Origin of the sequence: Acinetobacter sp. YH12251 (genome assembly GCF_013417465.1) — a bacterium.
In the GTDB taxonomy this organism is placed as follows: Bacteria; Pseudomonadota; Gammaproteobacteria; order Pseudomonadales; family Moraxellaceae; genus Acinetobacter; species Acinetobacter amyesii.
Window position 1 is genome coordinate 1 of record NZ_VPDZ01000014.1, and the last position, 115,343, is coordinate 115,343.

A 115,343-nucleotide genomic window follows, 5' to 3' on the forward strand; every position below is an offset into this window, starting at 1 on the left:
CCATTTTAGAGATTTGTTTAAGATAAGATATAACTCATTGAGATGTGTCATAGTATTCGTCGTTAGAAAACAATTATTGTGACATTATTTCAATGAGTTATCTATTTTTGTCGTGTACAGAGAAATAATTTTAGAGCCAGCAACAGCTTTCAGCGCTTGATTTGCGACTGGTTGCCACACGGCAATCGCTGCAATATCAGGACTTGCAAATACTTGTGGCAGCTCGTTGGTCATGGTGTTGACCAACTTTACTTCAGAAGCTTGAATTTTTGCATCATCTAACGCCGTCGTCAAAAGCAAATGATCAACCAAGCCTTTTTCTGTCGCGACACTTTTTCCTTTTAAATCAGTTAAACTATTGATGCCATCTTTAGCAATGATGACATCATTCCCCGCAGAATAGTCCGTCGCCATAATCATAACGCCTTTCGTGCCGCCAGAACCCGTGACTAAGTTGTCCCCATTGGTGACCAAAACGGCATCCAACTGATTTGCAGCAAATGCAGATAGTGAAGCTGAATAATCAAACCATTTAAAGTCTACATTGACACCGGCTTCTTTCAACCAGCCTTTTTCAATAGCAACTTGCCATGCGACAAAACCAGGCCAGTCGCTATAGCCGATCGTGATGGCTTTTGTATTGACTGTGCCTTCTGCCTGAGCATTTGGTTCTGGAGTTTTTGCTGTATTGTCACAACCAACTAGTAAGATAGCAGTCAAAACGGATGCAGATAAGCAGGATTTTTTGATCATAGTGCGATTTCCCCGATGGCATTACAGTTAAATTTGGTATTGGTGTTCAAAAACGATGGTGTATTCGGATTACTGACAGATTGAGCATTACGCTTTGCACGATTTGGTCTATGGTTGGCTGCATTAGCATGTGCTTGCTTTTGGTTTGTGATTTGATCTTTAAACTGACCTTGTGATCGATATAATTGGCCCATTTTAAAACTCCTTAATCCTTTGCATTTTGCGGAATTGGCGGCATTACAGCGTCCATCAACTCCAAATGTCCTTTAATCACACCCTTAAGTGCTGAAAAATGCTGACTGATAACTTTGAGCTCTGAACTGACGCCTTGCAGAATCATGACTTCTAAAATTTTGTGGTCATCGAGTTGAATATGCAGCGAACTCACCACTTGTTCTAAAAACTGCTGCTGTAAATCTAAAAGCTGAATACGTAGCGCCGTACTACTTGCGTCATAAAGTAAGGTAAACGTGCCGACCATCACTTCATTGCGCAGCTCCTGATCGGCAATCAGATGCTTATTGATCATGTCGACAATGGCCTGAGAACGGCTTTCATAATGCTGATCGACAATTTTTTGATCCAAAGCATCGACTGTTTTTTCAGGCACGGTAATACTGATACGCGCCAGCTTTTGTTTAGGCACTGTTTTTCCTTATTTTTTTTGCTGAATATAGAAACCCGCACGGGCGCTCAGTAGCTCAATAAAAAATTGCTTTAATTGATGCAGAAATGTTGCAGATTGATGGCGGTTCATATGCATCTCCTGTTTGAGTAATACAAAATATTTATTTCGTAATATCGATAGAAATGCAGAATCTGTGCCAAGTGAGAAATACAAAAAATGATCAATTATTTTGTTCTTTTAACTTTCTTTTAGATTTTATTGTTCATCATTTGTGCAATTAATGCACTCCTACTGACCCATTTGCACTATTGCTGCGATGGGTGATTTTCTGACGGGCTATTTCTAAAGCTTATTGGTCTTCTTAACCGAGAACATTGACAGACCAGCAACAAACTCGAAGTGCAATTTATTTCATCAACATTGAACATCATTTATACTGATTGACCATTCTATTCATCACTCAACGCCTATGAAGTATTTCAGCTGCGCGGTATGTACTAACCAAATCTTTTTTGCCAATTCACACTGTGTCAATTGTCAGACTGCGCTGGGTTATATTGCCTCTGAAAAGCAAATGGGCTGTTTTGAAAAGCACAGCAGTACGTTATGGCTTGCGTTAAATCCTGAAATAAAGGGAAAACGCTTTAAACCTTGTCATAATTATCAGCATCATCGGGTATGTAACTGGATGGTGCCTGCCGACAGTGAAGAAATTTACTGCGAGTCTTGCCTGCTCACGCATACCATTCCCAACTTAGATAACCCAGACCATATTGTGTATTGGGCGCGATTGGAACATGCCAAACGGCGTTTTTTGTATTTAATGCAGCAACTGAATACCATGCCGCGTCCTAAACGCAGTCAAGATGACCGTTTTGGGCTGCGTTTTGATTTTCTCATGCCAACAGAAAATACACCTGTCATGACCGGTCATGCCAATGGCATTATTACCTTAAATGCCAGTGAAGCAGATGTGATTTACCGCGAAACAACGCGTATAAAAATGGGTGAAAACTACCGTACACTTCTAGGTCATTTTAGACATGAAAGCGGTCATTATTATTTTGATTTGATCAAACATTTACACCCAGAGCTGATTGATGAATTTCGGGAACTATTTGGTGATGAACGACAAGATTATAGTGAAGCTTTGAAACGACATTATAATGACGGTGCGCCACAAAATTGGGCGGATTACTATGTCAGTTCATATGCCAGTACGCATCCTTGGGAAGATTGGGCGGAAACATGGGCGCATTATTTGCATATGATGGACACCCTAGAAACAGCCTACTATGCAGGATTAGTGGTCAAAACCAATAAGTCGGATTTGAATAATTTAGAATTAAAAGAAAACCCGATTGGCGCTCAGGATTTTGACCTACTACTGCAACACTGGATGACCTTGACCTTTAATTTAAATGCATTGAACCGCAGCATGGGCTTAGATGATGCATATCCGTTTACGCTGTCGAATCCAGTATTGGATAAATTACGATTCATTCACCACAAACTGCTCAACATGACCTTAAAAAACCAGCAGCACAATTAGATTAAATTTAATACGTGATATTGTTTGAACCTCAGATCAACTTTTCTGTATTACAGCATTCGTACATTAGCTTATAGAAAGGATGTATACGTAGTAATTTTCTTGGATTGAGCGCTGTAACACCTGCCCTATTTTTACTATTTTATAAAGGTTAAAATAACAAAAAATAGATGCCTGTGACCTTTCCAATGATGCCTTTCACGCATTTACCCACTCGTTTTATGTGTATCATCAGCCTGAGTTTGCTCAGTGGATGCCAATTGGTCAAATTACAAGAAAATCAACTCAGTGCGTCACTAAATAATAAAACAGATAGCATATTAACCCATCAGAAGCTCAGTACATTTAGCCATCAAATCCTGTTAATGGTGAATGAAAGCGACCAATCTTGTTTAAATGCGCTTGAAAGCTGTATTCACAAAATGCGTAATAATGAAACTTTAGATATTGCTCAAGTCTATGCAGCAGCAAGTGAGCTGTACATGGCACGTGCTTTAAGCGCCGATCAAAATCCACAATGCAAAAAAAGCTTAAAACAACACAGCGGAAAACTCGCATCAAGTAAAATAAAAATGTGTATGGATCAACAGCTTGCAGACTTTGATTTCAGTCTGCGCTACAGCTATGTCTATCTATTTAAATCCGCTCAAGCCCCAGAGGAACGCTTATTTGATTTGCGTCAGGGACAAGTCCGCACCTTTTATAATGTGGCTTTATCACGTTTAATTACCTCATCATTTACCCGTTTTGACTATCAGCAAATGCCTGAAAGTTTAATACTGGGTTCATCGCTTTATCATTTTAACTATGAGCATTATCCTGAAATCAAAAATGCGGACATTGATAAATTACTGTCGAGCTATAATTTTAATTTTTCAGGCTTAAAAACCATTAACCGTCAGGAAGGAATTGGTTCTGAATTTGTCTTAGTCAAAAAAGCCACGGATCTGTCTGCTGCCCAGCCTTTTGTACTAGACCCTGAACAATATTATTCAAATAAACCCAACCCGAATATCCATACTGCACGGTATTTATCTGTCAGTGCGATCGCCGAGCCTGCCAAGACCAATAGCAGCATTAGTGAAATTTTGTCGCCGCAATCAGACTTTAATGTTGAATTATTTAATCCCTATCAATTTAAAAAGGCAAAAATTGAATCTCAGTCCTACACGCTAACGGCCAATTATTCTGTGCCTTATGGTCTTTGGTTAGCCGAAAATAAATTAGGACAATCTGGCTATTGGACACTCCTGAATAAGGAAGAACATTTGCGCATGCCACATGTGTTTATGTTAGAGCCGTATCAACCTAATAAAAAGATTATTGTCATGGTTCACGGATTAGCCAGCAGTCCTGAAACGTGGATTGGTTTGACCAATAACATCATGGGTGATCAAAAACTACGTGATCATTACCAAGTTTGGCAAGTGTTTTACTCAACCAATATGCCAATATTTGAGAGTCGTTTTCAAATCAATGCTTTACTCAAACAGGCATTTGCAACTGTTCAGCCCAATACGCCATCGGCTCAGGATGCTGTCATTATCGGGCATAGTATGGGCGGCATCATTAGTCGTTTATTGGTTAGTGATGCAGATATTTCCGCTCAAGCTATTCCACTCATGAACTATGAACAAAATACACAGTTACAACGTCATCCAATTATCCGCGATCGTTTTGTCTTTAAAGCATTGAAGCCAGTTAGTCGTGCAATTTTCATTGCCGCACCGCATCATGGTACAGACTATGCAGACCGCTGGTTTACCAATTTGGCGAAAAAAATCGTGGTATTGCCTTTAAGTTTTTTAAATGATGTCAATGTTGAAATCCCGAATGCAAAAAATTCAACGATGGGCCTGATTAAGTCTGGGCCAGCAGATTTAAGTCAAAAATCACGTTTTATGCTGTTGTCTGCCGACATCATGCCAAATAAAGATATTCCCTATCATTCTATTATGGGGAATCAGACGCAAAGTACTGAACCGAGCAAAATGTCGGATGGCATTGTTCCCTATACAAGTTCTCATTTAGATGGCGCGGTGTCTGAAAAGATTTTCTATGGTGGACATTCAATCCATGAATCTGCGGATGCCATTTTAGAGTTACGACGCATTTTGAGAGAGCATTTGGATAATTAATAGAAATTTTTAAAGCGTGGTTTTTATGAACTTGATCTTGTAGATCGTCTAAAGTGATTTTTCCAGCTTTCTCACTTTTGTTTCTTCTGCTAGTTATGTTAATTTAAATACCTTTAATAAATGTCCAATAATAGGACTTTTACAAAATCACTACATACCAGTTTTAATAACATTATATTTCGGTTTAAGCCTTGAAATTAGAAATACCTCTAAAGCATTAGCAATATAAGCATATTCTTGCTCAAAACCGATAGTCACAATTGCTCCTGCTTCTTTTAATCTGTCATCAATTGGACCATAAATATTGTTAGATTTATCAATCCAACGACAGTATTTCATAACTCTAGCACTTAATCCATTGCCGCGATATAGACCGCCACCACGTGATGTGCCAGCACCAATATATGTAATCTCATTACCATGTACGAAAGCATAAACCCCTTGTTTATCGTAATTAGGGATTTTTCGGAAGTCTGTGTGTACTGCTGACCAACTAGGAGGTAAACCTAATTTTTTTCCATTCCAATGATTTTGGAAAAAAACTTCTGTGCATACTATTAAGTTTTCTAATCCAGCTTTATGTGCAGTCATTTTTTTGCTGGAACTCCACCTAAATATTGAGGTAAAACTTCCGTAACACCTACCATATCCAATATAAAAACTGTTTCTATTAGAATCATTAAACTAGGTAAAAGAAAAGGGAAAAAAAACCAGAGCAATGCTTTAATTTTTAGGAATAGTCTCTTCAAACCCGTAATATTAAAATCATCTTTCTTTTCTAACATCACTTTTAAATAATCTAGTTGACTATGATTTTCAGAGTCTCTTAAAACATCTTTATATTTATCTTGTATTTCACTAAAATCATCACAATCCATAGGCAAATTTCTTAGTGATCTAATTAGATTTTTTACTCTGTCACCACAGTCATTTAATGCTATCGCTCTTGCATCGTATCTTGCAGTTGCATTTATAGTCGAATAAACAAGTACTGCTACAGCCAAGAAAACTTGCATTAAATTTAAAACCTTCGCGTGAAAATTCAAAGCTATATCAGTATTTTGAATTAATGGTATTAAGATTAATCCCAATGATAAATATGTAGCAGTGAATAATGAAAAGTTATTTAAATATTTTAAACGCTCTGAAGCTTTAAATCGACAATTAGCTGTTGTACGCATACTATCATGTAACATGTCGCGCTTTGTTATATTAGGATTAGGGGTTTCTAATGGATAAAGGCTAAAAATCCATTTCCATAAAGACACAATATGACTAACAATTTTTTTCCAACAAAGATGCCTTTGAGTACAATCTTCTTTCTGTTGCATACAGTTTTTAATTATCTAAATAATTTTTAGACACACTAACAATTTTATTATTTATTTTCAATCAGAAACCGCCCATGCAGACGATCTTATTTAACTCGCTAACAACAAGCCACAGGCGCTAACGTAAACAACACCTGCCCTGTTTTCACCGTTTGCCCACTTTCAATTGTAATTTCTAAAACCACCATAAATTAGGCGCAATAATCGCAATCTCAATTTTAATGGCTTCAATCACGGCTAAACCTGCCTAAGAAGGTTTTTATTTATAATCGAGTATTCATTAAATTTCATTAAAGACTCCATATTGGATGGTTTTCCCAATGATTTGGAAAACCCATTGCCATACGCCAATTTTCATCCCTTAAAATCGGTTTGAGTATAGTATTCATTTGACTACACCACTCTGCGTCAAAACCTGTTGGGCGTAACATCGTTTTTAATATGAGCAATACATAAAAAATGCGTTTATTGGTTGGTGTGATGGGTGACTGCCAATTTTCATCTTTATCCAACTTCGCTTTAATGGCTAACTCTCTATTCCAAAGTCGCCCATGATGGGCACATACATTTCGCACATAAGTTAATATATGTAGCCAATCGGCTAATTTCTCGTGATGAATATTAAAATGCTGTGAAATGGCTTTTTTATCTTCTTTATTTAATTTTTGGTTATTTTCCAGTCCATGATATAAAAATGATAAAGAACCTAAGCTTAAAACTTCGGTCAGCATCCATATTGGAATGTGTGGATAGCCCTTATAATTCTGTTCAAAATGCTGAATAAACGTATCTTTAGATCGTTCAACCTCTTTGTCACAATTTTTAATAAATACCTTATGGTTAAATTTTGGATGAAAATTTTCCTCACAATATATGCCAAATGCACCATATTGATGAGCCATAAAATAAGTGATTTTTGTACGTAAGAACGTTTCTATGACTTCAATTGCACTAAAAATATGTAATCTTAATTCTGTATCAAACTCATAAATTTGAACAATTTTTTCTAAATAAGTTCCTGACCTAAAATGATCGGTAATTTGACCATCGATATAAATTCGATATGGATGCCAATATGCACTCAATCGATAATAACCATATTTCGAAAGTACAGTTTCAGCCCAAGCATGATTATGAATAATCATTCCCTTGGCTTTCAGGTGATTTACCTGTTCCGTATAAGATAGTGGATTTTTATTATAGGTTTTCAGCATAATTCATTATATTTAAGCATAAAAAACCGCCAAGGTTGCGCGGACTTCCAAAGAAGAACTAAGCGTGGCGGCTGTATTAAATTTATCATATCGACAATTGTCGTTATAAGCAAGCACTAATCAAAAACCGCCCTTATGGACGGTCTTAAAATTGCCTCCTTTTTCAAAGGAGGGTTAGGGAGGATTTCTTATGCCACAGGTGACAACGTAAACAATACCTGCCCCGTTTTCACCGTCTGCCCTTTTTCAATGATAATTTCAGAAACCTTCATACGTTCAGGCGCAATAATTGGAATCTCAATCTTCATCGCTTCAATTACCGCAAGCGTTGCGCCTTCTTCCACAATATCGCCTGACTTGCATTCAATTTTCCAAATACTGCCCGGCATGTGTGATTCCACAGCACAGCCGCCATCAGGTATTTGAATATCACTGTCATCTACCGCAGCATCTAGGCTTTCAGATACATACTCTGCAAGCCCTGCTTCATGCCAACGACGACGTTCTTCATCAAAATTGGCTTGTTGGACAGATTTAAATGCTGAGATTGATTCTGCATTTTCAGTGAGGAACTCGTTGTATTCTTTTAGGTTCAGTACACCTTCTTCTACACGCAGTTTTAAGCGACCCGCTTTGAAGTCCTCACGCATCTGCATCAGTTCAGCTTCTGAAACTTCATAAAACTTAATTTGGTCAAAGAAGCGGAGTAACCACGGCATACCTTGCTCAAAGTCAGGGTTTTGACGGTAACGAGACCACATTTGCGTGGTACGACCCACAAACTGATAGCCACCCGGACCTTCCATACCGTACACGCACATATAGGCACCGCCAATACCGACAGCATTTTCAGGTGTCCATGTCCGTGCAGGGTTGTATTTAGTCGTCACTAAACGCTGGCGAGGATCAAGTGGTGTTGCCACAGGTGCACCTAAATACACATCGCCCAAACCCATGACCAAATAACTCGCGTCATAAACCACATCTTTGACCGCTTGTTTGTCTTTTAAACCATTAATACGACGGATAAACTCAATATTGTCAGGACACCATGGTGCATCTGGACGTACCGTTTGCATATAACGCTCTGTCGCTAGCTGGGTTTGTGAATCCTCCCAAGCGAGTGGCAGATATACGGTACGTGATGGGACTTGCATCTCGGTCACATCAGGCAATTCAGCTTCAGCAACTTGTAATAAACGCAGTAAATCAATTTGATCGAGCTTGATCGAATCAAAATGGATTTGTAGCGAACGAATCCCCGGTGTCAGGTCAATAATCCCTGTGATATTTTGCTTTTGAACCCATTGCATGAGTGCATGAATACGGAAGCGTAAGTTTAGATCAAGCACCAACTCACCATATTCCACCAACATGTAGTTATTGCCCGCAGGACGATACACCACATCAGGCGCACCATTTTCACCTTTTAAGCTATCAAGCACGGCATTTTTCAGGGTAGATAACTCAGGATAAAATGACTCATCAAATGCCACAACCTGAGTATCAGATGCTTCTAATTGCGCATGATATTTTTCATTTAAAAGTTTGGCTTGGTGGTAGCTCACGGGGATAAATTTCACCTTGTCGCCGGCTTTGAGTTGACCTAATTTCCACTGCTCAGAATTGATCACTACCGCAGGACAAACGAAACCACCGAGACTTGGACCATCTGGACCCAAAATAATCGGCATATCACCGGTGAAATCAATCGCACCAATGGCATAAGCATTGTCATGAATATTGGATGGATGCAGACCGGCTTCACCGCCATCCTCACGCGCCCATTCAGGTTTTGGACCAATGAGACGAATACCGGTACGGCTTGAGTTAAAGTGAATCTCAAAAGTATTGGCAAAGAAAGTATCAATGTCATTCTTGGTAAAGAAATCAGGCGCACCATGTGGGCCATACATCACCGCAATTTCCCATTCATGGCTAAATGACGGCACTTGTTCCGGCGCAAGGCTTTTCACTTCATCACTTGTAAATGCCGAGATTGGTAGCATATCACCAATCAATAAGTTACGACCTGCATGACCGCCAAACTGACCTAAGGTAAAAGTCGCTTGTGAGCCTAAATATTCAGGTACATTCAAACCACCTTTAATCCCGATATAGGTACGACAACCTGTGGCGATTTTTCCACATTTTAGAATCTGTCCTTTACGCACATTCAAGGTTTGCCACATTGGCACAGCCACACCATCAAGCGTTGATGGCATATCACCACCCGCCAATACAATTTGGCTATCACAGTGGAATTTTAAGCTTGGTCCTTGCAAAGTGCATTCAAGCCCTGCTGTATTAAATGCATTACCTAACAATTGATTCGCAACATTTAAGGACAATGGATCAATGGCACCTGATGGTGGCACACCCACATCCCAATAGCCCAAACGACCTGTGACATCTTGCACAGAACTTTGAATGCCTGATTGCAACACTTCAATTTTTTGGGTTTTCCACTCAAATGTATTTAAGAATCGTGTGGTTTGCGTACCGACTTTAAATACATCACAGTCGATAATATTTTGTAGATATTCAAGATTAGTTTCGATGCCTGCAACCGATGTTTTGTCAAGTGTTTCTGTCATTGCAGCAATTGCAGAGTCACGATCATCAGCAGTTACAATAATTTTCGCAATCATCGGGTCATAGAATGACGATACATTTGAACCCGTTTCCACCCACGTTTCATTACGCGCATTGGCATCAAATTCAACGTGCGTTAAAAGCCCTGCACTAGGTTGGAAGTTTTTGATTGGGTCTTCAGCGTATAAACGCACTTGTATCGAATGACCTTTCGATACTAATGCTTCAGTTGGCGCAGTCCAATCACCGCTTGCCAATGTCACCATCCACTCGACCAAATCCACACCAAAGACTTGCTCCGTCACACCATGTTCCACTTGTAGACGGGTATTCACTTCCAAGAAATAGAATGCTTGTGTGTCGGTATCCATCACGAATTCAACCGTACCGGCAGAACGGTAATTCACCGACTGCATCAGTTGTATCGCAACTGATTGAATATAGGCACGTTGCTCATCATTGATATGCGGTGCTGGGGTTTCCTCAATCACTTTTTGGTTACGACGCTGTACCGAACAATCACGCTCGCCCAGTGCAATCACTTGACCTTGGCCATCACCAAAAATTTGCACTTCAATGTGACGGGCATTTTGCACAAATTTTTCTAAGTACAAACCTGCATCTTTAAAGTTGGCATGTGCTAAATAGGATACGGTTGCATAGGCATCTTTCAGTTCAGCTTCGTTCCATACCAAGCGCATGCCGATCCCACCGCCACCGGCCGTACTTTTTAGCATCACAGGATAGCCAATACGATTAGCCTCAAGAAGTGCTTCAGCCTCATCCGCCAATAACTGACTACCTGGAAGTAACGGTACTTTGGCTTGAATCGCAAGTTGACGTGCCGTGTGTTTCAGACCAAAGGCACGCATTTGTGCTGAATTTGGCCCAATAAAAGCGATGCCTTGTGATTCACACAAGTCACAGAATTCAGCATTTTCAGACAAGAAACCATAACCCGGATGGATCGCTTGTGCACCGGTTTGTTTGGCCACTTCTAAAATTTTATCGACATTTAAATAGCTTTGGCTGGCAGGACTATCACCAATAAATACTGCTTCATCCGCCAAGGTCACATGCAAAGAATCACGGTCTGCTTCGGAATACACAGCAACAGATTGAATGCCTAATTTTTTGAGTGTACGGATCACTCGACACGCGATTGCACCACGGTTGGAAATGAGGACTTTATTGAACATGGTATTACTCCTCACCGTCACGGATGATCAATTGAATTTTTGTTGGGTTATAGGCATTACATGGGTTATTCAGTTGCGGACAATTGGAAATGAAGACAATGAGATCCATTTCAGCTTTAATTTCAACATATTTACCCGGTGCAGAAATACCGTCATCAAATTTCAAATGACCATCCGCAGTCACAGGTACATTCATAAAGAAGTTAATGTTTGGGCCAATATGGCGGACATTTAAGCCATGTTTTTTGGCAATAGGATGCTGAGATAACGCAATCATGAAATTGTTACGGCAACTGTGCATTGGATATTTGTCATTTGCATAACGAACGGTGTTGCTTTCACATGAACATGCACCACCTAAAGTGTCATGACGACCGCAGTTATCATCATGAATGGTGGCAATTTTATTGCCAAAGTTAGTGTATAGCGCTGTGCCTTTTTCTAAATAAATCTGTTGGTTAATGGCTAAGGTATCCGTTGCGCTATAGCGCTCTTCAGGGTTATGGCTTGAGATAAATAGCGTATCAACTGCTTGATTGCCTTCGAGGTCAACGATACGGAAATACTGCCCTTTTTTGACTTCGCACATCCATGCTTCACCGGCAGAACATACTTCGCTTAACACTGATTTTTCAGAATGTTGTGTTGGATTTACTAATGCAGTCATAATCATTCCCCTCAAGCCGTTAAAGCGTAATAGCGTTTATTATTTTGAAAAGCACGTTGATTTTGCGGGCAAGAATCACGGCAAACATCGGTGTCTGCCAAAGGCAACGCCTTAAATAAACTTAGTTGTACATCAGCAGGGTTATATTCTTCTGCTTGAGATAATCCATGTGGTGCACTGGATAAAAACACCAAACAATCCATTTCAAAGCGCAGTTCAATAATTTGATCGGTGTTATCGGAGTCGATATAAGACAAGTTACCTGTATCATCAGGCGCAACCTTAGAGAAGAGATTAAGTGTTGAACTTAAGTCGGTTGCAGATAAACCAAACTTGGTCATTTCAAGCAATAAGCTATCTTTGCCGTTGCGGTACATATCGTTACGGGCATCTTGGAAAGTTTTTGAACCAAATTGTTGTTCGATTTGTTGTGCGGTACTTGGTGCACAAAAAGCATCATTCCAAGCGTGATCATCTTTCACAATCGAAATCATGGCACGGCCTAAATCCGACGCCAAAATATGCCCTGTACTTAAATACGCCGTGTGTTGCCCTTTGAGACTATCTGGCATGTTGTAGCGTTCAAGCTTATCTTCACTGTTTACACAGTACAGCGACACATTGGCATTTTGCCCTAGCGATTTAAGCTGTAATATTGCCCCTCGCTGAATACGCGCTGACCAGTGGTGCCCACCCGGTAAAAGTTCAGTCCATAGTGCTTTATCATCATGATAATGTGTTGTGCTCATTGCAGCCTCTGCCTAATTCTTAACTGTTTACCTCCCGGGCTTTTATCCCTCCGTGTAGCTTGAGCTTGCAACTTAAGCCGTGAACTCTCGGTCGCAGACCTACATGAAACTTCATGTATCGGAACCCTAGATCACTTTATGATGTAAGTAGAAAAGCAAAGGCTATGCCAATTTAGTATTACGGTTTTAAAAAATAGTAATACCGATCTTTTAACTGTATAGCGCTGCATGTAAATTCTTGGGCTAACACCTTTTTGCTCTATTATTGAACCTATGTGCATTTGAACGATGCATCATCCTTGTGCATTAACTGAATATTTTTGGGCTGTTTCTAAAAATTTATCTTTCAAAAAAGTAAAAGCCCAATATGGGCATTGGGCTTTTGCTGATTATTCAGGACTTTTTATTGCATTAACTGACTGCTTTATAAAATGGTACCGAGCCATTCACAGTTGCACGATGCATAATGCGGTGCGCATCGCCATAGTCAAACAGCGCTTTGTGCTGCGTACAGCGGTTGTCCCAAATAGCGACATCACCTTCTTGCCATTTCCAGCGTATGTGAAATTCCTCCTTCACCGCATGTTCAAACAAGAATGTCAGCAGCTTATCGCTCTCGTGTGCACTCAGTTCGTTAATATGCGTTGTAAAACCCTCATTCACAAACAACACTTCAGCGCCTGTTTCTGGGTGCGTACGTATGACCGGATGCACCACTGACGGATTTTTACGAAAACTATTTACAAGGCGTTCGCGGTCTGCTGTTGTTGTGCCAAAGCGCTCTAATGGAAATGACTTACGAATATCATGTGTTGCTGTTAAACCGCGTAGTTGCTGTTTTAAATCTTCACTGAGCGCATTAAAAGCTGCTGTACCGCTGGCCCACAGCGTATCCCCGCCAAACTCAGGAATTTTAATCGCTTGCAACACACAACCAAGTGGCGGTGTCTGACTAAAGGTCACATCGGTATGCCAAAGATCATTGTCTCTTAAATCTTGTCTGTGGCTATCCAGTACAATCACTTCTGGAGCATCTTCCATCGCAGGGTAAATCGGATGAATATGCAAAGTACCAAAGGTTTTTGCCAACCTCACTTGCGACTGTGGCTAAGCGCCTGCTTTCTAAAAAAGATCACTTGATGCTGCAATAGTGCCTGTTTTATTTCCAGCAGCAACGGTGTATCAGCATGGTTTAAATCGATACCTTCAATAACAGCGCCAATATTTGGATTAATTTGCTTTGCTTGCAATGACATAATCAAATCTTCTTCAATCTCTAAATCTATTTACAGCTGTTGGCCATACCAAGGCGCCAACTGCTTTTGCAGCCAACGTAAAAATAACTCAAAACTTACTGCGACAATCGCGATCACAATAATTCCAAGAATCACAGTATCTGTAATTAAGAACTGAGCAGCTGACTGCACCATAAAACCAATACCGCGATCAGCAGCAACTAATTCTGCAGCCACCAGTGTTGACCAACCCACACCCAAGCCAATACGCACACCAGTTAATATGTGCGGCAAAGCTGTAGGTAAAATCACATATTGCAAAACCTGCAAGCGCGTTGCGCCTAAAGATAATGCTACACGTTCACGGTTTTTTTGATGGCTGATCACACCATGCGCACTGCTAATAATAATTGGCGCCAAAATTGAAAAGAAAATCAGCAGCACTTTGGTGGTTTCACCAATACCAAACCAAATCACCAATAACGGTAAATACGCAAGCGGTGGAATGGGACGAAGTAGCTCGACTAGTGGATCAAATACAGCACGTACCCATTTGTTGAGTCCCATCCATAAACCTAACGGTACACCAATCACAATGGCAGCAATGAGTGCGCTAAACACACGGCCAATACTTTCAGCCAAATGCTGCCAAAGCGTGGCTTTCATAAAACCTTGCTGGCTGACTTCAATAAACTTCTGCCATACCGCTGCTGGACTTGGTAAAAACAGCTCAGGAATAATTTTCAAAGTGGTTAAGACAAACCAAAGCACCAGCAAGCTCAGCACGCTGCCGATGCTTACAATAAGTGGTAATTTTTTTCTAAATATAGAAATAGAGGAACTTTTGTTTAATGCTGCTGTTTCTGCACGATTTTCGCTTAGATGAGCCTTATTTAATTTTTGAATTTGTGTATTCATATTAAGACTCCACCGCATGTAATTTTTGCGCTTTTAAGCGTTCAAACAACATTTCACGCAGCTGAATAAACTGCGGATCAGATTTAATCGCACGTATAGATTCACCGTTTCTATAGCGCTCAGCAAAATCCAGCTTGAGCGTTTCAACAATTGTCCCCGGGCGCGCTGTCATCAGTACCAATTTTTTGCTTAATAAAAGCGCCTCTTCAATATCATGGGTAATGAGGAAGAAACCTTTTTTCTCTTTAATCCATAAATTCAGCACAAACTCCTGCATGCTTTCGCGGGTAAATGCATCGAGTGATGCAAATGGTTCATCCAGCAAAATAAACGGGGCATGACTAATCAAGGCACGTGCAATACCAACGCGCTGTTTCATCCCGCTTGAAAGCTCCCAGATATTGGCATTTGCCACATGCGACAGCCCTACGGTATTTAAAATAGATGCAACTTGTGACTTTATCTCCGTACTTTTTAAGCCTTTTAATTTCAAGGAAAATGCCACGTTATCTGACACATTGAGCCAAGGCAGTAAGGCATGTTCTTGGAAGACCACAGCACGTCTTGCATCTGGGCCAGTTAGAACTTCATCATCGATTTTGACGTGGCCAGCGCTCACCGGTTGAAAACCCGCCAGAATATTTAAAAGCGTCGTTTTGCCGCAGCCAGACTCGCCAAGTACAACCGTTAAAGTCGATTCAGGCACGTCCAAATTGATATTTTTTAGTACAGCCACCTCATGTTCAGGATAGGTCAGGCTAATATTTTCCGCTTTTAAGATACTCATTTTCACATCCTTAAGGCTGAACAAATAAGGCTGTTACATTGTCTTTATAGTCGGCTTTGACTTTATCTACTTTGCCTTGGGCTTTTAAAAAGCTCGCTGTATCTAAAATATTCTTGGCAAAATCTGTGCTGAAACTTTGAGCTTGCTGCTGCTGGTTCAAATAAATATTGCCTGATAGCAGTAATGGAATATTTTTCGCATCAGAACCGGTTAATTGCGCAATGCTATTGATATAAGCAGTATTCGCTTCAAACTCTTTCGGATCTTGATTGTATTCATCTATTTTCTTTAAAGAAGTTTGAACGAAAGATTTTAAAAACTCTGGATTTTGCTCTGCAAAGTCTTTACGAACTACCCATACATCAAAGGTTGGTGCGCCCCATTCTGCAACTTGCTTAGAATCGGTCAGAACTTTACCTGTGGCACTCGCCTTGCTTAAAGCAGGTTCCCATACATAAGTCGCGTCAATATCGCCACGTTCCCACGCCGCTGAAATTTCAGGCGGGCGTAAATTAATAATTTTGACCTCAGCCTCAGATAAATTCCAATGCTTCAATGCAGAAAGTAGGCTGTAATGTGCTGTAGAAACAAAAGGCACAGCAATGGTTTTACCCTTTAAGTCTTCAGGTTTTTCAATGCCTGATTTATTGCTCACCACTAAGGCTTCTGAAGCACCCAGTTTTGCTGCGATAAAAAACACTTCAATAGGTAAATCACGGCTGGCGGCAGCAGCTAAAGGACTGGTACCAATATTGCCAATACTGACATCACCTGATGCCAAAGCATTTACAACGTCTGCGCCCGTATCAAATTTTTTCCATTCTATGGGCTGTTGGCTGTCTTTTTCATAGTCGCCATTGGCCTGCGCCACTTTGCTCGGATCAACACCCGTTTGATAGGCAATGACTACCGCTTTCTGATCTTTTTGCGCAATTGCAGCCGTTGAAGTGTCAGGAGTAGATTTTTTAGCTTGGAAATATACGAAAGCAGCGATCGCCACAATGACGATCGCCGTAATAATTAAAGGTTTTGATTTGCCGCTCATATTTTTTTCATAAAAAGTGATAACTAATTCACATACTAATCAGTCAGCTTTATGATGAAAAATAAGTTAATTGACAATATTTATCACAAAATTGCATTTATCGATTAGTGGAATGCTTATGCTTTTATTCACTAAACGTCTCGCAATCAATTTTTCTACACGAGATCTTTTAATGGTATTTTTTACTTCACTAAGATTTCATGGAACATATGACGCAGCCATTGATGGCTGGTTTTATGATGACACGACATATGCCAATATTGCTTCACGCCATAGGTTGGAAATGCAATCGGCGCATCAAATATTTTTAAGTTACCACGTGAAAGCAATACTTCACTCAAGTAGTACGGCACAGTTGCAATCGCATCAGTATCTTGCACAACCAAGCCCACACCTAAATAACTAGGTAACCGCATCAAAATATCACGTTTTAAATCAAGGTTAAGCAGCTCATTTTCAATATGGTAGTGCCCCATCCCTGCATCAATATCAATGTGCGACTCTGATAAATATTGCTCAGTTGTAATGGTGTCACCCGTTAATCGTGGATGATCCTTAGCTGCAATCACCACATAATATTGCTCAAACAGTTTTTGTTGATAAAAACCGCTTTCCAAATGTGGTAAAAACCCCAATGCTAAATCAATTTCACCATTCGCCATTTGATAACTGGTTTCAGTGGTAATCGGGCGTACATTCAGACGTATTTGTGGCGCGTGTTTTTTTAGATATTGGCTGATTTTAGGCAATAAAACCAAATGCGAAACATCGGTCATGGCCAAAGTAAATTGTTGATCTGAAATGGCTTGATCAAAATTAATCGTAAAATTATTAATGGCTTCGACTTTACTCAAGGCTTCGCTAACTAAAGGAAATAATTGACGCGATAACTCCGTAGGCACCATTTCATTGCCGATACGTAAAAATAAGGGGTCGTTATAATGCTGTCGTATTTTATTTAAAATATTACTGACTGTAGGCTGACTCATCTGCAAGTGTTCAGCAGCTTGTGACACATTTTTGTACTTATAAACATGAAAAAAAATGCTAAGAAGTTTACAGTCCAATTCAAACACGAAAGATTTAATCCCTAATTAAATATTGCAAGTTATGCTGTGCATCATCTGCTGAATTATACAAAAAGCCAATAACGAAATATTACTTTTATTGCAGATGAAACACCAGTTTAGCCTGCTCAGTTGCATTTGGCTTTTCAACACTCCAATCCGTCCGCATAATAGACACAGCTCGAATTTGGATATCAACATGCTTCAAGGAAAAAAACTGGTTTGTTTTGATTTAGATGGCACACTTATCGACTCTGTTGGCGTGTGGAATCAGGTCGACGCAGATTTGATTCAACATTTAACTGGACAAACCATCCAACTGGGTTTAATTCAACGTGAACGTGACATTCAGCTGCAATTATTTAAAAATACACCAGACCCTTACTTAATGTACTGTAACTATCTAAAAGATACTTATAAGATTGAACAACACACAGCAGATCAAATCAAACAGCAACGATATGCCATTTCACAGCATTTTTTAGAACATATCATCTTGCTTAAACCACATGCAGCGTTATTTGTTCAGCAGCTCATTCAGCAAGGCATTCAGGTGGCAATTACCACCACGACCAGCCTGCAAAATATTTATCGATATCAAAAAAATATTAACATTTATCCAAAGCTGCATTTTGAAAATAGCTTTGATCTGATCCTGACCCGTGAAAGTGTCAAAAATATTAAGCCGCATCCTGAAGTCTATTTACAGGCGATTCAATATTTTGCCGTTCAACCTGAAGAATGTTTAATTTTTGAAGATTCACTCATTGGTGTAGAAGCTGCAAATGCAGCACGCATTGAAGTGGTTGCCGTGTATGATGCATATTCAGAGCACGAAATTGAGCAAATCAAAAATAAAGCGGATTATTTTATCCATGATTTCTCTTCGGTTCTGAACTAAGTTAAAGTAAATAAGCGTTCGCTTAAAAGTTAAAAAGCAGCCCAACTTAGAGGCTGCTTTTGATATTTTTGCATCTATAGATAATTGATCTATTTTACTTTTTTATAAATGGATCCAGACCCAACTAAATTTCCAGTTTTTTCGTCAATCGCAAATTCAACAGCACCTGTCCCAGAGTTTACAGCCAGTAACCCAGATTCAGCAACAGACGCAGGTACAGGATTTTTCTTTTCAGATTTACCACTTTGTTTATCTTTTAAAGTATTGGTAATGAAATAGTTTTCACCATTTTTACTAATAATCAGCGCATTTTCAAGTTGCGGATCTACTGCGGTATTTTGCCATGTTCCTGCATAATCAGGCGCTGGACTTTGTTTACATGCAGTGAGGAGAACTGCGAACAACATCGCAGAAAATAATTGAATCTTTTTCAAAATACTGACCTTCTTTGTCAATGAATTTTGCATTATAGAAAGCCTTGAAGAGAACTTTAGACCGTTCGTGTTGTGCAAAAGTTGCAAACCAAGTCCTGCTGTTTTTCTTTTGTCATGTTTTGAAACATTTGTAGTCTTTCATAATAAATAAGCCCACTTGATTGTGGGCTTATTTAAATATTTTCAATCTTTAGATTTATACGATTTGACGCATTGAACCGGTTTCTTCAAAAGTGGCATGCCAAGACAAAGCCTCTTTTAAAATATGCGGCGTTTGACCACCAAGCTCACATGCGCGTTCAAAGTAGCTCAACAATGCTGCGCGATAATCTGGATGTGCACAGATTTCAATGACTTTACGTGCACGCTCACGTGGTGAAAGACCACGTAAATCTGCCAAGCCCTGCTCTGTAACCACGATGTCAACGTCGTGGTCAGTATGGTCGGTATGACTCACCATTGGCACCACAGATGAAATCGCACCACCTTTTGCAATCGACTTGGTTACGAAAATGGCAATGTGCGCATGACGAGTAAAGTCTCCTGAACCGCCAATACCGTTCATCATTTTCGTACCCGTCACATGGGTCGAATTTACGTTTCCGTAAATGTCAAACTCAAGCGCCGTATTAATCGCAATAATGCCTAAACGTCGAATGATTTCAGGGTTATTGGATAGCTCTTGTGGACGTAACACAATTTTGTCTTTGTACTGATCAAAATTGTTCATCACGTGCTGTGCACAAGGCTCAGATAACGTCATTGAACAGCCTGAGGCAAATTTCATTTTTCCAGAATCAATTAGCTGGAAAGTACAGTCTTGTAGTACTTCTGAATACATTTCCAAATCATGAAAATTCGAATGCTCAAAACCAGCAAATACAGCATTGGCAATCGAACCCACACCTGACTGTAGCGGGCCTAAATTTTCAGGCAAACGCCCTGCTGCTACTTCACCTTCAAAGAAATCAATCAGGTGCTGAGCAATCGCTAGGGTTTCAGCATCAGGTTCATCCATTTTAAACTGGGTATCTGGCAGATCATTCAACACAATAGCTGAAATCTTATCGGGGCTGACATTGATCCCAATCGTACCAATACGTTCACCGACCTGAGTCAGTGGAATTGGCCCACGGTTTGGTCGCGCTTTCGGCACATAAATATCATGTACACCTTCAAGCACTGGGTTAATTGTATTATCAATTTCAATAATCACATGATCTGCCATTTCAATGAAATTGGCTGAGTTACCACATGAACCTGTCGGAATAACTTGACCATCTTCTGTAATTGCAGTCGCTGCAATAACGGCCACATTAATGCGCGGTAAATTATGATGACGAATATTATCGGCCATTTCAGACAAGTGTTGGTCAATATACATGACCTCGCCAGCGTTAATGGCTTTACGTAAACCAGGATCTGCCTGATACGGATAACGACGTTCTATCGCATGCGCCGCATTGAGGCGACCATCGATACTATTTCCTAAACTAGCACCCGTTGCCAACGTGATACGAAGAGGATGTGAAACTGCATGATCTGCAAGTGCCAATGGAACCGTCTTTGCCTCACCTGCACCACCAAAACCACTTAAACCAACCACTGAACCATCTTGAATTAACTCAATCGCTTTTTCAGCAGACATTACTTTGTCGCGAAGGGAGAGTAAGCGAATGCGATCTAAACCATTCATAATTAAATCTCAAAAAATAAATATCTCAAAATAAACATCTTTTTTCGCCATCCCAGCGAACTGAGATAGCGTTTGTTATTGCTTATCTAAAAACTTACTTATCTAAAAGCTTACTTATATAAATTGAGGCAAATTAAATCAGTTCAACCGCAATTGCAGTTGCTTCACCGCCACCAATACACAGTGCTGCGACACCTTTTTTACCGCCAGTGCGTTTTAAGGCATGAATCAGCGTCACAATAATACGTGAACCTGATGAACCTAGTGGGTGACCAAGTGAGCAAGCACCACCATGAATGTTCACTTTTGCTTCATCTAAGTTAAATCCATCAATCGCCAGCATTGTAACCATAGCAAATGCTTCATTGACTTCCCACAGGTCAACCTCTTGTGCATCCCAACCGGCTTGTGCAAGTACTTTCTCAATAGCACCGACTGGAGCAATCGTGAACTCTGACGGATGCTGTGAATTTGTAGCATAAGCAACGACTTTTGCCAGTGGTGTTAAACCACGTGCTTGGGCCGTTTCTTCTGATGTAACCACCAAAGCAGATGCACCGTCAGAAATTGAGCTGGCATTGGCAGCTGTGATCGTGCCGTCTTTTTTGAATGCAGGACGCAGTGTAGGGATTTTTTCAGGCTTAGCACTTAAAGGCTGTTCATCTGTGTCAACAACGACATCACCTTTACGGCTTTTAACGGTAACCGGCACGATTTCATTTTTAAAGAAACCACCTTGAATCGCTGCAACGGCTTTATTGAGTGAGTTGATGGCAAAAGCATCTTGCTGTTCACGGGTATAGCCTTTTTTATCTGCCATATCTTGTGCAAGTATGCCCATCGACAAACCTGTCTCAGCATCTTCTAAGCCTTCTTGAAACATGTGGTCTGTGGTTTTACCATGACCCATACGATAGCCTGAACGCGCTTTTTCAAGTAAATATGGCGCATTTGACATCGACTCCATACCACCAGCAACCACAATATTAGCAGAACCGGCTTTAATCGCATCAGCTGCTTGCATCACTGCCTTCATGCCTGAACCACAAATTTTATTAATCGTGGTGGCACCCGTTGTATCTGGTAAGCCTGCTTGACGCATCGCTTGGCGTGCAGGACCTTGTTTAAGACCAGCCGGTAATACACAGCCAAAAATAACTTCGTCAATATCTGTAGGTTCTAAACCTGCACGTGCAACAACAGCCTGAATCGCTGCAGCACCTAAGTCTGGGGCTGTACAAGATGAAAGTGAACCCTGAAAACCACCCATCGCTGTACGTACGCCATCTACAATTACAATCATTTCTTATTTCATCCTGTTTTAAATCTTTTAACTCCAAGGAACCATGACTGGTTCCTCAGATTTTCCATCTTAATGTTTTTCACAGTAGTTTCGATGAAACCTTAAGATTGAGCGGTGAAGTATTCTTCAGATAGCTGCATGATAAGTTCAGAACCTGCTTTAATGCGTTGAGCACGGGCAGCAAGGTCAGGTAGAACTTTCTCAACATAGAAATCTGCGAGTACCAGTTTGTTTTGGAAGAAGCTCTCTGGTTTTGCAGCCGCAGCTTTGCTAATACGCGCAAACATATACACAAAGCTGAGTAAACCAACAGCGTGCAGGTAATCGACTGCCACCGAACTGCTAAAGTCTGGGGTGGTCTTAGATTGTTCAATAATGAATTGCGTTAATGCTTCAACTTCGTCAGAAACTTGCAATGCTGCAGATTTAACTTTTGAATCAGCCATGGTTGCAGCAAAGTCACGAATTTCAGCAATGTATTCGGCAATAAATGCACCATTACATTTCGTGGTTTTGCGTCCAATTAAATCAATCGCTTGTACGCCATTTGTGCCTTCGTAAATCTGTGAAATACGTAAGTCACGAATGCATTGCTCCATACCCCATTCACGGATATAGCCATGACCACCAAAGCACATTTGCGCTTCTAAAGTAGCTTGTAGGGCTGTATCTGTTAGGTAGGCTTTTGCAATAGGTGTCAATAAAGCCACGCGGTCATTGGCTTTTTTCACAGCAGCTTCGTCAGTTGAATATTTTGTAATATCCAGTTGCTGGCCAACATACACAGCAAATGCACGAGATGCTTCGTTGTTGGCGCGTACATTCAACAACATACGACGTACATCACCATGTACTAAAATAGAGTCTGCTGGTTTTTCAGGAGATTTCACACCTGTCGCAGAACGACCTTGTAGACGATCAGTCGCATACTGTGCAGCATTTTGGTAAGCAAATTCTGCAGCGCCAATCCCTTGGATACCCATCGATAAACGTTCATAGTTCATCATGACAAACATCGCCGCAAGACCTTCGTTTTCTTTACCAACGATATAACCTTTGGCACCATCAAAGTTCATAACACACGTTGCAGAACCTTTAATACCCATCTTGTGTTCAATTGAACCCGCTGAAACAGCATTACGTTCACCGACGGAGCCATCGGCATTGACATGGAATTTTGGAACGATAAACAATGAAATACCACGTGAACCCGCAGGTGCATTTGGCGTTTTTGCTAACACAAGATGGATGATGTTTTCACACAGATCATGTTCACCACTGGTGATGAAAATTTTCGTGCCTGTAATATTAAATGAACCATCTTCATTCGGCTCTGCTTTGGTTTTAATGATCCCCAAATCAGTCCCTGAATGTGGTTCAGTTAAACACATAGTGCCTGACCATTCACCCGTATAAAATTTTGGAAGATAGGTTTCTTTTTGCTCTTGCGAAGCACGGTCATTAATCGCCATACCTGCACCCACAGTCAGTAGTGGATACAACATAAATGATGGATTGGTACTCCAAATCATTTCGTCAGCAAGTACCGTCAACATTTTCGGCATGTTTTGGCCGCCCCATTCTTCAGAAGCGCCTAAACCAACCCAACCACCTTCAGCGAATTGTTTAAAAGCGTCTTTAAACCCTGTAGGCGTAGTAACAACACCATTACTAAACTGCGCACCACCTTCTTCATCTGCAGTACGGTTCAAGTCTAGAATAACGTTTTTAGAAAACTTAGCCATTTCTTCTAAAATGGCATTTGCAGTCGCCATATCAATATGAGCTAAGTTTTCATTTGACTGCCAGAACTCATCTGCATTGAATACATCATTTAAGATGAAGTCCATGTCCTTTAACGGCGCATTGTATATTGGCATTGTACTTTCCTTTTCTACAGGCTTTGTCAGCGTCTTTGACAAAGTACTTTTTTAAAGTTGCATGCTCCCGCACAAAATCATCAAATCAATTTTGTGTGGATTTTTTAAAGATCTGTTTTTTCAGATAGATATCTAAAATTGATATAGATAATGTGTTTTTACCGACAAGTGGAAAATAACCACCTGATATTTTGAGCAGCATTATTTTATTACAATTAAATAAATTTATTGAATTGAATAAATTTATAATTGGTAATTGATTAAAACCAAACATAATAGTACCTATAATCATGTTTAATTTAGGTTGTATTAATAACATAACAACCAAGACCGTTTTGTTAAATGCTGCTTTTGTTGTAAAAGCGAAAAGACAATAAATTAAAAAAAATAAAAATGGAATTTTATTTCAAAAAAATGACCTCAAGGGTTCAGTTTTATTGACATTAATTTTATGCTATGAATTCTATATGTTTTACGCACTCTACTAATGTGTTTATTTTTAAACCAATTTATGTAATATTTGAGACCATAGTGGAATGTAAGATTCACAAGATTTAGCTTAAGCTAGGCTTGTTCACCCTCAAGATGTTTATGGAACAGTTATCATGAGTTCAGTACGCCAACAAAATTTTATCCTTCGCAAGGAAAAAATTTTAGCCATGGCAGAAACCCTGCTATTAGATAATAATCAAGACATCACCTTAAGTGAGTTAGCTTGTGAACTAGATATTGCCAAAGGCACGATTTATAAACATTTTAAAAGTAAAAACCAATTATATTTAGAACTGATTATCTTAAATGAAAAACGCTTATTAGAAATTTCAAAAAAATATAATCATGATATTAAAACTTATGTTTCACAATATATGCTTTATAATATGTTGAATTCTAATAGAACTATATTATTACATGTCATTGAAGAACGCTTAACCAATAATGAACGTAAATTAAAAGAGTTATTTGAAGAGCTCTATCGTGTTCGTGAAGAACGTATTATTGAAATTAAGGATATGACCAGTGATTATCTAAAATCACTTGAAAGCGCAATGTCGATACGTGATTATTTATCTTATATTTGGACGGTCACTTATGGTGCATCCCTACTCCTCAATTCAACGCATTATCAAAAATCAATCGGTTCACGTGAACGCTTAATCAAGCTATATATTAATCAGGCGCTGATGACGCCAGATAAAATTTCAGCCGTATAAAATTGATTTATAAATAAAAAAATGCCGAACAATTGTTCGGCTTTTTTTTCATTAAACAATATCTAGGTTATGCAATCACAGGTGGGAAGCCATCTTCGGTTAAAGCGCTAATCAATTGCTCTGCGCTAGCACTAGATTCAACATCAACTAATTTTGTAGCTACATCAATAGTGACCGTTGCATTTTCGTCTAAGTCTTTAATCGTTGCTGTTACGCTACGGGCACAACCACCGCATGTCATATTATCAATACGAAATTTCATGATATTCATCCTTCTTTTCTAATAACAACACTATAAACCTTGCCACGATTGTAAGGTCAAGCGGATTTAAATCTTTGCTGTATGGCAGCACTCAGCCATGCCCGTTTCGATTTGATTTAAAATCGTACAATCGGCTTGATCATTACCGGCACAGCCATCGACAGACTGTTGCAAGATCTCAACCATGGCCTGTAAGTCTGCGATTTTTTGATTTAAGGTCTGGATATGTTTTAACGCCAATGCTTTAACTTCTACACTTTGCCGACTTTGATTTTTCCAAAGCCCAAGTAAATCTTTCATTTGTTCAGAAGAAAAACCTAAATCACGCGCATGTCTTAAGAAACTCAAGGTTTTAATATCGGCTTCCGAGTAAACTCGATAGCCGGCATCGGTGCGCTGCGCATTATTTAACAGCCCAATCGATTCATAATAGCGGATCATTTTTGCAGAAATGCCCGATGCTTTCGCTGCTTGTCCAATATTCATCTCAAGACTCCTGAAAAACTGGCCCTTTAAATGCTTTTAAACGTAAGGCATTTGACACAACAAACACCGATGAAAGTGCCATTGCACCTGCGGCGAACATAGGTGAAAGCAATATGCCAAAGAATGGATATAACACACCTGCAGCGACAGGAATCAATGCTGCATTGTAAATAAATGCCCAAAATAGGTTTTGGCGAATATTATTTATCGTCGCAGTACTCAGTGCGATCGCTGTCGGTACCATTTGTAAATTACCCGACATAAGCACAACGTCCGCGGCCTCTATCGCCACATCTGTCCCTGTACCAATAGCCATGCCGACATCTGCTTGCGCAAGTGCAGGTGCATCATTAATACCATCGCCGACAAAACATACGACACCATGTTCTTTTTGCAATTGTTGTACAGATTGCACTTTTTGGTCTGGCATTACTTCAGCGATCACATGATCAATCTTCAACTGTCGTGCTATGGCAGTGGCAGTATGTCGGTTATCGCCTGTAATCATGGCCACTTTCAGCCCTAAATCATGCAAAGCTTGAATGGCTGCGAAGGTTGTAGCTTTGATCGGGTCGGCTACAGCAACAATGGCAGCAAGCTGTTGATCGATCGATACATAGAGCGGGGTTTTCCCTTCATTGCCCATGCGTTCCGCCAGTGATGAAAAGATTTGTGTATCTAAACCAAGTTTATGCATCAAATGATCTGCACCGATAAAAATGCTTTGTCCTTCAACAACGGCCTGAATCCCAGCACCAGTCACGGAATCAAAATGCTCAACCTCTAAAAGTTGCACTTGCATCTCTTTTGCAGCTTGAACAATGGCATATGCAATCGGATGCTCAGATTTCTGCTCTACAGAGACCAATAACTGAAATACGCGATCTTTATCAAAATCTTCAGTGACTTCAAAATCAGTTAATTTCGGTTTACCTTCCGTCAATGTCCCTGTTTTATCGACTGCAACCACTTGCGTATTTTTGAGTTGTTGTAAGGCTTCACCTTTACGGAACAAAACTCCAAGTTCTGCACCTCGCCCTGTACCGACCATAATAGATGTTGGCGTTGCCAAACCCATTGCACATGGACATGCGATGATCAGTACTGCTACAGCATTGACTAAGGCATAGGTTAAACTCGGTTCAGGTCCTACAACATACCAAACTAAAAAGGTGATCAAGGCCAACGCCATCACCACCGGTACAAACCATAACGTGACTTTATCCACCAAAGCTTGAATCGGTAATTTTGAACCCTGAGCTTGTTCGACCATATGGATAATTTGTGCCAAAACAGAATCTTGACCTACCGCAGTGGCTTGTATTTTCAAGGCCCCATTTTGGTTAATGGTTCCGCCGACAACTTGATCACCGGCTTTTTTCTCGACAGGAATTGGCTCGCCACTGATCATGGATTCATCAATATAACTGTTCCCAGACACTACAGCACCATCGACTGGGCAACGTTCACCAGGCCGTATTTCAATCAGCATGCCTGTTTCAACATCACTAATCGGTAAATCTATAAAGGTACCAGATTGCTCAACACGTGCTGTTTTGGGTTGCATGCCGACTAAGTATTGAATAGCTTGCGATGTTTTACCTTTGGCTTTCGCCTCCATAAAACGCCCCAACAGAATCAACGCGACAATTACTGCAGCTGCTTCAAAGTACACATGAACGGTACCTTGCGGTAATAATTGTGGGGCAAATGTTGCAACACAAGAAAAACTATAAGCAGATAAAGTCCCGACTGCGACCAAGGAATTCATATCCGGGGCAAGTCGAGCAAGTGCAGGTATGCCGTGCTGGTAAAAGCGTCTTCCGGGTAGAATTAAGACCAAAGTGGTTAATATAAACTGAATATACCAACTATTTTGTGTCCCTAAATTATGCGCAATAAAATGATGAAACGCTGGAATCATGTGTGATCCCATCTCCAAGATAAAAACAGGAACAGCAAGTACCAGTGCGATGATTAAATCACGCTTGAGTAACCGAGCTTCATCGGCTTTTTTTTCTGCCATTGTCGGTTGTTGCTGCGTAGCAACGGTCGCACTATATCCCGCTTTTTTAACTGCCGCGATCAATTCTTGTGTTTTTGAAGCGGGAGCCTGAACAAAGGCTTTTTCACTGGCTAAATTTACCGTTGCTTTATTGACACCGTCTACAGCGTTTAAGGCTTTTTCAACCCGTGCCACACATGAAGCACAGGTCATTCCATCAATATTTAATTCAATATTGGGCTGTGCAATATGAAAACCTGCTTTTTCTACAGACTTCGCCAATACAGAATTTTCAACAGATGCCAATGCCGTAATCGTGGCTTTTTCAGTTGCCAAATTCACTTTTGCATCGATGACTTCTGGAACTATCTTTAAGGCTTTTTCAACACGTGCAACACACGATGCGCAAGTCATCCCTTCAATTTCAAGTTCAAGCTGCTTTTGTGCAACGCCAAAACCGGCCTTTTCAACGGCCTGAATTACAGCAGAATAATCCACATTTTTATCACTCTGAACATGTGCTGTTTCAGTGGCTAAATTCACTTGAGCATCAGTGATGCCATCGACTTTTTTTAAGGCTTTTTCCACCCGTGCCACACAAGAAGCACAGGTCATCCCTTCAATAGCAAGTGTGCCATCAAAAAGTTTGTGTTCTGTCGAATCTGTCATGGCAACATCCCAATCATATGTGCTTGTTTTAGGCTATAGCTTAAACTTTACCACAATGGGAAGGTCAAGTTTTTCTGACTCACAGCAAGGCTTTTCTTTAAGGTATAAAGAATTGCGAAGATTTAAAAACATAATCAATAATATTGAATAATGATTATTCAATTAGTTTATTTTTCTGATATTAAAACTACACCTTTCCTCATTATTCAGTAAGATAGAGATTCGTGACCACCAAACGAATTACTCTCTTTCGCATGTACAAACTGTCGAACATTTGCTTTAACTGCGCATATTTGTGTGCTTTTTTATTTTTAATTTTAAGTTGGAGTCTAGATCATATTGATGTTTGGCTCACTCAAGTGGTTATCCCTGCTGTCACGATATGCATACTCTTAGGCTTCCTGTTTAAATACATCGCTCGAAAGTTAGGACATTAACTACCTAAAAGAAAAATTAAACAACAAAATGCCAAAAACGATGATCAAGACGCGGCTTAAGACACTTATAAATAGCAAAATCATCAATAAAAAAGCCCATTCAAATGAACGGGCTTTTTTTCATGTCAGAATTATTAGTCAGCACTAATATCTTCAAATAAAACTGAAGAAAGGTAACGTTCACCACCATCCGGTAAAATGACCACAATGGTTTTGCCTGCATTCTCAGGACGTGCAGCAAGTTTTGCCGCAGCTGCCATTGCCGCGCCACTAGAGATACCCACTAAAATACCGTCATGAGTAGCCGTTTTACGCGCCCACTCAATTGCTTCAGCACTTTCAATTCCGATCACTTCATCAACAAGGTCTAGATCTAAGTTACCCGGAATAAAGTTAGCTCCAATCCCCTGAATTTTATGCGGCCCAGGAGTCAGTGTTTCGCCTTTTTTCGCTTGGGCAATAATCGGAGATTCAGCAGGTTCTACCGCAACAGAATAAAGCGGCTGATTTTTCACTTTTTCAAAATAACTTGAAATGCCCGAAATCGTACCGCCTGTACCTACGCCTGAAACTAAAATATCCACTTTACCACCGGTCGCTTCCCAAATTTCTGGGCCAGTGGTCAATTCATGAATTTTAGGGTTTGCAGGGTTTTCAAATTGTTGTGGTAAATAATACGTTTCAGGATGTTCGGCAACGAGGCGCTGTGCTTCTTCGACTGCACCTTTCATGCCTTTAGCAGGTTCAGTCAATACGAGATTTGCACCAAAAGACTTCAACACCTTACGGCGTTCGATACTCATACTTGCTGGCATGGTTAATGTAATTGCATAACCTTTCGCTGCTGCAACAAATGCCAAGGCAATCCCTGTATTACCACTTGTAGGTTCTACAATATGCATACCCGGTTTTAATAAACCTTTTTCTTCTGCATCTGCAATGAGAGCTGCACCCACACGACATTTCACAGAAAATGCTGGGTTACGGCTTTCAACTTTCGCCAAGACCGTTGCTTCTGACTGAATCGCACGATTAATACGAACTAAAGGTGTATTACCAATCGCTTCAGCGTTATTACTATATACTGCGATACCTAAATTACTCGTTGCTGGAAAAGCTGAATCTGTTGTCATGACTATTTATCCCTTGTGTATTTATTGAATACGATCTTTAGATGATACAATTATTTTCAAAGTGTGCATGATTTTTTAAGCTAATGTCTTATATTTATGTGCATTTTGTGAAAGCTTGCACTAAAATCAAGCAATAAATTTAACTGATTAACTAAATTTAAACTTATAAAAATTAATGATATTTGATTTCATAAAAAACCATAGAAATTGTCTTATTTATTCAATGTATTAAGCCGTGATATCCGTATACTTGAGCTGTTGTTAATCGTATGGACATATCCAATGAATATCGATCTGGAAATCACTACTATGCGTGATTCTGCCGAATTAGTCGTGGGCGTTTTAAAGTCGCTGGCAAATACGGATCGTCTACTAATTTTATGTCATCTAGCACAGCAAGAATTGAATGTGTCTCAGATTGAAGAAATCACTGATATTAAACAGCCAACCCTCTCACAACAACTGATGATGTTACGTAAAAGTGATGTTGTGACTACGCGTCGTGATGGTAAGCAAATTTATTATTCAATTAAAGATGCAAATTTAGTTCAAGTTCTCAATACTCTTTACCAATTGTATTGCAACCAATCTTATAAATAACACTCAGTTATTTTAAAATTTCAAGCCAGACATGCTGTTCTTGCACCACTATAGATGAATTATCGCAATGGACAGCAATTCAATATCTAAATTTACCCTCCAGACTTCTTCAAAATTTCAATATCTATATTTATATCGAATATCCAAAGCTTTAAATCAGCTCATACTTTTCATTAATTCATTTAGAATGATGGTTTCTTACATATCCCGTAAATAAACAGCGAAATTGCACGGTCAATTTATTGCACAAGACTTCTTAGCATTTTTTATGCATAATATATATGAAATTGTGATTTAGATAAGTTTATGTCAGATTTAAAACCTCATATCTTACAGAAATTTCCTGCTTGGCAGTGGTTACAGCACTACAGCACTGTGAAATTTAAATCTGATGTACTTGCTTCGCTGATCGTGATTGCCATGTTGGTTCCTCAAGGTATGGCCTATTCCATGCTGGCAGGTTTACCTCCAATCATGGGTTTATATGCCAGTATTTTACCGATGATTGTGTACGCCCTCATTGGTGGAAGCTCAACCTTATCGATAGGCCCTGTGGCAATCATTTCGATGATGACCTTCGCCACGCTCAATCCGCTGTTTGAAGTCGGTTCGCCTGTTTATATTGAAGCCGCTACACTTTTGGCTTTGATGGTCGGGCTGATTTCTCTGCTGCTAGGTGTGCTACGTTTTGGTTTTTTAATTCAGCTGATCAGTCATCCTGTCATTAAAAGCTTCATTATTGCCTCGGCTCTGCTCATTGCGCTCGGTCAGTTTAAGTTTCTTGTCGATGTCCCGCTAAAAGCCAACAACATCCCTGAGTTTGTTTTAAGTTTGTGGGAATACCTGAGTTTGACTCACTTCGCTTCACTCATTTTTGGTGTGCTTGCCATACTGTTTTTAATCTATGTGCCGAAAATATTGGCCACTCAATCAATTCAATCTAGATTCGGCTCTACGGCCTTTCTAAGTAAAGCACTGCCACTGATATTAGTGGTGATCTCGATTGCATCGGTGATGTTATTTGACCTGCAAAATGTCGGGATTAAAACCGTCGGTGAAATTCCTTCAGGATTTCCACCCTTAAGCTTTCCACATTGGAACTGGGAACTGGTACAAACCTTACTGCCCGGTGCAACAATGATTGCCATGATCAGTTTTGTTGAGTCACTGTCTATCGCCCAAGCCACTGCCTTACAACAACGCAGCCAACTCAATAGTAACCAAGAGTTGATCGCTTTAGGTTTAGCCAATCTAAGCGCAGGGGTTAGCTCTGCCTTTCCAGTGACGGGTAGCTTATCGCGTACAGTGGTTAATGCAGATGCAGGTGCGAAAACACCGATGGCTGGCGTGTTGTCGTCATTGCTGATTATCGTTGTCAGTCTCTACTTCACTAGTTTTTTCCAAGACTTACCTTTAGTCATTTTGGCGGCCACAATTATTGTTTCCATTTGGAAATTAGTCGACTTTAAACCTTTTGTGGATACATGGCGTTATTCAAAAGCTGACGGGATTGCGATGTGGGTGACCTTTTTCGGTGTGGTGTGTATCGATATTTCTACAGGTCTCATTATTGGCATCATTTCTACCTTTATTCTGTTGTTATGGCGCATCAGTCGTCCACATATTGCGGTGATCGGTTTAGTCGAGGGCACACAGCACTTCCGCAATGTACAGCGCCATCATGTCTATACCGCACCACATATTCTCTCGCTCCGTATAGATGAAAATATCTCGTTTTTAAATGCCAATACGCTTAAAGGTTTCCTGATCAATGAAGTCAGTGAAAATATTGACCTAGAACATGTTGTTATCAACTGCTCAAGCGTCAGTTCAATTGACCTCAGTGCCTTAGAAATGTTGGAAGATTTAAATGCTGAATTATCAAAATTAGATATTCGACTGCATTTTTCCGAGGTCAAAGGCCCTGTCATGGACAAATTGCAGCACTCAAAACTACTCACGCATTTGAGTGGTCAAATTTTTCTCACCCACTATCAAGCCGTTACAGAGCTTGCGACAGCCAGTTCTGAGTACCAAATTTAAAGGCCTATTAGCTCACTGTTTAATCAATGCGAATTTGATAAACAGTGAGTTTTGAAGGGTTTACATTTTAATACACAAAAATAGACTATAAAAAACAAAGGTTTATTTTTAAATTAAATTATTTTTTAAGCATTCGACATTTTCGTATAAAATACAGGGCTAATTTTCATCATTTTGTCATTGTAATTCTGACAAGGCTCTCCTATGTTTTCAGCATTTACACGCTTGAGTTTAGTAACCCGAATTATTATCGCCATTATTTTAGGTGTATTGGTTGCTGTTGTTGCTCCAGGCGTTGCACCCTATTTAAGTTTGCTTGGTGATTTATTCATTAAGGCATTGAAATCCGTAGCACCGATACTGGTCTTTGTACTTGTGCTGTCATCCATTGCAAATTTCAAAGTGGGTAGCAGTAATGCATACATTAAACCAATTATATTGATGTACGCTATTGGTATGTTCCTTGCTGCTTTAAGTTCAGTAGTAGCAAGCCTTTTATTCCCTAGTACATTAATTCTTGATGTTGCTGCAGAAAACCTTGTGCCGCCAGGCAGTCTTGCTGAAATATTGAAAAACTTATTATTAAGTTTTGTCGCAAACCCTGTTACAGCAATTTCTGAAGCAAATTTCATTGGTATTTTGGCTTGGGCTGTTGCCTTAGGTATTGCATTTCGTCATGCATCAGAGAACACCAAAGTCTTTTTATCTGACGCTGCTGATGCAGTGAATAAAGTGATCCGTTTAGTGATTAACTTTGCACCTATTGGTATCTTCGGTTTGGTTGCTGTTACATTTGCCGACTCAGGTCTAAAAACGCTTGTTAGTTATGCGCACTTACTTGCGGTATTACTCGGTACCATGTTCTTTGTAGCTTTGGTCATTAACCCACTAATGGTGGCATTTATGACTCGCTCAAACCCGTTCCCATTGGTTTTCCAATGTCTACGTGAAAGTGGTATCACTGCATTCTTTACACGTAGTTCCGCTGCAAACATTCCAGTTAACTTAGACCTTGCAAAGCGTCTTGGTGTACCAGAGTCAACTGCAAGCGTAGCGATTCCTTTAGGTGCAACTGTCAATATGGCAGGTGCATCGGTCACAATTACAGTCCTCACACTAGCAGCAGTTCATACTTTGGGCATTTCTGTTGATTTCAGCACAATGTTGATTTTATCAGTCGTTGCTACCGTTTCTGCATGTGGTGCTTCAGGTGTTGCTGGTGGTTCATTATTACTTATTCCAGTGGCTTGTGGCCTGTTTGGTATTTCAAGCGATATCGCGATGCAAGTTGTAGCCATTGGTATGGTTATTAGCGTACTTCAAGATTCAACTGAAACCGCTTTAAACTCTTCGACTGACGTATTATTTACAGCTGCAGTAGACCGTGGTTTAAGATAATATCCTGATATTGGATACTTTTTAAGGCGAGGCCATGCCTTTACAGACTTTACCGCTTTGGATACAACTGGGTGCTTTTTTCCTCGCAGTGAATGCAGGAATGATTAATGTACTTGGACTGGTGACCATCTTGCACCAGTCGGTATCTCACATGACGGGTAATGTCAGTATGTTAGCCATGGCCTTCATTGCATGGCAGCCAAATACGATTATTTATTTAATTTTAGTCTTACTCTGTTATGTGATTGGCTCATTTTATAGTGGGCTTATTCTTGGAAATAGTCACTTTAGCTTAACCAGACGTTATGGCGTCCCATTAAGCTTGGTGGCTTTTTTTATTGTCCTATGTTGGCTACTATTGCCTTATTTTCCACGTTACGCTTTGCTTTGGGCATGTGTGGCGATGGGTGTACAAAATGCAATGGTTAGCCACTATAAAGGTACCATTATTCGTACCACACACCTTTCTGGTGTTTTGACGGACTTAGGTTTGGCTTTGGGTTATAAAGCCCGTGGACTTCCGGTTGAGTCTAAACGTGTGGTCTTACATTTATTAATTTTGGCGGGATTTATCGTTGGTGGCATACTTGCCAGTTGGCTTTATCCTTATTTAAAATTAAACGCATTCCTGATTCCTGCCGCACTCAGTTTAGTCATGAGCGCAGTATATTGGATCATCTATTTTCATTATCGACATATACACGATTAGTTGGAACGTATTATGGTTAAAAATGCATTACAGGCGCAACTGCTTAAAGCAGGTCTGGTCGATAATAAAAAGGCAAAAAAATTGTCTAAACAAGCCGTACATGAAAAACGTACTGGTGAAAGTAAAGATGCTGAAATCAAGGCGAAAATTGAGCAAGATCAGCAGCAGAAAATGGCCAAAGATCATGCTTTAGAGCAAGATCGTAAAGCAGTTTTGCAAGAAAAAGAATTAAAAGCTGCCATCATGCAAATGATTAATCAGCATAAAATTCGTGATACCGATGGCGAATCGACCTATCAATTTATCGATGATGCCAAAATCAAAAAGCTTTATATCAATCAGCAAATTTATAATGCCCTTGTTGCTGGCAGTCTTGTTATTGCACGGGAAAATAGCAACTATGCTTTTTTACCAAAAGAATTAGCCGACCGTATTAATGCGAAAATGGAAGGCTTTATTATTGTGAATAATTCTGAAGTGAATGAGCAAACCACGGATGAAGAAGATCCATATGCAGCTTATGTAATTCCTGATGATTTAATGTGGTAAGCATTTCATATCGCTAATGAAGCTCCTAATTAGGGGGCTTTTTTTAGCTCAACATTTATTTATTTTAGTTCATCAATTAGGTTATACCTTCAAAAAATCATTTTTAGCACAAAATAAGTAACATTATGGACTATACATGTCGTAACTCCGTAAAGTTTACGAGTATAAAATTGCTTATATAATCATCATAATTACAATAGTTTGATCATTAAGCCTTTCATTTACTTCAATAAGAGTAGGATAATTTTGGAAAAATTTCAGTTCATTAAAAATATTCAAGATTGGTCAGATCAATACCCTTGGTTAGAAATGCTGACATCGCTCAGTCTCATTATTATTTTTGCCATCATTGCAAATTTTATCGCCAAGCAAATCGTGGTGCGTGGAATTCGTAAGCTCGTTTCTAAAATGGCCTTTAGCCATAGTCAAATTTTGTCAGAACATAGTGTGATTAAACGCTTTGCTAACATTGTTCCAGCAATTGTGATCTTAAATGGCATAACCACAGTCCCACATTTATCTGTGAAATTTATTTCAATCGTTCAGATGGCTTGTCAGGCTTTTATCTTCTTGACCATTGCTTTGGCAATTTCTGAATTACTGAATATTTTTAATCTGATTTACCAACGTAATCCAAAATCTAGAAACAAACCGATTAAAGGCTATTTGCAGTTGGTCAAATTGATTATTTTTTTGGTCTGTGGCCTGATGATTTTAGGTACTTTCTTGAAAAAAGATGTATTTACATTACTCGCAGGCTTTGGTGCTATGGCGGCCGTGCTCATGTTGGTTTTTCAGAACACCATTTTGTCACTGGTGGCTTCGGTACAAATTTCTTCTTATGACATGGTGCGAATTGGTGACTGGATTGAGATGCCTTCGCTCAATGCGGATGGCGATGTCATTGATATGTCATTACATACCATTACCGTGCAGAACTTTGATAAGACCTTTACCACGATTCCAACCAATAAACTGGTGACTGACACCTTTAAAAACTGGCGTGGTATGGCACAGTCAGGTGTGCGCCGCATCAAACGCTCGCTTTATATTGATCAAAGCTCTATTCATTTCATGACACAGGATGAGCAAAACAAACTCAAAGAATTTTTATTGCTAGATCAATATCTTGATCATAAGCATGAAGAGCTTGCTCAGTTTAATCAGCAACTTTCAAATCAATCGAAATATAATCAGCGCCGTTTAACCAATCTTGGGACCTTTCGTGCCTATATAGAATTCTACTTACAACAGCATTCAGGCATTGCCCAACACCAAACGATTTTGGTGCGTCAGTTACAACCCACGAGTGAAGGCATACCTTTAGAGATTTATGCTTTTAGTAAAACAATTGCATGGAAAGATTATGAAGCGATTCAATCTGATATCTTTGACCATCTGATTGCAATCACACCTGAGTTTGGTCTTAAAATCTATCAAGCCCCTTCTAGTGCCGATTTTAAAGACCTCGTTCAACCAAATGCCGATAAAAGTTAAGAGCTAAACTTTCCTCTCCCCATGTATATTCAAAGAAGAAATTCTGCAAATTAAAAAAGTCACAATGGCTTTTGAATATACATGGGGCTATCGGTTACCCCCCTCTACTTCCGCAATTACTTTAGATCATGCGATACAAGGAATAAAAGCGAATCAGATAAATGCGCTAATCGCTCAATTCCTTAAAAATATAATTCATCCGAAACAACTAAATATAATTAAAAAATCAGAACAAATACTATACAAATGTAGACATTTTTAGATACTATTTGTTAACAGTTGCATAAAAACGCTTCTAAAATAGGAACTTGATCATGGAAGGCCCCAATCAACCTTCTCGGAAATCAGTTAAAAACGAATCACAATTACTCATAGAATCGATGAATCGCACTTCTGCCAAACATACGCTCATACAAGCAGAAGCATGTGACCTAGAGAATCGTGTCCGTATTGAGCGTGCTTTATCCGACCCGATTGCACGTATTCCGGCACAGTTTAAAAATGCTTATTACAAATTTTTGTACTATAACCAGAAAGACTATTTAAAGCAGGTCAACTATTTCGCTCAATTGGCTTTTTTAATCTATTTTTGGGCAGATCGCTATGTCCTGCCAGACGTAGAAATGCTTTCAGGTGTAATTCGTATCATTGCCATTATTGCTGCATTTAGTCTGAATTATATTCTGTTTAAATATATCAAACAGATTAAATTGCTCGATTTAATATTACCACTAGCGACTTGCCTTTCTGCAATCCTCTGGTTTGAGATATTACTTCAGTCGAAAAATGAACTGGTGCATAGCTATCAATATGCCGCCATTATTTTGATCGTATTGGGTAATTTAAGTATTCATGTGCATTTTCGCCCTTCGATTATGACCTCAGCCATGATCACGGCAGCGATCCTTTTTGGCGCATGGCGCATTAATGATTTTGGTGATTTTACAATATTTTTATTGGTGTACGTTCCTGTGCTGCTGTTCAGTATGTATATCTGCTGGAACTCTACGCTCAACTCTCGTAAAACGTTTCTAAGAGCGCTGCTAGATGACTGGAACTTTCATACCCTGCGCAAAATTGCCCATACGGATGAATTGACCCAGTTAAGCAATCGTCGCCAATTTGTACATGCCGCCAATAAAAAAATCCAAGAAACCCCGATGACGGTCTGTACCAGTCTTTTGATTTTTGATGTCGATCATTTTAAAGCGATTAATGATCAATACGGACATGATGTCGGCGATCAAGTGTTATGCCAAATTGCTGAAATTGCACGGAAAGAAATGCGTTTTTACGATATATTGGCGCGTTTCGGGGGTGAAGAATTTATTGTACTTTTGCCTTATACCGTCCCAGAAGATGCATTAAAAATTGCTGAACGGTTAAGACATAAAATGGAACAATACCAGTTTTATATAGATGGTCAATTGCTGAAATTTTCGATCTCCATTGGTGTTTCCAAAATTGACCCTGACCACGCCAGACTTGATCAGTTAATTAAACAAGCCGATATTGCTCTATACGAAGCAAAACGCCAAGGTCGTAATCGGGTTGTACATTTTAATTCTATGAACTTTTGCAGCCAAGCTTTTAAGTAAATAAACAAATCAAAATGGAGAAAAACCAGCGAATCCATTACACTCAGAGCTGAAGAAAGAAAGATTAATTACAGCAAAATTCTCAGGTTATCTGCATGCTTAAATGGTTTGAAAATTTAGTTGACGCTTATCCTGAACAGGACTTGAATAAACCATTGCCGACAAAATTTTTCCCCTTTGTATGGCAAGCTGCGACTGGCGTAAAAAAATACCTATTGTTATTGGTACTCTGTACAGCTGGTGTAGCGAGTTTTGAAGCATTGCTTTATTCCAAAATTGGCGATTTAGTCAATTGGATCAGTAAGTCTCAACCTGAAACCTTTTTACAGCAGCACCAGACCAATCTGACCATTTTGAGCTTTATTTTATTGGCAAATATCTTCTTTTCTTGCCTTCAAACCATTATTAAACATCAGATTCTATATAGCACCTTTCCAATGCGCCTACGTTGGAGATTTCATAACTTATTACTGAAACAAAGTTTAGATTTCTTCCATAACGACTTTGCAGGTCGTTTATCTGCCAAAGTCATGCAAACTTCACTGGCTGTACGTGAGTTTTGGATTATTCTTGGTGACATGTTGGCCTATGTCTTCATTTACCTGATTTCTATCACCGTGATTTTAGGTGCTATATCGCCACTGTTAATTATTCCGTTATTACTTTGGCTGGCTTTATTTATTGGTTCTGCATGCTATTTCATCCCAAAATTAAGCAAAATTTCAAATGAACAAGCCAATGCACGCGCAGTAATGACTGGTCGTGTCACCGATGCCTACACCAATATTCAAACGGTGAAATTGTTTGCCCATGCAGGACGCGAAAGCCAATATGCCAAAGCCTCTATGAAAGAGTTTATGGTGACGGTGTATAAGCAAATGCGTCTTGCAGCAAAATACAATATCGCGACGAATTTGCTGATCATAGTTTTATATGGTGGTGTACTTGGAACAGCTGTTTGGCTTTGGATGGATGGTCAAGCTGAGCTTGGGGTCATTGCAGCAGCGACCGCCATGATTTTAAAACTCAGTAGTATTTCCGAGTTTATGATGTGGCAAACGTCTGCCCTTTTTGAAAATGTCGGGACAATTCAAGATGGTATGAAGACTATGGGCCGCCCGATTCATATTCAAGATAAAGCTGATGCAACCGACTTAAAAGTACAGCAAGGCGAAATTAAATTTGAAGATGTCAGTTTTGCTTATAATGATAAAAAGGTCATCAATCAATTTAATTTAACCATTCGACCAGGTGAAAAAATCGGTATAGTCGGGCGTTCAGGTGCCGGAAAATCGACATTAATTCAACTTTTACTCCACTTTTACGATATCAACCATGGTCGTATTTCGATTGATGGCCAAAATATAGAAGATATTACCCAAGATAGCTTGAGAAAAAATATTGCTTTGGTGACCCAAGACACCTCGTTATTGCATCGCACGGTTGAAGAAAATATTAAATATGGCCGTCCGAATGCGACTGATGAAGAAATGTATGATGCAGTACGCAAAGCGAAAGCTGATGAATTCATTCCTCAATTGATCGATTTACGTGGTCAACGTGGCTATGACGCATTTGTTGGTGAACGTGGTGTTAAATTATCTGGCGGTCAGCGTCAACGTATTGCAATTGCTCGAGTATTTTTAAAAGACGCACCAATTTTAATTTTAGATGAAGCCACAAGTGCGCTCGATTCAGAAGTCGAAGCTGCGATTCAATCGAGTTTAGATGATTTGATGCAAGGCAAAACTGTGATTGCCATTGCGCATCGACTCTCAACAATTGCGCAAATGGATCGATTGATTGTCTTGGATCAAGGACGTATTGCTGAGCAAGGCACCCATGAAGAGCTTGTCGCTTTGAATGGTATTTATGCACACTTGTGGCAGCGTCAAACCGGTGGATTTTTAATAGAACAACATAAAGTAGAATCAAAGGAAGATGAAAATGCTGTATCTGGAAGACCTTAAAGTTGGTGATCACTTTAGCAGTCGTGAATATGAAATGACCGTTGAAGAAATAAAAAAATTTGCCATCGCTTATGATCCTCAGGAATTTCATACAGATGAAGTCAAAGCCCAACAACACCCGATCTTTCAAGGGCTAGCGGCAAGTGGTTGGCATACTGCTGCTGTAACAATGCGCTTATGGACTGAATGTTTCCCTGTGGCTTATGGCTTAATTGGCTCAGAGTCAAGTCTGCGTTGGCCGCGCCCAACACGTCCGGGGGATAAAATTCGTGTAGAAGTTGAAATATCAGCAATTACTCCGTCGAAAAGTAAGACAGACCGCGGCATTGTGACCTATGTTACGCAAGCGCTCAATCAGCACAATGACGTTCTGTATATGTCTACGACCAAAATTGTGGTCTTTTCCAAAGATTTTAAACCGAATTAATCCTTAACGGCCTACTTTACAACGCTAAGGTAGGCCGCTATAAATAGTTGAGCCTAGTCAGTTTGTCCAACAATTTTTGTGGGATACAACACAGAATCATGCCAATATAAGCTTGAACAGAAGAAAAACCCGCATTGCAACGGAACGCTATGAAAACAATTAATTCCCGTCAGGATCAGGGTATTCCCGGAGTATATGGATTGCTCCTTTTAGATGTGGTCTCTCGATGGGGCTACACTGCAGAGACATTATTTAGTCCCTTCGGATTAAACAGCGAACAATTGGCTGAACCAGATTTCCGTATTCCAACACCCATCGCCAATCAATTGGTAGAGCACGCACTACGTTTAACTGGTGAGCCAACATTAGGTTTTCATTTAGGCAACCAAATGCGCATCTCGATTCATGGTTTTATTGGCTATGCCATCATGACGGCGAAGGACATAACCGATGCCTTAGTCTTGGCAAACCGTTTTATTCAGTTACGCATGCCCTTTTTACAGCTTTTTTTCTCGACATTTGGAACCAAAGCTACTGTTCAACTACAAACCGACGTTACGATTGAGCCTTTACGTACCGAAATTTCAATTGCCTTAATTTTTGGCATGATCAGCATGGGCAAAGCAATTACCGGTGTGGATTATTCTGCTGGTGAAATTGATTTTGATTTTCCTCAACCTGAAGGTTTTGAGCGGTTTATTGCCAAATATCCAAGGCACCAATTTAGATTTGATCAGCCACATCTCTTACTTAGTTTTGATAAGCAATATTTAACCAATAAATTGGTCCATGCAGACCCGATTGCCAGTCAAATTGCGATTAACCAATGTGAAGCTGAACTCTCAGCTTTGGGCGAACGTCACCGTATTGCCATGCGCGTTCGTGACATTTTAACCAACTCCGAACAGCACTATCTAAGTATCGAAAGTGTTGCTGAACGGCTACACATGTCCGATCGAACCCTTAAACGCCAACTTGCTGCCGAAGGGACTTCATTTTCAACATTGGTTGACGAAGTTCGCTACCGTCATGCTACTTCGCTCCTGTCACGAACTGATTTTACCTTAGAGCAAATTGCTGATGAATTGGGCTATAGCGATGTCGCCAATTTTAGCCGTGCTTTTAAGCGTTGGAGTGGTCGTAGCCCAAGCAATTGGCGTAAAGATCCGTACTTATAAGTCTTTTGTTTTAAGTAAAAAGCATGTATAACTCATGCCAAAAATGAATTTAATGGATTTAAGGAGTTATCAATGAATCATCCTTCAGATTTAAAGTACGCAAGTACACATGAATGGGTGCGAATTGAAGGTGACCTTGTTGTTACAGGCATTTCTGATCATGCACAAGACGCATTGGGTGATTTAGTTTATGTTGAAGCACCAGATGTTGGTCAACATATCACTGCTGGCGAACAAGCGGGTGTGGTTGAGTCGGTAAAAACCGCTTCTGATATTCATGCTCCGGTTTCTGGTGTGGTTGTTGAAGTCAATCCAGACCTTGAAGATGATCCAGATTTTGTAAACGATGCGCCTTATAGCAAAGGCTGGATTTATAAAATTAAACCAGACAATATGGCTGATGTAGATGCTTTATTGACCAGCGAACAATATGAAGCTGGCCTGTAAATATTTCTAATATCTAAAAAATCAGCCCTCAGGCTGATTTTTTTATTTCAATATGATGGCTGAATTGGCTTATATACCATTTGCATGAATATGCAGCTTATATTTCTTCCGAAACTTCGGTACTTTCAGGTTCTTCTTTCTTTTCTTCAACCATACTAAACGATTGCGCAGCCGCTGAAGTACCATTTGCACGTGAACTTTTCAGTTTAATTTGCAAACGTAGTTCATTGGTTGAATCAGCATTTCTTAAGGCTTCTTCATAAGAAATTGCGCCGTCATTATATAAATCAAATAAAGCTTGGTCGAAAGTTTGCATCCCAAGTTCACGAGATTTTGCCATGATCGCTTTTAATTCATGAAACTCACCTTTCAAAATCAAATCTGAAATAAGCGGCGTGTTTAACATAATTTCAACGGCTGCACGGCGTCCTTTACCATCTTCAGTCCGGATTAAACGCTGCGAAACAATCGCTTTCATATTGCTCGATAAATCCATAAGCAATTGATTTCTTCGCTCTTCTGGGAAAAAGTTAATGATTCGATCTAGGGTTTGATTGGCATTATTTGAATGTAGCGTACCTAAACATAAATGCCCTGTTTCAGCAAAGGCAATCGCATGTTCCATCGTCTCGGTGTCACGAATTTCACCGATTAAAATCACATCTGGCGCTTGTCGTAGTGTATTTTTTAAGGCGTTATGCCACGAATGACTATCTACACCAACTTCACGATGCGTAATCATAGATTTTTTATGTTTATGAACATATTCCACTGGGTCTTCAACAGTGATGATATGGCCTGCACTATTTTCATTTCGATAATCAATCAGCGCCGCTAAAGAGGTTGATTTCCCCGAACCTGTACCGCCAACCACTAAAACCAAACCACGTTTTTCCATAATCACGTGCTTAAGCGAAGCCGGTAATTTAAGCTTTTCAAAATTTGGAATTTCTGCGCTAATGGTACGAATGACCATACCTACATGTAACTGTTGCTGAAATACATTGACACGAAAACGTGAAACGTTTGGCACACTAATCGCAAAGTTACATTCTAGTTCTTTTTCAAACTCTTTGCGCTGCTTCTCATTCATCAAACTATAGGCGAAAAGCTTTGTTTTCTCAGCATCAAGCGCTTGCTGCCCAAAGGGTTTCATCATGCCTTGATGTTTAATACTTGGTGGAAAATCTGCCGTAATAAATAAATCAGAACCACCATATTCAACCACTTTTGTTAACATGTGGAACATAAAACGGCGTGCTTCTTCCAGCAATTCAGCAGTGTACATCAACTTCCCCAATATAAAATTTCAAACACCCAAGTACAGATTTTCATTATTTCTGGCGCTGTATTGGGCTTAGACATTATTGTGCATAAAAAGTGTGACTCACTCAAACATAAAATACTGAATTATCAGTATATATTTTAAATATATAGGCCATATTTCAATTTTTACGTCACAGTTTACAATAAAGTAAATTTCAAAATAAAAGCCTTAGAACAATCAATATTCTAAGGCTTTGGGCTAAATCAATTCAGACTGAGTATGCTCTGGATTGTTAAGCACTACGTTTGATTTGTGATGCACGAAGTTCATTCGCAACCTGTTGAATTAAATCAATGGTTTTGTCCCAACCTAAGCATCCATCTGTTACAGATTGACCATAAGTCATGTCACAACTAATTTTTTGATTACCATCCACTAAATGACTTTCTAACATCACACCACGCACTTGGGTATGCTCACGCTCCGCCACAATTGTACGTAATACTTCAGGTTGCTTCATTGGATCTTTATGGCTATTACCATGACTACAATCGATCACTAAAGCTGGTAAATCGCCTTTTGCTTTACTGCGAATTTTGTCTATTTCAGCCAAACTATAATTTGGACCTGTATTAGAACCACGTAAAATCAAATGTGCTTGCGGGTTGCCAACGGATTCTAAAATACACGGTAGGCCGGCTTGACTCATACCTAAAAACTGGTGTGGATGCGAAGCAGATTCAATGGCATCTAAAGCAATTTGGATTGAGCCATCTGTTCCGTTTTTGAAACCAATACTGTATGGCATATGACTCGAGATTTCACGATGAATTTGTGATTCGCTGGTACGCGCACCGATTGCACCCCAAGCCAAAAGGTCATCAAAATAACCCGTCGCCATTGGGCTTAAAATTTCAGAGGCAATTGGCAAACCCATTTCAATAATTTGTAAGTACAGCTCACGTGATTTTTCTAAGCCCAACTGCATATTAGATGATCCATCTAAACTTGGGTCATACATATAGCCTTTCCAGCCCACTGTAGTACGTGGTTTCTCAATGTATGCGCGCATCACAAGAAAAATTTGATCTGAAACCTGTGCCTGTAATTGTTTTAATTTTTCAGCATATTCCAACGCAGCAATCGGATCATGGATTGAACATGGACCTGTAATAATCATTAGACGCGGGTCTAGACCTGTCAAAATATTTTGAATCGTTACACGATGTGCAGCAATTTGTTCTGCAGCATGAACTGATAAAGGTAATTGTTGTTTCAGTTGATGTGGCAAGCTCAAAAGCGTTTCTTTTGGCCGTGTAGATTTCTGAATTTCTGAATTTTGAGTTTGTTGTAAAGCTGTATTTAGCGCATTCATTGGTTCTATTCCTTTGGACTGTACGTATAAACAGTCCGATCTTTTATCTGAGCGTTATGGGACTTTGGGACTTCAAGGCTTTAGACATAGACTGACTAAAGTAAAACCAATAACCGTTGCTAAAATATGAATTATTTACTGTAAACATGAGATTTCTCCAAAAATATTATAAAAATCAAGACATAAAAAAACCTGATCAGGGTTGCCGATCAGGTATAAACTTGGTGGGCAACCTTTTTCATGCCCGAACGCGTTCAGGCAATTATCTAAACTGCCAGAAGTAATAATATGCGTTTGAGATTAAAGGTTGCTTTAACATCTTGATTTCATCAAAAAGTATCTGTCTGAAAATTAAAATACGCTGTATTCATCGGTTTGACAATAGTTTTTTGCTATTTTGTTGTATTAAATAACGCTGCTGCCAATTATTGCGACCTATTTTTAAAATTTGATGTATTGATTAATAAATAAACATTTATTAGACTGCACAACATTAGGCTGTTTAAAGCTTTTTTCCATTTATTTTTAATTCGAGTATTTGCCAATGAAGTAAGCCCTGTTTTTTCTTCATCAAATCCATTTTTTTGATGTGCAAACACATGGCTAATGACTTCGACTGCATTTTCTCAAATATTGTCTTTTTTATAGAATAAAATTAGTTATTTGTATTGCGCATCTTTGCTATCGCAAGGTGCATCTATGACTCAAACAGCTTGTACAATTTCCCAATTAAGTTTGGAATTTCCTTCCAAAACACTTTTTAAAAACCTGAAATTTAACCTCAATCAACAACTTTCGGCATGTATTGGTCGCAATGGTTTAGGAAAGTCCTGCATCCTTAAAATCTTACATGCGCAAAATCTGAAAGATCTCCCCTATGAAGGGGAAATTTCATGGAATGTACCACATGCTTATTTATCACAATTTTCTCGACTAGAAGCTGACACGATTGCTTCTGCACTCGGTGTGGAAGATTTATATAACGCATTTCAACGTATCGAAATAGGCAATGCCAGTTTTGAAGACTTTGAGCTGACTGAAAACCAATGGCACCGTCCTGCACTATGGCAGCAACAACTTAAGCAAGCTTCACTACCAACAGGTTTAAATTTCCCAGTCGCTCAGCTGAGTGAAGGTCAAAAAACCAAATTGGCTTTGTGTGCATTATTTTTAAAAACCGACCATTATTTACTTTTGGATGAACCTAGTAACCATTTAGATGCATCTTCACGTATATGGCTCATCGATCGTTTAAAAAACCATCCTGCGGGTGCATTCGTCGTCAGTCATGATCGAGAATTGCTGCAACATGTAGAGCATATCTATGCTTTAAATGAGTTTGGACTCAGTCATGTTACTGGCAACTATGAAGACTACGTTCAACAAAATGATCTGCAAAATAAAGCCTTACAACGTAATGCTTTACAGCAGCAGCGTGAGTTAAAACAACTCAAATTACAACAACACGAAACACAGATGAAAGCGCAAAAACGAGAACAACAAGGGCGTGTCCTACGCAAGTCAAGCACCCAAGCCAAAGTGTTACTCGATTTTAAAAAGGAACAAGCCGGTCAAAGCCTCGCTTCAGTTCAAACGCAACAGCAGAAGCAATTGGAAGAAAAGAGATCTCAACTGATTCAGTCACAGCAACAACTTGAGCATGTCAAAGAGCAGCAATTCGTTTTTCAACATCACGCTGAAAAAACAGGAGAAATCTTAAGAGTTAAACATTTTCATCGCAAAACATCTCAGCACCAGCCTTTCGACTTGGCCTTACAGGCAGGTGAAAAAATTCATTTAAAAGGAAAAAATGGTATTGGTAAATCTACATTTCTAAAGTATTTGAGTCAGACCACATCACAGTCTAGCCATGAAACGTTTTTGTCTGTGCATACCCTGTATTTAGACCAAAACTTGAGTGATTTATCACCAGAACTGAGTGTTTTGGACAATTTGGCAAAGTTTAATCCTGAGGTTTCGTCAACGGAATGGCGTAATCAACTCGGTCAACTTAGAATCCGTGGTCAAAAAGCGGAACTGCCATTTCACTGTTTAAGTGGTGGTGAGCGTTTAAAAGTGACCTTGTTGGGCTTAAATTATTTAACACCGAATATTGAGCTTTTATTGTTAGATGAACCTGAAAATCACTTAGATATAGAGTCTAGAATGTTATTGGCTCAAGCTATTCAGCATTATACAGGTGCGGTGATCCTCGTTTCACATGATGCATATTTTGTAGAATCTTGTGGCATTCAGAATAGCGTGCAATTAGTTGAATAACTCTTGCTCGCTAGATATGTCTAAAAAGCCAAAGTAGATGAACGCTACTTTGGCGAATTTACAGCTTTAAAAATCATCTATGGGAAGCATTAAGGACAATATTGCTAAACATACAGTATTTTAACGCCCGATTTTCTTCATGATTTTTTGTTTAATGCACTGCTGAAGTGTAGCTGAACGTTCCTTAAGCTCGGCACGCCAGTCATTTGGCACTGAACATTTCGCGAGTCGAACCCAAACGCTGGCAAACTGTTTGATAAAACTGGCTTCGTTGTAGTGAATACCATATTCCTCACAGAGTGCTTTAATTTTAGGTGCGGCTTCTGCATAGCGGTTTGCAGGCATATCTGGGAATAAATGGTGTTCAATTTGGTGACTCAAATTACCACTGAGTATATGCAACCATTGTGTTCCACTAAAATTACTTGAGCCACGAATTTGACGGAGATACCACTCTGCTCGAGTTTCATTTTCAGTATTGTCCATCTCGAAGTTTTCCGCATCTTCAGTAAAATGACCATTAAAGATGACAGCGGAAGCCCATAAACTACGAATCACGTTGGCTACCGCATTTCCTGCAAATACCGGAATCGCATTGGGACCTGCAATAAGCGGGAAAAATACATAATCTTTAATCACTTGGCGCTTAATTTTCTGACGTACATCGGCCGCTTCATGCCATACATCTTTCCAATTTTTGGTTTTATACGCAATAACATCTTCTAAATGTAAACGTTGAATGCCGACATACCACTCAAAGAAAACCATGAGTTGGGCAGCCAGTGGAATATTAAAAAGGAAACGTGGCTCCCACTTTTGCGATTCACTTACACGGATTAAGCCATAGCCGACATCATGGTCCATACCGACAATATTGGTATAGGTATGATGCACATAGTTATGGGTATATTTCCAGTCTTGACCTGTGGCAATGGTATCCCAATCATAATTAGCACCATTTAAACTCGGGTCATTTAACCAATCAAACTGACCATGCATCACATTATGACCGAGTTCCATGTTCTCTACGATTTTAGAAATACCCAATAAACCCGTACCCATTAACCAAACTGGTGGAATCCAACCTGCAAACATCAACATGCCACGAGATGCGATCTCGCTATAACGGACAAAATTGCGAATTTTATAAATATACGCTGCATCTTTTTCACCTACACTCTGCATGATTTCACGTCGTATTTGCTCGACTTTTTCACCAAATTCAGCAGTTTGTTCTGGAGATAAATAACGTGACTTACTATTCGGACGAATATATATCGATTGATTCATGTTGATGCCCCTGATTTGTTTTTATGCGGCGTGGGTTAGAGTTGAATACGTACAGGTGAAATTGCCTGAGAGACACATAATTTGATTTGTGTGTTATTCGCATGATCGATTTCGCCAGTAAGTAAGTTTTTCACTGAACCCTGCAATTTCGTACACGAACAAGTATTACAAATACCCATCCGACAACCATGCGCAGGTTTTAAACCGGCTTTTTCAGCACTTTCAAGTAAGTTACCTTCTGCTAAAAAATCTTGTTGGGCTAAACTAAAAGTGACAGGTTGAGCAGGCACTGAATCATCAGCAATCATCTGAAAATATTCAGTATTTAAATATTCTGAAAGCTTAAACTCACGATACAGTTGCTCAATGCTTTGCATCGTTGGCGCTGCACCACAGGCATAGCAATCTCGCTGCTTAAAATCGGGGACCATGTGGTTTAGCACCTCTGGTGAGATATGTAATTTAGTTTTCAGCGTATTAATCGCATGTAAGTGTGCATGGTTTGATTGCTTCGCTAGTTGAATCAATTCATCCAAATACGCATCATCTCGATTGAAATAAATCAGGTCAACCACACGTTCAAGCTTAATCGCTTGTTTAAACAAAGCCATGATTGAGGTAATGCCACTACCTGAAGCAAGCAGTAAAATTGGTCGATCCGAATTTAGCTTTAGGCCAAACTCACCTTGCGGTTGCGATAATTCAACAACATCACCTGTTTTTAATTGCGTCAGGCAATTGGACACGTTGCCTTGCTGTTTAACTGCAATCACCACATGACCTGATGTATTGATTTCGACGATGCTATAGCTACGTTGATGACGTACACCATCTTTGACCACTGTCACCAGAACACATTGGCCTGGTCGATAGTTTGCTACTTTAAAGTTGTGATTCGCTAAAAAACTCAGTTCATAAAACCCGATTCCCACACAACGTGATTTGACCAATTGTGCTTTTACACGTTTGTAGGCCCAAATTGCATCAAATTTTTCTGCAATAAAATCAATAAAATCTTCCCGAATCCACTCAGGCTTGTAACTTGTAGTTGTCATTTTTTGCCTCGGATAATGCATTAATATACATTTGTTTTTAAATTATGCTTACCTTATGTTTAGTGCTAATTTCCCACCATGTGAATTCGGGACAAAATCTATCATTTGGCATTTTTTATCATTATATGTCTAACAATCTGTCACTTTTTGCAAATCCTAATTTGAAGTTTTGATTTGTTATAACGACACAAAAAAAAACTAGGCCAAAGCCTAGTTTTAAAACAGTGAAAATTAACGTATTAATATTTACATCAATGCTTAATCTTCAAAATGTACAACAGAGCGAATTGATTTACCTTCATGCATTAAATCAAAAGCTTCATTGATTTTATCTAGCCCCATGGTGTGGGTCACGAATGGTTCAAGTTTAATCTCGCCTGACATGGCTTCTTCTACCATACCCGGTAATTGTGAACGACCTTTAACACCACCGAAAGCAGTGCCTTTCCAAGTACGACCAGTAACCAATTGGAATGGACGGGTTGAAATTTCTTGACCTGCACCTGCCACACCAATAATCACAGATTGACCCCAACCACGGTGAGCACATTCCAAAGCAGAGCGCATCACATTGGTATTGCCAATACATTCAAATGAATGGTCGACGCCCCAACCCGTCATTTCTACAATCACTTCTTGAACTGGACGATCATAATCTTTTGGATTAACAAAATCTGTAGCGCCAAATTCTTCAGCCAATTTGAATTTGTCAGGATTGGTATCTACCGCAATGATACGACCTGCTTTAGCTTTTTTAGCACCTTGTACCACAGCCAAACCAATTCCACCTAAACCAAAGACTGCAACTGAATCACCTTCCTGAACTTTAGCGGTATTTTTAACTGCACCAAGGCCTGTTGTTACGCCGCACCCCAACAAACACACATGCTCATGGTTCGCTTCAGGGTTAATTTTTGCCAAAGACACTTCTGCAACCACAGTATATTCAGAGAATGTTGAACAGCCCATATAGTGATAAATCGGCTGACCATTATAAGAAAAACGTGTTGTACCATCCGGCATTAAACCTTTCCCTTGTGTTGCTCGTACAGATACACAAAGATTCGTTTTACCCGATTTACAGAATAAACATTCACCACATTCTGCGGTATAAAGCGGAATAACATGATCACCTGGTTGCACTGAAGTCACACCTTCACCGACTTCAACCACAACACCTGCACCTTCATGCCCTAAAATTGCTGGAAATACGCCTTCAGGATCATCACCCGACAATGTAAATGCATCTGTATGACACACACCTGTATGGCTAATTTTGACTAAAACCTCACCTGCTTTAGGTGGTGCCACATCAATTTCAACAATTTCTAAAGGCTGACCCGGTCCAAAAGCAACGGCTGCACGTGATTTCATGTCTAAAAACATCCTGTATGGCTTATATTAACAGATGAGTTACAGTAACCTCTTTTTAAGCCTAGATACAACCTTAAAACATGATGTTATGATGAATTTTTCAAGGAATGATTAATGCTATTCGAATGATACAATTACGTGAAATAAGTTGTACTGTCGGTTTAACTGTTTCGATCAGCCTATTAACTGGATGCAGCTTACCTAGCAATCAGTCAAAAAAAGATGTCCCTATACAATCACATGCAGAAAAATGGATTACGTCTGCTACGGATTTAGAAAAATTACAACAAAAACAAACGGCTTATTTAGCCTTAGATGATGCCTTCTTAAGCATTGCATCTCGCCTGCATTTGATTCGAAACGCAAAATACACCATCGATTTGCAATATTATATTTGGGAAAATGATGCTATTGGGCATTTGATGTTTCAAGAATTACTGCATGCCGCTGACCGTGGGGTAAAAGTAAGGCTACTAATTGATGATCAAAACGGGACGAAACTCGATCCGACCTTACAATCCCTTTCAGCTCATCCCAACATTTCAATCAAACTGTTTAATCCCTATAAATTCAGAAAATTACGTGTCATTGATTATGCATTTCGCTTAAAGCATATTAACCATCGTATGCATAATAAATTAATCGTTGCCGATGGTTTTATAGGCGTAACTGGTGGTCGTAACATCAGTAATGAATATTTTGATGCTAGTGAAAGTTTTCAATTTACAGATTTGGATATCCTTTTCTATGGGGAAGCCATTCAACAAGCCAATCAAGTGTTTTTGAACTTTTGGAATGATGATTTAAGTTATTCTGTCCAGCAATGGATTGGTGCAGGTACAAAAGCAGACTTAAATCAATTAAGACAAACGTACCAAGAAAACTCTACAACGTTGACTAAAGATCAACAGCGCATTAACTATGCACAGCAACAACTGGCGGCTCAGCTTAAACTAAGACCGGTGAATTGGGCCGTAGCACATTTCATTGCGGATAGTCCGAATAAAATTCGTGGTGAGGCTAAAGAGCAAGAATTAATTTATAACCAATTTTCGACCTTGATGGGACAGCCCAAGGAACGCATGGAATTGGTTTCAGCTTATTTTGTTCCCACGCAACAAGGAACTGACTTTCTAACGGGTCTTGCAGGTAAAAATGTAGAAGTCCGTGTGTTAACCAATTCATTTTTAGCCAATGACGTCGCTGTCGTTCATGCGTTTTATCAAAAATATCGCAAAGACTTACTCGAAAATGGCGTGAAACTATATGAATTTAAACCTTATATAGAGCGTTCAAAACGCACATGGTATGAGGTCATAACTGGAAATATCATCCCTGCAAAAGGCAAAAATGCCTCTAGTTTGCATGCAAAATTTTTCGATATCGACGGAATGGTGTTTATTGGATCATTTAACTTTGATCCACGTTCCGCAAATTTAAATTCGGAAGTTGGCCTTGTCGTTAAGTCTGATCGATTACAAAACGATATTTCTGCCGCATTAAACCAATATTTACCGCAAATTGCGTATGAATTAAAACTGGATGAAAACGGCGAAATCATTTGGTTAGAGCATCAAAAAAATGGAAAAATCAAAACCTATACCCATGAACCCGAAACAACCCGATTCCAACGATTTAGCATAAAAGCAGTGTCATACCTCCCTATCGAATGGATGATGTAATGACAATGTACTGCTAATTGGTTAGGTTTTTCTCATCGATAATATCTAATAGGAACGATTTAAGCAGTTTCAAGCAACTCAATAATGCTCTTGTTCAGTCTCGTTTATATGAGTGCTGGCTTTTGAAAATAACCAAACCATTGATTTCGCCAAGAAATTCCACTTGCCCATAATTGGCTGCTTTCAGCGCTGCTAAATGTTCCTCAACTGACATATACAACTCATGGTTTTGCTGAGCATGTGGTGCATATAAATGATCACATACAAAATACACGCCTTGTGTATTTAACAACGTTTTTACAGTCCGATGAAACTCTGCTGCATACGCCTTATGTCTCAATTCATGTAAGGCCTGATGAATAATAATCACATCAAAGATACTTTTTTCATTGAAGTGAAGAGATTTTTCCCAATCCGATTGTTTGAAATCCCCTGTTATAAAATTACATTTTAAGCGTTGCGCTGCACTTAATTTTTCTTTTGCCAAGTCATGCATAGCTTCGGAAAAATCAAATGCTGTGTAATCTATATTTGGACAATGATTGATTAAAAAATCAGCCAAATAACCTGGACCTGAACCCAGTTCAAGTACACGGGCATTCGGGTTGAAAGCCAAAATAGAGTCAACATACATTTGAAAGATGTCATAACGCCACGGACGTTTAAGATTGACTTCAGCTGCCCATTGTTTAGCTTCGATTGGATCTTTTAAGTCTATAGGGCTGGGCACATCGTTTATGTGTATATTATTTTCGCAATGCATTTTTCTTAGACTTAATTTAGATAGATTGAATGCTATTTATACATAAAATATCTCAATAAAAGCAAAGGTTTTACTCACACTTGATGATGCTTTAACATCCACCTCTTATTTTGTTTTATCTCCTCCTAAAGTTTTCTAATGCAATTTTTTGATTTAAGCCGCCAATTTAATTTAAGTGATATTTTAACGCCTTTTACGACACTTCCTGAACTTGGTCATCAAGAATGGTTTTTGTCGAAAGTTCGGGTTGAGCATGACTGCTTATCTGACAATGACATGATTGAAGGCCAAGCTGTGCTTAAATCTAATCACAATATCCAAATTGAGTTGGAATGGTTAATTCAAGATACAGGTCATGAATTACAGCTTTTATTTAAAGGCATTGAAACTGCAGCTAGCGAAGAAACTTTGGTGATCGTGAAAGGCGCACAAATTGTAGATGATGCAAACAAAAAAGTTTCATCTCAGACACTGAGTTTATGGATCGATGGCACTTTACTACCTATGCTGCCGAATATTCGCAAAGAAATTAAAGCTCGTTTAAACCTTTGGGATTATGTTGAATATGATGGCTAAGGAGTTGATGTTTATCCATTATTAAGATGCCACGTTTTAATCATTGAATGTTTGCCTGTTTAAATAAGAAATTTTATTCAAGGCATTTCATAAATTCGAAAACTTACTTAAAGGAAGCCTATATCTTTAAATAAGCTTTGGTAGGCTTCGGCTTTTTTTTCCAATGCTAGTGGATAAGCTCTAGATGATGACGGCATACGGTATAAAGTCAAATCTCTGCCTGCAAATTCGGTACGAACAGCATGCCCAATGTGTGGTTTTTCCGTATTTTTTGGCATAGAGAGCATTAAAGTATCAGTCGCTTTGTCTCCTGTCGTCATAATACTATGGCAATTAGGCATCTGCGTAAGAAGCTTCGCAATATCGGTTTGCTGATGGATCTGTAAAAACTTGTCTGACGCATTGCCTTTCAAACGAATCACTTGATAGGCCGTATCAAAAATGCCTATGCCTATTTCATTTAAAAAATCTCGAATGAGCTGTTCTTTAAAAGTTTTGCTCTCTAGATTGAGAAAATGATTTTTATCCTGAAAAAAACATAGGCCATAGATTTTCCACATGTCATTTTGGAAATTTGGATAGTAAAAATCCATTTTCCAGCGTGTTTTGGGTGGTGGAAAACTCCCTAGCATCAAGAGTTTCCCATTTGATGGCAAAAATGGCGTTAATGGATGCGTTTCAATTTGCGGATTCACGTCGGAAATATCTTTGCTCATGTAGATTTAACTTCACCAAGTGATTGAATCATATATTATCTATGAAAATTGTGCAGTGATGTGTTTTGCTATTTTTTCAGCCCATAACTGATAAATTTCTTTACTCGGGTGAAAGCCGTCTTTGGCCATTTTTAAATTTTTTTCACGATACTCGTGTAAATCGTATTGAATTAATCGCATATTCGCTTGAGTATTAACATAATTTTTTAAAATCGCATTCATCTTTTGCGAATATTGTCCAAACAACCATGACAATGGAAACGGTAAAGCTGGAAACGCATCCATTGGTGGCACACCTGAAATGATCAATAGCTGTGGATGAAACCTTTCCTCGACAGCTTGATATAAACGCTGCTGGAGCTTCAACCATTGGTCTGGCTGTTTTAATGCTGTGACATCATTGACACCAACAGAACTGATCACGACATCAAAGTTCTGCTTTGCGACATTATCCAAAGCATTGATGATTTGCTGGCTGTTATATCCTGTTGTGGCTTCAAGGCAATAATGAACTTGATAATCAGGCGATAAAATTTTAAGCAATTGTCCCAATAGCGCATCCGACTGATGCTCGACGCCGACACCTGCTGCTGCTGAATCACCTAGTATTAATACCGATAATGGTCTATTACCCTGACCACTCATCCCACAACGTTCTCCCATCGGTTCTGCTAAACGTGGGGTATTTTTTTTCACACGGTAACCTTGGATCAGTAATGCAGGTAACAGCAGCAGTGTTGATACTTTGAGTAGCATAATATTTGGGTAATGATTGAGAGCTTATCGTCTTCATTATTTTAAATAGTTTAAGAAACAAAGCATTGACTCTATTGTTATTTTTCTACATTTTCTTTTTTTAAAAGCACCATTCTGCGGCATATTGCTAGTTTTTTATATTAATAATGATTATCATTTATTGGTTTTCATCCTACCTATTTTATTATTTCAATGAAAGAACTTTCCCCACTTTTTTTAGCTTGCTCAATTAGCTTTGCTGTTACTTCTGCTTTTGCCCAAACTCAAAATTCACCCGCTTTAACCGATACAATAGAAAAAAAACATTTTCCCTATGCTGCTGCATGTGAAGATGTCAAAGCGCAAAGCCAAATATTATTAAACCTACAATATCAGTTAAATCAAAATCCAAAACAACATGCTCAAATTCTTGAAGATTTTTGGAAGCGTGTAGAGCTTATAGGTACACCAATCATTGAAAACTATGATGAAAAACATGACCGTATAATTTTTTTATGGAAAGGTGCGCAGCATAATGTTCGCCTTATTGGTGGCCCAAGTAATGACCATGAATGGTTAACACGCCTACCAAATACCGATATTTGGTTTAAAGAATCGATTATTGATCATCGTTATATTGGCAGTTATAGCTTTGCTGTCGATTTACCGAACTTAGAAGGCTATCTGTCAAATTATTGTCCGCATCTGAATCCAAAACTTAAAGAATCAAGAATGCAGCGTCGTGCTGTGATACAGGTACAACGGATTGATCCTTTCAATAAAAAGACTTATCTCGCAAGTGATGACACGTCAGGCTTGCGTAATGAAAATTTAGTGGCGCTTAAAGATGTCCCGCCTTTTATTGATCCAAAACAATATCCAAATGTGAAACAGCCCCAATTACAAGAGTTTGTTCTAGACAGCAAAATTTTGAATAACTCACGTAAAATCCAAATTTACCAATCTAAAGCCAAGAAAAACCAGAGCTATATCACTGCTATATTTTTTGATGGTCAGCAATATAATGAATTACTGAATGTTCCAAAGGCGTTAGACATTTTAGTTGAACAAGGTCAATTGCCACCAATTCAAGCCATATTTGTTTCTCCACCGAATGAGCAGGAACGACCGAAAGAATTAACACCTAATGCAAAATTTTCAGCGTTTTTTAGTGATGAACTGATGCCTTGGATTCAAAAAAATGCACCTGCAAAAGTCGATTCGAAGAAAACGGTACTACTTGGGTCAAGTCTTGGCGGTTTAAGTTCAGCTTATTTAGCCTTAGAAAATCCAAATCAAATTAGTCACGTCGTACCGTTATCTGGATCATTTTGGTGGCAAAATGCGCCGACAGACCTCCCTAATGGCATTAGTAAAATCATTCGTGATAAAACCTCACAACCTAAACAGCATTGGTTTATTACTGCCAATAGTTATGAAAGCTCTCGAAATAATAATGAACTGAGTATTTTAGAGACTTCACCTATTGTTGCAGCAGATTTAAAAAATAAAGGTCATGATGTGCATTACCAATCATATATCGGCGGACATTCCTATGCGGTATGGCAAGTTGCCTTGCAAGATGCACTCAAACATTTTTTTGCACACAAGTAATTTATAAAAGTTTAGATCATAAAAAAAGCCCTCAATTGAGGGCTTTTTTTGAAGCTATTACTGATTTAATTCCAGCGATTTATGCGTTTAAAGGTTCCAAAATCATTGAAACGTACACCAGCCTCACGCATGACTTGGTGTGCAGTTTTTGCAGTTAGGTGTCGAATATAAAACGGCTCTTTAACCACAAAATGGTGGATGGCATGGGTCGAACCAAAGTTAAAGCAAAATAATTGCATTGGGAACAACCACCACGGATTTAACACCTGAGTTTGTTTAATGACATCGCGTGGGTCAATATCACCATAATAATGCATATTTGAGCTGATAAATTGTAAGCAGAAAGAACGTATAAAGTTCGGAATAATCCAAATCACAGCTAAAAAATTAATCGTTGGAATTAATTTCACTAAATTGACTGACCAACTAATACTTTGTCCTAACATTGGAGCAATACCATTCACCACATGATAAATGACAAATACATACCAAATGCCGTAATAAACAAAACTTAAGGGGAAAAATCCAGTCAATTGAGAGAACAATGCCGTTTTACGTTCTTTTTCAGGTTGTTTTTCAATGAATGTCCTAATCATCTTGAACATTTGAAATGGGCGCAAATAAACCGTCATCAATTGATCGCTAATGACCAATATACGACGTAAACCCCACGGCATGCCATTACTAATGCCCCGTTCTTCCAAATCGTATTCTGAACCTGAATATTTATGGTGGTTGAGATGCAAACGACGACGTGCCCAAGGACTAATAGTATTCGGACGTGCTAACCACACCAAGGCCAACATGAGATGGTGAGCCCACGGCGTCTTTTTAAAGTACATATAATGAATCAGGTCATGTTCTAATTCATGTGTCAGTGAAGCAAACATCGCCACCAAAATCACACAAGCCCATGCCGGTAAAATGCCAACAGCAAACGCCCAAGCTGAACCCAACATTCCTAGTAGCGCAAAAATAAGGATGGCTGCGCCTATAAAGTTTTGATGTTTTAAAATGGGATATTGCTGACGTAAGTCTTCACCAGCTTTCGTTACGACAGTTCTGACTTTGTTAATTCGCTGTTGATCTGTCATATCGGAAGACATAGACATAGTACAAACCTAAAAATTAATGAACAGTTGTACATTAAAGCAAATTAAAAAAAAGGAAATCGCTATTTTGAGAACAAATCATCGTCTGTTCAAATATTCAACATTTTATTTATTTTCAATATCTTATTTATAAATAATCTGAGTATTTACTCCATTTTTTCTTTGCAAAATCGGCTGCTTTTTATGTCTTTTCATCACAGGTTTTATGTATTCCTTTTTAACCTACAGAGGATGACGAATATCATTTGAGAATAATAAAGCCCCAAAATTGGAGCTTTATTATTGCATAAAGGTTTAACCCAATTTATTCACGATCTTTAACGGCAATACTTTCATCGCAAGACCTAGAGGCAACCATGGCCATTGTGGTACATAGGCTTTAACCGGTGCTTTCTCAATGGCTTTTGCTAAAAGATGTGAACCCGTTTTTTCATCGACTTCAAATGGCAGTTTTTTCGCACCTTCATTGATCTCTGTACGAATATAACCAGGGAAAATAGTCGTCACTTTAATTGGGGTATCAATCAGTTCTGCACGAATACCTTCAGCTAGAGCAGCAACACCTGCTTTACTCGCACCATAAGCCGTTAAATGTTTAGGCATGCCACGCATAGCACTCATCGAAGAAATCACCACCAAATGCCCTGCATTTTGGCTACGGAAAATTTCAACCGCAGCTTCGCATTGCGCCAAAGCAGAGATAAAGTTGGTTTCAACTGTGGCACGGTTAATTTCAAAATTGCCTTTACCAATACGACGACCTTCACCGACACCTGCGTTGACAATAACACGGTCAATACTGCCAAAATCTGCTTTAAAGGCACGGAACACTTCAAACACTTGATCGTAATTTGTGACATCGAGGGTTTTCGTAATCACTTTGATGCCATATTGGCTTTCCAATTCCTGCTTTAGTGTTTCTAGACGCTCTAAACGACGTGCGCAAATGGCCAAGTTGTAGCCTTTTTGCGCAAACTCGCGTGCCATTCCTGCACCAATCCCTGAGCTTGCACCTGTAATTAAAATTGTTTTAGCCATGATAATTCCTTTGTTTATCTTAGATCCAAGTCAATAAATTTGGATCAACTGCTTTTATAAAATGGTGTTCATTTAAACTGAGTAATTGCGGTTCATTTCCAACTAAACGCAGTGTTGTCATACTGGTATTGGCAATGGCCCAATTGAGTGCAAATGTTTTTTCTGGACTCAGCCCTAATATTTTACCTACTGCAACCGAGATCACTCCACCTGAAGTAAACACAACGGCATAACGTGGTTTGGTTTCAGCCAGTTGAGTGCATAACTTTTCTAGCGCTGTTTCGACTCGATTTTTAAAATGTGGCCAAGATTCATCGTATTCATGATGAAATTCTCCGCCTGTCCAACGCTCAATGGCACCTTCAAAAATTTTGGATAAATAAGCACGCGGGTTTTCATGCTTAGATACATCTTCTTTTAATAAATGCGGCTGGTTAAATCGAGGTTCATACTGAGCAAAAACTTGCTGATGATTAAATTCATTCCACGCGTTATCTGTATCAACTTGTGCTTCTGGAAAGCATTCAGCCAATGCAAGATTGGCTGTTTGTTGATGACGTTGCATTGAGCCCGCAACCACATAAGGACTTTCTTTTAAAATACGGTCGAAATACTGTCCCAGCACCTTAGCCTGTAGCTCACCGTTGGGAGAAAGCTTGTCATAGCTTTCTGCACCAAAAGAAGCCTGACCGTGCCGAATTAAATATATCGTGGTCATTTCCCTAAAATATCCTTCATTTTTTCAATATATTTTTGTGCCACGTCATTGGCTTCAAGTTTTTGCAAACCAATAAGTTTTAAGGCACGAATATGCAAAGCATGGATCACAATCCAAAAATCTTTAAATGCCGGATTATTGGTTTGCTTGTGGTAAAAGCGGTAATAAATTTGCTGTGCAATTACCGCTAAACGGAAAATGCCGAACACTTCATAAAAGGTCCAGTTGTCTGTTTGTAGACCAGTTTTTTCTAAGTAATATTCAACGACTTCTTTACGGCTAAACATGCCTCTCAAGTTAGTCGGCTGACGGCGTGTCGCTTTAAAAATTGCGTTATCGCCACTTTCAACCCAATACGCTAAAGCTGAACCTAAGTCCATCAGCGGATCGCCAAGCGTTGCCATTTCCCAATCCAATACGCCAATCACTTGGGTAGGATCATTTGGATCTAAAATGACGTTGTCAAAACGCCAATCGTTATGAATTACACAGGTTTTAGAGTCAGCAGGAATATTGTCTTTGAGCCAATTACGGACATATTTAAAAGAAGGAACATTTAAGGTTTTGGCTTTTTCATAGCGTGCGTCCCAACCTTCCACTTGACGACGACAGTAGCCGTCGCCCTTGCCTATTTTTTCTAAATCTGTGCCTTGGTATGGCACTTGATGCAGCTCAACGAGTTTATCAATCACATTGATGCATAATTCGCGAACTTGGCTTTCATCAAAATTGATTTCTTTGGGTAAGTTTGCACGTGGAATGATGCCTTCTACGCGTTTCATCACGTAGAAATCACAGCCAATCACTGATTCGTCCTGACATAGCGCCACCATTTCTGGGAGTACAGGATAAAATTCAGATAATGCCTTCTGTACATTATATTCACGTGCCATATCATGTGCAGACTTGGCTTTGGTGCCTTTCGGTGGACGACGTAAGATTAAATCAGCATTGTCGTATTTTAAGCGATAAGTCCAATTTGATGCGCCACCTGAATATTGAGTGACTTCTACAGGCCCTTCTATTTCAACGCCATATTCAATCAACCAATTGCCTACAGCACGTACATCCAGTTCTTCACCCTCACGAACTGAACCGCCTACATCGATCACTGACATGCTTTTCTTCCTAAACTTGAATCTATCATGATGATAAAAATATAATTTTCTATAGTTTTATAGCATGGACAATTCGGGGTTGCCATGCCAAATACGTGACTACAACTTGTTTATTTTTTACGGCGACTGCTGTAACCGCGCTTCGCCAATTCTAATTTAGCAATCATACCTTTATGCACTTCATCAGGGCCATCAGCCAGACGCAGTGAACGTGCTTGAGCAAAGAAGCCTGTGAGTGGTGTATCTCGAGAAACCCCAGCACCACCGTGGATTTGAATCGCCATATCAACAACTTTTTCTAATACACTCGGCGCGACCACTTTAATGGCAGAAATCTCGGTTAATGCAGCCATATTCCCTTGAGTATCCATTTTATATGCTGCATAAAGGGTCAGCAAACGTGCTTGATCAATCGCAACACGTGCTTCTGCTACGCGTTCTAAATTGCCACCGAGTTTTAAAATTTCTTTACCAAAAGCAGTACGGCTCATACCGCGGTCAATCATCAGTTCTAGCGATTTTTCGGCAGCACCAATACAACGCATACAATGATGAATACGGCCTGGGCCTAAACGACCTTGTGCAATTTCAAAACCTTGACCTGCGCCGCCAATAAAGTTTGCAACAGGAACACGAACATTTGTGAAGCTAATTTCACCATGTCCATGTGGCGCATCATAGTCGCCAAACACAGGTAACATACGTTCGATTTTGACTCCAGCAGTTTCAACAGGTACTAAAACCATAGAATGCTGATGATGACGGTCTTTGCTTTCATCTGGTGTATGCGCCATAAAAATAATGATTTTGGCATTAGGATCACCTAAACCTGAAGACCACCACTTACGGCCATTCAATACAATTTCGTCGCCTTCAACGACAGCCGTAGCTTCCATATTGGTTGCATCACTTGAAGCAACAGCAGGTTCTGTCATACAAAATACTGAACGGATTTTGCCGTCCAGTAATGGTGTTAACCATTGCTGCTTTTGTTCTTCAGTACCATAGCGCCAAATCACTTCCATATTGCCGCTGTCTGGTGCATTGCAATTGAATACCGTAGGTGCAAGTAAACTACGGCCTGATAGTTCTGCGATGTGTGCATATTCTTGTACAGATAAACCTTGTCCAAGTTCAGCACATGGTAAAAACATATTCCACAAGCCTGCAGCTTTGGCTTTATCTTTTAATACCTCTAACTGTGCCGGCCATTGCCATTTGGTCCAATCGCCACCTTGGTTCAGCTCATGAACTTCTGCCCAAAACTCAGTTTCTACAGGCTCAATTTCATCTTTAATAAATTTTTTTGTTCTTTCAATATAATCTTGTGCACGTGCTGAAAGTTCAAACATGACAACATCCTTTAAATATTCTGTTCTTTACGCTTTACAACACCATAACCTGAAATCTAATATGAACAAAATGATTTAATTCAATAGATGAACATGAATAGTATTCATAAAAACACCGTCATCGATATGGGTGTGTTTCACCGTATGGATATCAATTTATATCCACTTTATATCGCAATTTATGAACAAAAAAGCATTTCAAAAGCTGCAAAAATTTTGTGTATTACTCAGTCTGCAGCGAGTCATGCACTTCAACGGTTAAGACAACATTTACAAGATGACTTATTTGTACGTGCTGGAGCAAAAATGCTTCCGACGCCATTTGCCGAGCAGATTTATCCTGTAATTAAAAATGCGCTTATTGCGATTCAAAGTATTTCTATCCAAAAACAACAATTTACTCCTTCAATGGTACAGAGCTTGAAAATTGCGGTACATGATGAAATTGAACCGATCATTTTTCCCAAGTTAGTTGAACACTTTCAACAGCAACAGTTTCAGATCCAATTTTCCAGTATCAAATTAGATCGCAAAACCATTGTGGCTGATCTTGCTGCACAGCAAATCGATTTTGCGATTGACCTTGAGCAAAACTTTGGTGAAAAGATCAATTTTCAAACCTTGGTTGAAGACCAATTCGTGATTTGTAGTCAACACCCTAAGATGGATGAGTCTATTTATCTTTCTGCTCCTCACATTGGGGTTTCTTCCCGACGTGCAGGTGTATTAGTCGAGGATATTTATTTAAATCGTAAAAAACACTCTAGAGAGATTTTTTTACGCTGTCAGCATTACTCTACTGCGCTACAAATTTTGGCACAGCAACCCAAGGCAATATTAACGATTCCGCAAAATATTTTGACGCATTTACAGGTTGCTCCCGAACTAAATATTTTTGATGTACCTGTAGACTTGCCGAAAATTAAACTAGGGATGTATTGGCATAATGATTTGGAATTAAATTCACGGCATGTTTTTTTGCGAAGCCAAATTTCTAAAATTTTTGCTTAGGCTATTTTATGATGATATATTAGCTTGCTTAGGCTATTTACATGGATTTAGATTGAATTTTGCGTGATGAAACTTGCTGTATATTTATAGATCAAATGCTGATTATTTAATGTATTTTTAACTGACCGTCGGTTTCTTCGACAGCCATAAATCATGAGTTCTTATAAAATCTAAATTCCTGTTTTTATGCGATATGACCTCGTTCATATCAATGTGTATGCTTTCAAATCTCTCCGCGAATTGGCTCATGGCGTTAGGTGCAGTACTGTGCCTGATCACAGTCTATGTTCTTTATAAAGTCACCATTTTCTTAAAGGATTTTTTCCAGCCTTTTAAGAAAGGAAAATCTTACCTCTGCCGTGTATCCGATATTAGTGATGGCGATACCCTCACCTGCTATCGGATGAATCTGAGACGTTCTAAAACCAAACTTCGCTTTGCTTATGTGGATGCGCCAGAATCGACACAAGCTTACGGTAAAGAGTCAGCCCGCCTGATCAAATCCATGGTTTATAAGAAATTTGTCCGCGTAAAAATCACTGATGTAGACCGTTATGGCCGCTGCGTTGGGGTTATTTATCGCTATCGTAAATGCATGAATGAAGAAATGGTAAAACGTGGTGCTGCGTGGGTGTACGAAGAATACATCCGTGACCAAAAGCATTTGAACTATATGATGAATTTACAAAGCAAAGCACGTAAACAAAAGAAAGGTTTGTGGAAAGCCAGTCGTCCAATGCGCCCTAAAGAGTATCGTAAATTACATAAATAACAGACCACATTACAGCATGGCTAAGGAATATTTGATGACTTAGCCATGTCTAATATTTGACCTTTTTTTACTTCGCTATACAATAATGCTGCCCTTTGGGGCATAGAAAATAAATTAGATAATTAAAATTGGAATAATAATGACTGAACTTACTTCAAGCGAATTGAATCCGTTTCAACAAGATCAAAATATTCAGCCTCAAATTCAAAAAGCCGATCATCCTCTGTCTCCTGAGGGACGTTTTGGCCGCCTGTCTTATTTAGCGTGGTTATTTATCATTAGTATGATTTATACCTGCCTATTGGGCATCAGCGTCGCGCTGGGTCTTTTTGCATTTTTCAATTCAGCAGAACGTAGTATTGAAGCACTTTTTAATTCATTCTTAGGACTCAGTGCAATCGCACTGATTGTCGTTTCCATCGTTGCAATGTTTGTCGCAATGATCTGCATTACGATCCGTCGTTTACATGATCTAAATAAAAGCGGTTGGCTCTGTTTAATTTTTCTCATCCCACTCGTCGGTACCATCTTTAGCATTTATGTGATGGCTGCAAAAGGCACTGATGGTGAAAATAAATATGGCATAAAACGTCCAACGGAACAAACAGAGAAAGTTATTGGGTCACTGTATCTGATCTTGATGATTGTTTATTTATTGGTCATGATCCCATTGATGTTCAATATGCAAAGTATGATGAGCAATTTAGAACAAGCCCAATTACAAGAACAAGCAATGATGTCTGAAGGTGAACCTGAAGAATTAACGGATGAACAACTTGCGGCTTATTTAGAGCAAGCTGAATCAGAAGGTGAAGAACTTGCTTATGCAGATGGTGAAAGTGTAGAAATTTTAGAAAATGCAGACAGCTCAGCAGAAGATGCTGCAATTGCAGCTGCAGAAGCTTCTGTAGAATAAACACGCATTGTTTAGGGCATAAATGAACAATATGTATTGCAAGATATGCTTTGTAAGAAATGTTATGCAAGAAAACCTGTGTGCGCGCAGGTTTTTTTATACCTGTTATTTATGCTTTAAGTTGTTCACTTGAATTCAAAATAAATTAGGCGTAAAGTTGCGATAATTTAGTTACCCTAGTTAACTATCATGAATTCCACATTAGGTTTCCGCTCTTCACTTCTACGCTGTGCGCGTCTGATGAGTGATGAAATCAACACGATTTTATTGCCCTATCAATTGAACTATTCACTTTGGCAAGTCATGTTTGTCATCCGTGAAAAAACCGCTTGTACATCTATTGAAATTGCGGAATATTTAAACGTATCCAAGCCATCCATCACTAAGCGTGTCAAAATTCTTGCGCAGATGGATATTTTGAGTCATGTACAAACTGACGATAAACGTCAAAAGAAAATGATGCTCAGCGAGACTGGACGTGAGTTATTTCAGCAATGTGCAAAAGACATAGATGCCTTTGAGCAGCGCCTGATCGCGCCATTAGCTAGCCAAGATATCCAACATTCCATTCAAATTTTACACCGTCTCATGCAAGAACTTGAACAAAGCACTGTAGGTGATGATCATGCAAGATAAAGCACCACTTTGGACTCGAAATTTTATTTTAGTCAGCGCCATTAACTTCCAATTGGTTTTAACCTTTTATCTATTGGTTGTGGTGATCGTGGGCTATGCGGTGGCTGAATTGGGTGCGACTACAGCCCAAGCAGGTCTAGTTTCAGGCTTGTTCATTGTCGGCACATTGGTCGGGCGTTTATTGGTAGGTAAATTCCTAGAACGGTTTGGTCGTAAAACAACACTGATCGTTGGTTTAATTGGCTTTTTAGTCTTTTCTGGTTTTTACTTCATTCAGTTTGGCGTCGGCATGTTGCTTTTCATACGCTTTATGCATGGCTTTATGATGGGTATGGCATCAACAGTGCTGGGTACCTTAATTGCCCAAATCTTACCAGCGACACGTCGCGGTGAAGGCATTGGCTACTACAGCATGAGTAGTACTTTAGGTACAGCTATTGGGCCATTTCTTGCCATTTGGATGATGTTACACATTGGTTATCACGCGATTTTTATCGTTTCTACGATTATCGCATTGAGCTGTTTATTGGTTGCTTTACTGATTCAAGTGCCCGATTTATCCAAAATCAATAAACCCCTCGATACTGTTGAAGCCGTCAAAAAACCGAGTTGGATTGCTCAATTTGTAGAACCTAAAGCCTTACCAATTTCTTTCATCATGCTTTTCGCTTCAATCTGCTATTCAGGCGTATTGTCTTTCATTAACTTCTATGCCAAAGAAATCGATTTGGTTGAAACAGCTTCGTTTTTCTTTTTGATGTATGCCATTGCGATTTTAATTTCTCGCCCATTTACTGGCCCGTTGATGGACCGTAAAGGTGAAAATGTAGTGATCTACCCTGCTTTTGTGATTATGGGCGTGGCATTGGTATTGCTCAGCATCACTCAGAGTTCATGGATGCTTTTACTTTGTGCAGGGCTACTCGGACTCGGTTATGGCAATATTCAGTCGGTCTGCCAAACAGTTGCCGTGAAAAGTGCGCCGCTTGAACGTATGGGCTTTGCCACTTCGACTTTCTTTATCTTTTTGGATGCCGGCTTAGGCTTTGGACCATACTTTATCGGTAAATTGCTCGACCATATTGGCTACTCACAATTGTATTTGTATAGCGCCTTTGCTGCCTTTGCATGTATTGGTGCCTACTACATTTTACATGGCCGTTATACCGTTCGAACCGCTTAAACTATAACTAAACATCAAATCGTCGGCTGAAACGTCGACGATATTCTAAGGGGCTCAGCCCCGTTTTTTTTTGAAATAACCGTCGAAATGAGCTTGGGTCACTATAGCCGACCTCTCGCATAATCAGATCTAAAGCATGTCCCGTTTCTTCTAAACGCTTTCGTGCAGCTTCAATCCGTATTGATTGTAAGTACTGATTCGGAGGAATATCCAAAGCCGTTTTAAAATGTCGAATCAATGTCCTCGTTGTCACATTAAACTGCGCCGCAAGTTCATCTAAGACAATATTTTCATGATAATGCTGTTCTAACCAATCTTGAACTTTTTGCACCAAACCATCCTGATGCGGTTTAGATATTTTCAATAATGAATAGGACAACTGACTATCACGACGATAATCCAATACAAATGATTTTGCCGTGTGGATTGCCGTTTCAAAACCATAAAAACGTTCTATCAGGTGCAGTCCCAAATCAAACCATGCCAAGCCGCCGCCTGCACAATAGATATTTTGGTCATGGCTAATGAGCTGATCTGCATTCAGTTTCACCAAAGGATAGCGTTCACGAAACATTTGCTGAAAGCCCCAATGCGTCGTTGCCTGCTTGCCATCTAAAAGCCCTGCTTCTGCCAGAAAAAAATTACCCGTACAATTTCCTGCGATCAGTCCGCTCTGCAATTGCCGAGTTTTTAATAACTCGATCAGTGCTGAATTTTGCGCTAAAACATCTAAAATCGCCGCGCCTATCGTTGGAACAATAATGATATCTGCATCTGTTATTTCAGAAAATGCTAAATCTGCATAAAGCTTGATGCCATTGATACATTGCACAGCTTGACCATGTTGTGAGGCAATTTTAACCTGAAATAGCCGCTGCACATTTTGTTTTTGAATCCGGTTCCAACTGACACCCGCCATTGCAAATAGATCAACAACCCCAGTAATCGCGGAAGCCAAAGCACCATCAAATGCTAAGATTATGATTTTCTTCATTTAAAGTTCAAATTATCAAAATGTCATTTTTGACTTATTAAGTGTCATTATTGACAGTTTAATATCCAAAAATCAACTGCTAGTCTTGATGCATAAAATTCGACCCGATTAGAGATTGAGCAATGGCGCAGTTAATCAATGACAAAGATTTAAATTTTTTGCTATTTGACGTGTTTAAAGCGCAAGACTTAACGCATTACCCACGTTTTGCTGAGCATGATGCTGAAACCTTCAAAAGTATCCTAGAAACTGCACAAGGTATTGCTCAAGACTTTTTTGCCCCCCATAACGCAACAGCCGATCAAAACGAACCAACCTTTGATGGTCAACAGGTTAAAACCATTGCTGAAGTCAAAACGGCATGGAAGCAATTTGCAGATGCAGGCCTGCTTTGTGCGCAGCATGATTATGATGCAGGCGGTATGCAACTTCCGACTTTGATCAACATGGCTGCAAATGCCTTTTTCATGTCGGCAAATCCATCGTCAGTGGCTTATTCATTTCTAACCGCTGCGGCTGCAAATGTGATTCAAGCTTTCGGTACGACTGAACAAAAAGCTATGTTTGTACCACATATGTTCAGTGGTCGTTTTGCAGGAACGATGGCTATGACTGAACCGGATGTGGGTTCATCTTTGGGTGATTTGACCACAAAAGCCATACCACAAGCCGATGGTACCTACCTCATCAAAGGCCAAAAGATGTTTATTTCAGGGGGTGACCAAGACATCACTGAAAATATCGTGCATTTGGTCCTTGCTCGCATCCAAGACGCACCTCAGGGCGTAAAAGGTATATCACTTTTTATTGTTCCGAAGTTTAAAACCCTGAGCGATGGTTCACTTGCAGATGCCAATGATGTTCAACTGGCTGGCTTATTACATAAAATGGGCTACCGAGGTACAACATCGACAGTGCTGAGCTTTGGTGAAAAAGACCAATGTAAAGGTTATCTGATTGGTGAAGCAGGTGCTGGTCTTAAATATATGTTTAAGATGATGAATGAAGCACGAGTCGGAGTCGGCTTAGGTGCAGCCATGATTGGCTACCGTGGCTATTTAGAGTCGCTCGAATATGCCAAAAACCGCCCACAAGGTCGCATAGTATCAGATAAAAATCCTGCTGCGAAACCTGTCAATATCATTCAACATACAGATGTTAAACGGATGCTTTTGGCGCAAAAATCCTATGTGGAAGGCGCACTTGCATTATGCCTATTTGCTGCACTTTTAATTGATGAACATCAAGCCGCTAACAATGAAGACAGCGCGCTGTTATTAGATTTGATTATCCCTGTCGTCAAATCATTCCCTTCCGCCTATGGACCAAAAGCCAATGATTTAGCCATCCAAGTTTTAGGTGGCGCTGGCTATACCCGTGAATATCCGCTTGAACAATGCTATCGCGACAACCGCTTAAATCCGATCCATGAAGGTACATTTGGTATTCAGTCTTTGGATTTGTTGGGTCGTAAGCTTTGGCAGCACAACAGCAAAGGTTTGATGCTGTTATTACAACGTATGCAAAATACGATTGATCAAGCTCAACATCCAAAAACGGAAGCGCTTGCAGCGATTTTTTCAGCGCATTTAAACACGGTGAAGAAAACCACACAAAGTTTGGGACAAGTCCTCGCTCAAGGTCGTGTCGATCAGGCACTGGGAAATTCTGCGTTGTATCTAGACATGATGGGCAAAGTCATAATTTCATGGCTATGGCTTGAAATGGCTAATCAAGCCCTTGTGAAATTTGAACATTCAGATTTAGCTGAAGATCAACAATACTTAGCTGGTAAATTACAAGCCACGCAATATTTTATCCGCTGGGAATTACCTGAAATAGAGCACCAAGCCAAGTTATTGCTAGAACTTGATGATACTTGCCTCAACATGCAAGAAAGTTGGTTCTAGTCACCCGTTTAGCTCAGTCCTCAATGGGCTAATCTGGACAAGGTTTTCACGGATGAAAATCTTGTCCAACCCTATCTATTTCAATAAAAACTACAATAAAAAAGGAACTTCGTTTTCGTTCCTTTTTTATCGAAATTGTGTGTTATACGCTGCAATTATTGAAAGACTTTAAAACGAGCGGCATCATCCATATAGCCTTTTTCTTTCGCTTCACCTTCCACTGAACCAAAAACCAATTGAGCACGAAGTTTCCAATGCGCGGGAATGTCCCATTCAGCATGCACTTGTTCATCCACAATTGGGTTGTAATGCTGTAGTGATGCGCCTAAACCTTCAGTATGCAATGCGGTCCAAGTCGCAAATTGGGCAATGGCAGTTGAATGTTCAGCCCAAATCGGAAAGTTTTCTGCATAAGAAGGAAACTGTGCTTGTAAGCCACTGACCACATCTAAATCTTCAAAGAACAAAACCGTACCTAAACCTGCTGCAAAACTTGCCATTTTCGCAGTCGTCTTCGCAGCACTTTCTTCATCTTTTGCATAAGATTTTAATTTGTCAGCGACTAAGCCCCAAAATTTTTCGCTTTCAGCATTAAATAAAATAACAGCACGAGAAGATTGTGAATTAAATGAAGACGGGCTTTGTTTAATCGCTGTTTGGATCAAATCAGTTAAATATTCTGTGCTTTGGCTTACATTGTCCCCAATAGCATAAATAGTACGACGTTTGCTTATCAGGTCAATAAACTGATTTGACATATAAAATGGTCCTTTAAAATAAAATGTGCAGATGAGTCAGAAACATTTGGAATGATAAGTATCGCGACTTTCCAAATGTTTTGAATGCTCTACTTGCTAGATCGGTCACTATGAAACAGTCACTTGTCGAAGTAAATCTGAAGTTCTGCTGTACATATAAAAAATCCTCCTAAGCGGAGGATTTTTCGACTAAAACTTTGTACAGTTTAGAATTTTGCTTCTAATACATTCGCTGATACTTGGTTTTTCCAAAGCTCACGTAAAGTCGGTAGATAGAATTTTTCACCTAACTCAACCAACTCTGCATCAATCAAACCATGAACTTCGTGCATGAATAGATAATCTAGTTCAACAGTTTGTAATTTTGACTGTGCTTTTTTATATTCTTTGCGCTTTTGCTGTGCTTTTTTTACCAAGTTATCTGCATAAGCACGGTCTTTATATTGGGCAATAGCATTCAAACGTAGTTCGATTACGCCCCAACCACTGAGTAGCAATTTAAATTTTTCAAAATCTGTCGTTGTCGATTCCCAGCTCATTTCTTCTAGATTTTCATTCTCAGGCAAAACTGGTAGCAAAAGCTCCATAACACTTGGGAAAATCTTTTTAAAATTCAAAACAAATTTAACAGGATGCTCGCCCGGATAGTCTTTAAATTGAACGTTCTTTTGGACATCTGTCAAATAGATGGTGAGCATTGGGGGAAATCCTTAAATAAAACACTGTCTTGCAAATATTTATTCAAACAAATGTCAAATAGCAACGAAAACAGAAAAAGAAAGGCATTTTAACAAGTGTGCCAATGAATTCAAAGCCCAATCCAATGAATTACTCGCTTCATCATCAGGCCTTTCTTCATTCTGTTCGTTGCCCTATTTTTAATAAACAGTCCTGTTTATATACATACATTTCAAGATGAATATGAATCCAAAGAATCTGTGTTAGGCAATAACTAGTTGAAAAATAATTCAATCATATATCCAATAAAAAGAGAGGCTGAATATGAATCAGCCCCTCTTTTTATTTTCAAACACTCTAGATGAATGATCTCAAAACAATTTATTTGGTATTGGGTGAAACCATTTGCTCAGGACGAACCACTTCATCAAATTGCTCTGCAGTGACTAAACCGAGTTCTACCGCAACTTGCTTTAGAGTTTTACCTTCTTTATATGCAGTTTTAGCAACTTTCGCAGCATTTTCATAACCAATTACAGGATTGAGTGCCGTAACTAACATTAATGAATCATGTAAGAAATGATCGATTTTTTCACGGTTTGGCTCAATGCCTACTGCACAGTGGTCATTAAAGCTATTACATGCATCACCGAGGAGTTGAATAGATTGCAATAAGTTAAAGGCAATAACAGGCATAAACACGTTTAATTCAAAGTTACCCGATGCCCCAGCAACATTAATGGTTGTGTCATTTCCAAGTACTTGAGCAACCACCATCGTCATAGCTTCACTTTGAGTTGGATTGACCTTACCAGGCATGATGCTTGAACCTGGTTCATTTTCTGGAATGCGTAGCTCACCAAAACCACAGCGTGGGCCACTGGCTAACCAGCGCACGTCATTGGCGATTTTATTTAAACTTGCAGCGAGTGTTTTTAACGCACCCGACGCAAATACAGCTGCATCACGTCCTGCAAGTGCTTCAAATTTATTGGGCGCAGTTACAAATGGCAGACCCGTTTGTTTCGCAAGTTCTGCTGCTGCTTTTACAGCATATTCAGGATGTGCGTTGAGACCTGTACCCACCGCTGTTCCGCCTAGTGGTAATTCATACAGCCCTTCTAAAGCTTGATTTAAACGCTTCAAACCATGATCGAGCTGTGAAACATAGCCGCTAAACTCTTGGCCTAATGTTAAAGGCGTTGCATCCTGTAAATGTGTACGGCCAATTTTAACAATATCTTTAAAATCGTTAGATTTAGCTTCTAAGGTATTACGCAGTTTTGTTACTGCAGGAATTAAAAGCTCATTGATTTGTAGACTTGCAGCCACATGGATTGCAGTTGGGAATGAATCGTTGGTCGATTGAGCACGATTGACATGATCATTGGGATGGACAGGTTTTTGTGAACCCAATGGATTGCCTAGTTTTTGATTGGCAATATTGGCAATTACCTCATTACAGTTCATGTTACTTTGCGTACCTGAACCAGTTTGCCAAACTACCAGTGGAAATTGTGCATCCCATTGACCTGAGATCACTTCTTCGGCTGCATTGACGATATAACCAGAAAGTTCCTGAGGGATTTGACCCAATGCTGCGTTGGTGATCGCAGCTGATTTTTTCACGAGACCCATTGCACGAATCATTGGACGTGGTAAACGTTCACCACCAATTTTAAAGTTTTGCAAACTACGCTGTGTTTGTGCACCCCACATCGCATCGCTAGGTACTTCAACATCGCCCATTGTGTCATGTTCAATACGTGTTTGCATAAATGACCTCATATCCTTATCTATAAACTTGAACGTCTTTGCAGAATCAAATTCTGCTGATAAATACAGTTTAGGTAACTTGTTTAGCCTTGTAAATAATAACCATTATCAATTATAAGTGGTTTATTTGATAATCTTTATCGTGATTTTATAAAGAAAATCATGCACGACGATTAAAATTACCCAATACAAGACGAGTTAATTCCCTCTTAATGTTTGTTGATAGAAACGCCATTCATCTTCTAGCATTTTCTTTAAATCTTGTTCAGGCTGCCAATCAAAAGTACTTTTCGCTTTCTGTGTACTTGCCCCAAGCTGGTCATATTCATGGCTTGGGTAAAAACTAGATTCGACCGTCTTAATCTCGGCCTTAGTTACTTCTGAAAGCGTATCTAATAGTTGCTGTATCGAAACCAACTCACCTGAAATATTAAAAGCCTCACAGGCGAATTGCTGCTGCGACAACCATTTCAAACATTGCCACACCGCCTTACAACAGTCGAGTACATGCACGAAACTCCGTTCCACAGTACCATCTTCAGTTTTAGCTTGTTTGCGAAGTTCGATAAAATCTCGTTGTAAAGCCCCAACTTGCATCGCTAGTGGCACGATATTTTTTGGCAATGGCGCTACAAACTCACCTAAAACTGCATGTTCGAATGCACCTGCGACGTTTCCTAAACGCAAAATCGCAATTTTCCACTCATTATCAGTACGTGCCGTATCCCGTATAATTTCTTCCACCATTTGTTGAGATTTCACATAGGGATTTGGATAGGTAAAATTGATTTCTGTGTCTTCTGTTAATTCTGCCGACGACTGTCCATATACCGCTAAACTTGATAAATGGATCAGTGTTCGTACACCTGTTCGCTGCATAGCACGCAGCAAACTCATGATACAACTGACATTATCATTATAATATTCAAGTGGTTTAAGGACGGATTCTTCCAATGACTTAAAGCCTGCCGTATGAATGACAGCATCGACGGTATATTGTTCAAATACTTTATTGAGTGCGGGAGTATTTCGAATATCGAGTTTGACAAAAGGTACATACATGCCTGAAATAAATTCTAGTCGTTCAAGTGTTTGTAAATTTGCATTGGATAAATTATCCACAATAATGACTTCTTGACCTTGAGCCATTAAACTCAAGGCTATATGTGAGCCTATAAAGCCTAAACCACCAGTCACTAAAATCATTGTTTAGATACTCCTTATAGTTATCAAGCTTTTACAACTCTTTGGCATCATCTTGAAGTAGTCACCAACTTTTCTACAGATCAAAATTATTAAACCTCGCCTCAGCATTTTCCATGAGCCGAACAATCTGCAAGAGCATTCTAGTTTTATCTTACTGCTTTGGAATTTTGACTGTGTTGCAGTTATGAATATTAACTGTATTTGATTTACGACAAATGACCTCGCTAGCCAATCAATTTTGAAGAAATCTCAAGATTACGTGGTATTTGAGTGAACGCTTTTAGAAGAAGATATTTAAAAAAATTCGCACTACTAAATATTTGATGTAGGACAGTCGAACTAGAAAACACCTGCTGGAATGAGCAAATGGAATTGAGCAGTCTGACTATTTTTTGAGGTATAGAATCTGGATGTGAACGCCAGATGAATCATCATAAATATTCATCTGGCAAGATGTTGGCAATGTAACTATAACAGCAGCAAACGTTTGAAATCGCAAATATCTAAGGAACTTAATTTAGCGGATATAGCCTTTTTTAATCATGGCTGAGAATAGGAACTCGTAAACTTTTAATATCATGCTCACCAAATGAAAACCATAGCTTCGCCATAAAGACAGTCCGACAAAATTAAGCAAAACAGCGATGATCAACGCGCCCGCCATATCCATTGGATAATGCACACCTAAATAGACTCTCGACCACGCCACAAGAAAAGCGAATGCTAGAAATACATAGCCGACGGTTTTTTGCTTTGAAAATATATAAGAAAATGCAATCGTACTAAAAAACAGCATGTGATCACTCGGGAATGATCCATTCGGTGAATGTTCTATAATCGTGCGTCCAACATCCAAGACAAAGGGTCTAGGATAGTAAAAGAAACTTGAAATCACTTGGCTGATTAGAAATGCGACAATTGTAAAAACAGTGGCTTTAACGATTTGTTTTTTGGTGTCAAAACTGCCCTTAAACCAAGCCAAAAACATCAAAAGAATCACGATATAAAATAGATCATTGGCTATAAATATGGCAAAAGAAATAGTGAAATCTAAAGCATTGTCCGATGCATTGATTGAATTAAATAAACTTAAATTAAATTTCTCTATATTCATGAGATGGTTTAAAAAATGAAAAGATCATAGCACTCTGTAAAATCAAAAATTGCGTTTTATTCATATAAAGATTATTCAGTATGTAACCGCACAGTTTATTTATGAAAAAGTGATGGCTCGAGGCTGAATCCAAAATAAACCAAAAGTTATATTTGAAGAAAAATTGGCAATGACTTCGCTGCCTAAATAAGCAAAACTTTGCAAATATTCAGATCATTGAGTAAATCATTGTATACTAGCTTTTTCTTCTGAACTCAGAACAAACTGTCGATCTAGACCGTTTATTCATTTAGTGAATTTCGATGAGTACTCTATTACTAATTACCTCCTCACCCACTTCGATATTGGCTTGGCATGCTTTGGGTCTTGCCCAAGCGCTGAAACAGAAAGGCGAAAACTTTCGGGTTTTTTTCTATCAAGATGCTGTAAATGTCGCAAATGCCCTGCAATGGGTGCCAGATGATCAACGCAAACTCAGTAGTGAATGGCAAAAACTCGGCATTCGTTTACCTGTTTGCGTAAGTGCAGCTCTCGCACGTGGGATCACAGATCAGGAAAATGCACAGCGTCACAATATTCAGCAACATAATCTAGCTGAGCAATTTGAACTTGTGGGCCTAGGCGAACTTGCCGATGCAGTACAAACTGCTGACCGTTTATTGCAATTCTAAAAATTTTTATTGCCGCGCATTTGTAGCATTGAAAAGGAAAATTACGTGAAATCTGTACTGGTTGTTTTAACCCATGCAAATCTTGCAAGCTTACAAGTACATGAAAGTCTTTCTGCGACCATGGTGCTTGCAACCTTCGGTTGTGACGTAAAAGTGTTGCTCAAAGATGCTGCGCTAAGCTTACTTCAAGCAGAACAAGAGTTTAGTCAGCTCAAGCATGCGTTTAAACTCGCATCCAACATGGTTGATAGCTTTGAGTTTTATGATCTCACTCCGATTTATATTGAACAAAAAAATTCACAGCATCCATTTGTAATCAACAGTGAACAAGAACTTGAGTTTGTTCAATTCAATACTGAATTAATTCAACAATTTGATCATGTGCTGTATTGGTAAAAGAGGAATGATGATGTCAAATTCTACGCTGTATTTAGTCCAAGCCAGCTATGCCAATACCCTACAGCACATCCAGCAGTTAGCCAGTTTAATCAATCCTGAAGATGCAATTATCTTGATGGGTGAAGCAGTCTTACATATTGCAGATGAACAAATTCAGCAATTTGGCACATGTTATGTACTTGAAAATGATGCTGAGATTTTAGGTAAAAGTATGAATTATAGTCATATGAAAGTAATCGACTATGCCGCTTTTGCTGATCTATGCCTTAGATTTAAAAGATGTATTTCACTCAAATAATTTGAGTAAAAGCGATCCATTTCTACAATCTTCTCTTTTGGAATGAATATGAATCTTGAATTAGACCAAGATGGCCATTTGGTGGATTACACTATTTGGAATGAAGCTGTTGCCCAAGAACTGGCTAAAAGTTTAGAGCTTGAGTTAAGCCCTTGGCATTTTGAAATTTTACAAGCTGTACGACAGTTTTATCAACAGTTTGGTCACTCACCGGCAACTCGCCCACTCATTAAATTTTTAATGAAAACGGTGAGCGCTGATATTAATAATGCGGTGTTACAAGACAAATTTAACACGGGTTTGGTCGCTCGGCATTTAAGTCGTTTAGCGGGCATCCCTAAACCTGCAAATTGTTTGTAATTTTAAAGCAATCTAAATACCGCTTAGGCTATTTTGGCTAAATAGATGCAAATCAGCATCTTGAAGAAAGCCATAAAACAGCTTAGGCAGGTTTTAATTGGTTGAGAGCGATGTAATAGGCTTGGGTAAATATCGGTTTGACCTGTTTGGCTTGGATCGGTTCAGCACAACATGAGCACACCAAAACCGGTTTAAATTTTTGCCCACATGCCTGATGCACATATTCAACAGGTGATCCTAAGCCCTGATCCATATATTGATCAGCCCAATGGGTCATAGCTAGAAGGATGGGATACAAGTCTAAGCCTTTTTGAGTCAGCCGATATTCAAACCGTTCCTGACGCTCGACATAAGCAACTTTGGTTAAAATACCTTCTTCAACCAAACGCTTTAATCGGTCAGATAACACATGACGCGTCACACCGAGATTTTGTTGAAAGTCATCAAAACGTCGAATGCCCATAAATGCATTACGGATAATCAACATCGTCCAACGATCCCCTAGCACTGAAAGTGCACGAGCGATTGAACACGGTTGTTGACCAATATCATCCCATTTCATTTTATGAACCATCAAAAATAACGACCAACACCCAATTTAATTCATGCCTGTTGATTTTGCAAAATCCTTTTCAATAATCTTTGATGTACAAATCATAAATCCACCATCGTTTCAACGCATTCATTTTATCTGCTTGATCTGTAAATGAACTAAAAATGTATTTTGTCTTTATTGTCCTCAATTATTTCTAGCCATGCACGCGTTGCGGGACTCATGGCAACAGTGGTATTCCAGGCCATACTGAGTTTCCAGTCTAGGTTTGGATTTTCTAATTCAGCCATATGGTATTTTGCCGCATCAAGTTGTTCACAATAAATTTTAGGCAGGAGTGCAATCCCGACATTTGAATCTACCATTTTGGCGATGAAGTCCCACTGGCTACTTTTACACACTACATTGGGCTCAAATCCGACGTAATTTGCCGCCTGTATAATGATGTCATTGAGTGTGAAGGTATCGTCATACAATAAAAAGGATTCTTCTTTTAATTCAATCAACGAAACGTTTTTTCGCTTACGCCACTGTGAGTTTTTTTTAGATAATAAACATAAAGGTGACTCCATCACTGGAATACCACTTAACACCGGTTTCAAGTGACCCAAAATGATCCCGACATCGACCTGTTTTTTTAAAATGGCATTTTCAATACCTGTTGCCCCTACCTCAAAAAAGCTCAATTCAATATTCGGGTATTTTTTATGAAACAGCGCGATTAACTGACTAAACATCACCGATGCCAATGGCGGTAAACCTAGAGTCAATTTACCTTGTTTTAAGGCACGAACTTGGGTGACTGTATCAAGCATCCGTTGTTGTTCATTCAATATCACTAAAGCATGCTGATAAATCTGCTCTCCCATATAGGTGAGCTGCGCTTCCCTTTTACGCCCTGCTTCACCTTTATGAAATAAAGGCACGCCGATCTCATCTTCTAACTGACGAATTAATTTACTAATGGTCGGCTGAGTGACAAAAAGCGCTTCTGCTGCATGACTAAAACTCTGTTTTTGTACGATGGTCACAAAGACTTTTAGGCTTTTAATGTCCATTATTATTCCATTCAAGCATAATTAATAATTAATTATTCATAATTATACAGGTTATGCACTTTTAAAATAGCGTCATCTCCTATTCTGCTGTTGTCTCATGGATACGCTTCCACAATCTACTTCCAAATTTACCCAGTTTCTTAAAACTTTAGCGCAGATAAGTTTATTGATATTAATCTGGTGGATCGGCTCTTGCATTCAATCATGGTTTAACTTGCCGATCTCTGCTGGCGTGATTGGTTTATTGCTGCTATTAGCTGCATTGTTGAGTGGTTTATTTAAAATGCAGTGGGTCAAACAAGGCTCAGATTTTATTTTGGCTGAACTGGTTCTATTCTTTATCCCCTGTGTAGTTGGATTAATTAAATATCAAGATTTATTACTCAGCTCTGGCTGGCAGTTAATTTTAGCCGTGGTACTGGGTACTGTCTGTGTCATGGTGTTTACAGCATTTACGGTTTATTGGGGCTTTAAACTCGAGGCAAAAATTAAAGCGAAACACCAAACTGCGACAGATCATGATGTCAACACAGCAGGAAAAACCTTATGAACGATTTTGGGTTGAACAGCATCTCTGTATTGTTTTTCGTCCTGACCCTTGTCGGTTATATTTTGGCGAAAAAGCTACATCGTAAGTTACCGTATATGGTTCTTTCCCCTGCACTATTCGTCCCGTTTGTGCTGATTATACTCATGCTTTGCTTTCATATTTCATATGACACCTATATGCAAGAAAGCCAATGGATTGTATGGATGCTCGGCCCTGCCACTGTGGCTTTTGCTATTCCCATCTATGAATATCGACAAATTATCCGTCAGCATGCGCTGAGCATTAGTTTAGGCATCGTGATTGGCATGTTAGCTGGGATTATTAGTGCTTTTTATTTGGCACAGTTGTTTCAGTTTGACCAAGAAACGTCTTATAGCTTAATGGCACGTTCCATTTCTACGCCCTTTGCCATGGAACTTACCTCGAATATTGGAGGTTCAGTAGAATTGGTGATTCTATTTACCATGATTACTGGGATTGCCGGCGTGGCTATGGCTGACCTAGTTTTGGCTGGGCTTAAATTGCATTCACGCTTTGCACAAGGTGCGGCTCTTGGCAATGCTGCACACGGATTTGGTACAAGTAAAGCATTATCACGTCATAAAGAAGAAGGTGTAGCAGCCTGCTTGAGCATGGTACTTGCTGGAGTATTTATGGTATTGCTTGGGCCATCGCTTATTCATTTAGTCATTTATCTATTGGGATAAATAAAAAGCCCAGTGCAGTCTCTGGGCTTTTTAAATGATGATTTAAACTGTTTCATCTGTAAAACTATACAGCTAAATAATGTATTGCTATGACAAACGCTAAAAGACTCGACACTTCTGTGATTTCAATCGCGGCACCAATTGTATCTCCTGTCACACCACCTATACGCTGAATAAATTTCCATCGTAAATACAATAAAGTACAAATAAATGTAAGAATACTGACCACTCCAGTCCAGCTAAAATACAAACATGCACTTAGGCAGAGTATAAAGACTAGGTATGCCGACTTTCGTGGAATAGTTTCTGCTATCGATGAGCCTAAGCCTTTTTCGCGAACATACTGAGTTGTTAAAAACAAAAATAAAGGGGCTAAACGTCCCAAGACTGGAAATACAATTAATGCCAAATACATTTGCTGTTGTAGCAAAACATAAAGTGCCGACCATTTGAGTAAGCAAATCACGACGAGGCTCAAAACACCGATCGGCCCACATGCAGGGTCTTTCATGATTTTTAGTGTACGCTCGGCATCACCAAAGCCACCGACCCACGCATCTGCCGTATCAGCTAAACCATCTAGATGTAATCCACCTGTGAGCCAAATCCAAACTACCAGCAAAATACTGCTGAGTAAGATAATCGGCAGACTATGCAATGTAAAAGCAAGCAAGGCAAGAATGCAACCGATCAACAATCCCACCGCTGGATAAAACAACAAAGACTGTCCATTTTGCTGTTTCGATGGCATCGCTTTAAGTTGAATCGGGAAAGTCGTGAGAAACTGTAGAGCAATCCAAAAAGGTGTCATTCACTTTGCTCCAAAAGACGAATATTTGCACGATTTTGCACAATGAATGAATTTAATTGTCCCAATTCAGCAGTCATTTTTAATAAATCATCTAAGTGACTTTGCTGTGCCATACATTTTAATAATTTAATCACGCCACCATGGGAAACCAATAAAACGCGTTGCCAATGATGCTGTTGAGCCTGCAAGACTAACTCATCTAGACCGCTTAATATCCGATGTTGAAATTGCTGAAGACTTTCTGCATTCGGTGGCGTAAATGTGCTGGGACTTTGCCAAAACTGTGCGAGTAACTCTGGAGTGTTTTCATAGATATGCTTGGTTGATACCGCTTCCCAGTCGCCAAAATGCATTTCTTGAAACTTCGCATTTTCAAACATTGGACATTTAAGTTGTTGAGACAAATCTAAAGCAAATAAACGGCAGCGCTGTAAGTCAGAAGTAATGATGACATCCCAGCTCGCTAAACCGTGTGTATGTATGACGTTCAATACATCATCTATGGTCTGCTGCATCTGCTGCCAACCTTTTTGCGTCAAAGCATCATCTGTAGAGCCACGTAAGGTATGGCTCAGTTCAGTCTCACCATGACGCAATATATCTAAACGGAAATGTTCCATTTAAACTTTTTCACCAATCACAGCAGCTTGTGCAAAAGTCGCCATGTTGTTATGTAAACGACATGCCAAACGAATTAAACCCAAGGCCGCACCGGCACCGCTGCCTTCACCTAAACGTAAATTCAACTTTAAGAGTGGATCAGCTTCAAGGGCTTGAAGTAAACGTTGGTGCCCATATTCAGCCGATTGATGACCAAAGAGCATCCATTCACGTACAGCAGGATTTAAACGAACAGCGACCAAGGCAGAAACCGTACTAATAAATCCATCCACCACCATTGCCAGACCCAATTGCGCACAGCGAATGTACGCTCCAACCATCGCGGCAATTTCCAAACCACCAACAGCACATAGGGCTTTAAAGACATCTTGTCCGACATAGTAGTGATGTAAAGCCAAGGCCTGATCAATCACTTGTTTCTTATGTGCCAATTGTTCAGCACGAATACCTGTACCAACACCTGTCAATTTTTCGGCCGGCTCATTAAATAAAAAACATGCAACAGCAGAAGCAGAACAGGTATTGCCAATGCCCATTTCCCCTGCGACATAAATTGACGCACCTGCAGCGATAGCATCTTCAACACTTTTACGGCCAAGATTCATCGCTTCAATACATTGTGATTCGCTCATCGCAACAGTTTTAGCAAAATTTGCTGTACCCGCTGCAATACAGTAGCGCTCTACCCCTGCATATTCATAAGCTTCACCTACCGAACCACAGTCAATCACTTGTAGTTTGGCTTGATACTCACGTGCAATGACACTAATACATGCACCACCGGTCGTGAAGTTTTGTAGCATTTGGCGTGTGACAGCTTGTGGGTAGGCCGAAATATTTTCTTCCATCACACCATGATCACCAGCAAAGATGGTAATCCACGGAAAATCGATATTGGGCTGATCTGTGTTTTGTAATGATGCAAGTTGCACCGCTACATTTTCAAGTTCTGAAAGCGAGCCCGTAGGTTTAGTTAGCTGTAACTGGTGATTTACCGCCTGTTGCTTTGCTTCGATACTCGGATTTTGACAGGGTTCTTGCCACCAGTTCATGCTTTATCTCCTTTTAAGATCATTGGAAAACCTGCAACACAAAACACCACATGGTCAGCAATTTGACCAATTTGTTGATGTAAGCGCCCAGATTCATCGACGAATTTTCGACTGATTTGTCCCATGGGAACAACGCCTAGTCCAGTTTCGTTACTGACTAAAATAATGTCTGACTTTAATGTTGGCAGCACCGTAAGTAATTTTTGGCATTGATGCTGTTGAAAGTCTGCTTGTTCATGCAGCAATACATTACTCATCCACAGCGTTAAACAATCGATAAGAATGGTTTGATGAGCTTGGTCTATTTCAACTAAGCGATCGGCTAAATACAAAGGCTCTTCAATCAGCCTCCAATGCTCTGGGCGGTCGGCTTGATGATGCTGAATTCGCTCCTGCATTTCCTCATCATAGGCTTGTGCTGTAGCCACATAGATGACGGCTTGAGCACTTTCTTTGGCTTTTTGTTCTGCAAGTCGGCTCTTACCTGAACGTGCCCCACCCAAAATGAAATGAATCATGACTGTGCCATCTCTATATTTTGTCTAAACTGATGTTGATAATAAGGACTCAACATCCCTTGTAATACTTGAGCCTGATAATGACCAAAAGTCAGCTGCTCGCTTTCAAAATCAAAGCGGTGCTGTTCAATTTGTTGGATTCTTTCAAAAATATCATCGCTATTCCATGCCTGTTTATACAAGCCCAATGTGATATGCGGACAATATTCGATTGGTGCAATTTCATTCGAACTTAAATTAAAAGCTTGACGTAGATGGTCTAACTTACGCTCTACATCCACAATTTCAATAAACAGCGCGCTTTGAAAGCTATTGATCTGACCTGTACATAACCGAATATTAGATAGCGATAACTGTCGAAGTTGTTGTTGGTGCAGTGCCAATTCATCTGCTGAGAAATTATCATTCCATCGTTGTTCAACATGATCGATTAATTGGGTTTTATTTAACTCTTCAAAAAAGCCACAAATAAACACAGTGATATGAAATTGGCGCGTATTCGGTGTGTATAAAAGATCTGAAAACTGCGCTCGAAGTGCTGTGAGATACGCCAATAATTCAGGATCCTGTATTTCTATATACCACAAAGCATAGTGCTGACGACCTTGATGCCAATCGGGATAATCCTGATTGAGCGTCGGTACGACTTGCATTGAGGGTTTTAAAAACACAGATAAATCACTTTAAATCCAATCTGCTTTATTAAAGCATGAATCAAAACAGACTTTGCCCAATTTTGATTTAGTAATATTCAGTTAGAACTGAAATTCATTCATCTAAAGCATCTTTGTAAGAAAAAAATGCCGAGTCATACTCAGCATTTTGATTCAATATATATTGCGCACAGATAAGCATTATATTTTAGGCAAATTTCGCAGTATCTTTCTGATCTTGCATTTCAGTATGGTTGACCCGTGGATCGTTTAACTGTTCAGCAAACTGCTGCAATTGCGTCATTACATTGGCCTCAATCTGTTCAATACGTTCCAGTTGTTCAAGCTCGTTTGTCTTTTTCAGTTCTGAAAATTGCAACTGGATAAAGTTGATAGCCTGATCCATCGAACATTGATTTACACTCACGGCATACATCAAACCATAGACAATACCTTGCTGTAGGTGCGTTGTCTCCAGTCCATATTTCACATTGGTCGCCAACGAGCCCAACACTCGTTCATTAATTGCAAGTTTACGTAAAGGATCTCGTGCCACACGCGCACACGGATCTTTATACGCATGTTCACAAGAGTTTATAAAGCTTTCTGCCAGTCGTGTTAAATCAAAAGCACGATTTGGTAAGCGCAGTGCTAAACCAGCCTTCACCTCGTCAATGAGTTCATGCATAAATTGATCAACACGATGATCTGCAAGTGCCACACCTATAGTTTGATGGTTTAACAGTTCAGATTGCCAAGCCAACATGGCATGCACGCCATTCCATAAGCGATTTTTAATTAACTGGATATCTTCAATATGATCGACCAAAATCATTTGACGCATTTTTTCTAACAAAGGACTGTTATTTTCTACATAGATCGGCATGTCAGATTCTGCGTTAAATAAAATTAAATCCATGCTTTGCAATATATGACTTGGGTGGAAATTTCGGCGCATATCCTCAACATATAAAGTGGCTTGACGTTCCTGATCAGGATTTAATTTCGTCGCATCTTCTAAGTCTAATTGAGCATCCACTTCAACTTCATCTAATTGAAATTGTTTGAAGATATTATATTTTATACGGAGCTGACGATATAAGTTTTGGTCACTTAACTTTGATACCATGCGGTTGACCACGGTGTCGCAAAAATAGTGTTGTTGCATGATTTTCTCTGCAACAACCGCTCCAGCAAGCTCAGTTAAAGCCTGTTTTAAATGTGACATTAATAATTGTTTTGCTCCGACTTTGTTCAAAATGATCAGCATCGTTAGAGGTTCGATGGCTTTCTCATCATGTGCAATATGTCGTGCATACAGGCCTTGTGCAATGGTTTTGGCCTCTTCTGCAATCGCTTTTTCAGGCAAACAGATGGCAACCAAACTTGACTCTGTGTACATCTCTTGCATCTGCTGAATATTTTCAGCATCAATGACTGCCATGTTTTCAATGCGTTCGTCATAAGACAATTGACCATAGCGAATACAATAGGTACCAAATGCATTGACCGCAGAGCGATATAGAGGGTTTCGAGTCGATGCATAAATTTTTTTCGGGCGTGTATAACCATCCCAATGCGACAAAATTTGTGCTAAATAACCACCACCAATCGCCCCAAAACCATGAATACCAACAGTGAGCTGATTAAGGGTTTGTGGAAAAGCCTCTTGCACATGCGGCATCTCTAAATGCGCAGTGAAAGGGTCAAGTTCCGTCAAACAGTCATACATACATTCATAATAATATTTGGCTTTGGACAGCATGTTGTGATTGGGCGATTTAATATCTTTAAACAGTACGGTAATACCGCCAGCGTCAAAGGCCGAAGTCACACCATTTTCCGAGTCTTCAAACATCAAACAATCAGCAGGATTTAAATTCAGCTTTGCGGCAGCACGCATAAATATTTCAGGATGTGGCTTACCATTTTCAACTTCATCACCGCAAACCAAGACATCAAAGAACTTATACACATTGGCATTGATGAGATATTCTTCTGCGATTGCACGGCGACTCGATGTTGCCACGGCCATCCTCAGTCCTGACTTGCGTAAGCGTTCTAATACTTGAACCAAGCCTTTTTTGATCGGTACACCAAACTGACGAACATGCTCCAGCTCTAATTCATCTGCGCGTTTGCGAATATCTGCGTATGGAATGTTTTCATCATATTCGGCTTGGGCCAATCGATGCGCGCTTTGTGCACTTAGCCCCAAACAATTCATCAGATATGATTCGGAAAACTCAACACCGGTCAATTCAAGAGATGCCTGTTTCAATGTTTGAAACCGTAAACGTTCAGTATCAAACATTGTTCCATCCATATCAAAAATGGCGCCCAGAACCAAATCATTATTAAATTTAAGCATTTAACCTCCGTTATTTTTTATGTGAAAAGAATAACGGAGAAAACTATTGATTCAGTACTTTTAGAATTAATGAAACAATTGTGATTATTTTTTAATCAAAGTGCTTGCTTTAAACATCTATTTTGTAAGATCAATCACCGATCAAGTAACATCATGTAATCAAAACCATCTATTGTCAGGATAGTCCTATCTTCACACCGACCTATTGAAGTAAGTCTACAAGTCTCTGCATATTTCACTCAGTTACTCGCTTCACGGTTTGAGTTTTGGTTTGAAATAAAAAGAATACGATTAAACCAAGCATCACTAAAAATAAAAAATAATACGGAAATTCTTTGTGCCACTGGTATAAACCCGTACTAATCAATGGCCCAACAACAAAGCTCAAAGCCTGAGTGGCTGTACACCAACTTGCCACCTTGGTCTGTAACGCACTGGGCGCCGTTTGCGCTGCACCCGTTGTAAATGCAGGGATTAAACACGCAACCGATATACCATATAACAGGTACGTGGCTTGAAATATCCGTAATTCATTGGTGAAAACCGAAATCAGCAAGGCTGCTACCATGCTAAACAGCCCAACCCACAGTAAGCGATATACGGACCAATTTAAATACTTAGAAATCAGCGTTTGCATAATCACCAAAGCGATACCCACGACGAGAGAACACTCTGCAAAATGCACTGCACCTTCTGCAGCAGTCATATTAAAGCGGTCTTGAATATAAAACCCGGCCGTTAAATTTACGGTCACGATGGCAAGATAGAGACTGAATCCCAACATTAACCATGGATAGCATTGCTGAATGCTCAAATCTGTAGATGGTGACTCATGCTTTTCTGTCACTGGCTTTTCAACGCTATGCTGTTCGGTATGTCGGTCAAAGCTGAACACCAAGACCACAGAAATCAACGCTAAAATAATGATTGCTGCCCAAAGCGGCGTCATGATTCCACCAAAGCCCAGCAGCAAGGTGGTTAGAAATGGCCCTATGATTACGCCTGCACTGTTTAATGCACCAAATTTTGACATCGCTTGTGAACGCTGTTGCTCATTACTAAATCGGGTCATCACATAAGTTTGCAAGGCAATCTGTGGCATCGCCATAAATACCCCAGTCGCTGCGCGTGACAACATCAATAAACTAAATAGCAGCAACATCCCTATCTGAACAGTAAGGCCATACATCAACACGGCTGTAAATAACCCCCATGTCACAGCCATGCCCACAAAACCGATACTCAAGAGTTGATAAATCGAAAACTTGGATTGATTTTTTGAAATATAAATCGCACCGATAGCCATCAGCAGCGCACCGACGGAAACCATTGCTCCGCCTTGTAGTTCAGAAAGCTTTAACTCTCGAACCAATGGCGCCAACAGCGGCAATATCATCGAGAAACTTGCACCATTGGCAAGACTGGCAGCAATAAACAGTTTGTTATTTCGATCCATTATTTTTGTTATCCATTTTTAATGGCTACGTTATAAACAATAGAGGTGACTTAAGCCACCTCTATTTTGTAAGTCACGATACCGTGCTTTAAACCTGATTCAGGCTTTAAATCAGTATTTCACCGTATAACTTAAACCGTAGGTGCGACCTTGAGCCGCTAGGCTAGAAAGTGGGCCATAGACAGTTTCAACCGACTGACTGTATACCGACTTATAATCCGTATTCCACACGTTGTAGACACCAAAGCCCACATTACCCGGTCCTACTTTTGCATTGGCAATCACGTCCATCGTTGCAAAGCCTTTAATTGCCGCTGCTGGAGCAGATCCATATTTCACAGCGTCTTTTTGGGCTTTGTCAGTACCGCCAATCGCTAAAGCTTGAACACGTAGGCTCATGTCATTATCAAACTGCCATTCTGAAAATGCTGTTCCTTTTAAAGGTGCCACACGAATGGCATCCAATTCTTGCCAGTCACCTTGGGTATTTTTAAATTGGCCCGTGGTATATGCAACTGTGCCCCCAACCGTCCAATTTGGTTGAACTTCATAACTGGCATTGGCTTCGACACCATAGATACGTTCATCGGTATCAATAACATCAATGGTGTAATTCGGCGCACCAAATTTCAGGCTTTTATCTGAGTCATTATAAAAAGCCGTCACTCCTGCATTTAAACCACCGGCATTTTGTACACGCCAACCGAGTTCATAGTTATTGACTTTAATCGGGTCAATGGTTTGGCTATTAATCACAGAATTTGCTGGCACATCACGCAGCATACGTTGCACATCGGGCAAGTTTGAACCTTGTGAGAAATTCGCAAACACTTGCTGTGCATCTGTTAAGTGATACACCGCGCCAACATTAAACAGCGTTGCATCATGTTTTACTTTACCGCCATTCAGCGTTTTCGCCACATAACCTGGGGTTAAATCTGCAGTAATGGCTTCCATATAAGGCACAGATGAATCGACATCACTCTCTACCCGCTCATGGCGAATGCCGGCCTGTAAGCCAAGACGGTCGGTTAATTCATATTGCGCTTGGGCAAATACCCCAAGTTTTTCTGTTTCAACATCAGGGCCAAAGGCATAATAGTTAAACGGCTGATAACTCAGACCATTACTTTGAATAAATGTAGCACTGTCATACATTTGGATATTTTGTTGATCTTTTTCATTTTCATAGTCCACACCATAGGTTAGCCCCAGTTCACGACCATTTAAGTTAAGATCTTTTTGTAGAGCAACACGCGCGCCTAACACATCAATATCGGTTTCTGACTGATACACCAAGAAGAGTTCAGGTGCCATTTGACGTGCAGATGGGAACCAACGTGCCTTTTCATTTCGATAATACGTTTCAGCGTTTAGACGATGCCCTAAAATATCTTGATTTTCATATTGTGCGTTGACGCTATAACGTTCAGTTTGTGGTTGTTCGGCAAGTTGTAAGCCTTTTACCGCATTTAAAGACAACGGCAGCTTGCCACCCACGGGCTGTGAGCGCAGCGCATTTAAATTTGGACCATAGTCTGGACCATAGTCACTATCTTGCTCATCATTATAATATTGCGCACCGAAACTCAGCATTTGACCATCGGCAATTTTCCAACTGACACGACCATTTAGATCTAAGGTGTCGGTATCTTGACGGTCTGTTTGCGCAATCTCAGGCCCAATACGGTTGCCATGGCTATCTTGTATTTCACCACGTTTGGTATAGCTAGCACCTAAAGTTCCGCGTAAATTGCCTTGATTAAAGTTCATGGTTTGAGCAGCTTCATAAGCTAACGCATCGGACTTAAAGTTATTACCAGAAGTGACACCGACTTTCGTTTCAAAACTCAGCGGCTCTGATCCACCTCGTTTGGTGATGATATTGATAATACCGCCTGTTGCACCTGAACCATAAATACTACTTGCACCTGAGACCACTTCAATTCGTTCAATCATCGACGGGCTAATACTTGCCAGTTGTCGAGATCCATCACGATATCCCGTTTGCGGCACACCATCGATCATGTATTGCACCACACGTCCACGCATGGTCATCCCATAGTTAGACGTTGTACCACTCGATGGAGTCAGTGATGGCACCAATAAACCGACAATATCAGCTGTGCTTTTACCTGCATTGGCTTGTTTTTCAATTTCTTCTTTAGGAATGCTGTACACCGTACCCGCAATATCGGCAATGCTTTTCGCAGAACGAGTTGCCGTCACAACAATCGGTGCCATTTTAGTAGCTTCTGCAGTTTGTGTTTCAACTGCAGTATTTTGTGCAGTGTCTGTCGTGACGTCTTGCGCATAAAGCTGAGTGCAAATTGCTAAGCTGAGACACGTCAGTTGCATCGGTAAAGCTAAACGTTTCATATTCTTTTCCATTTCTTAGAGTTCCGATTGAGTCGGAAGTGTTTGAGTTTTTAAATTTTGTGTTTTTAAAACAATGCGTTGACTAAGTAAGACACTGATTACTGAGCCGATTGCCAATACCAAGTAAAAATGTCCATAGCCTAATGATTTTGCGAGAAAGCCTGAAAATGCGCCGCCAATGAAGTACACAAGCAACTCAAAGCAAACTAATATGGTGAAATCGGTACCGGCCTGTTCTTTAGAACTGGTCTGCATGAAATAGGCATAGAGTGATGTCATGGCGATATAACGAATGGCTAGCATCAACACGACAAATACACCTAAAAGCAGATGCCATTGATTCAACCATCCCAATACAACGGCTGCCCCAATGACGGCATATAGCAATGTACGTAACCATCCTGCCCAGACCAACAATTGCGTCGCTTTGATTTTTTTCAGCAATACAGCTGCACTAACAGCTGCAATCAGGCCGACACCGGCACCGACCACAGACATCAACACCCCGATCTGAGACAGTGACCATTTTTGATCGATCAACATTGGATTCAGCATTGCCATAGCGGGTGCTTCCACCACGCGATAACAAACGATGAGCAGCAAGGCCCAACGAATCTCAGGTCGTTTAAACGCTTGTCGTAGGCTTGGTTTGGCTTTGGCAATTTGAGTTTCTGGTTCTTCTTGAATAAAAAACACAGCAAACATGGTTAAAAATGTCAGCAGCGCTAAAGTTGTGAGCGCTGACTGCCAACCCCAATATTGGTAAATCCATAAAGTCGCAGCACCACCGAGCATGCTACCGACGGCCACCCCAATACTCTGTGCCATACTGCCCAGACGGTAATTATCTTCAGTAAATTTCTCTACGGTATAACCATCAATCGCAATATCTTGCGTTGCTGCAAACGTTGAAATCCATAAACCAACAATGACAAATAAAGTCAGCCCATAAGAAAACTGCGTAAAGGCTAAAACCAATACCCCCAGTACCAATGCGATTTGCGTGAATAATAGCCATGTTTTACGTTTACCGAGTTTTTTGACATAGAGCTGATCGATCCAAGGCGCCCAAAAAAACTTGAATGCCCATGGAATGTAAAGCAGCGATAACATGCCGATCCAGCGTAAATCTACCCCTTGATGTCGTAAAATGGCAGGCAAAGCCACATTGTAAAAATACAAAGGCAATGCATGTGCTAAGTACAAAATAATCACGACGCTCAAACTCAGGACTGAAATTTGAGATGGTGAAATTGCATGATTTAATTTTCTTGAGTGTTGTTGCATATCCACCTCTGCACTGCCCATTGCAGCGCATCAGACTGTTCTAATGAAACGTAATAAGGCACACGCCACGCTGCATGCAGCGCGGGTGTATTTAAACGTTTGAAGTCATCTGGATCTTGCGCAATACGCACCAGACCCAAACAATATTGAAAAAAGAGATGTTTAAACTTCTTGTACCAAACGGCCTGTATTTGCCGATATTCTTCAGGAAATGTCGTTCCCTCAGCCGTTTGCATTACCAAAACAAAGGGCTGACTTTTCAGAAAAAAGCGCTCAACTTGAGTCAACCATTGTTCAAACTCTTCCACTGAAACATGCGCTGAAAAGCGCATGTCCAGTATGTGCATGTGGGTGCAGCTGTAACTCATGACACCGCCTTAGCTAGTTGCTGATGCTGAAATGCCTTGGAGTCGTTTAAGTAATGACCGAATTTTGCATAAAAAGTTTCTCTAAAGCAGTAATACAACATGGCAGTCTTTTCAGGCATTGGGATTAGGCGCTGCGCTTCATAGCACATGTCTTCAACCACAACGGCATAAGGCTTCACACTATGATCAGGTTCTCCCACAATCTTGGCTGATGCGGCATTTTCGAAGATATAAAAACTCAATAAACGCATGACGGGACGTAAATAGCCTTTACCAAAAACGGACTTTTCACCAAATAACAAATGCCAACCTAGATCCAGCTCGTCACCGTCGTAGTACAAACCTAAACGATCCCGTTTTCCCTCGTAAATCTCTGTGTAGCCCACATCTTTACCGTTTACCCCTACAATCAAAATTCGGTGATGATCATCTGCCAGCATTTTTTCGTAATACACTTTTAGTTCAGTTTCTGACTTATTGAGCTGCCATTGTGGAATCACATGCGGTTCATGCATCCATTTATGAACCAAAGCCATATCTTCTGGATATTGCATTTGTCGTAAGTAGTATTGCGTCTCATTCTCATGGTATTCATAAAAATCAGGTAGTTGTCGTGATAACGTTGTCATGATGTCGTCCTTTAAATTTGTTTAATCTTTTCTGTTCTTAGCTCAAAAATCTGCTTATGACGCAATACGGTTGGTTGTCGTTTTCTGTTCGGCGGTATGCTGTTGTTCTGCCCAGTGATTTAACGTGCTTGGACTCACAGGATTAGCAATTAGGTCTAAAAATACCGGTACTGGTCGTTCTGCTTCGTCGTTATAACTGGTGGTAAACAGTCGAACACGGTTCAGACAAATTTTCTCGAAACTTGGACGGAACATACTGAATTTTTCAATACGATCTGCCAATTCAGGATGTGCTTGATGAAATTCGTCGATCACGCTGGAGATGGTTTGCCAAAACTCAAGTTCTGTATGCTCTGGATAATCTTCAAGGAAGACATTACAGATATAGCGGTAATGCACCATGAATAAACCTGTAAAGATAAAGTGACTAAGTTCTTCAGCAGGATGGCGCAGTAAAATTTGCCCTTCGGGTGGTAAATTTTCGAGTTCTGGAAAATCTTCATCAACTAAATTGACATCATCAATAAAGTCCTTCAGCACCATTTTTTTCGGTAAGCCATTTTCATGGATCAACATGGTGTTTTCACCGTGTGGAGAAAAAGCTAAACCATATTTGTATAAGCAAATCAGTAGCGGTGTTACGCAGACTTCAGCAAAACGCTTCAGCCATTGCAAAGGCGTCAAACCTGAAGCCTGAATCAACACATATAAAATAGACTGACCATTTAGATCTCGATGTAACAATGCGGCTTGGGAAAGTGCCATCTCATGTTCACCAATACATGGCTCTACACTTTCACGCCATAAGCACCCAAACAATTCTTTAAATTGGTAAGGCGCACCGTCTATCTGATCAAAACACGGCTGTTGTAATGTGAGACTTGCAACTTCGCCCAAAAATGCTACCTGTGTTTTTTGCAGGTCTACATCATGATATTGAATGTCCTTCAGCCAAGCGGTCACCGCAGGTGCAGCCAAATTTCGTTTTGAAGGCAAACCTCGATAGACCGCCGTATTAAAGATACTGACGGGTAACTTCACATAATGCCGTTCAGGATGACTGGTATTGCATAAGGTACGAATTGATTGCATTGGCACATAATCATCTTGTCCAATGTCCAGCTCTACAATGCGCTGATCGACGATTTCATTGGCATAGGTCGGGATTAACCACTGATGCCACTGCCACGCATGTACAGGAATAAAATAATACTCAGCAGCATCTACGGCTTTGTCCGCCAATTGCTGTTGAAAATCGTGTAATTGCGCAGAATTCAATTCATGGCGATATAAGCTTTTCGCATCCCAAGCCTCGGTCGAACGAAACTCAGCTAAATCACGATGAACAGCTAACCACAGAACTTTAACCGTTGGAGAAATCTCTGGTGCTGAGCTTAAATAATCATCATAGCCAAAGCCCATACGGCCTTTACTCATAATGAGCCAAGGGTGTCCACGCAACATACCTTCAATTTGATAGTGCGGTGCTGACAGCACAGCCTGACTCAGCAATCGCTGTTCATCAAAAACGTGTGCTTCAGCCAACCATGTATTGTTCATTTCTTTAATCAAATAGGCCTTGGTAAATGGTTTCACCTCAGCTTGATTTGAAAAAGCACGAATAAATTCATGCAGATTCCATGCGGGCTCTGTTGTCGATTCACTTAACTCTCGAACGCTCCCTTCAACAATACGCCAATGCCCAAGCAGAAACTGAGTCGCTTCAAATTGATACGTTTTGTCATCCAGATTGAGTTGCCAAGTGTTATTTTCCACTTGCTGAATCTGAATAATTTCTTCATATAAAAATTCAGCAATCGCCATTTCAATCAGTCTTTGCCCTGCACGGCGCCACTGCGTTTGATTTATCTGTAATTTTGCAAATGTCATTATAATTTCTCGAGTTTAACCGCATTCTGTTCTTGCTTATTCGGCATAGTCGTATTGCGGTTCATTGTATAGTTGGCAATGGTTTTTTTTACGGATAAAGATCTTTGGATATTGGTTGGCGCTGATTTCTTCACAATGCCCATACTGTGCATTTCAGTATTTTCACTGGGTGAAAAATGTTGGAAACTTTGTGCTTGATCGCCTAAATCGTATAAGTCAAAACCCAATAATTGATTGGCAATGACCGCTGCACGGTGAGCACCCAGCCCTAAATCTGGTGTTCCTACGCCGTGGCTGTGCATTTCCTGATTTTGAACAAAAATTTCACCGACAGCGTCATGCTGTACGCGGTAGTCCTGACTAATTTTCCAGCGACCGAATTCATCACATTGAATCAGTGGTTTTAGATATTTGAGATATTGCCACTCTGGACTGTGATATCCCGTTGAAGCCACGACAAAGTCCGCATCTAGATAGAATTGTTCTGCCGTGACTTTATGCTGAAACTGCAAACGGATGCCCGCACCATGAGGCTCGGCATCGACCAAACCCACCTGAGCATGTAAATGCGTCTGTTGAATATTTTGACCAATACTCCGGTGATACAGTTTTTGGTAAATATCACGGATGGTTTTTGCACTGATGCCCTTATATAACAAACCTTGTTGTTTCAGTTGTTCGGCTTTATTTTCAGGACTTAGTTGATAAAAATGCGTAGTATAATCCGGACTAAAATGCTCTAAACCAAGCGGCGCATATTCCATCGGGAAAAACCCATTAGAACGGGTCAGCCAATGCAATTTAAACTGCGCTGTTGTCGTCTGATCCTGCAAATATTGACGATCAAACAGATCCATAAAAACTTCGGCCGAAGACTGGCCTGATCCCAGTACAACCACATTCCCTTTCAAGTGATTTAACGCTGCATTGCAATAATTTGCAGAATGTAAGCAGCGCTCCGGATATTGCTGTTGTATGTCTTTTAGACACTGTGGTAAATGCGGAACATTACCCGAACCAATGACCAAATTTCGGCATTGATAACGTCTAAAACGTCCATCTTGCTCAACCATGACTTCAAAGCCTTGCTCTTGGGCATAAATGGCTTTTACGGTTGATTGATATTGAATATGCTCTAGTTGGTCTGCAACCCATTGACAATAATGGTTATATTCACGTCTAGGAATCTGAGCTTGTTCTAAAAAATAGAATTTGTATAAACGCTGCTGCGCCTTTAAGTAATTTAAAAAACTAAAAGGACTGGTTGGATCGACCATGGAAACCAGATCGGCCATAAACGGCACTTGCAACACGGTATTGGGCAATTGCATACCCGCATGCCAATCGAACTGTGGTTTCTTTTCAAAAAATTGATACTGCAAATGATTTTGCTTATGTAGCAAACTCGCCAAACTAAGGTTAAATGGCCCTAAGCCTATCCCAATAAAATCAAGCATATTGCACATCCTTCTGTTCCACACATAAAGGATTTGGCAACTGTACATAAACCGATTGCTGATCGACTGGGGCAATCAATTCATCCAGCTCATACAAGCGTGTCAACAGATTGCCCTTATACGGCAAGGTTGGCTGATACAGTAATGAATGAATCAATGAACTCTCTGGATAAGCCTGATGTAAGTCCAACAGTTCATTTTGCAATATCGATAACAACACTTGCTCTGTAACATATCCAGTTGCACCAATTGCATTGATGATTCCAAATAAAGTATTACCAAAGAAATAATAGCTAAAGCGCTCATCGACAAAGGCTTTTGAACCCACGGCATGCGCTTTTTCTTCCAACTCTGGAAACGCTGTTAAGACTTCACCTGCAAGTTCTTCAATATAGTAAAAGCCTTGATTGTCACGCAGCCATAGATATTTAGGCATTGCATGTTCAAGCTCAAGTAAGACATTTTGCTGATGTGATTCAAAAGCCATTCCGTATTGGTGATACAAATACATCAATGGTTTCAGACTAATTGCCAAAAATTGTTTAAACCAATTGATCGCAATAGCGCTTTGATCAAGTTCAGGTTGTTGTTTTGCTATTTGTTCAAATAAGGCATTAAAACGGTTTTTCGGCTGTGCAGGATGCTCTTGGCACAATGACGCAATACAACTCACCTGCTGCTTTTCACTGAAAGGCTGATCACGGAAGATGCAAATAGTTTCTTCGACGATTTCATCATCTATGCTCAATGCCATCCACGCAGGATCATTCACCGCTTTGAGCGTTGGGCATTGTTGTAAAATACGTTCACCGAGACTTGAATGCCAAAGTCGATGGGTCATTTCACCACGGTGGCATTCTTTGGCAAGATTGACTCGGATTGAATTGGTGATCATTACAGATAGTGATGGTTTTAACATCCACGGCGCTGCAAAACTTGCCATAGTCCGTACCGAAGTTGTTGGTGAAAATGCCCAACCTTTCTCGCCAAAATCGATAATTTTTAATTTGGTTTTTAAACTTTTAAACCATGCTTTTGACTGTAAATAACGTGCTTGCCAAGGATGCAAAGGCAATAACTTATAATGCGAATAAGCATTCAGTAGTGCTTGATCTGTTTCTGATAAATGCCATTGCAATTCGCTTTTCAATTGCGCTGATACTGATTGATCTAAAGCTGAACCTTCTTGAATATATTCTGGAGCCACCAACCAATAATGCAGTTGGCTGAGACCTTTGGCTTCTGGCGAATACCTTTCCCAATCTTCATGCACAAAACCGACCCGACTTTTCGGTGCAGGATGCATGCTGTGCCCTAAAATTAAAGCTTGTTCCGATTCAATGAAACTTTGTTCCGCTTGGACCAAAGCCTCAAAATCATGTTCACGTAGTGTCAAAAATTGAATAAGCGCTTCACGACTTTCGATCCAACGTTCTAATAATGATGAAGCATCCAGTGTATGACCTGACTCTTGTACGAGCTGTTCAAGTAATAAACTCGCGATCGCGGTGATACTAAATGACTGTTTCTGTCCCTTGTTAAAGACGTGTGGGAGATCTGCAAGACGATGTCTACCAACAAGGCTGACATAAGATAGTGGTACAAATAACTGTGATTGAATGCAATCTAAAGGGATGCATAACAACGTCAAGCCTTGGCTAAACGTCAATTGTGATGAATTCTGTTGATACTTTTCCAGTAAAATACCTTTACCGGTTTCTTGTGAGTATGCATTGACAAGATGCTGCATCGCCAAGCGATTAGCAAGCTCTTTCATCTGACCATATCCTCTATTTTTAAGCTTTTCCAAGCTTTGTCATGTAATTATGTTTCTTTAACTGTGCAAATAATGCTTAGTACGCTGGCCAGCGTGAAACCATGTTAATGATAATCATTATTGTTAATAATTGCATTTTTGTGAAAATTTGCTACAGGATTGCAAATTTGGTCTTATCTCTATGTATTTAAAAATTAATTTTTTTAATATAAACTTTTCTGTTTTTATTTATACAATTTTCTGAAATGGAACTAAATGATAATTTTCTCATTTAGCATAGAACAAATAAATCATGCTGCTTATTTTTTAGCCGAATTATCACATTGTGCAACTTAAACTAAAAACCCATGTCTTTTACATGGGTTTTTATATTCTGCTTTTAACCAAGCTTTTATTTAAATCAAGGAACGAAATGTGCAGTTAAATTTTAATCATTGAAGACTTTACTAACACCATACTGGCCATACATCCTTATTGCCAATTAGCATGTATTTCATAACAAACACCTACTGATTTCTGATCTATATCTTCTATTCAGACTGGTTATACAGCATGAATTATGTACTCCAATGATTTGGTTGAAATCAATCAATTGATTTAACAACCCAATCCAAAAACTTGTGCTTATCAAAAAAGTCTGGCGCAGCATTCGCAAATATACTTTTTTCTCTGTTGTTAAAGATTCCTTTGTAATAAAAAGACCTATCTGCGGTAAATTTTGACTCTTCCCCTTCATGCAACTCTCTAAAGAAGATCGATAACTGCATAAATCGACTTTTAGATGCTAAACTGTGTTTTTCTAATACAAAATTATAGATTTGCTCAATAATCGCTTTAGTATTTGAATAAGGCATTTTGTTGTCTCTTAATTTGATCACACTTTCAAATTACAGCTTTTAAATTAAAATACAACTATTTTAGTCGGATTTTAAATACCTATTTTTTATAAGTATTTTTATAATTAAACACCTTTAAGTGCTATTAATGAATCAACCTCTAAACATGAAGTTTTACTAAATTCTACTTCTGCGACTACAAACATTTTCGTTATTCAAAGCTAAAGAAACAACAAAAGTGTAGTCTTAGCTAGAACTTCCAAATTAAAAATAATCAGTTGGAGTGAATTGATCAGTATTAATATGCACAAAATACGTATTAACCAAGATTAAAATGTTAAAAGTTTTAGCTGAACAAGGACTTCACCTAGATGTATATCAAAATTTTAAAGTTTATAAGTATTCTCATTTTTAGCAGTATTTTAACAACAGGATGTAAATCTTCACCGTCTCCTCAGCAAGAATTAGATGTACAGGCAAATTTTTTCCCGTCTATGTTGAGAATTGATGGAAATCTCTTTGCCCTTGCTAATCAAACACCTCCTAATGATTTAACTATAGAATTATTTAAATCAACACTACTCAAAGCAACTTTGTTAAGAAAATACGAAGCTGAGGCAAAAAACAATTTTAGTTTAGAAAAAAATAGAAATCCAATTGAGCTGAATTCAATGTGTTTGATGACTAAATTTCTTCTAAATAAATCATATATTCAAAAAGCTAATCTCAATCCTGAATTTTATGAAGATATTTACGGCTGGATTAAAACAAAGAATAGTTCTTGGGAAAACTTACTTAAAGAGACTAAACCCGGAGAGTTCGGATATTCATGTGTGATTTCTCCTTCAAATATCCCCAATTAAGATGTGACATCGAACCAAAAAGCCGCTTAATGCGGCTATTGATATTTTAGGGGCTTTCGAATAGTGAGTAACACCGCTAATTTCAGTTGATTTTAGGGAATCATAAATTCCGTTTAGACATCTATCACATCAGCAAAGTTTGCACCCAAAACTTTTGCTAAATCTTCGGGTTTTAAACCAATATCCAAACCACGCTTACCACCACTGACATAGATTTTAGGTAAGCGCTGTGCAGAAGCATCGATCACAGTTTTTAAGCGTTTTTTCTGTCCAACTGGACTAATACCACCAACCAAATAACCAGTTAAACGCTCTGCATCTTTTGGATCGGCCATTTTGAGTTTTTTACAGCCAAATGCTGTGGCCACTTTTTTCAAATTCAGCTGATATTCCACTGGCAATACGGCAACAAAGTAATTTTTATCGTCCGTAACCATCAATGTTTTAAATACTTCATCGACCGTTAAGCCTAGTTTTTCCGCAGCTTCTAAACCAAAACTTTTTGCTTCTGGGTCATGATCATATTCATGAATGGTAAAGTCGATTTTATTAGATTTTAAGAGTTTACATGCAGGTGTCATTGCTTTTTCGTCATTCCATTCGGACAACTAGGAAAACTCGATTATAAGCCTATTCTCGAAAGACCGGCGAAGACTTTTATATTTTTCATGAACACGACTTGTGCAATAAGTTTGAGTTGAATACATTTAAACAAAGCAAAAATTTCAAAAAAATATGACAACGCTGACTCAAGACCTCACCCAATTATTATCTGTAGTTCCCAAAGATCAGGGCTACTTTTTGGCACAGAGCAAACCTCTGTTTGGTGACCATATTTTTGGTGGGCAATTACTTGCTCAGAGCATAGTCAGTGCATCCTTTACCTGCACACTCCCACTCCACTCTTTACATGCCAACTTTATTTCTGCGGGTCTTGCAAATCATCCCGTATTATTTAAAGTCGAAAATTTACGTGATAGCCATAGTTTTTCTACACGACAAGTGACCGCCATACAGCATGGCAAACCAATATATATGGTGATGTTGTCCTATATGAAAAACGAAACGGGTATGGAGTATCAAATACCTGAACCAGATCTGATCCAACAGTTTCCACCAAGTATGCTCAAAGAAGAGCAATTCTATAAAGCGCAAATCCAATCATCTATTTCACCTGAATATCTATCCACATTTTTACAGCCTTTTCAGCTTATATCTAAACCAATTGAATACGTGCTGACAGATATGCCACCGTCCGGTCATGCTTCTGTATTAAATCAAAATCAATATGCAGAATATTTAAAACTCCATGATGCCTTGGATGCACAATTTGACCAACTTCATATACATCAGGCTATTGCAGCATACTATTCAGACTATAATTTATATTCTGCGGCGCTCAAAACACATGGTTTAAATTATCTGTCTCCTGAACTCTTCACAACTAGCCTTGATCATTCGATGTATTTTCATCATGCCTTTCGGGTGGATGATTGGGTTTTCTATGACATGAATACCACCCGAACCTCCCAATCACGTGGGCTTAGTCATGGGCAAATGTGGCAAGATGGAAAATTAGTCGCAAGTACTACACAAGAAAACTTAATGCGTTATAAAGGTAAATCTTGAGGCCTGTGACAATCTTTAACATTCAAATTCTTGTTAAGTGAAGCATCCAGCGTATAAAATTCATGCAAATCATACCGCTATAACAATAATATGCCTTCGATCTACCAGCTTAAGCCTGCATTTCAAAACTTACTTCGACCTTTGGTTAAATCACTTCATCATCTTGGTATTACAGCAAATCAAGTAACACTACTAGCAATGTTCATTTCGCTAGCTGTGGCATTTTTTATTTATATCTTTTTCTCTCACAACGGTATTGGCATTTTACTGCTGATTTTCCCTGTATGGATGCTTATTCGTATGGGCTTCAATGCCATAGATGGCATGCTAGCACGTGAGTTCAACCAACAATCCAAACTCGGTGCTTTTTATAATGAATTATGTGATGTGATTTCTGACTCAGCACTCTATTTTAGTTTAATTTGTTTTGCTTTTATTCAAGCCGAACTGCTAATTTTGACCTGTTTTCTCGCCATACTTGCTGAATATACAGGTGTGATGGCGCCATTAGTGGGTCAAGAACGTCGCTACGATGGTCCAATGGGAAAAAGTGACCGTGCTTTTGTATTTAGCATCATCTGTATCGTGATCGTGACTTCTTCTATATTTAACTTCGGTTTAAACACATTGTCTATTATCTGCAATAGTATTTTGATTATTATCATTTTTTTATTATTTATCACGATTTATAACCGCATTAAAAATAGCATTATCAACCCACAATAAATTTCAGTTTAGATCGTCAGTCGATTCATTATTTTGAGAACAACACAATGTATAACAATACTCAGCATACCTTTACGAGCCATGATGGAACATCCTTGTTTTATCAACATTGGGAAAATAGCAGTTTAAAAAACAACCGTAAGAAAAAAGCGGTGATCTTATTTCATCGTGGCCATGAACATTCGGGACGAATGGCGCATTTGGTCAATGAATTGAATTTGCCTGATTTTGATTTTTTCGCTTGGGATGCGCGAGGTCACGGCAATACCCCAGGTGAACGTGGTGATGCCCCTAGCTTTTCTGCATGCGTTCAGGACATTCAATATTTTATTCAGCATATTGAACAAACTTACCAAATTCGATCAGAAAATATAGCAATTGTAGCTCAAAGCGTTGGTGCTGTTTTAGCCGCGACATGGGTGCATGATTATGCCCCTAAAATTCGTTCTTTATGCCTAGCCTCGCCTGCATTTGACATCAAACTCTATGTGCCTTTTGCAAAACCCGGCTTAACACTCCTCAACAAATTCGCTGGCAACTTTTTTATTAATAGTTATGTCAAAGCCAAAATGTTGACACACGATACTGCACGTGCGCAAAGTTATGATACTGACCCAAAAATCGCTCGGGCCATTTCAGTCCGGATGCTGCTGGGGCTATACGCAGCTTCAGATCGAATCGTTAAAGATGCACAAAATATTTTTGTTCCTACTCAAGTCTTATGTTCAGGATCTGACTTCGTGGTGCATCAAAAACCACAATTGGCGTTTTATCAAAACCTCCCACATCCAATGAAGGAATTTCACGTCTTAGACGGTTTTTATCATGATACTTTGGGTGAAAAACATCGAAAAATCGCCACAGATAAAATCCATCGCTTTATTCAACAATGTTTTAAACAAGCATATTCCGCACCTAAACTTTTAGATGCAGATAAAATTGGCCCAAGCTGTGCCGTTGCAGAAACATTAAGTTCAACGCTTCCAAAACACTCTTTAAAACATGCATTTTGGAGCTTAACAAAACAAAATCTTAAAATTGGTAGTCTCTTTTCTAAAGGTTTAAAAATTGGTGAAGAGACAGGATATGACTCCGGCAGTACCTTAGATTTTGTCTACAGAGATCAATCAGAAAGCCAAAATGCACTGGGTAAAATCATCGATCGACAATATTTAAATGCGATTGGTTGGCGTGGTATTCGCGTTAGAAAACAAAATATTGAAGCGCTATTAACGAAATATGCTTCTAAGTTAAATGATGCCCAACACGCGGTACGGATTATGGATATTGCTGCAGGCCATGGCCGATATATTTTAGATGCTGTACAAAAACTGCCTCAACAGCCTGAATCCATCCTGCTTAGAGACTATAGCTCGATCAATGTACAAGCTGGTCAAGCAATGATTGAGCAAAGAGGTTTAAGCCAGATTGCCAAATTTGTAGAAGCGGATGCATTTGATACCACTTCTTTAGCCAGTGTTGAACCTAAACCCACTCTAGCCGTGGTCTCAGGTTTATACGAATTATTTAGTGATAATGATTTACTTAGACAGTCCTTATCCGGCTTAAGCCAGGCCATTGAGAAAGATGGTTATCTCATCTACACGGGTCAAATTTGGCATCCGCAACAAGAGTTTATCGCCCGTGCCCTGACCTCACATCGCCAAGGAGATGCATGGGTCATGCGTTTGCGCTCACAAGCAGAAATGGATGCCTTGGTTGAGCAAGCCGGTTTCAAGAAAGTCGATCAAGTCATTGATGAGTTTGGTATTTTCACAGTTTCCGTTGCACAAAAAATTTAAGCTTGGATGGTCAATCTTATGCATAAACTGGATACGGAAACAGGAACTTGGAAATACGGCCTACTGTGTTTGGCATTTCTGGCACCTTTTTTCTTCTTAAGTTATGGTTTTGCCAATCAATACGCTGCAGGCTTAGCTTCCGTACCTGTTATCGTCTTTGAATGGGAAAAATATATTCCGCTTTGGCCATGGAGTATTGTGCCTTATTGGTCGATTGATCTGTTCTATGGTTTGTCTTTATTACTTTGTTGGAATAAGTTTGAATTAAAACAACATGTCCTGCGACTATTTTCGGCACAAATCCTTTCAATCAGCTGCTTTTTACTTTTCCCATTACGCTTTAGCTTTGAACGCCCCGAACTCACAGGTTTTTTCGGCCTATGGTTTGATGTCTTGATGGGCTTTGATAAACCGTTTAATCAAGCACCTTCCCTGCACATTGTGCTACTGGTGATACTTTGGGATTTTTTCCGTCGGCATAGCACAGGCAAACTAAAATATCTGGTAGATGGTTGGTCCTTTTTGATTGGTCTCTCAGTTCTAACCACTTGGCAGCACCATTTTATAGATATCCCAACTGGTTTATTGGTCGGTGCCTTATGTTTATGGCTATTCCCAATGTCTGGCTCTGCGCCATGGACTCAAAACAGCCAGAGTCGGCTAAGTTTAAAACACATTAAAATCGGCATCCTTTATCTGTTTGCTGCCTTATTGTGTAGCGCAATCGCACATGCAAAAGGTTGGTGGCTTTGGCTACTCTATCCTGCGAGCAGTCTACTTTTAGTTTCGTTTGCATATTTATTCAATCGACCCCATTTTTTTCAAAAACTCAGTCATGGTGATATGACTATTGCTGCAAAAATGCTGTTCGCACCCTACCTTATATTTGCTTGGATCAATAGCCGAATCTGGACCTATCGCCATCCTGAAGATTCTAAAATCATCAAAATCAATCAGAGTTATATTTATTTAGGTCGCTATCCGTCCAAACAGGTCATGCAACAATATGATGCTTTACTCGATTGTTGCGCAGAATTGCCCACTTATCCAAAGTGCTCATATGCCCAAAACTTGAGTTTAGACCTGATTCCTTTACAGGCCAATCAGCTGCATCATGCTGTAGAGTCTTTAGAACTACTCTTAAAATCTAATAACAATGATGAAGCACAAAACATTTTGGTTTTCTGTGCTTTGGGATATTCACGAAGTAGTGCTGTAGTTGCCGCATTATTATTGAAACAACATCCTGAATATTCAGTCGAAGATGTTTTACGGATTATTCGCCATAACCGTCCTTGGGTCGTGCTAAAAGCACCTCAAATAAAACATTTAAATACTTATCGTTTAAAACTTAAAGGACTTGCACCATGAATTTACAACTTGTGGTGCTATCAAAGTTGTTGCAATCTACCACAGGGTTGCTCATCTCAGCTTATGTGGCAGCGATTCTCACACTCTGGCTCATCATCCAGTTTGGCAATGTGATGCTATTCGATTTGCTATATATATTAATTTGTCTAGTTTTGCTCGGAATACAACATTATTTAAGCCTGAGAATCAAATTTGATTCGACACTTTTAGCCACTGTCGCTGAATACAGCCAAACTCAAAACCTTGAACAAACCACCAAGGAGCTGGACTTAAGTTTAATCAACTTAAAATTAATGCCTGCAAATAAATGTGGTCGCGCATGGGAGCTGCGTGAATTAGGTTGTCTGGCTTTATTTAAATGGCAGATATTTGTGCTTTGCTTGCAATACATCGCATTCATCTGCATATTTTTACTGTATAAATAATTCACAATAATTTGAAGCCATGCCAAATCCAATAGACACTTCAGGGAATTCTCACTCACCAATGAAAGGTAATTTTTTAAGCCGTTCAATTGCTCGCTATATTGCCTTTCTCACTCGTCGTGGTGCGCGGCTGCTCACGGGCGCGCGGAGTCTATGGGTCGGGTGCAAACCGGTTATGAAACAGCGTATTTATTATGCAAATCATAATAGCCATATCGACTTTATTTTACTTTGGTCTTCTTTGCCGACAGATCTCAGACGAAAGACGCGTCCTGTAGCTGCTTCGGATTATTGGTTAAAAGATGGCTTTCGACGTTTTCTCATTCAAGACACGTTTACTGGCGTCACTATTCAGCGAAATCGAGAGCAAAATCAAGATCCATTAGAACCGATCAAAACCGTATTAGCTCAAGGTGACTCGATTATTTTCTTTCCTGAGGGTACTCGAAATTTAAATGATGACGTTGAATTATTAGAGTTTAAAAGCGGCTTATTTCATCTCAAAAATCAATTTCCTGATGTTGAAATCGTACCGGTATGGATCTCAAATTTAAAACGTGTCATGCCTAAAGGCGCGCTTATACCACTCCCCCTATTATCTACCGTTATATTTGGTAAGCCTTTAGAAGCCCATAATGAACAGAGTAAAACTGAGTTTTTAAACTACGCTCAGGATGAATTACTCAAATTAAAAGCATTGGAGTATCAATAATGGAATTCACCAATGCGCAAATGACCTATGTATTGTTTGGTATCTTTGCAGTTATTTTGATTATTGCCTCAACCATTGGCTCAATACTAAAATTTAAAGCGGGTTATGCACCAGCACCGGTCATCGACAATTTAAATGCGCGGATCAATGCATGGTGGGTCATGTTGTTGGTACTTGGTGTAGCAATTTCATTAGGCAAAATTGCCTTTGTGATCCTGTTTGCGTTGATTTCACTCTTTGCTTTACGTGAATTTATCAGTTTACTCCCAACCCGTCGCGGTGATTATCTTCCGTTGCTGATCGCTTTTTATTTTGTCATCCCTTACCAGTATTACTTGGTGTATATCGACTGGTACGGGCTATATTCTATTTTTATTCCGCTGTATGTATTTCTTCTTATCCCTATCGCTACACTCAAAGCTGAAGATACCACGCGATTTTTGGAACGTAGCTCAAAAATTCAATGGGGTCTGATGATCAGCGTATTCTGTATTTCGCATGTGCCTGCGCTATTAAATCTTAAACTTCCCGGATTTGAAGGTGAAAAAATTTGGCTAGCGATCTGGCTGATCATGGTGGTACAAGCCTCCGATGTCTTACAATATGTCTGTGGCAAGCTATTTGGAAAACACAAAGTCGCACCGATACTTTCACCATCTAAGACCGTTGAGGGTTTAATCGGAGGCATTGCTTTAGCCACTGCACTAGGTATTGCTATGTCATGGCTTACACCCTTTAGCTATCTACAGGCTGCATGTATTGGTTTTATTGTTTGTATATTCGGTTTCTTTGGTGGTCTTGTCATGTCAGCCATTAAACGCGATCGTGGTGTAAAAGATTGGGGACAACTCATCCAAGGCCATGGTGGCATGCTCGACCGAATTGATTCCATCTGCTTTTCTGCACCGATTTTTTTCCATATTTTGCGCTATTGGTGGTCTTAAAAAGTGACTAAGTTTCAAATAGAAAATTTGGGATTTTAATTGATGTTACGGATGTAGAATTAATTTCACATTTTAAAAATGATTTTTAAGTTTATGCGACGGTGTCTTACATCTAAAGATTGAATAAAGGTATTAGCCTTCGGCTGGAGATACTCTTACGAAACGTTGTTTCTCATTCGGCAAAATGAGAAGCGAAGCTTCGCAAGGAAACCATCTTGCGGTGCAATGCACCTCACCGACAAAACGCGTTTACTAGCGTCAAATTATTCAAAGTATCGCAGAAACATTTTTGATTACAATAAGCCTTGTCTCAAACAATTGCGGATGACGTTACCGTGTATCGTTCTTTTATTTGAATCAACGTGCGCTTCTGATGTTACTGCGTAGCATCGGTTAATAATACACACAATAAAAAAATCCCAAGCAAACAAGCTTGGGATTCTTCTCATCAGGTATTCGACTTAAACGACTGAAATTGCAAACTTTTTAAAAATACTTGCACGACGTTTAGGATGAATATTGGCTTTAGTTAAATCACCTTGATAGTGATCATAGACCCGTTTATCCATCATCTTAAACCAAATAGAGGGTATTAAAGCAGGAATTAGCATAGTGGCATAGCCGCTAGGCAACTCTGGCGCTTCATCAAAATGTCTTAATGCCTGAAATGGACGAGTCGGATATGCATGATGGTCTGAATGTCGTTGTAATTGATACAAAAATAGATTGGTCACAATATTATTATTATTCCAACTATGTTCAGGCATGGTGCGGGCATAACTTCCATCCGTTTTTTGCTCACGCTTCAGACCATAATGTTCAATATAATTAATAATTTCAAAAAGGCTGATTCCATAAAAGGCCTGTGTAACTAAATACGGTGTCACGCCTTTACCAAACATTTTCAGCATCGAGGCATGAAAACCTGCACTCATCGCCCAACCATGAAACAGTTCATTGTCCTTCGAAAAGAAACTTAAACCTTTACGTTTTAAGCGTTGTTTTTCAATCTGCACCGCCGATTTAATTCCACCAAATACAGTGCGTGGCCAAAACTCATAAAAAGTTTCGCCCATTTTTGAAGATGCAGGATCTTCAGGCGTTGCCGCACGTTTATGGTGCCCATAAGGATGTTCTATACGGAAATGGCTATAACCTAATGGTGCGAGCGTCGCATGTGCCCAGTAATGGTCTTTTTTATGTGGTCGATGGCAGAGTTCATGTGCTGTATTTACGCCAACACCATTGATGGCACCCATCGAAATCCCAAGTAGAAGTTGATCTAATAATGAAACATCTTTACGGGTAACCACATAGCCTGCAAAAGCATTCGCTGCCATTTGCAGTGGAATAAATAGTTTGACTATACGATCATAATAGGGATCATTCACTAAAACTTTGATGTCATCATCTGTCGGGTTATTGGCATCATCACCGATCAGTGCATCCAGTGCAGGAATAATGACATGCAGTAGAAGCGGCCCTCCCATGGCAAATAGTTTTTTTGTCGGTTTGGGACCAAAATGATAACCCGCCAAGATCCCCATACCAATGACTGGTAAACCTGGACTCAATAGCCAACCATAACGTTTTTTATCTAAAACACTACCGATTTTGCTTTCTAACTGAGCGAGCTGCTGTTCATTTAATTTTACTGGTGCATTCATGCGCTAGACTTCCCTAATTACTTCTTCTGTGTTTATATTCGTAAAATATGGGCAGCCAGAACAGTTTTAAGCGTCCAAAAAAACTATGTGATCGTCTTTGGCATTTAAGGATAAATGTTGACCTTTAAGCACATAGTGACCATCTATAAATACAAAATTAATATGAGTAAATATTTGAAATATGGATGCTTTAAGTAAAATTTTTGATGATATTCATCTCCACCGATCTGAATATATTTATTTGAGATCAAAGCATCCTTGGGCTTTTCATTTTCAAGATCACAATGCCATGGTTGCGTATGTAGTGATTCAAGGTCAGTGTGTTGTACATATAGATCAAGAGCAGGTCTTACTTGAAGCTGGCGATCTTTGCCTTATTCCGTCAGGGCAAAACCACCACTGCAAATCTATACAGTCTGATATCTTGGTCGAATCAGTGAACATCACACCACTGTTTCAAGAGCAACGAAATAAAACCATTGAATTAAATTCTGCCGAATCTCATGAAGCAGAAGAATTATTTGTACTAGCGATCCGTGGACATGTCGACAGCATTATGGCAAAGCCTTTAGTGAATGCCCTCCCCACGCTGTTACATACACCACACATTATGAGCAGTACCGCACCGGAATGGTTGCAAATTGGCTTACATTTTCTGGCCGTTGAAGCGCATCAGATCCGTCCAGGCCGCGACAAAATTTTGGATCATTTGGTGAGTATTTTATTTATCGAATGTGTGCGTGATTATATTGCAGCCTTGTCAGATTCAAGCAGTTGGTTGCATGCCTTGAGTCATCCTGAATTATCCAACGCTTTGGCAGCGATTCATGAACGACCACAGCATGCTTGGACCGTCGAAAGTTTGGCAGAACAATGTTGTATGTCACGTTCTAAATTTGCCAGTTTATTCACTCAAATGCTTGGTGAATCCCCACTTGCCTATTTACAGCAACATCGTTTGCGACTAGCAACACAGCACTTACAAATGGGGCAACTGACTATTCAACAAATTGCCCATCGTATCGGTTACTCATCTGAAACGGCATTTAGCCAAACTTTTAAAAAGTTTTATGATCTAACACCGAGCCAGTATCGACAGCAGCATCAACTCGCAAAAACTGAGTCACCTTAAAGGTTTAATCTAAAAGCTTTAAAATCGCTTCCACAGGGTTTTCACTGTTACCTGAAAGCAGTTGTTTATGCATGGTGATGTGCTGCATCACTTGAATTTGCGATTTTTCAACATCCATCAAGCTTTCAATTTCTGCTGCTAATTTTTCAGGTGTTGCATCATGTTGAATAAGTTCCTGAATCACCTTTTTGCCCGCAATAATATTCGGCAATGAATAATACGGAATTTTGATCAGCAATTTCACCACATGGTAAGTCAGCCAATTTAACTTATAAAAGGCCACCATTGGACGGTGTAAAAGCATCGCTTCTAAAGTCGCTGTACCCGAAGCCAATGCGACAATATTCGATGCGTTCATCACCTGACGGCCAATTTTAGATTCGGTATCGGTGTTTTCCATCAAGCGAACTTTGGCTTGTAATGCTTCAGGGTACTGCTTGAGCAACAATTCGATTTGCTGTTTACGTGCATCATTAATTGCAGGAATCAGGAACACATAGTCTGGATGCTGCTCCGTCAAAATCTGTGCGGCGGACAGTACCAAAGGCCCCAAACGCTCAATTTCACCGCGACGGCTGCCCGGAAGTAATGCAATGTGTTTTTGATGCTCATCTAAGCCTAACTCGTGTTTAGCCGCAACGAGTGGATTATCTAAAGGCAACTGACTTGCCAATGGGTGTCCGACAAATGCAGCCGGAACTTGCCATTTTTGAAAAAATGCTTTTTCGAAAGGAAATAAACAAAGGACTAAATCGATAATCGCCTTGATGCCATGCACACGGCCTTGTCGCCATGCCCACACTGAAGGGCTGACATATTGCACTGTTTTAATTGGTAGCTGTTTTTGCTTCATGCTCTTAGATAAACGCAAATTAAAATCCGGTGCATCTATCCCTACAAAAACATCGACAGGGTTTTCAGTCCATTTTTCAACCAGACCATCACGTACAGCAAAGAGTTTTTTAATATCTTTTAAGACTTCAACGATCCCCATCACCGATAAAATATCCATCGGATAATAGCTGTTAAAGCCTTCTGCAATCATTTGCGGACCACCGATGCCTTCAAATTCCGCATCGATCCCTTGCTCTCGAAAACTACGGATAAGCTTGGCGCCTAATGTATCCCCGGATACTTCCCCAACCACGATGCCAATTTTAAGTTTCCGATTTTGCAAAAGTCTGTCCTTTTAACTCAATTTTCTTTAGCTATAGATTCTATACGAGTCCTTCACAAAGTTAATAGATTTCCTGAAAAAAGCTGCACAGCTCTAATTCACCATTTTAGAAATATTCCTCACTGTGCTTAGCTACTAACTAAAATTTTTTATACCAATGGTTCTGATTTCTACCGTATTTACTCTTAAACAATTTACGAAATAGTACTGCGGTTTTAAAACCCGTGCTTTCCGCAAGTTTATCAACTGAATAATCTGTCAATTCGAGCAATTCAGCCCCACATCGCAGTCTTTCATTATTTAACCATGTGACAATTGGTAGCCCTGTCGCATGTTTAAAATGTCTAGTTAGTGTCCTTCTACTCATATTCGAATAATGGCGAAACCTTATCTTTTTAAGGCGTATGAGACTTAGCAGCAGTGGAATTTATATACACTGTTGCTTATATCGATAAATATCAAATCAAAAGTTTAGAATTGAAAACCTACAGTGCATTTAGGTATTGGATATCCACTTCAGATATTCAAAGCCTTATATTCAAAATATATGATTTCACTGCAGCATAATCTACATTTGAACTATCAACCAGTTGAGAAAACCATAATCAATAACTTAGTTTAGATAAAATTCATTTATTTCAAAATTAAAAACATTCTTTATCTATTTTTTTCACAAGCAAATCACTAATCGAGACAACGACTTATATCAATTAGTCATAAGATATGCACGTTTTTTGATATTTGGCATTCAGCGATGGTCGGTCCTTTAGAGTTCATTCTGGCAGGTGTAATTGTAGGTTTCTGCGTAGGTATTACCGGCGTTGGCGGTGGTTCATTGATGACCCCTATCCTGATCAGCCTGTATAAAATTGAACCCCACATTGCGATCGGTACAGATCTACTGTATGCCGCAATTTCAAAATTTTGTGGTTCTTTAGTTCATGCCCGTAAAATGAATATCGTTTGGACCATTGTTATTTGGCTTGCAGTCGGCAGTATCCCTGCGTCTTTTGCGACCCATTGGGTACTTGAAAACTATCTCAGCCAATCGACACATTACAAAACCGTCTTAACCATGTTTTTAGGTTTTATGCTGACGATTACAGGGATCTCAATTATTTTCCGTGGTCATATCGAAAAATTCTTTAATAAATTTCGAAAAACTGATCAGTTGGATGATATGAGTGCTGATCTGGAGCGTATCAATTTCCAAGCTAAAAATAAGCGTGCATATATCATTATCATGGGGATTATTTTAGGCGTATTCGTTACTCTATCGTCTGTTGGTGCAGGTGCCTTCGGTATTATGGCTTTGGTGCTTATGTTCCCGAACTTACCGATGATTCGTATTATCGGCTCTGACGTCGTACATGCCGTGCTTCTTACACTGGTTGCAGGCTTGGGTCATATGAGCTCAGGTAATGTCGATTTTCATTTATTGGGTTGGTTATTGGTGGGTTCTATTCCTGCAATTGTGGTCGGAACTTTAATCAGCTCACGTTTACCTGAAAAAGTCATTCGTAAAGTCTTAGGCATTACCTTGTTTGTTTTAGGCATGAATTTCATCATTAATCCAGTAAAATCAAAACCTGTCGAAAAACCAACAACTGCAATGTTGATCGCACCAACGGTGAATAGTCAGCAGGTTTAAATTAACTGTCCGATTCATCACTTTTTTTTCAGAGACTTATTGATCTTTTTTATAACATTTGAATGCTATATTCATGTTATATTCGGCTCACGAAACAACCTTTTGTATAATCAAACCAGTGACGGCAATGAATACTTTACAGTCAAATTCTATTACCCAAAACGACATTGATGACGTGAATGTAAAAAGCATTCAGCCACTTGTTACTCCTGCAGAACTAAAAAAAGAGCTACCTCTGACTGAAACTGCCTATCAAACAGTCCTTAAGGGCCGTGAAACTGTACGTAATATTTTAGATGGAAATGACAAACGTCTTTTTGTTGTCATTGGTCCATGTTCAATTCACGACACAGTCGCTGCACATGATTATGCTGACCGTTTAAAAGTTTTAAGTGACAAAATCCAAGATACGATTTATGTCGTGATGCGTGTGTATTTTGAAAAACCACGTACCACTGTGGGTTGGAAAGGTCTAATTAATGACCCTGACATGAACGATTCTTTCAACATCGAAAAAGGCTTACGTATTGGTCGTAAACTTTTACTTGAATTGAATGAAAAAGGTTTGCCTTGTGCAACTGAAGCGCTCGATCCAAACTCACCACAGTACTACCAAGATCTTATCTCTTGGTCAGCGATTGGTGCGCGTACCACTGAAAGCCAAACACATCGTGAAATGTCTTCTGGCCTTTCTTCACCTGTGGGCTTTAAAAATGGTACAGATGGCGGTTTAACCGTTGCGACCAATGCCATGCAATCTGTTAAACATGGTCATAGCTTCTTGGGCTTAAGTGACCAAGGTCAAGTTTCTGTTATTCGTACTAGTGGTAACCCATATGCACACGTTGTACTTCGTGGCGGTAACGGTAAACCAAACTATGACGCAGGTTCAGTTGCAGATGCTGAAGCGGCATTAGCCAAAGCAAAAGTTAGTGGCAAAATCATGATTGATACCAGTCATGCAAACTCAAACAAAGACCCGTACCTACAACCCCTTGTTCTGAAAAATATTACTGAACAAATCCTTGACGGAAACAAGTCAATCGTGGGTATTATGGTAGAAAGTCACTTAAAAGGTGGTCGTCAGGATATTCCTGCCAACCTCTGTGACCTCGAATATGGTAAATCAGTGACTGATGGCTGTATCGATTGGGATACGACTGAAAAAGTCTTGTTAGAGATGCATGAAGCACTTAAAGACGTGTTACCGACACGCTAAGTGAATGAAAAACGCCATCTTCGAGATGGCGTTTTACGTTGAAGGATTATTTGTCAGATGAATGAAATCGAAAATGCGTTAAGTCACATTGAAAACTTCCAATATATACATGAACACTTATTAACGTCCGGTCAACCATCTCCTTCTGAGCTTCAAACGATCAAAGAATATGGTGTTTCAACGGTTATTAATTTAGCATTGACTGATGCATCCAATCATATCGAGCATGAAGACCGCATTTGCCTAGATCTAGGCCTGAACTACATCCAATTTCCAATCTCTTGGGATACTCCTTCAGATGATCAATGCCTTTTAGTACTCGATATGATTGACCATTTGGTTCAAGGTCAAACGGTTTGGCTGCACTGTGCAAAAAACTTCCGTGTCAGCAGTTTGATGTATTTATATCGTCAATACTATATGGATGTTGATATTCAAAAGGCTCAAGATTTGATGCATCAAATTTGGGAACCCAATGAAACATGGACAGGTTTAATCCATGCTGTTGCCTTACAACTTCAAGGCCGTAAAGCAACACAAGATTTACAACATGCACTGATCCATCCAGATCATTTTGCGTGAGAAATCAGTACAGTTGCTGTAGAAAGAATACCTTCTTGGCGACCGGTAAACCCTAATTTTTCGGTGGTGGTCGCTTTGATGCTAATTTGTGTGACTTCAACATCCATGACATCTGCAATGCTTTGACGCATTTCTAAATTATGTTTTGCTAGTTTAGGGCGCTCACAGGCCACAGTAATATCTGCATTATTAAGTACATATCCACGATCTAAAATCAGTTGGTAGACGTGTTTTAAAAGTACTCGACTATCTGCACCTTTAAATTTTGGATCTGTATCTGGAAAATGCTGACCAATATCTCCAAGTGCCAAAGCACCTAACAATGCATCACAAAGCGCATGTAGTACTACATCACCGTCTGAATGTGCTTTGAGTCCATGTGTATGTGGAATTTGAACACCAGCAAGCGTTACAAAGTCACCTTCTTCAAATGCATGCACATCCATGCCCTGACCGATACGAATTTGAGCTATCATGCTTGAGTTCCTTGAGAAAATAATGATTGAAATCTTGTATTCACGCTTTCTATTTCGCTATAGTGTGGGCAAGCGCAACATAGTGAAAGTATAAGCGATCATGCTGTTGAAAACAGAAATAAATATCATCAAAAAATTCGGACTGGTTCTGCTAATAGGTTCTGGCCTAGCGATGTTTACGCATGCAGAAAAGATAGACTGTGATCATGCCAATACTCAGGCAAAAAAAAATTATTGTTCTGACCGTTTTAAAGAACAGCGTGAAAAGCTAGATGGGCTTTTTTTAACAGCGCAGTTAATTACCGATGCCCCAATACGCTTACTGATAGATACGCAAAAATTATGGTACAGTCGTATTCAGCAATGCAAAAACTTGGAGTGTTTTAAACAACAATTTGAGCTTCGCCATGAAGATTTGAATATTTATACCTCGATGAACCAAAGTTTAACGCAGCATTATCTTAAATTTGAAAATGGTCATTTTGCGACATCACCTGTACATTTAAAGGTACATCAACTAGGCAAAGACAGCATCA

105 protein-coding genes, 4 pseudogenes and 1 riboswitch (1 of these 110 running past the window's edge) are annotated in these 115,343 nt (G+C 39.6%); of the genes and pseudogenes, 45 read left to right on the plus strand and 64 right to left on the minus strand.

The window, feature by feature from the left end; translation table 11 throughout:
* Positions 1-105 precede the first annotated feature (105 nt).
* The 3 genes and pseudogenes from FTV27_RS12525 to FTV27_RS12535 all read right to left on the minus strand — a co-directional run.
* Positions 106-753: pseudogene (locus FTV27_RS12525) on the minus strand (ABC transporter substrate-binding protein); the annotation flags it as partial.
* Positions 750-947: a hypothetical protein gene (locus FTV27_RS12530; RefSeq protein ID WP_180078824.1), complete on the minus strand. Its 198-nt coding sequence runs from the start codon at positions 945-947 to the stop codon at positions 750-752. The pseudogene FTV27_RS12525 and the gene FTV27_RS12530, both read right to left, overlap by 4 nt.
* 11 nt (positions 948-958) lie before the next feature.
* The gene (locus tag FTV27_RS12535) at positions 959-1,399 is read right to left on the minus strand and encodes a ribbon-helix-helix protein, CopG family (protein ID WP_180078826.1); all 441 of its coding nucleotides are present in this window, start codon (positions 1,397-1,399) and stop codon (positions 959-961) included.
* Positions 1,400-1,850: 451 nt separating this feature from the next.
* Here FTV27_RS12535 and FTV27_RS12540 point away from each other — a divergent pair, with 451 nt between their 5' ends.
* Complete coding sequence (locus FTV27_RS12540; RefSeq protein WP_180078828.1) at positions 1,851-2,933, plus strand: putative zinc-binding metallopeptidase; 1,083 nt, start codon at positions 1,851-1,853, stop codon at positions 2,931-2,933.
* A gap of 188 nt (positions 2,934-3,121) precedes the next feature.
* Positions 3,122-5,071 (plus strand): triacylglycerol lipase, encoded by a 1,950-nt coding sequence (locus FTV27_RS12545; protein ID WP_180078830.1) that lies wholly within the window; start codon positions 3,122-3,124, stop codon positions 5,069-5,071.
* 150 nt (positions 5,072-5,221) lie between these two features.
* Here the strand turns inward: FTV27_RS12545 and FTV27_RS12550 are convergent, their stop codons facing one another.
* From FTV27_RS12550 to FTV27_RS12605, 12 genes and pseudogenes are all read right to left on the minus strand, one after another.
* The gene (locus FTV27_RS12550; protein WP_180078832.1) at positions 5,222-5,662 is read right to left on the minus strand and encodes a GIY-YIG nuclease family protein; all 441 of its coding nucleotides are present in this window, start codon (positions 5,660-5,662) and stop codon (positions 5,222-5,224) included.
* Complete coding sequence (locus FTV27_RS12555) at positions 5,659-6,402, minus strand: SLATT domain-containing protein (protein ID WP_180078834.1); 744 nt, start codon at positions 6,400-6,402, stop codon at positions 5,659-5,661. The genes FTV27_RS12550 and FTV27_RS12555 overlap by 4 nt, the downstream gene beginning before the upstream one ends.
* Before the next feature lie 98 nt (positions 6,403-6,500).
* Positions 6,501-6,649, minus strand: a pseudogene (locus tag FTV27_RS17355) (biotin/lipoyl-containing protein); the annotation flags it as partial.
* Positions 6,650-6,692: 43 nt separating this feature from the next.
* Positions 6,693-7,616, minus strand: a complete 924-nt coding sequence (locus FTV27_RS12565) for an Abi family protein (protein ID WP_180078838.1) — start codon at positions 7,614-7,616, stop codon at positions 6,693-6,695.
* A gap of 188 nt (positions 7,617-7,804) precedes the next feature.
* Positions 7,805-11,410: an urea carboxylase gene (gene uca / locus FTV27_RS12570; protein ID WP_180078840.1), complete on the minus strand. Its 3,606-nt coding sequence runs from the start codon at positions 11,408-11,410 to the stop codon at positions 7,805-7,807.
* A 4-nt stretch (positions 11,411-11,414) separates the two neighbouring features.
* Positions 11,415-12,077 carry an urea amidolyase associated protein UAAP2 gene (locus FTV27_RS12575; protein WP_180078842.1) on the minus strand — a complete coding sequence of 221 codons (663 nt, stop codon included), beginning with the start codon at positions 12,075-12,077 and terminating at the stop codon, positions 11,415-11,417.
* Positions 12,078-12,088: 11 nt separating this feature from the next.
* Positions 12,089-12,826 carry an urea amidolyase associated protein UAAP1 gene (locus FTV27_RS12580; RefSeq protein ID WP_180078844.1) on the minus strand — a complete coding sequence of 246 codons (738 nt, stop codon included), beginning with the start codon at positions 12,824-12,826 and terminating at the stop codon, positions 12,089-12,091.
* Positions 12,827-12,855: 29 nt separating this feature from the next.
* Positions 12,856-12,967, minus strand: a riboswitch (guanidine-I (ykkC/yxkD leader).
* A gap of 270 nt (positions 12,968-13,237) precedes the next feature.
* Positions 13,238-14,082: pseudogene (gene tauD / locus FTV27_RS12585) on the minus strand (taurine dioxygenase).
* A 30-nt stretch (positions 14,083-14,112) separates the two neighbouring features.
* The gene (tauC, locus tag FTV27_RS12590; protein WP_373687156.1) at positions 14,113-14,997 is read right to left on the minus strand and encodes a taurine ABC transporter permease TauC; all 885 of its coding nucleotides are present in this window, start codon (positions 14,995-14,997) and stop codon (positions 14,113-14,115) included.
* Positions 14,981-15,766 (minus strand): taurine ABC transporter ATP-binding protein, encoded by a 786-nt coding sequence (locus FTV27_RS12595; RefSeq protein ID WP_180078848.1) that lies wholly within the window; start codon positions 15,764-15,766, stop codon positions 14,981-14,983. Before FTV27_RS12595 ends, tauC begins: the two co-directional genes overlap by 17 nt.
* Before the next feature lie 10 nt (positions 15,767-15,776).
* Positions 15,777-16,811, minus strand: a complete 1,035-nt coding sequence (tauA, locus tag FTV27_RS12600) for a taurine ABC transporter substrate-binding protein (RefSeq protein ID WP_180078850.1) — start codon at positions 16,809-16,811, stop codon at positions 15,777-15,779.
* 182 nt (positions 16,812-16,993) lie between these two features.
* Positions 16,994-17,887, minus strand: coding sequence for a LysR substrate-binding domain-containing protein (locus FTV27_RS12605; RefSeq protein WP_078190935.1), 894 nt, complete (start codon positions 17,885-17,887; stop codon positions 16,994-16,996).
* Between the two features lie 190 nt (positions 17,888-18,077).
* Between FTV27_RS12605 and FTV27_RS12610 the strand changes: the two genes are divergently transcribed.
* Positions 18,078-18,779, plus strand: coding sequence for an HAD family phosphatase (locus FTV27_RS12610; RefSeq protein ID WP_180078852.1), 702 nt, complete (start codon positions 18,078-18,080; stop codon positions 18,777-18,779).
* A gap of 89 nt (positions 18,780-18,868) precedes the next feature.
* On the opposite strand, the gene FTV27_RS12615 is transcribed toward FTV27_RS12610, so the two are convergent.
* The 4 genes from FTV27_RS12615 to FTV27_RS12630 form a co-directional block, all read right to left on the minus strand.
* On the minus strand, positions 18,869-19,186 hold the full coding sequence (locus FTV27_RS12615) for a hypothetical protein (protein ID WP_111884393.1): 318 nt from the start codon (positions 19,184-19,186) through the stop codon (positions 18,869-18,871).
* A 223-nt stretch (positions 19,187-19,409) separates the two neighbouring features.
* Positions 19,410-20,909, minus strand: coding sequence for a succinate CoA transferase (locus tag FTV27_RS12620; protein ID WP_171319206.1), 1,500 nt, complete (start codon positions 20,907-20,909; stop codon positions 19,410-19,412).
* A 133-nt stretch (positions 20,910-21,042) separates the two neighbouring features.
* Entirely contained in the window at positions 21,043-22,212 is a 1,170-nt protein-coding gene (locus tag FTV27_RS12625) for a thiolase family protein (protein ID WP_078193795.1), read from the minus strand.
* Positions 22,213-22,313: 101 nt separating this feature from the next.
* The gene (locus FTV27_RS12630) at positions 22,314-24,092 is read right to left on the minus strand and encodes an acyl-CoA dehydrogenase C-terminal domain-containing protein (protein WP_180011711.1); all 1,779 of its coding nucleotides are present in this window, start codon (positions 24,090-24,092) and stop codon (positions 22,314-22,316) included.
* Between the two features lie 605 nt (positions 24,093-24,697).
* On the opposite strand from FTV27_RS12630, the gene FTV27_RS12635 reads away from it, so the two are divergent.
* The gene (locus FTV27_RS12635; RefSeq protein WP_078190941.1) at positions 24,698-25,303 is read left to right on the plus strand and encodes a TetR/AcrR family transcriptional regulator; all 606 of its coding nucleotides are present in this window, start codon (positions 24,698-24,700) and stop codon (positions 25,301-25,303) included.
* Between the two features lie 67 nt (positions 25,304-25,370).
* Here FTV27_RS12635 and FTV27_RS12640 read toward each other — a convergent pair whose 3' ends face one another.
* The 4 genes from FTV27_RS12640 to cysK all read right to left on the minus strand — a co-directional run bounded on the left by FTV27_RS12640 (position 25,371) and on the right by cysK (position 30,295).
* Entirely contained in the window at positions 25,371-25,565 is a 195-nt protein-coding gene (locus FTV27_RS12640; RefSeq protein ID WP_078190942.1) for a heavy-metal-associated domain-containing protein, read from the minus strand.
* 66 nt (positions 25,566-25,631) lie between these two features.
* Positions 25,632-26,051: a Cu(I)-responsive transcriptional regulator gene (cueR, locus tag FTV27_RS12645; RefSeq protein ID WP_111884371.1), complete on the minus strand. Its 420-nt coding sequence runs from the start codon at positions 26,049-26,051 to the stop codon at positions 25,632-25,634.
* 1 nt (position 26,052) lies between these two features.
* Complete coding sequence (locus tag FTV27_RS12650; RefSeq protein WP_180078854.1) at positions 26,053-28,725, minus strand: heavy metal translocating P-type ATPase; 2,673 nt, start codon at positions 28,723-28,725, stop codon at positions 26,053-26,055.
* A gap of 571 nt (positions 28,726-29,296) precedes the next feature.
* Positions 29,297-30,295 (minus strand): cysteine synthase A, encoded by a 999-nt coding sequence (gene cysK / locus FTV27_RS12655; protein ID WP_111884368.1) that lies wholly within the window; start codon positions 30,293-30,295, stop codon positions 29,297-29,299.
* 282 nt (positions 30,296-30,577) lie between these two features.
* Here cysK and FTV27_RS12660 point away from each other — a divergent pair, with 282 nt between their 5' ends.
* The 11 genes from FTV27_RS12660 (at position 30,578) to gcvH (ending at position 42,711) form a co-directional block, all read left to right on the plus strand.
* The gene (locus FTV27_RS12660; RefSeq protein WP_180078856.1) at positions 30,578-30,895 is read left to right on the plus strand and encodes a helix-turn-helix transcriptional regulator; all 318 of its coding nucleotides are present in this window, start codon (positions 30,578-30,580) and stop codon (positions 30,893-30,895) included.
* A gap of 306 nt (positions 30,896-31,201) precedes the next feature.
* Positions 31,202-32,938: a SulP family inorganic anion transporter gene (locus FTV27_RS12665; RefSeq protein ID WP_180078858.1), complete on the plus strand. Its 1,737-nt coding sequence runs from the start codon at positions 31,202-31,204 to the stop codon at positions 32,936-32,938.
* A 204-nt stretch (positions 32,939-33,142) separates the two neighbouring features.
* Positions 33,143-34,336, plus strand: a complete 1,194-nt coding sequence (gene sstT / locus FTV27_RS12670) for a serine/threonine transporter SstT (protein ID WP_078193803.1) — start codon at positions 33,143-33,145, stop codon at positions 34,334-34,336.
* A 34-nt stretch (positions 34,337-34,370) separates the two neighbouring features.
* Positions 34,371-35,045, plus strand: coding sequence for a YoaK family protein (locus FTV27_RS12675; protein ID WP_078193804.1), 675 nt, complete (start codon positions 34,371-34,373; stop codon positions 35,043-35,045).
* Positions 35,046-35,057: 12 nt separating this feature from the next.
* Positions 35,058-35,594, plus strand: a complete 537-nt coding sequence (locus FTV27_RS12680; RefSeq protein WP_168377529.1) for a DUF2058 domain-containing protein — start codon at positions 35,058-35,060, stop codon at positions 35,592-35,594.
* Positions 35,595-35,840: 246 nt separating this feature from the next.
* A complete protein-coding gene (locus tag FTV27_RS12685; RefSeq protein WP_180078860.1) occupies positions 35,841-37,091 on the plus strand; it encodes a mechanosensitive ion channel family protein in 1,251 nt (416 codons plus the stop codon).
* 314 nt (positions 37,092-37,405) lie between these two features.
* Positions 37,406-38,689 carry a GGDEF domain-containing protein gene (locus FTV27_RS12690; RefSeq protein WP_249748525.1) on the plus strand — a complete coding sequence of 428 codons (1,284 nt, stop codon included), beginning with the start codon at positions 37,406-37,408 and terminating at the stop codon, positions 38,687-38,689.
* A 95-nt stretch (positions 38,690-38,784) separates the two neighbouring features.
* Positions 38,785-40,659 (plus strand): ABC transporter ATP-binding protein, encoded by a 1,875-nt coding sequence (locus tag FTV27_RS12695; protein WP_180078862.1) that lies wholly within the window; start codon positions 38,785-38,787, stop codon positions 40,657-40,659.
* Positions 40,637-41,086 carry a MaoC family dehydratase gene (locus FTV27_RS12700; protein ID WP_180023633.1) on the plus strand — a complete coding sequence of 150 codons (450 nt, stop codon included), beginning with the start codon at positions 40,637-40,639 and terminating at the stop codon, positions 41,084-41,086. The genes FTV27_RS12695 and FTV27_RS12700 overlap by 23 nt, the downstream gene beginning before the upstream one ends.
* A 149-nt stretch (positions 41,087-41,235) precedes the next feature.
* Complete coding sequence (locus FTV27_RS12705) at positions 41,236-42,264, plus strand: AraC family transcriptional regulator (RefSeq protein ID WP_078190954.1); 1,029 nt, start codon at positions 41,236-41,238, stop codon at positions 42,262-42,264.
* Positions 42,265-42,336: 72 nt separating this feature from the next.
* Positions 42,337-42,711, plus strand: coding sequence for a glycine cleavage system protein GcvH (gene gcvH / locus FTV27_RS12710; protein WP_078193810.1), 375 nt, complete (start codon positions 42,337-42,339; stop codon positions 42,709-42,711).
* A 97-nt stretch (positions 42,712-42,808) separates the two neighbouring features.
* On the opposite strand, the gene FTV27_RS12715 is transcribed toward gcvH, so the two are convergent.
* On the minus strand, positions 42,809-43,999 hold the full coding sequence (locus tag FTV27_RS12715; RefSeq protein WP_180078864.1) for a PilT/PilU family type 4a pilus ATPase: 1,191 nt from the start codon (positions 43,997-43,999) through the stop codon (positions 42,809-42,811).
* 271 nt (positions 44,000-44,270) lie between these two features.
* Positions 44,271-45,353: a 3-deoxy-7-phosphoheptulonate synthase gene (locus FTV27_RS12720; protein ID WP_180078866.1), complete on the minus strand. Its 1,083-nt coding sequence runs from the start codon at positions 45,351-45,353 to the stop codon at positions 44,271-44,273.
* 699 nt (positions 45,354-46,052) lie between these two features.
* On the opposite strand from FTV27_RS12720, the gene FTV27_RS12725 reads away from it, so the two are divergent.
* Positions 46,053-47,633: an ATP-binding cassette domain-containing protein gene (locus FTV27_RS12725; RefSeq protein WP_180078868.1), complete on the plus strand. Its 1,581-nt coding sequence runs from the start codon at positions 46,053-46,055 to the stop codon at positions 47,631-47,633.
* A 120-nt stretch (positions 47,634-47,753) separates the two neighbouring features.
* On the opposite strand, the gene FTV27_RS12730 is transcribed toward FTV27_RS12725, so the two are convergent.
* The 3 genes from FTV27_RS12730 to FTV27_RS12740 form a co-directional block, all read right to left on the minus strand.
* A complete protein-coding gene (locus tag FTV27_RS12730) occupies positions 47,754-48,923 on the minus strand; it encodes an acyl-CoA desaturase (RefSeq protein WP_180078870.1) in 1,170 nt (389 codons plus the stop codon).
* Positions 48,924-48,958: 35 nt separating this feature from the next.
* Positions 48,959-49,978 (minus strand): flavin reductase family protein, encoded by a 1,020-nt coding sequence (locus tag FTV27_RS12735; protein WP_180078872.1) that lies wholly within the window; start codon positions 49,976-49,978, stop codon positions 48,959-48,961.
* Between the two features lie 258 nt (positions 49,979-50,236).
* Complete coding sequence (locus FTV27_RS12740; protein ID WP_078193885.1) at positions 50,237-51,352, minus strand: S-(hydroxymethyl)glutathione dehydrogenase/class III alcohol dehydrogenase; 1,116 nt, start codon at positions 51,350-51,352, stop codon at positions 50,237-50,239.
* A 125-nt stretch (positions 51,353-51,477) separates the two neighbouring features.
* Here FTV27_RS12740 and FTV27_RS12745 point away from each other — a divergent pair, with 125 nt between their 5' ends.
* A complete protein-coding gene (locus tag FTV27_RS12745) occupies positions 51,478-53,034 on the plus strand; it encodes a phospholipase D family protein (RefSeq protein ID WP_180078874.1) in 1,557 nt (518 codons plus the stop codon).
* 94 nt (positions 53,035-53,128) lie between these two features.
* On the opposite strand, the gene FTV27_RS12750 is transcribed toward FTV27_RS12745, so the two are convergent.
* Positions 53,129-53,773, minus strand: a complete 645-nt coding sequence (locus FTV27_RS12750; RefSeq protein WP_180078944.1) for a class I SAM-dependent methyltransferase — start codon at positions 53,771-53,773, stop codon at positions 53,129-53,131.
* Between the two features lie 162 nt (positions 53,774-53,935).
* Between FTV27_RS12750 and FTV27_RS12755 the strand changes: the two genes are divergently transcribed.
* Entirely contained in the window at positions 53,936-54,373 is a 438-nt protein-coding gene (locus FTV27_RS12755) for a hypothetical protein (RefSeq protein ID WP_078193815.1), read from the plus strand.
* Positions 54,374-54,480: 107 nt separating this feature from the next.
* On the opposite strand, the gene FTV27_RS12760 is transcribed toward FTV27_RS12755, so the two are convergent.
* Complete coding sequence (locus FTV27_RS12760) at positions 54,481-55,089, minus strand: uracil-DNA glycosylase family protein (RefSeq protein ID WP_180078876.1); 609 nt, start codon at positions 55,087-55,089, stop codon at positions 54,481-54,483.
* Positions 55,090-55,128: 39 nt separating this feature from the next.
* Positions 55,129-55,845, minus strand: a complete 717-nt coding sequence (locus FTV27_RS12765) for an SGNH/GDSL hydrolase family protein (RefSeq protein WP_180078878.1) — start codon at positions 55,843-55,845, stop codon at positions 55,129-55,131.
* 192 nt (positions 55,846-56,037) lie between these two features.
* Between FTV27_RS12765 and FTV27_RS12770 the strand changes: the two genes are divergently transcribed.
* The gene (locus tag FTV27_RS12770; protein ID WP_180078880.1) at positions 56,038-57,438 is read left to right on the plus strand and encodes an alpha/beta hydrolase-fold protein; all 1,401 of its coding nucleotides are present in this window, start codon (positions 56,038-56,040) and stop codon (positions 57,436-57,438) included.
* Between the two features lie 65 nt (positions 57,439-57,503).
* On the opposite strand, the gene FTV27_RS12775 is transcribed toward FTV27_RS12770, so the two are convergent.
* The 5 genes from FTV27_RS12775 to FTV27_RS12795 form a co-directional block, all read right to left on the minus strand.
* The gene (locus FTV27_RS12775; protein WP_180078881.1) at positions 57,504-58,550 is read right to left on the minus strand and encodes a fatty acid desaturase; all 1,047 of its coding nucleotides are present in this window, start codon (positions 58,548-58,550) and stop codon (positions 57,504-57,506) included.
* Between the two features lie 294 nt (positions 58,551-58,844).
* Positions 58,845-59,588: an SDR family oxidoreductase gene (locus FTV27_RS12780; RefSeq protein ID WP_180078883.1), complete on the minus strand. Its 744-nt coding sequence runs from the start codon at positions 59,586-59,588 to the stop codon at positions 58,845-58,847.
* Between the two features lie 19 nt (positions 59,589-59,607).
* Positions 59,608-60,306, minus strand: coding sequence for a histidine phosphatase family protein (locus FTV27_RS12785; protein ID WP_180078885.1), 699 nt, complete (start codon positions 60,304-60,306; stop codon positions 59,608-59,610).
* Positions 60,303-61,424 (minus strand): phosphotransferase family protein, encoded by a 1,122-nt coding sequence (locus tag FTV27_RS12790; RefSeq protein WP_180078887.1) that lies wholly within the window; start codon positions 61,422-61,424, stop codon positions 60,303-60,305. Before FTV27_RS12790 ends, FTV27_RS12785 begins: the two co-directional genes overlap by 4 nt.
* A gap of 110 nt (positions 61,425-61,534) precedes the next feature.
* Positions 61,535-62,776, minus strand: a complete 1,242-nt coding sequence (locus FTV27_RS12795) for an acyl-CoA dehydrogenase family protein (RefSeq protein WP_180078889.1) — start codon at positions 62,774-62,776, stop codon at positions 61,535-61,537.
* A 93-nt stretch (positions 62,777-62,869) separates the two neighbouring features.
* On the opposite strand from FTV27_RS12795, the gene FTV27_RS12800 reads away from it, so the two are divergent.
* The 6 genes from FTV27_RS12800 to FTV27_RS12825 all read left to right on the plus strand — a co-directional run bounded on the left by FTV27_RS12800 (position 62,870) and on the right by FTV27_RS12825 (position 67,294).
* A complete protein-coding gene (locus tag FTV27_RS12800; protein WP_180078891.1) occupies positions 62,870-63,787 on the plus strand; it encodes a LysR family transcriptional regulator in 918 nt (305 codons plus the stop codon).
* Between the two features lie 217 nt (positions 63,788-64,004).
* Positions 64,005-64,559, plus strand: coding sequence for a thermonuclease family protein (locus FTV27_RS12805; RefSeq protein WP_078190973.1), 555 nt, complete (start codon positions 64,005-64,007; stop codon positions 64,557-64,559).
* Between the two features lie 139 nt (positions 64,560-64,698).
* Positions 64,699-65,475 (plus strand): DUF805 domain-containing protein, encoded by a 777-nt coding sequence (locus FTV27_RS12810; RefSeq protein ID WP_168377548.1) that lies wholly within the window; start codon positions 64,699-64,701, stop codon positions 65,473-65,475.
* Between the two features lie 18 nt (positions 65,476-65,493).
* A complete protein-coding gene (locus tag FTV27_RS17360) occupies positions 65,494-65,595 on the plus strand; it encodes a hypothetical protein (protein ID WP_354667282.1) in 102 nt (33 codons plus the stop codon).
* A gap of 66 nt (positions 65,596-65,661) precedes the next feature.
* On the plus strand, positions 65,662-66,111 hold the full coding sequence (locus FTV27_RS12820) for a MarR family winged helix-turn-helix transcriptional regulator (RefSeq protein ID WP_373684200.1): 450 nt from the start codon (positions 65,662-65,664) through the stop codon (positions 66,109-66,111).
* Positions 66,095-67,294: an MFS transporter gene (locus tag FTV27_RS12825; protein WP_180078893.1), complete on the plus strand. Its 1,200-nt coding sequence runs from the start codon at positions 66,095-66,097 to the stop codon at positions 67,292-67,294. Before FTV27_RS12820 ends, FTV27_RS12825 begins: the two co-directional genes overlap by 17 nt.
* Positions 67,295-67,301: 7 nt before the next feature.
* On the opposite strand, the gene FTV27_RS12830 is transcribed toward FTV27_RS12825, so the two are convergent.
* The gene (locus FTV27_RS12830) at positions 67,302-68,288 is read right to left on the minus strand and encodes a GlxA family transcriptional regulator (RefSeq protein ID WP_180078894.1); all 987 of its coding nucleotides are present in this window, start codon (positions 68,286-68,288) and stop codon (positions 67,302-67,304) included.
* Between the two features lie 122 nt (positions 68,289-68,410).
* Here FTV27_RS12830 and FTV27_RS12835 point away from each other — a divergent pair, with 122 nt between their 5' ends.
* Positions 68,411-70,198, plus strand: a complete 1,788-nt coding sequence (locus FTV27_RS12835; protein WP_180078895.1) for an acyl-CoA dehydrogenase — start codon at positions 68,411-68,413, stop codon at positions 70,196-70,198.
* A gap of 155 nt (positions 70,199-70,353) precedes the next feature.
* Here FTV27_RS12835 and FTV27_RS12840 read toward each other — a convergent pair whose 3' ends face one another.
* The 5 genes from FTV27_RS12840 to FTV27_RS12860 form a co-directional block, all read right to left on the minus strand.
* Positions 70,354-70,956 (minus strand): nitroreductase family protein, encoded by a 603-nt coding sequence (locus FTV27_RS12840; RefSeq protein ID WP_180078896.1) that lies wholly within the window; start codon positions 70,954-70,956, stop codon positions 70,354-70,356.
* A 206-nt stretch (positions 70,957-71,162) separates the two neighbouring features.
* Positions 71,163-71,654: a hypothetical protein gene (locus FTV27_RS12845; RefSeq protein ID WP_078193829.1), complete on the minus strand. Its 492-nt coding sequence runs from the start codon at positions 71,652-71,654 to the stop codon at positions 71,163-71,165.
* A 361-nt stretch (positions 71,655-72,015) separates the two neighbouring features.
* A complete protein-coding gene (gene fumC, locus FTV27_RS12850; RefSeq protein ID WP_111884341.1) occupies positions 72,016-73,410 on the minus strand; it encodes a class II fumarate hydratase in 1,395 nt (464 codons plus the stop codon).
* 198 nt (positions 73,411-73,608) lie between these two features.
* Positions 73,609-74,616 carry an SDR family NAD(P)-dependent oxidoreductase gene (locus FTV27_RS12855; RefSeq protein WP_180078897.1) on the minus strand — a complete coding sequence of 336 codons (1,008 nt, stop codon included), beginning with the start codon at positions 74,614-74,616 and terminating at the stop codon, positions 73,609-73,611.
* Between the two features lie 517 nt (positions 74,617-75,133).
* The gene (locus FTV27_RS12860; protein ID WP_180026274.1) at positions 75,134-75,730 is read right to left on the minus strand and encodes a phosphatase PAP2 family protein; all 597 of its coding nucleotides are present in this window, start codon (positions 75,728-75,730) and stop codon (positions 75,134-75,136) included.
* A gap of 302 nt (positions 75,731-76,032) precedes the next feature.
* Between FTV27_RS12860 and tusD the strand changes: the two genes are divergently transcribed.
* The 4 genes from tusD to FTV27_RS12880 are packed head-to-tail and all read left to right on the plus strand — an operon-like array spanning position 76,033 to position 77,458.
* On the plus strand, positions 76,033-76,401 hold the full coding sequence (gene tusD, locus FTV27_RS12865) for a sulfurtransferase complex subunit TusD (RefSeq protein WP_180078898.1): 369 nt from the start codon (positions 76,033-76,035) through the stop codon (positions 76,399-76,401).
* A 45-nt stretch (positions 76,402-76,446) separates the two neighbouring features.
* A complete protein-coding gene (locus tag FTV27_RS12870; RefSeq protein ID WP_078193833.1) occupies positions 76,447-76,797 on the plus strand; it encodes a hypothetical protein in 351 nt (116 codons plus the stop codon).
* Between the two features lie 13 nt (positions 76,798-76,810).
* A complete protein-coding gene (locus tag FTV27_RS12875) occupies positions 76,811-77,098 on the plus strand; it encodes a DsrH/TusB family sulfur metabolism protein (RefSeq protein WP_078190986.1) in 288 nt (95 codons plus the stop codon).
* A gap of 48 nt (positions 77,099-77,146) precedes the next feature.
* A complete protein-coding gene (locus tag FTV27_RS12880) occupies positions 77,147-77,458 on the plus strand; it encodes a TusE/DsrC/DsvC family sulfur relay protein (RefSeq protein WP_180078899.1) in 312 nt (103 codons plus the stop codon).
* Between the two features lie 82 nt (positions 77,459-77,540).
* On the opposite strand, the gene FTV27_RS12885 is transcribed toward FTV27_RS12880, so the two are convergent.
* Together FTV27_RS12885 and FTV27_RS12890 are read right to left on the minus strand one after the other, a co-directional pair.
* Positions 77,541-78,020 (minus strand): helix-turn-helix domain-containing protein, encoded by a 480-nt coding sequence (locus tag FTV27_RS12885; RefSeq protein WP_078191046.1) that lies wholly within the window; start codon positions 78,018-78,020, stop codon positions 77,541-77,543.
* Between the two features lie 149 nt (positions 78,021-78,169).
* On the minus strand, positions 78,170-79,069 hold the full coding sequence (locus FTV27_RS12890) for a LysR family transcriptional regulator (RefSeq protein ID WP_180078900.1): 900 nt from the start codon (positions 79,067-79,069) through the stop codon (positions 78,170-78,172).
* Positions 79,070-79,166: 97 nt separating this feature from the next.
* On the opposite strand from FTV27_RS12890, the gene FTV27_RS12895 reads away from it, so the two are divergent.
* Positions 79,167-79,619, plus strand: a complete 453-nt coding sequence (locus FTV27_RS12895; RefSeq protein WP_180078901.1) for a CidA/LrgA family protein — start codon at positions 79,167-79,169, stop codon at positions 79,617-79,619.
* Positions 79,616-80,326, plus strand: coding sequence for an LrgB family protein (locus FTV27_RS12900; protein ID WP_180078902.1), 711 nt, complete (start codon positions 79,616-79,618; stop codon positions 80,324-80,326). Before FTV27_RS12895 ends, FTV27_RS12900 begins: the two co-directional genes overlap by 4 nt.
* Positions 80,327-80,390: 64 nt before the next feature.
* Here FTV27_RS12900 and FTV27_RS12905 read toward each other — a convergent pair whose 3' ends face one another.
* The 15 genes and pseudogenes from FTV27_RS12905 to FTV27_RS12975 all read right to left on the minus strand — a co-directional run bounded on the left by FTV27_RS12905 (position 80,391) and on the right by FTV27_RS12975 (position 98,449).
* Entirely contained in the window at positions 80,391-81,137 is a 747-nt protein-coding gene (locus FTV27_RS12905; protein WP_180078903.1) for an adenosylcobinamide-GDP ribazoletransferase, read from the minus strand.
* The gene (locus tag FTV27_RS12910) at positions 81,134-81,757 is read right to left on the minus strand and encodes a histidine phosphatase family protein (protein ID WP_180078904.1); all 624 of its coding nucleotides are present in this window, start codon (positions 81,755-81,757) and stop codon (positions 81,134-81,136) included. Before FTV27_RS12910 ends, FTV27_RS12905 begins: the two co-directional genes overlap by 4 nt.
* Positions 81,758-82,810: a nicotinate-nucleotide--dimethylbenzimidazole phosphoribosyltransferase gene (gene cobT / locus FTV27_RS12915; protein ID WP_180078905.1), complete on the minus strand. Its 1,053-nt coding sequence runs from the start codon at positions 82,808-82,810 to the stop codon at positions 81,758-81,760.
* Positions 82,807-83,328, minus strand: a complete 522-nt coding sequence (gene cobU, locus FTV27_RS12920) for a bifunctional adenosylcobinamide kinase/adenosylcobinamide-phosphate guanylyltransferase (RefSeq protein WP_180078906.1) — start codon at positions 83,326-83,328, stop codon at positions 82,807-82,809. The genes cobT and cobU overlap by 4 nt, the downstream gene beginning before the upstream one ends.
* The gene (locus FTV27_RS12925) at positions 83,325-83,999 is read right to left on the minus strand and encodes a 2'-5' RNA ligase family protein (RefSeq protein WP_180078907.1); all 675 of its coding nucleotides are present in this window, start codon (positions 83,997-83,999) and stop codon (positions 83,325-83,327) included. Before FTV27_RS12925 ends, cobU begins: the two co-directional genes overlap by 4 nt.
* 190 nt (positions 84,000-84,189) lie before the next feature.
* The gene (gene mtlD, locus FTV27_RS12930; RefSeq protein WP_180078908.1) at positions 84,190-86,352 is read right to left on the minus strand and encodes a bifunctional mannitol-1-phosphate dehydrogenase/phosphatase; all 2,163 of its coding nucleotides are present in this window, start codon (positions 86,350-86,352) and stop codon (positions 84,190-84,192) included.
* A 235-nt stretch (positions 86,353-86,587) separates the two neighbouring features.
* Complete coding sequence (locus tag FTV27_RS12935; protein ID WP_180078909.1) at positions 86,588-87,808, minus strand: MFS transporter; 1,221 nt, start codon at positions 87,806-87,808, stop codon at positions 86,588-86,590.
* A gap of 111 nt (positions 87,809-87,919) precedes the next feature.
* Positions 87,920-90,187, minus strand: a complete 2,268-nt coding sequence (locus tag FTV27_RS12940) for a TonB-dependent receptor (RefSeq protein WP_180078910.1) — start codon at positions 90,185-90,187, stop codon at positions 87,920-87,922.
* Between the two features lie 15 nt (positions 90,188-90,202).
* Complete coding sequence (locus FTV27_RS12945; protein WP_249682814.1) at positions 90,203-91,474, minus strand: MFS transporter; 1,272 nt, start codon at positions 91,472-91,474, stop codon at positions 90,203-90,205.
* On the minus strand, positions 91,450-91,842 hold the full coding sequence (locus FTV27_RS12950) for a hypothetical protein (RefSeq protein ID WP_180078912.1): 393 nt from the start codon (positions 91,840-91,842) through the stop codon (positions 91,450-91,452). The genes FTV27_RS12945 and FTV27_RS12950 overlap by 25 nt, the downstream gene beginning before the upstream one ends.
* A complete protein-coding gene (locus FTV27_RS12955) occupies positions 91,839-92,471 on the minus strand; it encodes a GNAT family N-acetyltransferase (RefSeq protein WP_180078913.1) in 633 nt (210 codons plus the stop codon). Before FTV27_RS12955 ends, FTV27_RS12950 begins: the two co-directional genes overlap by 4 nt.
* Positions 92,472-92,525: 54 nt before the next feature.
* Positions 92,526-94,184, minus strand: a pseudogene (locus FTV27_RS12960) (IucA/IucC family siderophore biosynthesis protein); the annotation flags it as partial.
* A 176-nt stretch (positions 94,185-94,360) separates the two neighbouring features.
* Positions 94,361-95,818, minus strand: coding sequence for a lysine N(6)-hydroxylase/L-ornithine N(5)-oxygenase family protein (locus tag FTV27_RS12965; protein WP_180078915.1), 1,458 nt, complete (start codon positions 95,816-95,818; stop codon positions 94,361-94,363).
* A complete protein-coding gene (locus tag FTV27_RS12970) occupies positions 95,811-97,595 on the minus strand; it encodes an IucA/IucC family siderophore biosynthesis protein (protein ID WP_180078916.1) in 1,785 nt (594 codons plus the stop codon). The genes FTV27_RS12965 and FTV27_RS12970 overlap by 8 nt, the downstream gene beginning before the upstream one ends.
* A gap of 584 nt (positions 97,596-98,179) precedes the next feature.
* Entirely contained in the window at positions 98,180-98,449 is a 270-nt protein-coding gene (locus FTV27_RS12975) for a hypothetical protein (RefSeq protein WP_180078917.1), read from the minus strand.
* A 353-nt stretch (positions 98,450-98,802) separates the two neighbouring features.
* Between FTV27_RS12975 and FTV27_RS12980 the strand changes: the two genes are divergently transcribed.
* Positions 98,803-99,294, plus strand: a complete 492-nt coding sequence (locus FTV27_RS12980; RefSeq protein ID WP_180078918.1) for a hypothetical protein — start codon at positions 98,803-98,805, stop codon at positions 99,292-99,294.
* Positions 99,295-99,407: 113 nt separating this feature from the next.
* On the opposite strand, the gene ybaK is transcribed toward FTV27_RS12980, so the two are convergent.
* Positions 99,408-99,875, minus strand: a complete 468-nt coding sequence (ybaK, locus tag FTV27_RS12985) for a Cys-tRNA(Pro) deacylase (protein ID WP_180078945.1) — start codon at positions 99,873-99,875, stop codon at positions 99,408-99,410.
* 154 nt (positions 99,876-100,029) lie between these two features.
* Here ybaK and FTV27_RS12990 point away from each other — a divergent pair, with 154 nt between their 5' ends.
* The 7 genes from FTV27_RS12990 to FTV27_RS13020 all read left to right on the plus strand — a co-directional run bounded on the left by FTV27_RS12990 (position 100,030) and on the right by FTV27_RS13020 (position 106,903).
* Positions 100,030-100,923, plus strand: coding sequence for an acyl-CoA thioesterase II (locus FTV27_RS12990; RefSeq protein ID WP_180078919.1), 894 nt, complete (start codon positions 100,030-100,032; stop codon positions 100,921-100,923).
* 90 nt (positions 100,924-101,013) lie between these two features.
* Positions 101,014-101,649 (plus strand): CDP-alcohol phosphatidyltransferase family protein, encoded by a 636-nt coding sequence (locus FTV27_RS12995; protein WP_180078920.1) that lies wholly within the window; start codon positions 101,014-101,016, stop codon positions 101,647-101,649.
* Positions 101,650-101,696: 47 nt separating this feature from the next.
* Positions 101,697-103,451 (plus strand): bifunctional alpha/beta hydrolase/class I SAM-dependent methyltransferase, encoded by a 1,755-nt coding sequence (locus FTV27_RS13000; RefSeq protein ID WP_180078921.1) that lies wholly within the window; start codon positions 101,697-101,699, stop codon positions 103,449-103,451.
* 18 nt (positions 103,452-103,469) lie between these two features.
* Positions 103,470-104,822: a phosphatase PAP2/dual specificity phosphatase family protein gene (locus FTV27_RS13005; protein ID WP_373687157.1), complete on the plus strand. Its 1,353-nt coding sequence runs from the start codon at positions 103,470-103,472 to the stop codon at positions 104,820-104,822.
* Positions 104,819-105,247: a hypothetical protein gene (locus FTV27_RS13010; protein WP_180078923.1), complete on the plus strand. Its 429-nt coding sequence runs from the start codon at positions 104,819-104,821 to the stop codon at positions 105,245-105,247. Before FTV27_RS13005 ends, FTV27_RS13010 begins: the two co-directional genes overlap by 4 nt.
* 61 nt (positions 105,248-105,308) lie before the next feature.
* Positions 105,309-105,959 carry a 1-acyl-sn-glycerol-3-phosphate acyltransferase gene (locus tag FTV27_RS13015; RefSeq protein WP_180078924.1) on the plus strand — a complete coding sequence of 217 codons (651 nt, stop codon included), beginning with the start codon at positions 105,309-105,311 and terminating at the stop codon, positions 105,957-105,959.
* On the plus strand, positions 105,959-106,903 hold the full coding sequence (locus FTV27_RS13020) for a phosphatidate cytidylyltransferase (protein WP_078193858.1): 945 nt from the start codon (positions 105,959-105,961) through the stop codon (positions 106,901-106,903). The genes FTV27_RS13015 and FTV27_RS13020 overlap by 1 nt, the downstream gene beginning before the upstream one ends.
* Positions 106,904-107,364: 461 nt before the next feature.
* On the opposite strand, the gene FTV27_RS13025 is transcribed toward FTV27_RS13020, so the two are convergent.
* The gene (locus tag FTV27_RS13025; RefSeq protein WP_180078925.1) at positions 107,365-108,570 is read right to left on the minus strand and encodes an alkane 1-monooxygenase; all 1,206 of its coding nucleotides are present in this window, start codon (positions 108,568-108,570) and stop codon (positions 107,365-107,367) included.
* A 181-nt stretch (positions 108,571-108,751) separates the two neighbouring features.
* On the opposite strand from FTV27_RS13025, the gene FTV27_RS13030 reads away from it, so the two are divergent.
* Positions 108,752-109,702 (plus strand): AraC family transcriptional regulator, encoded by a 951-nt coding sequence (locus FTV27_RS13030; RefSeq protein WP_180078926.1) that lies wholly within the window; start codon positions 108,752-108,754, stop codon positions 109,700-109,702.
* A 4-nt stretch (positions 109,703-109,706) separates the two neighbouring features.
* On the opposite strand, the gene lpxB is transcribed toward FTV27_RS13030, so the two are convergent.
* Positions 109,707-110,879 (minus strand): lipid-A-disaccharide synthase, encoded by a 1,173-nt coding sequence (gene lpxB, locus FTV27_RS13035; RefSeq protein ID WP_180078927.1) that lies wholly within the window; start codon positions 110,877-110,879, stop codon positions 109,707-109,709.
* A 139-nt stretch (positions 110,880-111,018) separates the two neighbouring features.
* On the minus strand, positions 111,019-111,246 hold the full coding sequence (locus tag FTV27_RS17365) for a helix-turn-helix domain-containing protein (protein ID WP_180078928.1): 228 nt from the start codon (positions 111,244-111,246) through the stop codon (positions 111,019-111,021).
* A gap of 387 nt (positions 111,247-111,633) precedes the next feature.
* Between FTV27_RS17365 and FTV27_RS13045 the strand changes: the two genes are divergently transcribed.
* The 3 genes from FTV27_RS13045 to FTV27_RS13055 all read left to right on the plus strand — a co-directional run bounded on the left by FTV27_RS13045 (position 111,634) and on the right by FTV27_RS13055 (position 114,331).
* Positions 111,634-112,530: a sulfite exporter TauE/SafE family protein gene (locus tag FTV27_RS13045; protein ID WP_078193863.1), complete on the plus strand. Its 897-nt coding sequence runs from the start codon at positions 111,634-111,636 to the stop codon at positions 112,528-112,530.
* Between the two features lie 127 nt (positions 112,531-112,657).
* Positions 112,658-113,749 (plus strand): 3-deoxy-7-phosphoheptulonate synthase, encoded by a 1,092-nt coding sequence (locus FTV27_RS13050; protein ID WP_143221612.1) that lies wholly within the window; start codon positions 112,658-112,660, stop codon positions 113,747-113,749.
* A 57-nt stretch (positions 113,750-113,806) separates the two neighbouring features.
* Positions 113,807-114,331, plus strand: coding sequence for a protein tyrosine phosphatase family protein (locus FTV27_RS13055; protein ID WP_180078929.1), 525 nt, complete (start codon positions 113,807-113,809; stop codon positions 114,329-114,331).
* On the opposite strand, the gene ispF is transcribed toward FTV27_RS13055, so the two are convergent.
* Complete coding sequence (gene ispF / locus FTV27_RS13060; RefSeq protein WP_168378679.1) at positions 114,319-114,807, minus strand: 2-C-methyl-D-erythritol 2,4-cyclodiphosphate synthase; 489 nt, start codon at positions 114,805-114,807, stop codon at positions 114,319-114,321. The two genes, FTV27_RS13055 and ispF, sit on opposite strands and share 13 nt — an antisense overlap.
* A 100-nt stretch (positions 114,808-114,907) precedes the next feature.
* Here ispF and FTV27_RS13065 point away from each other — a divergent pair, with 100 nt between their 5' ends.
* Positions 114,908-115,343 carry the 5' portion of a hypothetical protein gene (locus FTV27_RS13065; RefSeq protein WP_180078930.1) on the plus strand. The gene runs 215 nt beyond the window's last position, so only the first 436 of its 651 coding nucleotides appear in the window; the start codon lies at positions 114,908-114,910; the stop codon falls past the right edge of the window.

Bases quoted from the DNA above. Each gene is read 5' to 3' on its own strand.
- ispF (WP_168378679.1), bottom strand. From the start codon at position 114,807: ATGATAGCTCAAATTCGTATCGGTCAGGGCATGGATGTGCATGCATTT.
- FTV27_RS12725 (WP_180078868.1), top strand. From the start codon at position 46,053: ATGACTCAAACAGCTTGTACAATTTCCCAATTAAGTTTGGAATTTCCT.
- gcvH (WP_078193810.1), top strand. From the start codon at position 42,337: ATGAATCATCCTTCAGATTTAAAGTACGCAAGTACACATGAATGGGTG.
- FTV27_RS12610 (WP_180078852.1), top strand. From the start codon at position 18,078: ATGCTTCAAGGAAAAAAACTGGTTTGTTTTGATTTAGATGGCACACTT.
- FTV27_RS12770 (WP_180078880.1), top strand. From the start codon at position 56,038: ATGAAAGAACTTTCCCCACTTTTTTTAGCTTGCTCAATTAGCTTTGCT.
- FTV27_RS12990 (WP_180078919.1), top strand. From the start codon at position 100,030: ATGACAACGCTGACTCAAGACCTCACCCAATTATTATCTGTAGTTCCC.
- FTV27_RS12810 (WP_168377548.1), top strand. From the start codon at position 64,699: ATGACTGAACTTACTTCAAGCGAATTGAATCCGTTTCAACAAGATCAA.
- cueR (WP_111884371.1), bottom strand. From the start codon at position 26,051: ATGAATATTGGACAAGCAGCGAAAGCATCGGGCATTTCTGCAAAAATG.
- FTV27_RS12565 (WP_180078838.1), bottom strand. From the start codon at position 7,616: ATGCTGAAAACCTATAATAAAAATCCACTATCTTATACGGAACAGGTA.
- FTV27_RS12845 (WP_078193829.1), bottom strand. From the start codon at position 71,654: ATGCTCACCATCTATTTGACAGATGTCCAAAAGAACGTTCAATTTAAA.
- FTV27_RS12760 (WP_180078876.1), bottom strand. From the start codon at position 55,089: ATGAGCAAAGATATTTCCGACGTGAATCCGCAAATTGAAACGCATCCA.
- FTV27_RS12935 (WP_180078909.1), bottom strand. From the start codon at position 87,808: ATGGATCGAAATAACAAACTGTTTATTGCTGCCAGTCTTGCCAATGGT.
- FTV27_RS13005 (WP_373687157.1), top strand. From the start codon at position 103,470: ATGCATAAACTGGATACGGAAACAGGAACTTGGAAATACGGCCTACTG.
- FTV27_RS13000 (WP_180078921.1), top strand. From the start codon at position 101,697: ATGTATAACAATACTCAGCATACCTTTACGAGCCATGATGGAACATCC.
- FTV27_RS12620 (WP_171319206.1), bottom strand. From the start codon at position 20,909: ATGAATGGTTTAGATCGCATTCGCTTACTCTCCCTTCGCGACAAAGTA.
- FTV27_RS13055 (WP_180078929.1), top strand. From the start codon at position 113,807: ATGAATGAAATCGAAAATGCGTTAAGTCACATTGAAAACTTCCAATAT.
- FTV27_RS12695 (WP_180078862.1), top strand. From the start codon at position 38,785: ATGCTTAAATGGTTTGAAAATTTAGTTGACGCTTATCCTGAACAGGAC.
- FTV27_RS12785 (WP_180078885.1), bottom strand. From the start codon at position 60,306: ATGACCACGATATATTTAATTCGGCACGGTCAGGCTTCTTTTGGTGCA.
- FTV27_RS12965 (WP_180078915.1), bottom strand. From the start codon at position 95,818: ATGCTTGATTTTATTGGGATAGGCTTAGGGCCATTTAACCTTAGTTTG.
- FTV27_RS12805 (WP_078190973.1), top strand. From the start codon at position 64,005: ATGCTTTCAAATCTCTCCGCGAATTGGCTCATGGCGTTAGGTGCAGTA.
- FTV27_RS12730 (WP_180078870.1), bottom strand. From the start codon at position 48,923: ATGAATCAATCGATATATATTCGTCCGAATAGTAAGTCACGTTATTTA.
- FTV27_RS12530 (WP_180078824.1), bottom strand. From the start codon at position 947: ATGGGCCAATTATATCGATCACAAGGTCAGTTTAAAGATCAAATCACA.
- FTV27_RS12675 (WP_078193804.1), top strand. From the start codon at position 34,371: ATGCCTTTACAGACTTTACCGCTTTGGATACAACTGGGTGCTTTTTTC.
- FTV27_RS12970 (WP_180078916.1), bottom strand. From the start codon at position 97,595: ATGAAAGAGCTTGCTAATCGCTTGGCGATGCAGCATCTTGTCAATGCA.
- FTV27_RS12855 (WP_180078897.1), bottom strand. From the start codon at position 74,616: ATGATTTTAGTGACTGGTGGTTTAGGCTTTATAGGCTCACATATAGCC.
- tauC (WP_373687156.1), bottom strand. From the start codon at position 14,997: ATGCGGTGGAGTCTTAATATGAATACACAAATTCAAAAATTAAATAAG.
- FTV27_RS13050 (WP_143221612.1), top strand. From the start codon at position 112,658: ATGAATACTTTACAGTCAAATTCTATTACCCAAAACGACATTGATGAC.
- FTV27_RS12945 (WP_249682814.1), bottom strand. From the start codon at position 91,474: ATGCAACAACACTCAAGAAAATTAAATCATGCAATTTCACCATCTCAA.
- FTV27_RS12765 (WP_180078878.1), bottom strand. From the start codon at position 55,845: ATGCTACTCAAAGTATCAACACTGCTGCTGTTACCTGCATTACTGATC.
- FTV27_RS12910 (WP_180078904.1), bottom strand. From the start codon at position 81,757: ATGGAACATTTCCGTTTAGATATATTGCGTCATGGTGAGACTGAACTG.
- FTV27_RS12720 (WP_180078866.1), bottom strand. From the start codon at position 45,353: ATGAATGCGCTAAATACAGCTTTACAACAAACTCAAAATTCAGAAATT.
- tauA (WP_180078850.1), bottom strand. From the start codon at position 16,811: ATGAGCGGCAAATCAAAACCTTTAATTATTACGGCGATCGTCATTGTG.
- ybaK (WP_180078945.1), bottom strand. From the start codon at position 99,875: ATGACACCTGCATGTAAACTCTTAAAATCTAATAAAATCGACTTTACC.
- FTV27_RS12630 (WP_180011711.1), bottom strand. From the start codon at position 24,092: ATGCCAATATACAATGCGCCGTTAAAGGACATGGACTTCATCTTAAAT.
- FTV27_RS12880 (WP_180078899.1), top strand. From the start codon at position 77,147: ATGAATCTTGAATTAGACCAAGATGGCCATTTGGTGGATTACACTATT.
- FTV27_RS12800 (WP_180078891.1), top strand. From the start codon at position 62,870: ATGAATAGTATTCATAAAAACACCGTCATCGATATGGGTGTGTTTCAC.
- FTV27_RS12835 (WP_180078895.1), top strand. From the start codon at position 68,411: ATGGCGCAGTTAATCAATGACAAAGATTTAAATTTTTTGCTATTTGAC.
- FTV27_RS12615 (WP_111884393.1), bottom strand. From the start codon at position 19,186: ATGTTGTTCGCAGTTCTCCTCACTGCATGTAAACAAAGTCCAGCGCCT.
- FTV27_RS12830 (WP_180078894.1), bottom strand. From the start codon at position 68,288: ATGAAGAAAATCATAATCTTAGCATTTGATGGTGCTTTGGCTTCCGCG.
- FTV27_RS12860 (WP_180026274.1), bottom strand. From the start codon at position 75,730: ATGAATATAGAGAAATTTAATTTAAGTTTATTTAATTCAATCAATGCA.
- FTV27_RS12740 (WP_078193885.1), bottom strand. From the start codon at position 51,352: ATGAAATCACGTGCAGCCGTTGCTTTTGGACCGGGTCAGCCTTTAGAA.
- FTV27_RS12950 (WP_180078912.1), bottom strand. From the start codon at position 91,842: ATGAGTTACAGCTGCACCCACATGCACATACTGGACATGCGCTTTTCA.
- FTV27_RS12640 (WP_078190942.1), bottom strand. From the start codon at position 25,565: ATGAAATTTCGTATTGATAATATGACATGCGGTGGTTGTGCCCGTAGC.
- fumC (WP_111884341.1), bottom strand. From the start codon at position 73,410: ATGCAAACACGTATTGAACATGACACAATGGGCGATGTTGAAGTACCT.
- FTV27_RS12665 (WP_180078858.1), top strand. From the start codon at position 31,202: ATGTCAGATTTAAAACCTCATATCTTACAGAAATTTCCTGCTTGGCAG.
- FTV27_RS17365 (WP_180078928.1), bottom strand. From the start codon at position 111,246: ATGAGTAGAAGGACACTAACTAGACATTTTAAACATGCGACAGGGCTA.
- FTV27_RS12745 (WP_180078874.1), top strand. From the start codon at position 51,478: ATGATACAATTACGTGAAATAAGTTGTACTGTCGGTTTAACTGTTTCG.
- FTV27_RS12875 (WP_078190986.1), top strand. From the start codon at position 76,811: ATGTCAAATTCTACGCTGTATTTAGTCCAAGCCAGCTATGCCAATACC.
- FTV27_RS12680 (WP_168377529.1), top strand. From the start codon at position 35,058: ATGGTTAAAAATGCATTACAGGCGCAACTGCTTAAAGCAGGTCTGGTC.
- FTV27_RS12795 (WP_180078889.1), bottom strand. From the start codon at position 62,776: ATGTTTGAACTTTCAGCACGTGCACAAGATTATATTGAAAGAACAAAA.
- FTV27_RS12890 (WP_180078900.1), bottom strand. From the start codon at position 79,069: ATGGACATTAAAAGCCTAAAAGTCTTTGTGACCATCGTACAAAAACAG.
- FTV27_RS12905 (WP_180078903.1), bottom strand. From the start codon at position 81,137: ATGACACCTTTTTGGATTGCTCTACAGTTTCTCACGACTTTCCCGATT.
- FTV27_RS12790 (WP_180078887.1), bottom strand. From the start codon at position 61,424: ATGTCAGTGATCGATGTAGGCGGTTCAGTTCGTGAGGGTGAAGAACTG.
- cobT (WP_180078905.1), bottom strand. From the start codon at position 82,810: ATGAACTGGTGGCAAGAACCCTGTCAAAATCCGAGTATCGAAGCAAAG.
- FTV27_RS12775 (WP_180078881.1), bottom strand. From the start codon at position 58,550: ATGTCTATGTCTTCCGATATGACAGATCAACAGCGAATTAACAAAGTC.
- FTV27_RS13025 (WP_180078925.1), bottom strand. From the start codon at position 108,570: ATGAATGCACCAGTAAAATTAAATGAACAGCAGCTCGCTCAGTTAGAA.
- FTV27_RS13015 (WP_180078924.1), top strand. From the start codon at position 105,309: ATGAAAGGTAATTTTTTAAGCCGTTCAATTGCTCGCTATATTGCCTTT.
- FTV27_RS12715 (WP_180078864.1), bottom strand. From the start codon at position 43,999: ATGTACACTGCTGAATTGCTGGAAGAAGCACGCCGTTTTATGTTCCAC.
- FTV27_RS12885 (WP_078191046.1), bottom strand. From the start codon at position 78,020: ATGAAATGGGATGATATTGGTCAACAACCGTGTTCAATCGCTCGTGCA.
- FTV27_RS12980 (WP_180078918.1), top strand. From the start codon at position 98,803: ATGTATATCAAAATTTTAAAGTTTATAAGTATTCTCATTTTTAGCAGT.
- FTV27_RS12955 (WP_180078913.1), bottom strand. From the start codon at position 92,471: ATGACAACGTTATCACGACAACTACCTGATTTTTATGAATACCATGAG.
- tusD (WP_180078898.1), top strand. From the start codon at position 76,033: ATGAGTACTCTATTACTAATTACCTCCTCACCCACTTCGATATTGGCT.
- FTV27_RS12825 (WP_180078893.1), top strand. From the start codon at position 66,095: ATGATCATGCAAGATAAAGCACCACTTTGGACTCGAAATTTTATTTTA.
- FTV27_RS12550 (WP_180078832.1), bottom strand. From the start codon at position 5,662: ATGACTGCACATAAAGCTGGATTAGAAAACTTAATAGTATGCACAGAA.
- FTV27_RS12895 (WP_180078901.1), top strand. From the start codon at position 79,167: ATGGATACGCTTCCACAATCTACTTCCAAATTTACCCAGTTTCTTAAA.
- FTV27_RS13010 (WP_180078923.1), top strand. From the start codon at position 104,819: ATGAATTTACAACTTGTGGTGCTATCAAAGTTGTTGCAATCTACCACA.
- FTV27_RS12690 (WP_249748525.1), top strand. From the start codon at position 37,406: ATGGAAGGCCCCAATCAACCTTCTCGGAAATCAGTTAAAAACGAATCA.
- FTV27_RS12840 (WP_180078896.1), bottom strand. From the start codon at position 70,956: ATGTCAAATCAGTTTATTGACCTGATAAGCAAACGTCGTACTATTTAT.
- FTV27_RS13045 (WP_078193863.1), top strand. From the start codon at position 111,634: ATGGTCGGTCCTTTAGAGTTCATTCTGGCAGGTGTAATTGTAGGTTTC.
- FTV27_RS12580 (WP_180078844.1), bottom strand. From the start codon at position 12,826: ATGAGCACAACACATTATCATGATGATAAAGCACTATGGACTGAACTT.
- mtlD (WP_180078908.1), bottom strand. From the start codon at position 86,352: ATGCTTAAATTTAATAATGATTTGGTTCTGGGCGCCATTTTTGATATG.
- FTV27_RS12940 (WP_180078910.1), bottom strand. From the start codon at position 90,187: ATGAAACGTTTAGCTTTACCGATGCAACTGACGTGTCTCAGCTTAGCA.
- FTV27_RS12595 (WP_180078848.1), bottom strand. From the start codon at position 15,766: ATGAGTATCTTAAAAGCGGAAAATATTAGCCTGACCTATCCTGAACAT.
- FTV27_RS12545 (WP_180078830.1), top strand. From the start codon at position 3,122: ATGATGCCTTTCACGCATTTACCCACTCGTTTTATGTGTATCATCAGC.
- FTV27_RS12900 (WP_180078902.1), top strand. From the start codon at position 79,616: ATGAACGATTTTGGGTTGAACAGCATCTCTGTATTGTTTTTCGTCCTG.
- sstT (WP_078193803.1), top strand. From the start codon at position 33,143: ATGTTTTCAGCATTTACACGCTTGAGTTTAGTAACCCGAATTATTATC.
- FTV27_RS12995 (WP_180078920.1), top strand. From the start codon at position 101,014: ATGCCTTCGATCTACCAGCTTAAGCCTGCATTTCAAAACTTACTTCGA.
- FTV27_RS13030 (WP_180078926.1), top strand. From the start codon at position 108,752: ATGGATGCTTTAAGTAAAATTTTTGATGATATTCATCTCCACCGATCT.
- FTV27_RS12540 (WP_180078828.1), top strand. From the start codon at position 1,851: ATGAAGTATTTCAGCTGCGCGGTATGTACTAACCAAATCTTTTTTGCC.
- FTV27_RS12975 (WP_180078917.1), bottom strand. From the start codon at position 98,449: ATGCCTTATTCAAATACTAAAGCGATTATTGAGCAAATCTATAATTTT.
- FTV27_RS12705 (WP_078190954.1), top strand. From the start codon at position 41,236: ATGAAAACAATTAATTCCCGTCAGGATCAGGGTATTCCCGGAGTATAT.
- FTV27_RS12555 (WP_180078834.1), bottom strand. From the start codon at position 6,402: ATGCAACAGAAAGAAGATTGTACTCAAAGGCATCTTTGTTGGAAAAAA.
- FTV27_RS12780 (WP_180078883.1), bottom strand. From the start codon at position 59,588: ATGGCTAAAACAATTTTAATTACAGGTGCAAGCTCAGGGATTGGTGCA.
- FTV27_RS12575 (WP_180078842.1), bottom strand. From the start codon at position 12,077: ATGACTGCATTAGTAAATCCAACACAACATTCTGAAAAATCAGTGTTA.
- FTV27_RS12660 (WP_180078856.1), top strand. From the start codon at position 30,578: ATGAATATCGATCTGGAAATCACTACTATGCGTGATTCTGCCGAATTA.
- FTV27_RS12650 (WP_180078854.1), bottom strand. From the start codon at position 28,725: ATGACAGATTCGACAGAACACAAACTTTTTGATGGCACACTTGCTATT.
- cysK (WP_111884368.1), bottom strand. From the start codon at position 30,295: ATGACAACAGATTCAGCTTTTCCAGCAACGAGTAATTTAGGTATCGCA.
- cobU (WP_180078906.1), bottom strand. From the start codon at position 83,328: ATGATTCATTTCATTTTGGGTGGGGCACGTTCAGGTAAGAGCCGACTT.
- FTV27_RS13020 (WP_078193858.1), top strand. From the start codon at position 105,959: ATGGAATTCACCAATGCGCAAATGACCTATGTATTGTTTGGTATCTTT.
- uca (WP_180078840.1), bottom strand. From the start codon at position 11,410: ATGTTCAATAAAGTCCTCATTTCCAACCGTGGTGCAATCGCGTGTCGA.
- FTV27_RS12755 (WP_078193815.1), top strand. From the start codon at position 53,936: ATGCAATTTTTTGATTTAAGCCGCCAATTTAATTTAAGTGATATTTTA.
- FTV27_RS12735 (WP_180078872.1), bottom strand. From the start codon at position 49,978: ATGACAACTACAAGTTACAAGCCTGAGTGGATTCGGGAAGATTTTATT.
- FTV27_RS12700 (WP_180023633.1), top strand. From the start codon at position 40,637: ATGCTGTATCTGGAAGACCTTAAAGTTGGTGATCACTTTAGCAGTCGT.
- FTV27_RS12635 (WP_078190941.1), top strand. From the start codon at position 24,698: ATGAGTTCAGTACGCCAACAAAATTTTATCCTTCGCAAGGAAAAAATT.
- FTV27_RS12625 (WP_078193795.1), bottom strand. From the start codon at position 22,212: ATGATTGTAATTGTAGATGGCGTACGTACAGCGATGGGTGGTTTTCAG.